Source organism: Edwardsiella ictaluri ATCC 33202 (assembly GCF_000264785.1).
GTDB classification, from domain to species: Bacteria; Pseudomonadota; Gammaproteobacteria; order Enterobacterales; family Enterobacteriaceae; genus Edwardsiella; species Edwardsiella ictaluri.
The window spans coordinates 1-113,468 of sequence record NZ_AFJI01000100.1 but is presented as its reverse complement, the minus strand read 5'-3'; the positions used below and the strand labels follow the sequence as shown (position 1 = coordinate 113,468).

Genomic DNA, 113,468 nt, shown 5'->3' with positions numbered 1-113,468 from the left:
AAACCGAGGCATAATACCATTTATTGCTAGACAGAGAGAATTGGCTTACGCACACTGGATGCCGTCCAGGGATCCGTGGCCATTCCCGGCAAAAAGTATTCATTCGCCGCTCGTAACAGTATAATGACGCTACTATGACAAAGAAAAAAGCATACAAACCGGGTTCGGCAACCATTGCCATGAACAAGCGCGCGCGCCACGACTACTTCATTGAAGAAGAGTTCGAGGCCGGGCTGTCGCTGCAAGGCTGGGAGGTCAAATCCCTGCGGGCCGGCAAGGCCAACATCAGTGAAAGCTATATTTTGCTGCAAAACGGCGAGGCGTTTCTGTTTGGCGCCACCTTTACCCCGCTGAACGTGGCCTCCAGCCACGTGGTGTGCGATCCGACGCGCACCCGCAAGCTGCTGCTCAAAGAGCGCGAGCTGGCGAGCCTGTTCGGCAGCGCCAACCGCGACGGCTACACCATCGTCCCGCTGTCGCTGTACTGGAAGAACGCCTGGGCCAAGCTGAAGATCGGTGTGGCTAAGGGTAAGAAAGAGCACGACAAACGCGACGACATCAAAACCCGCGAATGGAAGCAGGACAAAGCGCGAATTATGAAAAACGCCAACCGCTAACGCTGGCGCAGCGGCAGTAAACTCTGGTATACTGCCGCCTACACACTTGGGCCTGATTCTGGATTCGACGGGATTTGCGAAACTCAAGGTGCATGCCGAGGGGCGGTTTGCCTCGTAAAAAGCCGCAAAAAAATAGTCGCAAACGACGAAAACTACGCACTCGCAGCTTAATAACCTGCGCAGAGCCCTCTCTCCCTAGCCTCCGCTCTTAGGACGGGGATCAAGAGAGGTCAAACCCAAAAGAGATCGCGTGGAGCTCCTGCCTGGGGGTGAAGCGTTAAATCCAATCAGGCTAGTTTGTTAGTGGCGTGTCTGTCCGCAGCTGGCAAGCGAATGTAAAGACCAGACTAAGCATGTAGTACCGACAGCGTAGTAATTTCGGACGCGGGTTCAACTCCCGCCAGGTCCACCAAAATTCTCCATCGGTGATTACCAGAGTCATCCGATGAAGTCCTAAGAGCCCGCACGGCGCAAGCCGTGCGGGCTTTTTTGCGTCTGTCGTTGTCCGAGTACATATGGCTCAATCCGGTGATTATTGGTATACGTTTAGGTATACGCTATACTGTGGTCCATTAAACGTGTACCAATTATGGATGGGATCCAGAGATGGCGCGCATCACTCGCCCCCTCACTAACAACGAGATCCTCAAAGCTAAACCCCGCGAGAAAGACTTTACCCTGCATGATGGCGATGGCTTGTTCTTACTCGTCAAAACCTCTGGTAAAAAACTGTGGCGTTTCCGTTACCAACGTCCAATAAGTGGAAGCCGAACAAACTTAAGCCTCGGCTCATACCCTGCCCTTACGCTCGCAGCAGCTCGCCAGATACGCGACCAGCATTTAACAACCCTCGCGCAAGGCATAGATCCTCAACAACAGCAGGAGCAAGCGTCAGAACAACGTCAGATTGAGCTGGATAGCATTTTTTCAACTGTGGCCGCTAACTGGTTCCAGATTAAAAGCAGAACCGTCACCGAGGATTATGGGAAAGACATTTGGCGCTCACTAGATAAAGACGTGTTCCCTGCGATCGGAGCAATACCAGTGCAGGATCTTAAAGCTAGAACGATTGTCGAAGCACTGGAGCCAATAAAAGCGCGCGGTGCTCTGGAGACTGTTAGACGCTTAGTACAGCGTATCAATGAAATAATGATCTATGCGGTCAACACTGGGCTAATTGATGCTAACCCATCATCCGGCGTAAGAATGGCTTTTGAAAAACCCAAAAAGCAAAGCATGCCAACCCTGCGGCAGAAGAATTGCCTAAGCTGATGCGTTCGCTAGTCATGTCAAATCTGTCTGTTCCGACTCGCTGTCTTATTGAGTGGCAACTCCTGACGCTCGTTCGCCCTTCAGAGGCTTCAGGCGCACGATGGGCAGAGATCGATCTCAATAAAAAGCTCTGGACCATTCCAGCAGAAAGGATGAAGGCCAAGCGTGAGCACATTGTTCCTTTATCGCCACAGGCGTTAGATATACTGGATGTGATGAAACCAATCAGCGCTCACCGAGAACATGTTTTTCCCAGCAGGAATTGTAAATAGACCCGTTTTAGTTCCATGCATTTTTTGAGATCCCGGCCACGCGGTTTTGTTCGTCTGACAGGCTTCAGAGGCCTGCTGTAAGGTCAGGGTGGTCACGGGTTGTCTCTCCTGATTAGTGGCGGAGCGGCGAGCTGTAGCAGCCTTTTACCCGACGGGGCGCAACGGAGGCTGTCGGCACCGGCGCGGTTTTTTCATCGACGACCGGCTAACGTATCACTTCAAATATGGACTCATGCGTTTTAAATGTCGCCGAGCAGGGCACATTCTGGCACTGCAGGTAACTTTCTTTGACGCTCTCAGACATATAGCGGCTGGTGCGAACGTGGGCCGCCGTGCGGCCAAAAGTTCGATTTATTTAGCAAAGCCTCTGATCGTTTGGAGTAACGTCCTATTAAGATAGGCTCTTAGTTATAGCATATTTCACCGCATCACATGAATTTACCAGTCCATATCCAAACCAAGGGCTCCATCCTTGCCCATCAAATTCTCCGCGAATATATTCAGATACAACACCATCACTGAACCGTATTGCTTTATGTTTTCCACAAGAAAATATTGTGGTTGGGTAAGATGAAAAATTCAGATGCTTTGACGCTGTTGATTTTATTATTGATGCAACATCTGTGGCATAGAGATTTTTATTTGCACTAATGACCAATCCTGCCACACCACCAACTATTGCAGCAGAGCCAGAGGTTCCTTTAAAATTATTAGTCATACCAGTAAAATCAGCGGAACGTGTGGTTAAGCCTTTTTCAGAATATAGTTTAGCCCCAAAGCGATGTTTATTATTAGAAGGTGCGCATATAGATATCCCAGAGCCATAACATGAATAATGCGATCTTTTCCCATAACAGTCGACTGATGAAACCATCAGTACATTATCAATATTTACCAGGCTATGATGAAAATATTTTGATGCCCTACCATCATAAAAAAAACCGTCATCTTTTACTATACCATCAAAAACAACAGATGTATCTGAATAGTAATCAATTGGACATCCTGAGTTACCAGCAGCCCATATAAATAATATACCTTTTCCCCTGCGCCCACCACTTCGCTCAAGAGTCCTAATCATACTTACAGTCTCTTCATTAAAATTCATAATAGGTAACCTTGACCAACAGTTAACAAACACATCAATTTTATCTGACACAAATAAAAGCATTTGTTGAAAACCATCTTGGGTTATAGAAAATCCATTATTGAATCCCCAACGAATTGGAAGAAGTCGACATCCAGGAGCAACACCTAAAGGAAGGGTTAATGATAACGGGGATGCAATAATACTGGCTAATGCAGTACCATGTCTAAAACCACTAAGATACATATTATTAAATAATCGTCTTGGTGTCCCCGTTACTAATTTATTACCATCAAAAAAAGCTGCGGCGATAAACTTATTACTATAATCAGCATCAACAGCAGAGAGAAGACAGCCATCATCAGCGAAACCGATAACAACACTATCGTCACCATATCCATCCAATAACTCCCATGCACCAATATTTTTCACATTACAATATCCAAAACCACCGCCATGTAAATGCCATTGTGCATGGTATTTCGCATTACTATTAAAGTCCATACACACTCCTTTATTATAAACTAGCCTGAAGCCTCCAAAGATGATAATATATATTTTTATGCTCAATAAGTTCACTGTGCGTCCCCTGCTCAATAACAATACCATTGTGTAAAACAATAATACGATCTACATCCATTATGGTAGATAATCTGTGTGCAATAATAATAACCGTTTTCTCCTCCATATCCTTATCAATTGATAGTTTGATACTCTCCTCAGTGATTGAATCAAGTGATGATGTCGCTTCATCAAATATAAAAATAGGAGAGTTTCTTAATATCGCCCTACAGAGTGATAGACGTTGACGCTGCCCCACAGAAAGCTTGGCGCCATGAGCACCGACAAGTGCACAGATACCTTTATTCTTACCATCAAAGGCATTAACAATAAATCTCAACGATCTTGATTTCTTGGCGGCTTGGAATATATCATTATTAGATGCACCAGCACAGCCAAATGTAATATTTTCATAAATTGTTCTATTGAACAACGTATTGTCCTGGCTTACTATGCTGAAATTACTCCTCAAGTCACCTTTGTCAAAATCACGTATATCAACTCCATTTAAATATATAGAACCATTATCTGGCTCATAAAGCCTGAGCAACAAATTAATTAGCGTTGATTTCCCAGCGCCAGAACTGCCAACAATCGCTACTTTTTCTCCCTGCCGTATATGTAAGTTTATTCCTTTTATTATTGGATTATCTATTTCATAGCCAAAAACGACATTTTTGAAAACAATACCTCCATTTGTATCCAGACACCCTACTGGATCAGTATTTTTTAGCATCCTATCATCATGTTGTATAAAATTAATTGCTGTCTGAAAAACTCCTATCGATCGCATTACACTAGTAATTTGCGACATCAAGTTAAATAGAAGTGTCTCCAATCTAAAAACTAGACTAAAAATAACAGATATCTCTCCAACAGAGATCGCATTCGCCCTCCATGCAGCAACAGCTAATACACTTATTACTACTATACCAATAGAACTAATTATAACCTGTAACGTCTCTGATACCGTAATCCACCTCAGGAAAACAACTGTTTTAGAAATAAACACACTAAACTGTCTAGATAAAAAACGATTGTTATTACTATTTGCGGACAATGCTTTTACTATGTAAATATTAGAAAATGTATCGACAAAATGTCCATTTATAATATTTGATGCCTTTGCGGATAGACTAGAACTAGACTTTATTTTACGGGCATACTTTAAAGAAATCGATATATATACAAATATCCAAAAAATAATTGACACACCAAAGTAGAGATCAAGATAGCTTAGATAAGCAATAGCAATACATATATACACGCAATTTGACCAAATAACTTGCAAAGAGGTTAATAACACTTCGCCAATCGCCTGACCTGATTGCCATATTGCTGATGATATTTTACCTGCATGCTCTCGTTTAAACCAATCAAGTTCATTCTCCATAGCTCTGATATAGAGAGCCCAACGAACCATTGGGATAAATTTTGCTCTAATTGTCTGATCGCAAAATAATCCAATAACAAATGACAAGATTGGCCTAACGATAGCACACATAAGGAATACAAAAAAAAGCAGCTGATCTAATGATAGAAATACGGAAAACCTTATTGTTGATTTGCCCATCATATCAATAATTAATCCAACAGAGTATATAATGACAATATCAACAATAGATTTCACAAGGCCTAACATACCTATTATGCAGATCAGCCACTTAATCTTTGCTAAGAAATAACAAATAGTCAACCGTTGCTTTAACGCATCATTATCGGATTCTAAAAATGGCTCCAGCAACCCCTCAAAGTATTTAAATATACGCCGCATCATTTATATAAACACCTGATATTATTATTCAATATTAATAACAACATAGAACATCATTAATATACTATATAGTTACAGCATAAATAACGTGTTACCATCCAAACCCTCCCATCCCAACACCTCCCCTACAGCAAAGAAAATCAAAATTCCCCTCCGTCTCATCCTCTTCAATTGATATGAACTTAACTTCATCCTCAGTTGTTTTTTCACTAATATCATTTTTCTCTATGCTTTCAATATATTCAACATTCATTTAACACCTCTTTATTATTGAATAAATGACAATGACTGAACTCGATGTAGCCACATCAACTCAATGCTTCTTTGATACTAAATTTCAGCAACTCTTTAGTAATATAACAGATAGAGCTTTTTTTATTTATCTCGCCATTATTAAGTCGTGCAGATAAACATCCTGATGCACAACTCCATTTGGCAAAACAGTATTTACACTCTGAAAAATAGGAAACATCAATATTTTTAATCTCCTCCACCTTCATTAGGTTAAGCTCAATTTTATCCTGTGTAATATTGCCTATATGGAAAAGATCATACTCAAAACCATTATTTATGCTATACCTATGACATCCAACAATGCTTCCATTAGATGTTACAGAAAACTCCACATTACAAAACCGCCTAGATCTTCTCCATATATTAGTCATCATTTTACAAGTTACTAGTATTCCATAACGCCTCCCTAGTTTATAAGCATCAATGAAATTATTAACAAAATCCTGCTGACGCGGGAGCACCATCTTATTATCACTAGCTCGACCTATATCTGCGATTGGCTCAAAGCGTATTGCCTTAATGTTGGTGTATTTATTCGTATATTCAACCATTTCCTTCATACGGTCAGATCCAGCAATGGAAATGGTTGTCCTGAAATGACAGGGGATATTATATTGAGATATGACTTTAGCACTATGCATAACACGACCATGTGAGTTTTTTCCATTTGGAAATGCTCTGCTCATTTGTAGATCAGGCAAGATATCGCATGATAAAGTGACATATTGAATATTTTCAGATAGCCATCTGATTTTATTTTTAGATAATGCAATACCATTAGTTATAAGCCTTATCCAGTGTTTAACACCTGTCTCATTAGACTTAAACTTTATATAGTTAGTAATCCAAACAAGAAGATCCCATTCAGTCGTTGGCTCGCCACCACCAAGAAATCTAAACTCAGCACACTTGTGTTTATGTGATTTAGCATTCTCAACTATAAAATCAACAGCAATTTTTGCAATACCTTTAGTCATCGCCGGGTAGGTGGAGACTTGAGATGCTCTCGCATAGCAGTAATTACATGATAAATTACAATTTTCAGTTAATAATAACGTAGCCTCTACTGGTTTAAACTCTATAACATTCTTATTTATCTCATCTAACCGCCCCGCCTCACCGATCAATCCTTTGCTCTTTAAATTAATAACCAGTATGCTTTTTTCCTCAACGCCATCAAGAGGGACTTTATTTTTTAATTTATAAAGAACGTCAATGTTATTGTGGTTTGTTTTTACTGCATAACCTCGCACAGGAAAATGAATATAGAAAAAACCATCATTCCCATCAAAGAAATACATTTCCGTATTGATTAGCGTCTCCATAAAAAATCCTCGATGAGTTTATTTAAGATTCAAATCATAAATAAATGTAATGAGTTCTTTAGGGATATTTTTCTTAATAGAGTCATATCGCTGTATCTTTTCAGTATGCCTTTTATTTAATAAGGCATGTAAATGAAAGTGCCATATTGATGCATTGACACCAACGCTTATATTATGCGGGAAACATATCCCGCAATGGCGAGTTGTATTTTTAAAAAAACATCTCACTGATTCAGACTCTATGTATCTAACACATAAACTCCGTCTCCAAATTCTAACATGGGGATCATACAATACTACGCCTTCATTTAATTGATATACCTTATTTTTTGCTGAGCATATATCATAAGGATTATTTTTCACAGTAAAGCATGAACACACTACAGCATCATATTTATAAAAATGGTTGACTATGTATTCATAGCCATTTACAGCATAAAAATCATCAGCGTCATGCTGTAGAATCCATTCAATATCACCTCGTTGCTCTATGGCTTGTATCGCAAAATTTCGAGCCGATACTTGATCATACCCACCATCAGTCACACTAATATCAAACCCTCGTCCATAATTCCTCGTGTATATAATAATCTTATCATTTAGAATAAACTCACTATCGTATGATATATCTGTCACAACTATGATGGCACATAATACATATCTTGAGTTGATTGAGTTACTAATCGTTGCCAATGCAATAGCTAACTCCTCACTACACGTAGTGCAAATAATACCAACCCCACTCATTATATCTCCAGACAATCACCCCAACGTCACCATATAACTCTATTGAACAACGTATAAAAGTGATCCAGCTCTATATTTTGTAATCCATACCAAAACATTTGGCGTGAACTCATTAAGCAGCGATTGAAAATAAAACCAATCTTATGTGACAAGCAAAAAAAATAACCCATATAAATCTATTACAGCAAAACTGACTCGCGCCTCTCTGCCAAAAAGTACGGATGGGGCTGTAGCCCTATGATATAGGCTGATACCGTTGCCATCGCTGGGTGGCGCAATAGCGCCTTCCTTATCTCCCGCCACCGGCCTTCCATCTCGTTCAGCGGGAAGGCGCTCTCACCTGACGCGACGTCAGGTGCCGCGCTGCCGGTAATCCACGCAGCACAATTTCGATGGCATGACGTTGGCCGTTATGTGACGCTTCAACGCTTCATTGGCGCTCGCAGGGGGGCGCTCGGGGATGGATGTCTGGACTTTTCGATACCCTGCAGGCGGCTTCGGTTATACCGCCGGTGCGCTACAGCTCATTACAAAAATACCGTTTATATAACATGGAGAAATAATAACTTGAGTAACCCCACTTCAATCAGACAATATTCAAACAGGTTAAGTTAACATCAAAGATTAACGCTATAATGCATTGAATACGTGAGGTTCAAAGAGCCGCCCATCTCACCCCATGGTACCTTTCCCCCCTTTACCTACCCTTGCCAGCGTGATAGCGTCACACAGCATTAACCCGTTCGCCGAATACGGCGGCAGGGCCGAATAAAGGCATCATCTGCGGCCGAGGCCTATTCGGCGCATCTTTTCTTCATCGGTGGATAAAACTATGAGCGTCATTTACGTTGTGGTGTTGACCTATATTAAACCCCTGTCCGAAATCGATGCGCAGATGGCGGCGCATATCGAGTGGCTGAATCAGGGCTATGATGAGGGGGTTTTCCTGACCTCTGGACGACGTATTCCGCGCAGCGGCGGAGTGATCCTGGCACGCAGCGATACGCTGGAGGCCCTGCAGGCCAGACTGCAGCGCGATCCCTTTCAGCAGCATGGGCTGGTCGCGTCCGAGATCATCCCCTTTGAGGCCAGCCGCTGCGCCGATACGATCCGGGGGCTGTTGGCATAGATGCCTCGCTCCGATTGTCGTCGTTGACTGTACTGACAGGGCGGCCTCTGCTTTCCCATAAACAGCGCCACCGACAGGTGGCGTTTGGCGATATGGAGACATAATCCACTGGTTGGTAGCCGGAGAATTATCGATACAAGGCGATAGCCTCGATCCCGATCAGGGTATCCTTCGGCAGACGGGCAACCTCGACGCAGGAGCGCGCCGGAAACGGAACGCCGTGATCCGTGAAAATACCCCATAGGCTGCGTTGATGCAGGTTAATAATCAATGTAGTTAATATGATATCTCCTATCGAGGATCCGTTTTTAATCATATTAAGCGCCAGCATCTACGTCGATCCGGTGATAACAATGCAGGAGCAAACCGTACTCTGCCATATGCTCATTCCCGCACCGACGTAAAACGGAAAATCATCTCTATCCGACTGAGTATTGTTTGCTTTCCATATTGACATCCATTTTTCTGCGCTAATTTTTCAATTGTTTTTGTGTCATGATGCTAATGATTTCTTTATCGGTGAAACGCATCGGTTTTATTACCAGACGGCACAGATTCTGAATCGACTCTTCCACATCGTGAGCTACGATACCGTCATTTTTACCGGCGCAGTGGTTTTGGCGCGCCATAAGCACCGATTTGAAGGCGCTCATGGTGGTCGTGGAGACTTTCATCGCACAGCTGTTAGAGGCGCCGTCGCAGATAATACCGCTGACATCGCTGATCATGTTGGTAATCGCCTGCCCAATCGCCTGGAAGCTGTGGGTAAACAGCCAGGCCATACCGGCTGCCGAACCCATAGCAGCCGTAGAGGCGGCGCACAGTGCGGACAGACGGGTATAGCGCGCATGAATCGAGATTGCTACCAGATGGGAGAGCGCCAGCGCACGGGCCAACTCTTCATCGTTAACCTTGAGGTGGCGAGCCACCGTAACGACCGGCATAGTCGCAGCAATCCCCTGATTACCTGAGCCAAAGTTAGACATGGCCGGAAGCGGTGCGCCGCCCATACGGGCATCAGAGGCAGCCACGGTGTCGATCTGCACCCGGGTCATCAGCGAATCGCTCATCATCCCCTCATCAATGGCGGCAGAGAGCGTCTGGTTAATGTTCAGGCCATAGGGCTGAGCTTTGCCAGCCTCCGACAGGGTACCGTTAAGTTCAGCGGCCTGCAGAATAAACGCCAGTTCATCAAACGGTGCCTGATTAACATAATCAAAGGCTTCACGCAGCGTAAACAGCGGCAGCTCACCCGCTGTATCCTCCTTGCCGCGCGATTTCTCCACAGCGACGGCCTCACCGTTCAGGTACAGTTCGGTCACGTTGGTATGACTGCCATCCACCACGATACGGCACTCGTTATGCTCGCTGCACAGGGTCAAATCCAGATGGATAAAGTCCTCGGTATCAACAGCACCGATATTAACCCTACCGCAGGCAACCATCGTTTTCGCCTGTTCAACGCACGTATCGTCGATCCCTTTTAAGGTTTCCAGGCCACGACTGGCATCCCCCCCGAGGGCACCGATGGCCGCTGCCAGATTAACCCCACAGCAGGTAGTACCGGGGATGGTTACCCCCATCGCGTTTTTATACAAATTTTCAGAGATGGTGCCGTTAATGGTCTCAACCGACTCCCCCAAGAGCCGCTGGGCATAGGCAGCCGCATAGGCGACGGCGACCGGCTCAGTACAACCCAGCGCCGGCGCAACCTCTTTTTTCAGCCATTGAACGAATAACGGTAGCGCTGTAGTAGACGTAGTCATTGTTATGTCCATCAAGAGTAAAAAGCAAATTCACTGATAAATACTCTATAGGAATCCACAGGAAATAACTTTCCATAATCACACCGATTATTGGCAATAAAAAGAAAAAGCACACCATTATTAAAAACAGAAAAAAACAGACAATAGCAAAACCAACCCATTGATTTCATTTGGATTAAAAGCTGTATTGATTACCAATTTCAAATTTTTAGCACATTACATCACACTTCGCCAAGAGAAAATTTTTCCCCTTTAAGATGAAACACAGCAAATAATTTTCATCAAGGTGCCGCCATGAAACAAAAAATCACAGCGAGCTGCGTCAAACCATTTACGCGCGAATGGACATTCAAATACACTCATAAAAATATTGAACATTATTTTAAAAATAAAATTAGGCAACAGTGATAACAAAGCACAGGTAATACCTTCAACTAATTAAAGTTGGCGTACAATTCCCACTATTAAGGTTTTCTCATGGCCAGCGTTAACGTTCATTGTTCCGATTGTCAGTCTGCTCAGGTTTACCGCCACGTCAGAGCCCTAAAGGTCGTGACCGGTTTCGCTGTCGTGATTGCTACCCACTATTCCCGCTCAATTATACCTATGAGGCCCGTACGTCCGGAGTCAAAGAGTATGGTATTCAAAGGAGGCGGTGCCCTGGATACGGCAAGGACGCCCAAAATCGACATTAGCACCGTCATTCGCACTTTAAATACTCGTACCAAAGTCAATAACATCATACCCGGTTGCTCATGAAGATGTGGCGCTTATCTACGAACTCGATGAGCAATGGGATTTGTTTAATAAAAGTGAATCATGCTGTTTGCTGGATCTGTGTTTGGTGGAAAAACTCAGGGTTTCAAGAGGCGTGTTTCCCTACACGTTACAACTACTTCATTTTTTGGCGCTGGGGTTAGCCACTACATTGAGCTAACAGCATAAAATTTATTGATTCAATAACGTCCTGTAGCGATATTATGCAGGGGAATATTGCTGTGGCTGAGTGCTGTCATCGTGTCATTGGAGCGTGCGGGTGCAGCTACTGGTGCAAGGGTGCCTGGGCTACGACATACAGGCCGCCCTGCGCTGAAGAGTATTCCACGCCGGTGTCGTCCGGCGTGGCGTTATGGGGATCGGTACCTCTTAGCGTGCATCGAGCGACTGCGGAGCGGGGATCCAGATAGCATCTAACGGGCAGGGTTCACCTATCTGTAGCCTGGTATCACGGTTATCTGGCATGCCATGTTTATCCAGTAGATAAAATGCCTCAAAAAAATAGTGCTTGTCGCCGTGGGTTGTACAGCGGAAGCGAACGTTATCTGGGAACCAGGTGCGCAGAGTATGCAGAGAGACGGATTGCCCCATGTGTTTTTTGAATTTATCATCATATTTCACCGTCGATCTCAGCTGTATAAAGCGGGTAAAATACTCCCGCTGATCGCTGCCTAGGCAGGTACCGTGTTTACTCCACTCGTGCTTCATCAGCCCTTCGGGCTGGGCGCTGACAATTTTTCGGAACGCCGTATTCTTCAGCAGGGAGTCCATCACCTCAGGTAACAATGTGCAACGGCTGCCCGTAGGGCAGCCGGGTGACTGAATACAGTTGGAGGGATGACGGTTAGCGCTCTGCTCGGTAGAGAGAAAATAGGGCCAGATCCCATGGGTATAAAAGTCGGCCCGGTAGGCTTTACAACCCGGTGCAGCCGGATTCAGCAGACAAAACGTGGGCTGCCAAGTGACGGCGTAAACCAGGTAGTCGTAGGCGCCGCTGGGCAAGCCTGGGAGATCCTGCTCATCTTTATCCAGCGCATACAGAGAGCCGGACAAGCAGAGTAGGATCAGTAACAGATAATATTTAATTCGTAGCACAGTCGTCGCCCTCCGTCAGATAGCCGTATAGCGTATTTTGGGTATAGCGGGGCGCAGGCTCTCACGCGATCGAATCCTCCACGCCTTGATAGAATCATAGCGTACATACTAACACTAAAAATAAAACCCAATCTCAACGGAGACGGCAAGACTTGGCGTAAATCTTAATTATTGCGTAAAAATAAAAATTTTCGATATCAATACTCAAGAGCCATGCACATTTCTGCAATATATTATTTAGTAATGGGATGTCTAAAACTAAGAATATCGATGTGATGCACTTACCGTGATCTTTAGCAAAGATAGATTTTATCCTGCTATTTTAGCCTAATCATCAACAAGAACTAAACGATGCCATAGCACTTATTCTATTTTTCTTGAACACCTATTGTATTTTGGCAGATAGTAGCATTCCTAATAAAAAATGGATCGCGTCTGATAATGCAAATATCAACCCATACCTTGCCTAACGGTATCGCCCTGACCTGGTATCATCCCTCTGAGATTACCGCTTCTCCGGTGATTATTTTATGTCATGGATTTTGTGGTATACAGCAAGCACTATTACCTGCGTTTGCGGAAACCTTTGCGCAGGCTGGATTCTCTGCACTGACCTTTGATTATCGCGGATTCGGTGCCAGTGCGGGAGAGCGTGGTCGCCTGGTTCCCTCTATGCAAACTGCGGATATTACGAGCGTGATTGATTGGGCCGTGGCCCAGTCGGCTATCGATGCCGAGCGCATTGGCCTGTGGGGCACCTCATTTGGCGGCTGTCATGTCTTTGCTGCTGCTGCCGGTGATGTCCGGGTAAAGTGTATTGTGAGCCAGCTGGCCTTTGCTGACGGTGAGTCAATGGTTACCGGGCATATGACGAAAGAGGAGAAGGATACCTTTATCGCCTCTCTGCTGCGGATGGAGGAGAAAAAGAGCGCCAGCGGTAAAGAGATGATGGTGGCTGTTACGCGGGTTCTGAGCGACGAGGAGTCCAAAGCCTTCTTTGCCGACTATCGGCTGCGTTATCCACAGATGGATATCAAAATTCCCTTTCTGACAGTACTGGAAACCGTTCGTTATCAGCCGGCGCGTTATGCGGCGCAAGTGCAGAGCCCCACGCTGGTGGTGGTGGCAGAACAGGATACGGTAAATCCGCCACAGCAGGGGATCGCTCTGTTTACCGCCGCGGGTGCCGCTACCAAGCGACTGTATGTCGAAGAGGGGGCGCACCATTACGATATGTATGATGGCGAGCATTTCTATCGCTCTATCGCCGAGCAGCTGGCATGGTTTAACGACCATCTGTAAGTGCCTCAGCAGCCCAACAAAACGGCCTTACCGCCGCCCGGTGGTAAGGCGTTCCCGTTGAGTCTTGTTGAATAAATCACACTTTGAGCGGAGCTCCGGATCAGATCACTAGCATCCTCACGACATCAGGTCTCCTGTGGCAAAGCAAACGTTTAAAATCACCAACGAGCCAGCATACGACAAAGCCCTCAGGCAGCGTGGTTCACTGGCCGTCTGGCCTGATAAATCTGCCATGGCCGCATGGGCGCCTGCAAGTCGTGATCGACCGCGTCATGACACCGATATGGCTATCACCACGCTCCTGATGGTGAAGTGCGTGCTCCATCTTTCATTCCAGGGCTTGGTTGACTCAATTTTACAACATCCACCCTTGGTGACATCTCACATCGGGTCATCGATGCTGCCGGTTGACAGCATGGGGCTGACAGACGCAGGGTGTGGCGCAGGATTTTGGGGCAGAGTCACCGACAGTACGGCCTTATCTGCACCAATGCTCTGGTTCTGTGAAATATAAAGCAGCACCGCGTCCTGCCCAAAGGAATGCGCCAGCTGCAACGCGCAGTCATTTACGGCCTTTCTCCTTCAGGATATCGGGAGGATCTCGCTTTATTACTATAGAAAAGCTGGGGCGATGCTGTGGACGTGGAAAGCGATAAAAAACCCCGGCGCAGTAGCCGGGGAATACGACAGAACACTTACAGAATCATCACAGTCTTAAAGAAACAAAGCTCAAACTGCACAGCCGGTAAATCGGACGATGGCCATTAAGGGTACGACGTTAATGCTGCTGCTCTTCATGTGATATCCCTCACTTTAAGCCACGTTGTTAAACGTTGTATCGTCCTTGCTGGTAAGGCGCAGAACCGGCAGCCAGTAATTGTGGGCATAACGCAGGGCGACATAGGCGATGATCACCGTGGCAACCGCCACCTCTACCGTCGCCATCAGGTGAAGCTGCGTCGCGTAGTCCCCCGCTCCCGGATACTGGGCAACCAGATGGGACATCTTGTACAGCGCGGTAGCGCCGATAGCCATCGGGAAAGTAAAAGCTGCATAACCCGGGCTGAACGGCAGCTGCAGCAGACGGAAGAAGGAGCAGTAAATCACCACCGTCATCAACAGGGCGATCCCTAGCAGAATGGCGCAAATCAGCAATGATGGCTGCTGAACGACGGTCAGGTAACCGGCCAGAGAGAGGCTTGCCGGAGCGGCCATAATGGCGATCGTCGGCTTCGCTGCATCCGGCACCTCATTGCAGAACATGAAGCGGTAAATCATCAGCGGCAGCATGATTAGGTAGCTGACCATCCCTATCACCAGCAGAACCTGGGCGAACGGAATAAAAGCCGCGCCAGGACAGCAGACATCGGCAACGATGATACCGACCGGTGGCACGAACCAGCTCGGCACCATATGGTGCATACGTGGTTCACGGGCGCGATGGAATAAAAACAGCGCCAGCGCGATTAGGTGCACCACTACCGCAGCCAACCACAGCCCCTGCCCTACACGGGGAAAATAGTGACCTACGGCCACGGATACCACCATTGTCGCCATGGCAAAGGTCGGCACGATGCTGCCTACCACAGGGTGCTTAATATCCTGCATCAGGGTGTCGGGATGAAAAATAAATCGGGCGGTCAACGCCAGCAGGATCGCTGCGGCGATCAATGCGCCAATATTCTGCCCGACGCCGTGCAGCGGCAATGCATTTTCCAGCCCCCAGCCAATGCTGGCAATACCCAGAGCCAATCCAGCCGCCGGCGTCGGCATGCTGCGAACTTTGCGATGAATTAATCTTAACACCTGAACACCTCTACTTTTTTCATTGTTTCTATGGCGCATACTATAGCCACAGGATATTATTTAAAAAATCAATAAATTTATTACATCTGGTTTAGGAAAACTAAACAATGAACATCACCTTCAAACAGCTGCGCGTCTTTGTTGCCATTGCCCGCAGTGGAACCCTGACCCAGGCGGCATCGCTGCTGTTTATGACCAAGGGAGCCCTTTCGCAAACCCTGAGTGAGTTGGAAAACCAGCTTGGAGTGCGGCTGTTTGAGCGCCAGCACGCCCGCCTGCTGCTGAACCATGAAGGACAACGCCTACTGCCGGTGGCCGACGAGCTGCTGACCCGGATGCAGGGAGTGGAGGGCCTGTTCAACAACGGCAACGGCGACACCCGGCTGATGGTCGGCTGCACCAAGACCATTGGCAGCTATCTGCTGCCGGAGCTGCTCGGCGCATTCCAGCTGCGCTACGGCTGGCTCCCTCTGCCGATCATCGCCAATACCCAAGGTATTGCCGGCATGGTGGCCGGATTTGAGCTGGATGTGGCGCTGCTGGAGGGGCCGGTTACCGACCCGGCATTAATCTGCCAGCCATGGCTGGAGGATGAGATGGTAGTGGTCGCGAGCCTTGAACACCCGCTGGCCGGACGGGGCCCGCTAAGCTATACACAGCTCAGCCTGGAACGCTGGCTGCTGCGCGAGGCAGGTTCAGCCAGCCGGGCATTCTTTGACCACCAGATGGCGCCCCACCTGGATAATCCACAGGTGGGGCTATCGCTGGACGCCTTTGATGCCATCCTGGCCTGTGTCAAAAACAATCTGGGTATTACCTTCATTTCCCGCCGCATGCTGGAGCAGCCGCTGTATGCCGGGCAGTTCTGTATTCTCCCCTGCGAGCAGCGCTTTAGCCGCCGCTTCTCCCTGTGCCTGCAGCGCAGCAAGTATATCTCCCCCACCCTGAATCTATGGCTAGAATTTTGTCGTCATTGGTCCGCTTAGGTCCGCGCGCCCTACACCCGTGTAACGATTACTGGCCGCATCTGCCTGAAGCTCTTTGTATTACAAATAAATCCATACTGACGTTGAATGATCTATACTGCACCGGTACTGAGCACTACTGCTGCTTTGATTATCTAATTCTAAGGAGATCAAGATGAGCACGGTTAAAAAAAGCGACGTCCAAGCACGCCAACGCCTTCCTCTGGCCACGCCAACCGATCTGGGCCATGAAGCAACCAAAGCAATCAGCGCAGCAATGAATGCACTGCTGGCCGACATTTTTGCCCTTTACCTGAAAACCAAGAATTTCCACTGGCATATGAGTGGTCCACATTTCCGTGACTACCATCTGCTGCTGGACGAGCAAAGCGCACAGCTGTTTGCCATGACCGATGATATTGCTGAACGCGTACGTAAAGTTGGCGGTAATACCCTGCATTCCATCGGCGAAATCTCCCGGATGCAACGTATTAAGGATAACGATGCTGAGTATGTCGATCCCATCGACATGCTGGCCGAACTGTGTGAAGACAACAAACAGGTCTCCGCTGAGTTACGCGCTGCCCATGCGGTCTGCGATGAGTATCACGACATCTCCAGCGCCAGCCTGATCGAAAACTGGATCGACGAAACCGAACGCCGTGTCTGGTTCCTGTTTGAAGCCTGCCGCCACGCATAAGATCGTCTATTGTCGCTATCACGGCGCCCTCTGCGGCGCCGTTTTCCTGTGCGGTACTTTCTCGTAGGGTACAGCGTACCCCATATCCCCCTACGCTGGCTGAACCGATGCTTTATCCGTATGATGGAGCGACTGTCACTCCCGGAGACCGGCATGATTTGGTTAATGCTCGCCACGCTGGCACTGGTGTTTATCGCCGGCTTCCGCGTACTCAATACCCCAACCCGACGGGCCTGCCAACGCCTGACCCAACGTCTGAACATTGAGCCCGTGTACGTCGAGTCGCTGCTCAGCCAAATGGGGAAGACGCAAGGGGAGGCGTTTGTTCGCTATCTGCAGTGTGGAGGTGAATCTCACCTCAATAATGGCGCAATTGTGTTACTCATCTATCAAACGTTTATCGTTAACGGTGATGACGACAACCTACGGTACTGGCGCACGCTTCTACGTAAGACCGGTTTTAACGCCGATATCAGCACGCATCAGGTGCATCTTACGCTCGATTTTTTACGTGACCTGGAGCCTGATACAGATGAAATGTTGGCATTCCGCCTATACTATCAGCACTTTTTTGCACAGCAGGCCCAAGGAGCAGAAGAAAATGGTGATAATATCTACATCCTTGACCATTTCCGTTGACTATAATAAGGGGCGTTAACGTTTCTTGCGGCACATATCACAAATCTGACATGTAATCTGTTGCATATTAAAAGCATGAATTTTCCATTCTCACACTAACTAATTAACGATATGGTTCAACCCGTGCGTTTTTTCTCGGGCGAGGCAATTACGCCACACTGCGGCGTACCAGCTTCCCGTTGGCATGGCTCCCTGAACCGACACAGCAGTCATGGCCATGACTGCTGTGCAATACCCAGGCGTCCACGGCGGATACCTGTGTCGGTCTATCGCGCCGACGCCATCAGTAAGGACATTTTTTATAAAAATAAAGAGTTACTGGCCTAACTCAATAATAGTGAAAAAATGTATAGCTCACACGCACACTTCCCACTCCGCTCGGCAGACAGCTTTCGCCCGGCCGCGCTACCGTATCCGCAGCGCGGCCAGGGTAGCCTCAGTGCTCTTTTGCACAGCATAGCATTAAAAAAAATCATTAATTCCATTATAATTTCATCATTAAATTTATTAGCACGCGGCTTAGCTTTTTTCGCAAAAACACCGTTTACAACACTGATAACTGAAGTTACTATACCCAACGAAACTAATGAGGTCATTATCCAATGCCACGTTCTATCGCTCAAATCGAAGAGATGCTAAAGCAGCGCGCTAAGCGGCAGCTGGATTTTCCCTATCAGGAGATCCTGCTGACCCGCCTGTGTATGCATATGCAGAATAAGTTGCTGGAAAATCGCAACAAGATGCTGAAAGAACAAGGGATTAATGAAACGCTGTTCATGGCGATGATTACGCTGGATGCGCAGGAAGACTATAGTATTCAACCCTCTGAGCTGAGCGCGGCGCTGGGATCATCACGTACCAACGCGACCCGTATCGCAGATGAGCTGGAGAGACGCGGCTGGATTGAGCGCCGCGAAAGCGACAACGATCGCCGCTGCCTACATCTGCATCTGACGGAGGCTGGCAGGGCGTTTCTAGCTGAGATCCTTCCGCCACAGCATAAGTGTCTACACTTCTTATGGGCAACGTTGACTCAGGAGGAGCAGCAACAGTTGGAGATGTTGACGCGTAAGCTGTTATCACGCATTGAAGATATGGAGCAGTCCGGATTGCCACAGTAAGCCATTCACCTGAAATTATGCTTACCGTTACCTAGAAGATCGCGCGTTTGTATCGCCAGCCCCTGGGCTACTCCGAACGACGCGCGGTCTGGCCCGCCATCCAGAACATACAACCGCTCTTTTACTCTGACCATACAGCGCACGTATCCACTAAACGATGTGTATCAGTGTCTGTTTCAATGCGCGGCTAAGACGGTCTACCTTTTTATTCCTCTGCCCACTATCTGATGCAGCCCAACGCCGACGGCACGGCTGCAGTGGTTGCCAGCGTACGGCAGCGGGGAGAATTCGATTGAACTATCCATTATATGACTATGGTTCCAAAAGGAAATATGGAGAAACACCATGAGTGAAAACCTGGCGACACAGGCAACCCAGCAGCCTGCACCCAATAATAAAAAGAAACAGCGTAAAACCTGGATGCTAGGGATGACCAGCGTGTTCATCCTGATCGCCGCTGCCTACCTGGTCTATTGGTTTATCGTTCTGCGTTACCATCAAGAGACCGACGATGCCTATGTCACCGGTAACCGTGTACAGATCAACGCTCAGGTCTCCGGCAGCGTGACCCGGGTCAACTTTGAAGGCACCGATCTGGTGAGGGCTGGCGATACCCTGGTCACACTGGATAAAACCGATGCCCAGCAGGCCTATGAGCGGGCGAAAACCGCACTGGCCAACAGTGTGCGCCAAACCCACCAGCTGATGGTTAACGCCAAACAGTACCAGGCCAACATCGCGGTGAGTCAGGTAGCGCTGAGCAAAGCCAGCAACGACTACCAGCGCCGCCTGGCACTGAGCCGCTCCGGCGCCATTGGCCGCGAAGAGTTACAGCATGCGCAGGACGCCATGGAGAGCGCCCGTGCCGCGCTGGACGTCGCTATCCAGCAGTACAACGCCAATCAGGCGCTAATCCTGAATACTCCGCTGGAAAAACAGCCGGTCGTGCTGCAGGCCGCCGCTCAGGTGCGCGACGCCTGGCTGGCGCTGGAGCGTACCCAGATCCGCAGCCCGGTGACCGGCTATGTCTCCCAGCGTAGTGTACAGGTCGGCGCTCAAATCAGCCCCAACACACCGCTGATGGCCATTGTTCCTGCCAGTCAGATGTGGGTAGATGCCAATTTTAAAGAGACCCAGCTGGCCAATATGCGTATCGGCCAACCGGCCACCGTCGTCAGCGATATGTACGGCGACGGCGTGGTCTTTAAAGGTAAAGTGGCCGGTCTGGATATGGGCACCGGCAGCGCCTTCTCTCTGCTGCCGGCACAGAACGCCACCGGCAACTGGATCAAGGTCGTACAGCGCCTGCCGGTACGCATTGAGCTTGATCCTCAGCAACTGGCGCAGTATCCGCTGCGCATCGGGCTTTCCACGTTGGTCACCGTCGACACTGCCGATATCCGCGGCGAGGTACTGGCCCAGCAGGTGCGTAAGACGCCAGCCTACCAGAGCAATGTACTGACACTGGACCTGGCACCGGTGAATCGCGAGATCGCCGGGATCATCCAGGCCAACGCCGCTTAATCTGCGCCGAGGTGACTGTGCAACAAAAACCACTTGAGGGAGCCAAACTTGCATGGATGACCATCGCGCTGTCGATGGCCACCTTCATGCAGGTGCTGGACTCCACGATTGCCAACGTGGCTATCCCGACGATCTCCGGAAACCTGGGCGCCTCCAACTCCCAGGGAACCTGGGTTATCACCTCGTTTGGGGTGGCCAACGCCATCTCGATTCCTATCACCGGATGGCTGGCCAAACGCTTTGGCGAGGTACGGCTGTTTCTGTGGTCAACCGGGCTCTTCGCTCTGACCTCATGGCTGTGCGGAGTTTCCCAAAGCCTGGAGATGCTGATCCTGTTCCGCGTGCTGCAGGGACTGGTTGCCGGGCCGCTGATCCCGCTCTCCCAGAGCCTGCTGCTCGGTAACTATCCCCCCGCCAAACGCAATATGGCGCTGGCCCTCTGGTCGATGACGGTGATCGTCGCCCCGATCTGTGGGCCCATACTCGGCGGCTATATCAGCGATAACTACCACTGGGGCTGGATCTTTTTTATCAACGTGCCTCTGGGGATCGGCGTGGTGCTGGTAAGCATGTCGACCCTGAAAGGGCGGGAGACGCGCATAGAGCATAAACCGATCGATACCGTCGGTCTGATCCTGCTGGCGCTGGGGGTCGGCTGTCTACAGGTGATGCTGGATAAAGGCAAAGAGCTGGACTGGTTTAACTCCTCGGAGATCATCCTGCTGACGGTGGTCGCCGTGGTGTCACTGATCTTCCTGCTAATCTGGGAGATGACAGACGATCACCCGGTGGTGGATCTCTCGCTGTTTAAAATCCGCAATTTTACCATCGGCGTCCTGAGCATCAGCCTGGCCTATATGTTCTACTTTGGCGCCATCGTGCTGCTGCCACTGCTGCTGCAGGAGGTGTACGGCTATACCGCTACCTGGGCCGGGCTGGCCTCGGCACCAGTAGGGCTAATTCCGGTACTGCTCTCCCCGATCATCGGACGCTTCGGTGCCCGGCTCGATATGCGGCGACTGGTCACCTTCAGCTTCATCATGTATGCCGTCTGTTTCTACTGGCGTGCCTACAGCTTTGAACCGGGGATGGACTTTGGCGCCTCAGCCTGGCCGCAGTTTGTCCAGGGGTTTGCCGTAGCCTGCTTCTTTATGCCGCTGACCACCATCAGCCTGTCCGGTCTGCCGCCGGAACGCATTGCAGCAGCCTCCAGTCTGAGCAACTTCTGCCGTACCCTGGCAGGCTCGATCGGGGTTTCGATCACCACTACGCTGTGGACCCGCCGCGAGGCGCTGCACCATACCCACCTAACCGAGTCGATCACCCCTTATAATCCCATCGCCCAGCAGGCCTATGGCGAAATGGAAAAACTGGGGCTGAACAGCCACCAGGCCTCCGCGCTGATAGCCCAGGACATCACCGCCCAGGGTCTGATCATCTCGGCAAACGAGATCTTTTGGGCCGCTGCCGGCGTCTTTCTGGTGCTGCTGATATTGATTTGGTTCGCCAAGCCCCCCTTCTCCAGCGCAGGCGACAGCGGCGGCGCCCACTGACCCAACGCACCTGCAATCTCTCTCTCAACCGCCCATCCAGGGCGGTTTTTTTAGCATTTCCCCCCGCAGCATCCCCATCCCTCGGCCGATCATGGTAAACAGAATTAAATTGAAATTAAAAGTGATTATCATTTAGTATTTTATCCCCAGGGCAGTGCCGAACATCGTGCGCTGGCCCGCTGACCAGGAGAAAAACCGATGATGCGTAGCTTATCCACCGCCGTTACCGCCTGGCTGCGGCTCGGTGCCGCTGGCCTGCTGTTTAGCCTTAGCGCTCTGCCCGCCGCCGCTGACGGCTCCCTAACGCTATATACCACCCGGGAGCCGGGCCTGATCAAGCCGCTACTGGAGGGATGGACACAGCAGAGCGGCGTACGGGTCAACACCGTCTATATTAAGGATGGGATGCTGGAGCGACTGAAAGCCGAAGGTGCCAACTCACCGGCCGATCTGCTGATGACCGTCGACGCCGGTAACCTGCTGGACCTGGTCGAGGCGGGGGTCACCCAGCCCGTCGACTCTGCGGTACTGACCCAGGCCATCCCCGCTAACCTGCGCGGCGACGACAACCAATGGTTCGCACTATCGATGCGCGCCCGTGTACTCTACATCGCCAAGGATCTGCCTGGCCGCACACTGCAGTATCAGGATCTGGCCAAGCCGGAGTGGCACCATCGCATTTGCATGCGATCGGGACAGCATCCCTATAATACCGCGCTGGTGGCAGCGATGATCGCCCACCAGGGCGAAGCCAGGACCGAGCAGTGGCTGCGCGCGCTGAAAGCCAATCTGGCGCGTAAGCCGACCGGCGGCGATCGCGACGTGGCGCGCGATATTCTGGGCGGCATCTGCGATATCGGTATCGCCAACTCCTACTATGTAGGACACCTGAAAAACGCCAAGCCAGGCAGCGATGCCCGCCAGTGGGGCGAGGCGATCGAGGTAATCAGACCGACCTTTGCCAGCGGTGGCACCCACGTCAATATCAGCGGCGCCGCCGTAGCCCGCCATGCGCCAAATCGTCAGGCAGCCGTACAGCTGATGGAGTATCTGGTATCCCCAGAGGCCCAGCAGCGCTATGCCCGCGCCAACTATGAATATCCGGTACGTCAGGACGTTGCGCTGGATCCGACCATCGCTGACACCATTGGCACCATTACGCCAGATCCGCTGCCGCTGACCGAGATCGTAAAACACCGTAAACAGGCCAGCCTGCTGGTGGATAAAGTTGGCTTCGATCAGTAAAACCAGTCCCCCGAGGGGTCGCTTTCTGCCGCGCCCGACGCCGCTGGCGCTGAGCGCGATAGCCGTCGCCCTGCTGGCGGTCACGCCGCTGCTCTCGCTGCTGTGGCTGGCCGCTGACGGTGGGGTTCAGCACTGGCGCGATCTGTGGCGCTATGTGCTGCCACAGGCCGCGCTGAATACGCTGCTGCTGCTGGCTGGGGTGGCGTTGCTGGCCGGCACTATCGGCGTCGGCTGCGCCTGGGCGGTGAGCGCCTTTCAGTTTCCCGGGCGCCGCCTGCTGAGCTGGGGACTGCTGCTGCCGCTGGCGATGCCTACCTACATCGTCGCCTTCTCTTGGCTGGATCTGCTGCATCCGATTGGTCCGCTGCAGAGTGTGCTGCGCCTGCTGCTTGGCTATGACAGCCCACGCCAGTTTCGCCTGCCAGATATTCGCGGTGCCGCCGGGGCTATCGTACTGTTTAGCCTGGTACTCTATCCCTATATCTATCTGACGATGCGGGCTATGTTTATCAGCCAGCCCGCACATCTGCTCGAGGCAGCGCGCACCCTCGGCGAAAATGGTCGCGGCACCTTTCTGCGCGTCGTGCTGCCCATGGCCAGACCGGCGCTGGCGGTCGGCATCAGCCTGGCGCTATTGGAAACCCTGAACGATCTCGGTGCCTCGGAGTTCCTTGGGGTGCAGACCCTGACCGTCGCCGTCTATACCACCTGGATCACCCGTTCAGACATCGCCGCCGCCGCCCAGATCGCCTGCATGATGCTGGGATTTATCTTCCTGTTGCTGACGCTGGAGCTGTACGGACGCCGTCGCCAACGCTATGCGGGGCGCGGCCTGCGGACCCTGCAACCGCAGCCCCTGCGCGGCGCGCGCGCCTGGCTGCTCAGCGCCGCAACGGCGCTGCCGCTGCTGCTCGGCTTTATCATTCCGCTGCTGCACCTGATCTGGCAGAGCCTGAAGCGGCTGGAAAGCCAGACCCTGCTCTCCGCCGGGCTGCTGGCGGCGCTGCGCAATACCCTACTGCTGGCGCTGGGGGTCACGCTGCTGGCGGTGGCAATCAGCCTGGCGCTGAGCTGGTATGCCCGCATTCGGGCGCTGGCGCCGCCCACGCCGCCGCTGCGCCGGATCACCCTGCGCCTCGCCTCGCTGGGCTATGCCGTACCGGGCACCATTCTGGCCATTGGCTTTATGCCGCCGGCGCTGCGCGCCGATGCCTGGTTGGCAACGGTGCTGGAGATACGCGGTCTACCACTGTTCTCCTGCGGCCTGCTGCTGATCCTGTGCTGTACCCTGCGCTTTCAGACCATTACCCTCGGCGCACTGGACGCCGGGCTGTCGCGTATCGCCCCATCGCTGGAGCAGGCGGCCCGTTCGCTGGGCGAGCGTGAGGGGGCGACCTTTTGGCGCGTACACCTGCCGCTGCTGCGTCCGGCGCTGATCGGCAGCGCACTGCTGCTTTTCGCCGACGTCATGAAAGAGCTGCCCATTACCCTACTGCTGCGCCCGGTCAACGTGGAGACGCTGGCGACCCTGCTGTATGCCGAGGCCGCGCGCGGTACCTATGAGGACGGCGCCACCGCGGCACTGCTGATCGTACTGGTCGGTACCCTGCCTATGACGCTGTTGGTACGCAGCCAGTTAAAACACGCGGGAGAGTCGCAATGAACGAAATGGCCTTATACCTGGATAATCTGCACGTCAGCTATGGCGCCAGTGCCCAGCCGGTGCTGAACGGATTCTCTCTGTCTCTGCGCCAGGGGACGCTGGCCTGTCTGCTCGGCGCCTCCGGCAGCGGGAAGACCACCGTGCTGCGCGCGATTGCCGGATTTGAACGCCTCAACCGCGGCAGCATCTGCATCGCCGGGCGCTGCGTGGCATCGCCACAACAGCATCTGGCGCCGGAGCTGCGCCGCGTCGGCATGGTGTTTCAGGACTATGCGCTATTTCCTCACCTGACCGTGGCACAAAACATCGCCTTTGGCCTGCGCCGCCAGTCGCACACCGTCCAGCGGGCGCGCGTCGCCGACCTGCTACAGCTGATCGAGCTGTCAGGGATCGGCGAACGCTACCCGCACGCCCTCTCCGGCGGCCAGCAGCAGCGCGTCGCCCTGGCGCGGGCCCTGGCCCCCCAGCCAGATATCCTGCTGCTGGATGAGCCCTTCTCCAGCCTGGATGAAAGCACCCGCGAACGTTTAGGCCAAGAGGTGCGGGCGATCCTCGCCGCCGCCGGGCAGACCGCGCTGCTGGTGACCCACAGCGCCCAGGAGGCACGCACGATGGGCGGCCCGATCCTGCATATCGCCCACGGTCAGGCGCTGAGCTGCGCCGACGCGGCGTAACCAACACCCGTCGGCGCCGCAGTGAGATGAGGATAAAAAATACCCCGTGGGCAATACGCTCACGGGGTATTCGTCTTTCCGGATGCGCCGCCCGATATCCAGGTGGCTCGTGGGAGATTACTGCATCAGCAGATACAGGGTATTGTCGCCACGCTGGATGTTCAACGCCAGCACCGGCGGCTTGGCATCCAGAATTTTACGCAGCTCGCCGATGTTGGCGATCGCCTGCTGGTTCACGCCCAGGATCACGTCGCCCTTCTGCAGGCCGATACGCGCAGCGGTGGAGCCTTTCTTCACGTTATCCACCTTCACGCCCTTGCCACCAGCGGCGTTGTTCAGCTCAGCCCCTTCGATACCGCTGAAGATGTTGTCAGAGGCTACCTGGCTCTGCGCGCTCTGCTCCAGAGTCACCTCCACGTTCATCGGCTTACCGTTGCGGATAATCCCCAGCGCCAGCTTGCTGCCGACCGGCATGGTGCCAATTTCAGCGCGGAAGGAGGCAAAGCTGGAGATGTTCTTCCCGTTCAGGGAGACGATGACATCACCGGCTTTCAGCCCGGCCTTCGCGGCGGCTGACTTCGGCAACACCTGGCTGATAAAGGCACCGCGCTGGGCGTCGATCTTCATCGCCTTCGCCAGCTCAGAGTTCAGCTCGGTCCCCATGATCCCCAGCTCACCGCGTTTCACCTGACCATACTCCACCATCTGACCGGTCAGGTTTTTCACCATGTTACTCGGAATGGCAAAACCGATGCCGATGTTGCCACCGTCCGGTGCCAGAATGGCGGTGTTGATCCCGATGAGATCGCCGTTCAGATTCACCAGCGCGCCGCCGGAATTACCGCGGTTAATCGCCGCGTCGGTCTGAATAAAGTTTTCGTAGTTTTCCACGTTCAGACCGCTGCGGCCCAGCGCGGAAACGATGCCGGAGGTGACGGTCTCACCCAATCCGTAGGGGTTACCGATCGCCACTGCATAGTCGCCCACGCGCAGCCGATCGGAGTCAGCCATCTTGATGGCGGTCAGGTTCTTGGCATCCTTCAGCTGGATCAGTGCGATATCGGTGCGCGGATCGGTGCCGATCACTTTAGCGTCAAAGCGGCGACCGTCACTCAGCTGAACCTTAATACTGTCGGCGTTGGCCACAACGTGGTTATTGGTAACGACATAGCCTTTACCCGCGTCGATAATCACCCCGGAGCCCAGCGCCTTAAAGCGCTCTTTGGACGGCGCATTACCGCCACCCTGACACATCGGCGAACCGCCGAACGGTGAGCCTGGCTGGCACAGTGGAGAGTCTTCGCCAAAGAACTGCTGGAACTGCGGCGGCACGCGGCTGTTATTGACGGTCGCACTGCCCTCAACGTTGATGCTGACCACGGACGGCATCACTTTCTCCAGCATTGGTGCCAGGCTCGGCAGCGCCTGGGCAGTGGTGGCGGAAGAGGTCTCTGCCGCGCTGGCCGACATCGGGCTCAGCGCCATTCCCAGACTCAATGCAACGGCACTCAATACTAAAGTGGTTTTTTTCATAGCACGATTTTCTCTCGTATTAGCAACGATAAAACGGATTCATTCAGCGGCGCTGAACGGCGTTGTGCCAGAAGGCGCCGCTATCACCGTGACGGTGATATTATGTTTACTAAGAGTAGTAAATTAAAATGAAGTTCACCGCAATAAAGTCAATGAAGCGTAAATATTTATACAGCCGACTTTACAAATCCAACGTGTAAACGCGATATACCCAACAGATGATTATTCCGCCGCCATCAGCCGACGGTACTCATCATAGGCATATAAATCCGTCATTCCACTAATATAGTCCTGTATCAGCCGTGCCCGATAATAATACTCCCGCGCCTGCAGCTGGGCACCGTCAAACGCCGCCAGGCTATCTACCGCCTCCCGGTAGGCCAGGCGATGTTTCACGGAGAGCTTGTGAAACAGCCGCGTCTCGATCAGATAGTCAGGGTGGTGATCATCGCGCATCAGACGCAGAAAATCCGACTGTGGCATAGCCAACAGCGGGCTATAAATATCCAGTAGCCCCTTAATCACCCGATACCCCTGCAGCTCCAGCTGTTCAACCTCAAAATGATTGAATACGTGCTTCAACGCAACCTGTTTAAATATATTCAGCAGCCGATACTCTTCAGCCCCGGCTGACAGCAGTGGTTCATTAAATGCACCAATAAAAATGTGTTGCAGGTTTTTTAAAAAACAGTCGGCGGCATAGGGAACCAAACGCTTCACCACGTTCACCCGCAAATACATAAAAAAGATATCGTCAGCGCTGCGTCGACCGTATTTTTTATTACAACGCTCGAAGGCATCCTGCACCGTGATGCTGAACAGATCGCCGCTGGTCACCGCCCCCCATTCGTCCTTCAGAAAGGCATACAGCTGCTCCACGCTGAGCAGATGCTTTTCAACCGTATCCTCAAGGTCAGCCACGCAGTATGAAATATCGTCCGCCGCCTCCATGATATAGGTCAGCGGAAAGCGATGATACGGCAGCAGATCGACCTGTTGACGCAGCTGTTCAACAAACGCCTCTTCTGACCAGTAGTAACCGGGCTTTTTCATCAGATAGTCAAAGCCCGCCAGCAGCGGCCCCTGCCAGTAGGCAGGGCGGGTGTACTTTAATACGCAGGCGGTTTGGGCATAGGTCAGATTCAGCTTAAGCAGGGTATGGATCAGACGAATAGACTGGGCGTTACCCTCAAAGTTGCTCAGGTCGATACGCAGGCGGGCGCGCAGCTCATCCAGCGCCGCATCCTGCCCGTCACGACGCAGGAACCCCACCTGACAGGCCGCGTCGTCCAGCCGGTTATGGCCATCGGCACTAACCCCCAGCTCACGGCTGAACCAGGCTTTGATGGCCGCCTCACCAAAGTGGCCGAAGGGCGGATTGCCCATGTCATGCATCAAACAGGCCATCTCGACGCTGCTTTCAAAAGCGTCGGTGTAGTCAGCCAGCCCCAATGCTGCGATACGCCCCTGGCTGGAGAGGCAGTGCAGAATCTCCCGGGCAATATGCCGCCCCACCTGCTGTACCTCCATCGAATGGGTCAGGCGCGAGCGCACCGCCGCATTGCGTTCCAGAGGAAATACCTGAGTCTTCTGCTGCAGGCGGCGGATGGCCGCCGAATTGATGATTCGTCCACGATCGCTCTCAAACTGGCGACCGATCTCGTAAGCGCCGTGCAGGAGCAGCGCCTCCTCCGCCGAGCGCAGGGGACGCTGGTAACTGAGTTTGGACGCAAAATCGATGCCGATGCTCATGGCGAATCTCCCACCGTGGAGGGCGTCGCGGACACGCCCGATCTCCACAGCCTAACAGATAATTTCCACCATTGCTGCCTTGCTCAGCAGTCCGGGAGCGAGCTATGGTAAACTGCGCATCCAGATTCCCGTTATTACTCCCAATTACAGGTATTGATATGAAAGTAGGCATCATTGGCGCCATGGAGCAGGAAGTTACCCTGCTGCGCGACCGCATCGAAAATCGTCAGACCCTTAGACTGGCCAGCGGCGAAATCTATACTGGCCGCCTGCACGGCGTTGAGGTTGCGCTGCTGAAGTCCGGTATCGGCAAAGTCTCTGCGGCGATGGGAACCACCCTGCTGCTGGATCACTGCCGCCCGGACGTGGTGATCAACACCGGCTCCGCCGGCGGCCTGGCCAGCACCCTGCGGGTCGGCGACATCGTTATCTCCGACGAGGTGCGCTACCACGACGCCGACGTCACCGCCTTTGGCTATCAGCCGGGACAGATGGCCGGCTGTCCGGCGGCCTTTAGCGCCGATGCGGCGCTGATCGCCCTGGCCGAACGCTGCATCATCGCGCTGCAGCTGAACGCCGTGCGCGGCCTGATCTGCAGCGGTGACGCCTTCATCAACGGCGCCGAGCCGTTGGCCCGCATTCGCCGAACCTTCCCGCAGGTCGCCGCGGTAGAGATGGAAGCGGCGGCCATCGGCCACGTTTGCCACGCCTTCCAGACCCCGTTCGTGGTGGTGCGTGCCATCTCCGACGTCGCCGACCAGGAGTCCCATATCAGCTTTGATGAGTTCCTCAAGGTCGCCGCCGAGCAGTCTACCCTGATGGTGGAAGCAATGCTGCGCGCAATGGCCTCCCAGTAATCCATGGCCCTGCGACGCGCCAAACGCCGCCGCGGATCGGGCGGCATACTGTCGCTGGCTGCGCTGCTGCTGGGCCTCGGTCTGAGCCTATCCCCGCTGCAGGCGGCGGCGCTGCGCGTCGTCAGCCTGTCGCCGCACACCACCGAACTGGCCTACGCCGCCGGCCTCGGCGATAGCCTGGTCGCCGCCAGCGCCTATTCCGACTACCCGCCGCAGGCGGCAGGGCTGGAAAAGGTGGCCTCCTGGAACGGAATCAACCTGGAGCGCATCCTGGCCCTTAAACCCGATCTGATCCTGGCCTGGCACGGCGGCAATCCCCGCCGCGTCCTCGATCAGCTGAGCACGCTGGGGATCCCCCTCTTCTACTCCGATCCCCAGCGTGTGGATCAGGTGGCTGACGATCTCGACAGGCTGGCGGCCTATAGCCCTCACCCCGGGCAGGCGCACCGCGCCGCCGCCCAGTTTCGCCAGCGCCTGCAACTGCTGCGTCAGCGCTACCCCCGGGGCACGCCGCTGCGGGTGATGATGCAGTTTGGCAACCAGCCGCTGTTTTCCACCTCCGCGAAAACGCTGCAGAGCGATCTGCTGACGCTGTGCGGCGCACAGAATATCTTTGCCGACAGCCCGGTGCCCTGGCCGCAGGTCAGCCGCGAACAGGTGATGGTGCGCCACCCGCAGGCGATCGTCATCGGCGGCGACGCCGCTCAGGCGGCCATCGTCGCCGACTATTGGCGCCCCCAGCTCGCGGTGCCGGTGATCGCCGTCAACCAGGACTGGCTCAACCGCAGCGGTCCGCGCATTCTGCTGGCCGCCGAATCTCTCTGCGCACAACTGCATACGCTGAGCGCCACAGCGCCTCCCCGCTGAGTTCCCGGCGGGTGTGTCCTGCGCCCGCTTTTCTCCCCCCCGCTTGTCAGACAAAACGCCGCTGGATTCGGTGGGATCTTCCGTTGGCGCGAGCTGACGCACAGAATAGTCAAAAGCCGGACCTTTCCGCTCCCCCCAACGTGGCGTAATCCCCGTTTTCACGTTATCTTATGCGCCGCCGCTGGAATATGATTCCCAATAAAAACAATAAGATCACAAATTATTGTCATTACAACCAACCCTGCCGGAATCCGGGGGCGTTAAAGAGGTAAAGGCTATGCTGGTTTACTGGTTGGATATTTTGGGGACGGCCGTCTTTGCCATCTCTGGCGTGTTGCTGGCGGGCAAGCTGCGCATGGACCCTTTTGGGGTACTGGTACTGGGGGTGGTCACCGCCGTAGGCGGCGGCACCATCCGCGATATGGCGCTGGATAACGGCCCGGCCTTCTGGGTACGCGACCCCACCGATCTGGTGGTGGCGATGGTGACCTGTCTGCTTACCATTGCGCTGGTGCGCCAGCCACGCCGCCTGCCCGGCTGGGTGCTACCGGTGCTGGACGCCATCGGTCTGGCCGTCTTCGTCGGCATTGGGGTCAATAAAGCCTTCGCCGCCAGTGCCGGTCCGATGATCGCCGTCTGCATGGGGGTGATCACCGGCGTGGGCGGCGGCATTATTCGCGACGTGCTGGCGCGGGAGATCCCGATGATCCTGCGCACTGAAATCTACGCCACCGCCTGCATCATCGGGGGTATCGTTCACGTCACCGCCTATGTCACCTTTGGCATGGCGCTACAGCACGCCATGATGCTGGGCATGGCGATCACGCTGGGCATCCGTCTGGCGGCCATCCGCTGGCATCTCAAGCTGCCGACCTTCACGCTGGAGTGATCCCCGGGCGCCGCTGATAAAAAAATAGCGCCTTCCACAGGAAGGCGCCACGAGAGATCCCATACTCCGGCTTACGCTTAGATACTGAACGATGATCCGCAGCCGCAGGTCGTCTTCGCGTTGGGGTTGTTGACGATAAAACGCGATCCTTCCAGCCCTTCGGTATAGTCTACCGAACCACCGACCAGATACTGCAGGCTCATTGCATCCACCACCAGCGCAACGCCCAGCTTCTCAATCGTCATATCACCGTCGTTGACTTTATCATCGAAGGTAAAGCCATACTGAAAACCACTGCAGCCGCCGCCGGTAATGTACACGCGCAGCTTCAGATTCGGGTTGTCTTCATCTGCGATCAGGGATTTCACCTTATTTGCCGCCGCATCGGTAAACTGCAGCGGCACTGCCATTTCATCACTCATTGATTGCTCCAGTCAGTGTACATATCAGAATGCCGCCTGGCCCAGGGCATACTGACTCATTGGGCGATTATCTAATACCCGAGTAATCCATTCAAGTATTAGTGGGTTGCGGCCCACTCTGCTCCGCCCGTTTCTGTACGGCTTCCTGCTCCTGCATCTGGCGGTGCAGGGTACGCTCCAGAATACGGGAGTATAGCGGTTTGCCACCCAAAAACTGCGCCAGTAGTGTAGCGCCAAGACAGGTAATGATCATGGGCAAAATAAGCTGATAGTTATCAGTCATCTCCAGCACCAGAACAATCCCTGTCAGCGGCGCACGTACCGTGGCGGCAAACAGCGCCCCCATCCCGGCAATGGCGAAGGTACCCGGAACGATGCCATATTGTGGGAACAGGTAGGCGGCCGCCATGCCGAATGCCGTACCCAGCAATGTCCCGAGCGCCAGCATTGGGGCAAAGATCCCGCCCGGCGCGCCAGAGCCAAAGCACAGTAGTGTCGTCACCACACGGGCAATAAAGATAAACAGCAGCATGCCGACAGTGTAGTTGCCTTCAGCAGCGATCGGGATCAGGGCAAAGCCGCCGCCTGCAGCCTCATGCTGAATAAGCCCCAGCGCACCGCACAGGCCGCCAAGCGCCGCGCCGATCAGCATCAGCTTGCGCCAATTGCCGCCATGCATGCGTTGAAACATATCCTGGGTGCGAAAGACCCCCATGTTAAACAATACGCCGACGATACCAAATACCATGCCCAGCACTAGATAGAGCCACAGGGTATTGATCTCCGCGACACCCAGACGCCCTACCTCAATCACCGAGTGTTCGCCGTTAAAAACACGGAACACCACGCAGGACATGATCACCCCGATGAAGACCGCCTTGATGGAGACCAGGCTATAGTGGAACTGCGGGCGCATCTCTTCAATGATGAACAGTATCCCGGCCAGCGGCGCATTGAATGCCGCCGTCAGACCCGCAGCCGCACCGGTCGCCAGCAGCGTATGGCGCGTCTCATTATCGCGCTTGGGCAATCGGAACAGGTCATACACCATCTGTCCCAAGTTACCCCCCATCTGCACCGTAGGCCCTTCACGCCCCAGCACCATACCGGCGCCCAGCGTCCCCAGGCCACCGATGAATTTCACCGGAATCACCCGCCACCAGCGAACGGGGCGAAGATCCTCCAGCGCCCCCTCAATCTCCGGGATACCGGAGCCACCGGCCTCTGGCGCAAAACGTCGCACCAGATAGTAGCCGCACATGGCCAGCAACGCAGAGCCGAGGATTGCCGCCGGCCAGACGATAAACCAATAGTTGGCGACCTCTGCCAGACCAGCCAGGCGCTGCTGTTGCACCCAGTCAACACAGCGCTCAAAGGCGACCCCGATAAAACCGGCCAGGGTGCCCACAATTGCCGCCAGGATCAACGTAGCAAGCGGCGTTTTATCCCGGCGCATTACCCGCCGCAGGACGCCACTGTGCCGCAGACGGGGCGTCAGCGGATGAGGGATAGGATCTTGTTGCGTAGTCATAGTCAGTTCAGTCAGTAAAGTTGGTCAAAGAATAGATAAATAATACAAATTAGCCAGGCATTTTACTCTCTCTAGCGTGCGCCGTCTTTGTAAAGTATGAGGCGATGTCGACGTAAGGTAAACGAAATGACACCCCATCGTTATAAGGCACAACGGCGCATTTCATCCGACGAGAGACTTCTTTAAGATAGCACGGGATTATTACCTTAATTTTCTACACGTCTGGAGCCGATAATGAACAAGTCCGAACGACTGTATGAGCAGGCTAAAACGCTGATCCCTGGCGGCGTTAACTCACCAGTGCGCGCCTTTACCGGCGTTGGCGGTACACCGCTGTTTATCGAGCGGGCCGACGGCGCCCATCTGTATGATGCCGATGGCAAGGCCTACATCGATTACGTAGGCTCTTGGGGACCCATGATCCTGGGTCATAACCACCCGGTGATCCGCGATGCGGTGATCGCCGCTGTCGGGCGCGGGCTAAGCTTCGGCGCGCCGACCGAGATGGAGGTGCGCATGGCTGAGCTGGTCACCTCGCTTATTGACAGTATGGATATGGTGCGCATGGTGAACTCCGGCACCGAAGCTACCATGAGCGCCATCCGTCTGGCGCGCGGCTTTACCGGCCGTGACAAGCTCATCAAATTCGAAGGCTGCTATCACGGTCACGCCGACCATCTGCTGGTCAAGGCCGGCTCCGGCGCCCTGACCCTGGGTCAGCCCAACTCCCCGGGAGTACCAGCTGATTTCGCCAAACATACCCTGACCTGCAGCTACAACGATCTGGACTCAGTGCGCGCCGCTTTCGCCCGCTATCCGCAGGAGATCGCCTGCATCATCGTCGAGCCGGTGGCAGGCAACATGAACTGCATTCCGCCCCAGCCGGGCTTCCTGCAAGGACTGCGTGAACTGTGCGACCAGTACGGCGCACTGCTGATCATCGACGAGGTGATGACCGGATTCCGTGTCGCCCTGGGCGGTGCCCAGGAGTACTACGACGTCACCCCGGATCTGACCTGCCTGGGCAAGATCATCGGCGGCGGCATGCCGGTGGGCGCCTTCGGCGGACGCCGCGAGGTGATGGAGGCGCTGGCGCCGACCGGCCCGATCTACCAAGCGGGAACGCTGTCCGGTAACCCGGTCGCCATGGCCGCCGGCTACGCCTGCCTGAATGAGATCAACCAACCGGGGATCTATCCACAGCTGGCAGAGCTGACCGATAATCTGGCCGAAGGGCTGCTGGCAGCCGCACGCGAAGAGAAGATCCCACTGGTGGTGAACCACGTCGGCGGCATGTTCGGCATCTTCTTCACCGACCAGCCTAGCGTCACCTGTTACCAGGATGTGCTGCGCTGTGACGCCGAGCGCTTTAAGCGCTTCTTCCACCTGATGCTGGAACAGGGTATCTATCTGGCGCCGTCCGCGTTCGAAGCGGGCTTTATGTCCCTGGCCCACAGTCAGGAAGATATTCAAAAAACCATCGACGCCGCCCGCTGCAGCTTCGCCAAGCTGAAGTAACACCCACAGAATCCTCTGCGGAGAACGTTGACGGGGCTGACCACGCGAGCCGCCAAACGCGTAGCCATCCCCGCACAGGGTACTCCGCCGACGGCGCGCGGGTTAGGCATGATGATGTACGGCAACCGTCTCATATGAATAGGTAACCAAGGCTAACCTATTGGGAAGTAGCCTGGAACTTAGCTAAATAGCTGCGCGGAATAGTAGATCACTTTGAGGGAACTCAGCCCGGATTGTGCAATCTGATCAATCGCCAAATCAAAACAAATCACCAACCGGAGTGAGCGATGCCGATCATAGCACCAATTCCCGGTAGCGACTCCAAATTAGTGTCGTGGTATTATTCGCCTCTTGGATAAGAAATGGCAAAGATTGATCTGGTTTGCCCCCGCTGCACCAAAACTCAGGGAGTTATCCGTAATGGTCACTCCACTTCTGGCGCTCAGCTCTATCGCTGCAAGCTCTGCCTGAAAACCTTCCAGCTCAACTTTCAATATAACGCAGCTAAACCCAACACCCATCAATCCATTATTGCTATGGCAATGAACGGCTCCGGATGTCGTGACACGGCACGGGTTCTTGATATCAGCCTCAATACTGTCCTCCGCCACCTAAAAAACGGGAACCGAGACAGCGAGCGCAACACGTAGAGCCGGGAGCCGAAGTCGTTATCTGCTGTGAAGCTGATGAACAGTGGTCATGCGTTCGTTGTAAGAGCAATCCTCGCTGGCTCTTCTATGCGTATGACCGTATTCGAAAGCGGGTTCTTGCTCATGTCTTTGGCCCTCGAAATGCGTTGACGTTACAGCGGCTTCTAGCGTTAGTGAGAAAATTTAATATTGCCTTCTACATGACCGATGCCTGGCCGGTATACCGGACGCTGCTGGATCCAGCTCACCATGTAGTCAGCAAGAAATATACCCAACGCATAGAACGCCATAACTTGAATCTGCGAACTCATCTCAAACGGCTTACCCGAAGGACAATCTGCTTCTCCAACTCAGAAGAAATGCACGATAAGGTCATCGGCTGGTATCTAACAATCAACCATTACCACTAAATTTGAGTCATGACCCGATTTTGGGTATCAGCATTCACTCTGGAGTACAAAGCCACTGGCAGTAAAAATCAACGAGATAACCGAATATCAATGACATGCCAGTGCATGTGCGTCGCAGGTTACCCTTAGCCGGACTGGTGTGGCACAGAGCTGCCCTTCGTATCGGTGATCCGCATAAAAATGAAAAGATGGCCGCAATCCATAAAGTGCTGGGCGAATGCAGCGCAGAGCATCCGCGGGTAGAGTCTTAGGGCGTGGTGTAAATTCGGAAGGATGGTGAGAGCCATCGACTTATCCGGTAACGTAATGGTTAATCAGGCAATTATCTTAGAAGGCGTCAACCGATGGCTGACAACAGCATGACATTCAGCAACCCCCTGATGCAACTTGGCGGTGAGGATTTTCTGCGTGAACTCACCGCGTTTATGCTCAACCGCATCATGGAAGCTGAGTCACTCAGCGCATCAACGCAGAGCCTCACGAGCGCAGCGATGCGCGTGAGACCTACCGCAACGGTTCCCGTGACCGTCAAGTACAACACCCGCCTCGGCACGCTGGACCTGCGTATCCCGACGCTGCGTGAAGGTACCGACTTCCCGCCCTTCCCCGACGCCCGCAGGCTGTCGGAGAAGGTGCTCAACGCGGTTATCCGGGAGGCATGGATAAACGGCATCTCGACCCGCAAGGTTGACGCGACTGGTCCAGTCGATGGGGATGACCGGTATCTCCCGAAGCCAGGTGTCATCCCTCTGCCACGGCATCGATGAGCGTGTGCAGGCGTTCCTGCAGCGGCCGCTGGAAGGGGAGTGGCCCTACCTGTGGCTGGATGCGACCTACGTGAAGGTGCGCAAGAACGGGCGGGGGTCAGCGTGGCGGTAATAATCGCCTGCGCGGTCAGCCCGGACGGTCGCCGGGAGATTATCGGGATGGGTATCGGTGAGTCAGAAGCCAAAGCGTTCTGGCTGGCCTTCCTGCTGAGCCTGAAGGAGCGCGGTCTGGAAGGCGTGAAGCGGGTTATCTCCGACTCGCACAGCGGCCTTAAGGCGGCGATCCGGCAGGTGTTCTCTGCCAGCTGGCAGCGCTGCCGGGCCCACTTCATGCGCAACGTTCTGGGGCGCGTCAGCCGTACCAGTCAGTCGGTGGTCCGCGCCGCGCTGCAGCAGGTGTTCGTGCAGACCGGGGAGAAAAGCGCCCATGCCACCTGGCGCGAGGTGGCGGCTCAGCGGGAGAAGCGCTTCCCGGCGGTCACGGAGATGATGGACGAAGCGGAAGAGGACGTGCTGGCGTACTTCGGCTTCCCGAAAGCGCACCGGGTGAAAATCCACTCGACCAACACGCTGGAGCGCCTGAACAAAGAGGTGAAACGGCGTGCAGACGTGGTGGCCATCTTCCCCAACGAAGAGAGCATCATGCGGCTACTGGATGCGTTACTGACGGAGCAGAACGAAGAATGGCTGCTGCAGAAGCGCTACCTGCCACAACACAGCATGGCGGAGAGAGATCAGACCGCTGAAAAAGAAGTAATCGACGCGCTGCCAATCAGCGCATAAGAGGTCCGTTACCGGGCCAGAAGGCTGTAACTGAATTGACACCCCTTGACGGACTCGACCCTACTGAGGCCATGGAGCAGCAGCGGCGCCCCCCGACCAGGCCAACCCCGTCAAATGCGATGGCTCATCGTTCGCGACACTGCTTTAGCGTACGTCGCTGCCGCCCCATCTCATCAAAATTACTTTCAGAAAGCCACGCTTGCAACGCCGCATCCACCCCGGGCCACTCCCTATCAATAACCGATAGCCAGTCAGTGTCACGGCTGCGGCCCTTGCGTACCATATGCTGACGGAAACGTCCCTCAAACGTAAAGCCAATACGCTCCGCGGCCTGATGCGACGCCGTATTCAGCGAATCACACTTCCACTCCACGCGGCGATAGCCACAGGTAAACGCCTCGCGTAGCAGCAGCCAAATGGCCTCCGTACCCAACGTCGTGCGCTGCATGCGCGGCGACCAGCTAACGTGGCCTATCTCTAGCGTGCCGTTCGCCGGATTGATCGCCATCAGACACACCACACCAACCGCACACCCGGTGAGCAAATCGATCACCACAAAGGGGATAAGGGACGTGTCATCCACCTTTTTCTGCATCCACGCCTGCATTGCGACAACTGATGAGGGACGTGCAGTGCTAAGCCATGTCCAGTCACGATCGCCCCCGGCCTCGGCAAAGGCGGAAAATAAATCATCGGCATCGCGGCTGACATCCATAGGGATTAGCCGACAGGTGCGCCCGATAAGCACTTTCCCTGCCAAGACACCACCTCCTATCCAGCCAGGAAGTACCTCTCCGACGCGTTGCCCATATTCATTGATCTCATTCATATGGCATCCTCTCGCTATTGTTATCCGCCGAGTATATCCCCCGAGGCCTCCAATATCTTTGTACTCCCGCAGAAAGCAGAGTATCCGCAGCGGCGGTGGCCGGGAGGCTGGCAATAGGCGATGCCATTCTAACCAGAGGACTATCATATGGCACGATGCGTTATCTCCCGCGCCCGTCCGGCAAGGCCACCAAAGATAGCCATCAGCAGAGAAACAGCGGCGATAATCGCCAGGGGAATATGCCAATTACCGCTGATATCATGAATTTTACCTATCAACGGTGGCCCACAGGCGGCCAGCAGATAGCCTACCGATTGCGCCATCCCTGAGAGTGCCGCGGCCTGATGCGCCGAGCCTGCCCGCAGACCGATAAAGGTGAGACCGAGGATCATTGTCGCCCCAGAGCCAAAACCGAAAATCAACGTCCACAGCACCGCCTGCGCTGGAAGCAACCAATAACCTATCGCACTGATACCACACAGCAGTGCGACCAGAATAGCGATACCACGCTGGTCCTTTAACTTATGCAAAATAAGGGGGATCAAAAGCCCTGGCAGCGCGGTGGCCAGCTGTAACAAGCCGTGCAGCGATCCTGCCTGTGCATCGCTATAGCCAAGGCTAATCAGAATGGATGGAAGCCAACCGACAATGACATAATAAACCAGTGAATTAAGCCCAAGAAATAGCGTCACCTGCCAGGCCAATGCTGAGCGCCAGATGGCCTTATCATGCAGACTACGTGCCCCGGTAACCTGCGTTGGGTGCCGGTTACGCCATTGAGGTAACCACATTATCAGCGCCAACAGCGGAAAAATAATCAGCGCCATCAACGCGCCTCGCCAGCCAAAACCATACAACGCCAATGGTACAACCAGCGCTGAGCCGACTGCGGCAGCCCCGCCCATGACCATGGAATAGGCACCAGTCATCTTGGCAACATGGCCAGAGAAGTCACGTTTAATCAGCCCCGGCAGCAAAACATTACCGAGCGCAATGCCACTACCAATAATAGCTGTACCGATAAACAGCAAAACAGGAGAAGGTAGAGCGCGTAGAATAATTCCCAGGCAAATTAAGATCAGTGCTGCAAACAGGCTGCGCTCAATACTGAAACGTCGTGCAATACCTGCAGCCAAAGGTGATATTAGACCAAAGGCAAGTAACGGCAGCGTTGTCAACAACCCTACCTCGGACGCCGTCAAATTGTAGTCAGTGCAGATAACATCCAACAAAGGCGCGGCACCGGTAAAGGTCACGCGCAGAGTGGATGCGATGAGCATAATGCCGATTATCAGCAGAATATTGCGCGGATACAAAGAGGAGGCTTTTAACATGATTTTCTCTGTCAACCTGAGGTAGCCACCACAATAACGTTTTTCATACTTGTTTTAATCAAGCTAAAGTGACAATTTATCGCTAATATCGGACAACACATGATCGGCCTCGGACTTGATGGCTATGAACCAGACCTTCACCATGACGCCGCGGTGGCATTCCGCATCCAGGTAACCACTGACGAGCAGTTTACGCCTGAGCACCAACACCGTAAGGGGCAACTTATTCTGGCGCTACACGGCGCGATTACCTGCGAGGTAGAGGAGGCCATGTGGATGGTGCCACCGCAGTATGCGGTATGGGTTCCCGGACAGACGCGGCACAGTAACCACGCCACACCCAATGCCACGCTGTGCTTTTTGTTTATTGAACCGAGCGCGGCGGCCATGCCCGCCCACTGCTGTACGCTCAAAATTGCCCCCCTGGTGCGGGAGCTCATTTTAACGCTGGCGCAGCGTGAGCGCGTGGCGCGGGAACACCCTGCGACGCAACGCCTCATTCACGTGCTTTTCGATGAGTTGCCACAGCAGCCGCAGGAGCAACTGCACCTGCCCGTATCTAATCACCCCAAGATCCGCCTGATGGTCGATACGATGGCCGCAGAGCCTGCGCAGTGGCAGACGCTAAGGCAGTGGGCAACACGCTTTGCCATGAGTGAACGCAACTTAGCGCGTCTGATTGAAAAAGAGACCGGGCTCAGCTTTCGCCACTGGCGACATCAGCTACAGCTGATACTGGCGCTACAAATGCTCGTCTGCGGCCAAGCCGTTAATCAGGTAGCCCATGCGCTTGGCTATGAATCTACCACCGCTTTTATCACGATGTTTCGCAAGGGATTAGGGCAAACACCCGGGCGCTACCTCAATACGCTGGCAGCCAATACCCCGTAACTGCGTCGGCTGATGCATATGGATAGGTAACCTGGCTATCCCTGGCATCGAGTTGGTGAGAATGTCGCGGGCCTACATCACGTCAATGATAAAAAGCAAATCTCACCGCGTGTAAATATCAGGATCAGCGTGGGAGGACTCATCGGCGTCATACATTTCTTTGACCGTGGCGCCGATTTCACACGTCGTCAGGCCTTTGGCGTAAAGAGGTAAAATCTGGCTGTCCATCTGCGTAACACGGGTCTGGATCTTCTTAATCAGCTGAGGTTCGAAGGTATTTTCACGGTCACGCGGCGTACTCAGTTCAATCTCACCGTCGTAGCACAACAGCGTTTTGGATGAATAGCCGTTGCGGGTATTCGAGCCTAATTTTGGGGCATTTTCTCATACCTGAGGTGTCCCGTCAGTTCAGCATTAAGCGCTGTTTCGCTGGTTAGCTTCGTCAGCATTCGGGAAAACTGATTAAGATCGGCTTCGGTTTTAAGGTCCTTCGCCAGTTCTGCTGACAGTGTTTTAAGTTTCTTCTCATCCATAATTTGCCTGTCTCCATTGTTGGAGCGAACATATCAAAAACAGGCAGTTACAAAATTTTAATTACAGCTTCTGTCAGTGCCGCTGGTCACAAAGCCTTATAGGCGCAGATGAAAACCCCCCGGCTATGCCAGGGGATATTTAGTTTAAACTTACCCGCTCATAAAAATACAGGAAGGGTTATCTTATTATTCCCACTCAATTATCTACAACCAAGTTAACAACTTGATTTTATTATTCTAAATAAAGAGCAATCATCCAGTTTACCGTCAGTTTTACCGTTCACAGTAGAAAGTAATCCAATGGTAACGAGTTATCATTACTGGGCATACTAACATACTGGCCAGCAGAAGAATGAGAAACTGAACAACAGGCAAACACAAAGGCTATTTTTACCTATTTATATATATACCAAAGTCCGTGGGGGCTTCGGAAAAAGGTAACATTGGTAACCTGCAAGAAAAAACATAAGTAATGCATTGAATTTAAAAATTTTTATTAAAAACAGGAAAGGTAACTTTTTGGTAACCAAAAGGTAATCAGGTTACCTTTTTAAAGAGTCATTTTTCAATTTCATAACCAATTGTTTTATATGATATTTAAAAACAGGTTACCTTCTTGGTTACCTCAGATTACCTTTTAGGGGTAACCTTTTTTCTATAAATAAATCATGATATTAAATCACTTTTTACGTGGGAGTTACGGAGGTTACCTTTTTCCGACGCGCGATCCAAAAATGTCTGTCAAATCCCGCATTACTGCCTGTCTTATCGCCGTACTGCATACACAGACTGAATAAATCCGCATGCTCCCCGTTCGCCTTAAAACTCACCTTCCGCCCACTGTACGGCCCGCCACAGTGCCCCTGAACAAGTGCCAAAAAAGCGATCTATTTACTGCGCAGGCGTGGCGGGGTCACAATGGCGCGCTGGCGGTGTTGACCGGGAATTATGGCGGTAAGAAGACGTTAAAAAGCCCGCAGGAAGCGGGCTAGGAAGCGCACAGTGGCGCTGATGGGGAGCAAGCAAAGGTCAGGATTGCGCTGCGTTGTCGTCGGCAAGGCGGTACTTTCTGAAGCGAATAACCTCCAGCCCCAGCCAGTCGTTAAGTTCCTTGAACCGCTCCTGCAGCGGTTCGATCTCGTTGCAGTTGAATACCTTCGCCGCTTTGATAGCATCGCCAAAGCCACCCGCGTTACTCGGCACTGCGCCCATCAGGGCTGGCGGCACCCGGTGCGCGGCTAGCTGATCGTCGCGGCTGACGCTTTTGATATCGGAGAAGTTATCTTTCGCCGCCACTTCGCCGATCGGGATCACCTTCACGCTGTCCGGCTTACCGTTCGGCAGGTACATCAGCAGATTACGGAAGTTGCCGGGGCCACGGCTATCCGCCAGCGCCTCCTGCAATGCTTCGATATCTGCTTCGTTATGAGCCGGATCGCTCAGGTAGAGGATGAAACCGGCATGACTGCCGTTCTTGTAGTAACGGCGGCGGAACAGCGTGGCGGCGTTATCCAGCCATGCCGCATTCAGGGCGGACAGGTACTCCGGCAGGCCATAGATTTCCTGGTTGATATCCGGCTCCAGCAGGTGGCCAATGCTACCCGGCGTAAACTCGTGATCCACTTGACCTGGCTGGACAAAGAAATAGTTATCCAGCGCCTTGCCGCGCCGGACGTATTTCGCCAGCGCCGGTACCAGTTTTAACGGCTGGCCCATCCGGTTTTCCTGCCGCTCCAGATAAGCGTTGCCAAACACCAGATAGTCCAGCGCAAGGCGGCTGAATGCCTGCCGGGTCAGCAGCGGATGGGGAATGAAGGTGCCAACCAGCACGTTGCGCTTCACGCAGATCGGGCTGGTATGGTGTGCCGAAGCGCGAAACGACAGCGCCAGCGAGTTGAAATCCACCGGCGGCGCATACCATTTGCCAAAGTCCACGCACTCCAGATAATTCAGTATTTCCCGCCTGTCCAACAGGGCTTCCGGTTCACCGAATGTAAAAGCGATAGTGTTATTCATCCATACACCTTAATTAAGCCCCGCCAGCTGTTCGCGCCGCCAGAGCTTTCCAGAGGTTCATTGATAATGGCGTGCATACATGCCCATGCCAGATCCGCGTGGGAGACTTCTTCCGAACGGCTGGCCTGGAAGGTTACCTGGCGACCGGACGGAGTCAGGGTTTTGCGGATCGCCATAAACGACTGCGCCAAATCCGTCCATCCGGCGTCGAACTCCAACCGATGTTTACGGACGACATCCAGCGTCTTGAGTACCAGACGCTGTTTCACTTCAGGGGAATAAGAGAAAGCCTGCACTGCCGGGAAGAACTGTTTCACCAGTTGATGAACGCCGTGGCCGATACCGGTCACATCAATGCCGATGTAAGTCACGTTATAGCGCCCGGTAATTTTGCGAATGTTCTCCGCCTGCGCCGCAAAATCCATGCCGTGCCACTGGTGCTTTTCAATCACCCGGAACTTACCCCCCTCCACTACAGGTGGAGCCACCACCACGCAGCCGGCGCTGTCCCCGGTTAAGGCGGGGTCGTAGCCCACCCATACCGAGCGTTCGCCGAGGGGACGCAGGGCGAACGGTTTGTAATCGTCCCAGACCGCCCAGCTATCCACCATGCAGCCCTGCAACAGGCTGAGCGGGAATACCGACTCGGTATCGTCGATAAACTGGCACATAAACAGGTTAGCGAACTCTTCCGGCGAGTATTCCAGCCGGAGCTGGTCAATATCGAACAGGTCATAACCCTGCCGGATGGCATCTTCAATGGTGACAATCTGCCGCCACTGCCCGTCCTCGCACAGCCGCCCGGCAGCCAGCGCCCGGTGGCTGAGATCCAGTCGAATATGTTCGCTCTTCGCCCTGCCCCGATTGAAGAGTAATCCCGCCCAGAATTTATACGCCTCATGGTTAATGCTGGAGGGCGTGGAAAAATAGGTCTGCCGCCAGCGCTTCTGGCTGGCCATCCCTGCTGCGTTACGCCGCAGCTCCAGAAAGCGGTATATCCAGAAGTATTCGTCCAAATACAGGTTGCCGTGATAGGTCTGCGCGGTACGGGCGTTGGTGCCGAGAAAGTACATTCGTCCATCGTTATGGGGCAGGTGAATAACCTCCCCCTTCAGCTCCACATCCGCCGCATCGCGGGCAAAATCGATAATGTACTGACGAAACTGGTGTGCCTGCGCTTTGGAGGCTGACAGGAAAATCTGGTTGCGTCCCGTTTCCACCGCATCGACAAACCCTTCCTGCGCGAAAAACATCGTCGCCCCAATCTGGCGCGACTTGTTGATATCGCGGATACGGTGTTCCAGCCCGGCGCGATACCAGTGTTTCTGGTGCGGATATAATCCCTCCAGAAACACCTGTTTCAGCTTCTCCGCCTGATCTTCTGTTATCTGGTTGGTAACCGGCGACCTACGTGGCCCGGTGTTACGCTTGGCCAGATTCGGATTTAGGTCGACTTCATTGCCGCCCTGGCGATAGCGCTCAACCCTTGCCCCGCGCTCCATCTGCCGCCAGAACAGATCGATCTCCTTAAAGTCTTTTCCCTCCTTATTCTCTTTCATCGTGAGCTGGATCAGACGCGCCTCGGTCACCGCCGTCACCCGCTCCAGCGGGGCTGAATCATCCCAGCCATCGCGCCGCTTCCAGCTATGCAGCGTAGTAGCTTTTACCCCCAGCAGTTCGGCGATCCGAACGATACGAAAGCCCTGCCAATATAGGTAGCAGGCTTTACGGCGCGGATCTTCGTCCTGAAGGGCAAGCAGATGTTTTTCGATTTCTGGCGGCATAACGTCCTCCCGTTTCTGCCGTCAGCGTAAACCAGCCGCCATTCGCGCGTAGCGATACCACTTGTAACCCCGGTGACTACAAGCAAAGCCCGTTGCCTGATCACGGAGGACTACCCGACCATTCGCTTATTTAGCCAACGCCGGGACGGAAGTTATGGACAAAAAGCCGAAGAAAAAACTGCTATCCAAATGGGTGCGCATCGGTGTGGAAGGTGCCACCTGCGATCGGCGCAACCTTGAACGCCAGTGGCTCGAACAAATGGCCGCCGCCTACGATCCGAAGGTTTACGGCGCGCGCATCAATCTCGAACACCTGAAAGGCATCCTACCGGACGGCCCATTCCAGCGTTACGGCGATGTCGCCATGCTGAAAACCGAAGAGATCGCCGAAGAAGGATTACTGAAGGGCAAGCTGGCGCTGTACGCCCGACTGGTCCCGACTGACCAGCTGATTGAAATGAACCGCAAGGGACAGAAGGTTTACTCCTCAATTGAGGTCGACCCCAAATTTGCCGATACCGGCAAAGCCTATCTGGTCGGTCTGGCGGTCACTGACGATCCGGCCAGCCTCGGCACCGAAATGCTCTCCTTCTGCGCCGGCGCACAAAGCAACCCGTTGGCATCGCGCAAACGCTCGCCGGACAACGTCTTCAGCGTGGCGATCGAAACCGAACTGGAATTTGAAGAGGTGGAAGAACGCGGCGGTGAAACGCTGTTTACCCGCATCAGGGCGCTGTTAAGTAAAAAGCAAAACCGCGACGACCAGCAAATGGCCGATGTCCATCAAGCCGTGGAGGAAGTGGCCTCGTTCTGTGGCGAACAGGTCGACCAGATCCGTAGCGAACTGACGGAACTGCAGATGCAGCATCAGCAGCTACAGACCGACTATTCCGCGCTGAAAACCCTGCTTGCAAAACAGCCAGCTACGCTGCCGCGCCAGCCCGCCACCGGTGGGGGCACCGACCTGAAAACCGACTGTTAAGGAAGCACCGATGCGTAACGAAACCCGCTTAAAATATAACGCTTACGTTGAAACCATCGCCGGGTTATCCGGCATACAGAGCGCCGCCGTTGAATTCACCGTAGAGCCTTCTGTACAGCAGACACTGGAAACCAAAATTCAGGCCTCCGTGGAGTTTCTGACCAAAATCAACGTACACGAAGTGGTGGATCAGGAAGGGGAAAAAATCGGTATCGGCGTTGACCGTCCAACTGCCAGCCGTACCGATACCAGCCAGCGCGAGCGTGAACCTGTCGACCCGATCAGACTGACAGCCAACCGCTATCGCTGCGAGAAGACCAACTACGATACGGCCCTTCCCTATGCCCGGCTGGATGCCTGGGCGGCCCACCCGGACTTCCAGATCCGCGTGCGCGACAGCATTACCCGGCGTCAGGGGTTAGATCGCATCCTGATCGGCTTCAATGGTACCCACGTCGCCGTACAGACTAACTTCCAGCAATACCCGCTCCTGCAGGACGTGAATAAGGGCTGGCTACAGCAATATCGCGACCATGCCCCGGAGCGTGTTATGCGCGAAGGGGTGGAAGATTCCGGCAAAATTATCATCGGCAGAGGCGGTGACTATGAAAATCTGGATGCGATGGTCAACGATGGTGAAGAAAACCTGATCGACGAATGGCACGTCGACGGCGCGGATCTGGTGGCCATCTGTGGCCGTGGCGTACTGCACGACAAATATTTCCCGATCCTCAACCAACACAATGAAAACAGCGAAAAGCTGGCCGGGCAGATTCTGGTCAGCCAGAAAACCATCGGTGGACGCCCTGCCGTGCGCGTGCCGGGCTTCCCGCGCAACACCATTCTGGTTACCGCGTTCAGCAACCTGTCCATCTATGTTCAGAAAGGCTCCCGCCGCCGCGCCATCATTGATAACCCGAAGCGCGACAGAGTGGAAAACTTCGAATCCTCCAACGACGCCTTTGTCGTCGAAGACTTCGGCTGCGGTTGCCTGTTTGAAAACATCGAGTTCAAGGATAACGACGCATGATGACACCCGCTCGCCGCCACCTGCTACGTCATCAGGCGCTGGCTGCCAATATGCAGGAAAATCAGACTTACGCCAGCGGCTACGAACTGATGCTGGCAAAGCTGGCAACCGATAAACGCCGCCTGAAAGCCATTCAGTCCATCGAGCGTAAAATCGAGGTCAAAGGTGAACTTCTGCCCGATTACCAGCCGTGGGTGAGCGGCGTTCTGGCCTCCGACAGTAAACAGCAGGACGATGTGTTCATGACGGTACTCTTGTGGACGCTGGATACGGGCAACTTCCCTGCTGCCTACCCAATGGCGGAACACGCTATCCGTCACGGATGGCAGACACCGGATCAGTACCGGCGACAAACCGCCTGCATGGTGGCCGAGGAGGTCGCGGATACCGCCCTGAAGCAGCTTATCGCCGGCACCTTTGAGGCACTGGACAGCCTGCTGGCCTTCGCCGGACTGCTCTCCGATCAGGATATGCCGGATCAGGTTCGCGCCCGCCTGCATAAAGCACTGGGGCTGGCACAAAGCAAAAACCAGCCGCAGGAAGCACTGACGCAGTTCCAGCGCGCACTGCAGCTTGATGAAAATGTTGGCGTCAAAAAACTGATTGAGCAACTGGAGCGGCAAATCCGCAACAGCCAGCCTACCGAGTGAGACCCTCACGCACGGCGGCACGGCTGGCTGCGCGTGGCTCTGCCATTGCAACGCCCACCGTCCACCGCCGAACCGGGAGAATATAATGAACTTTGTTCAGGTCACCCCTGCCGCCAGTCAGCCAGGGCTGATTATCAGCAACCCCCCTTTCTTTCCCGATATCGATACGCAGCACCTGCGCGCCGCCCAGCGACTGGACGGCACCATCACCAACGAACGGCTGCGTGAGGCGCTGTTGATTGCGCTGGCCAGCGTAAATGACGATCTGCGTGAGTGGCGGCTGGAGCAGGAGCAGCGCGGTGTAACCTGTATTCAGGAAACCACCAGCGAGCAACTGGATGGCGAAAGCGTCAACCTGCACCGTTACCGTCGCGCCGTATATAGCCTGACGCACGCCAACCTGCTGGAGCGCTACCGCAACTTTGACGCCACCGCCCACGGTAGCAAACTGGCGGAACAGAAGGAAAGCACCGCCGACGATCTGGCGCGCGATGCCCGCTTTGCCGTGCGGGATATTCTGGGCAAGCCGCGCAGTACTTTCATCCTTATTTAAACCAACCGCTTCCGCTTGTACTGCCCTCAGTTACAAGCGGAAGCCTTCCCGTCACCTCCCGCCCCCGTGCCACTATCCCTGCATCACCTGACGCCGCGCGGGAAACACCATGATTGTCTACAGCCTGCAAAACGAAACGCTTGATCAGCTTTGCTGGCGCGTTTTTGGGCGCACAACCGGCATTGTCGAACAACTTTACCGCGACAACCCGCGCCTGTGCGAATTGCCGCTGCGCCTGCCGCACAGTACGGCAGTTAACGTACCGGAACAAGCTCCCATAGCCGTACGTCAACGAATCAACCTGTGGGATTGACTATGAATGAATCCGTAACCGGTACCGTCGCCGCCGCCTCTGTCAGCGCTTTTTCCATCGCCACGCTGTTCCCGTCGCTACAGGCTCCGGTGCTGTTGGGCGCACTGTGCGGCGCGCTGCTGCTGGTGATTTCACAAAAAGAGATCGGCCTGCCTTTGCGCATCGCGTTCTTCTGTGTGGCGTTCATCACCGGCTTGCTGACCGCCGATCTGTTCGCCGCGCTGGTTGCCGGGTATCTGCCGCAGCACCTGACGGAAAAAGTCTCCCCCGGCTTTGGTGCATTACTTTCATCCGCCCTGACCGTCAAAGTACTGCTATGGGCGATCCGCCAGATGGACAACCCCAGCCAGTTGCTGAATTTCTTAAGGGGGCGTAAATGAACGTGATCCTGACCTTAAACGCCATTATCTGCCTGATGATTACCGTTCGCCTGTTCCTCTACCGCCGTGCACACGACTCCGTTTACCGCCCACTGTATAGCTGGCTGGCCTGGTTACTGATGTGCAGCACCGCCTCGGTGACGGTGTTGATCTGCTTTAGCCTGTACCACTATGTGTTTGTCGCTGAGGCGGCGATTAATGCGGTACTACTGATTTGCCTGACTACCTCGCGCGGTAACCTCGCCAGCCTGATTATGTCACCGCGTCATCATAAGGAAGCACGCCATGACACGTACACTCACCCATGATCAACAGCAGGCCGCCGCACTGTATCTGGGCATTCCACAGGCAACATTACAGGCGGTCCAGGAGATAGAGGCTCGCACCACGGGCTTTATGCCTGATGGCCGTCCAGTTGTTTTGTTTGAGCGCCATATCATGTTCCGTCAGTTAAAAAAACACGGTCTGGATGCTGATCAACTGATGCAACAGTTCCCGGATCTGGTAAACGAGAAAGCAGGCGGCTGGCAGGGCAGCAACCGTGAACACTATCGCCTGAATCTAGCCAAACAAATACATATCAATTCTGCCATTGAGAGTACCAGTTGGGGACTGTTCCAGATTATGGGTTTCCATTGGGAAACGCTGGGTTACCGTTCTGCCGTTGATTTTGAGCTCCAGATGAACGAAAGCGAACAGATGCAGCTTGACGCCTTTGTCCGCTTTGTCGACGCCAACCCGAAAATCCACGACGCATTGAAGAGGCAAAACTGGCCAGAATTCGCCCGCCGCTATAACGGGCCACAGTACAAGCGTAATCAGTACGACGTGAAGCTGGCTGCCGCATTTGAGAAATTCAGTAAGGCAGTAGCATAATGTGCTGGATTAAAATCTCACGCCACTGCTGCAAACCGAAAACGCATGGCACCCGTGCACCGCACAGGTACATATGATTCTCCACTGTCAGGAGCATACTGATGCACAAAGCGCAGCTCATCCGTGAACTGCTGGCTGCCAGCGTCCCGCACTTGCGGCAAAACCCCGATACGCTGCGGGTCTTTATCAATAAGGGTCGGATCGTCGCCACCGCCGGGCACAGCACCAGTTTTGAATATCAGTACACGCTGGAGTTGTTAATCACCGACTACGCTGACTCCTTTGACACGCTGGTGGTGCCACTGGTCGGCTGGGTGTCGCTTCACCAGCAGGAAGCCTTTGCCAACAGTAGCCTGCGTGAGCAGGCGTTCCAGTTTGAAGCTGAAGCCATCGACCACCAGAGCTACGATATCAGCATCAAACTGGCGCTGACCGAGCGCGTCATTGTGCGAAGCAGCGACGACGGGCTAGAAGCAAAGCACTGCAACGACCAGCTGCCGGAAGGCGGTTACAACGGCTGGGAAATCGCCTGTCGCGGTGAAACTATTGTGAGTACCTGATGAATGATGACCTGCTGCAACTTCATCGCTGGGCCGATGGCCTGCTGGCAAAACTCTCCCCGGCAAGCCGAACCCAACTGGCGCGTGAAATCGCCCGCCGCCTGCGTCAGTCGCAAAGCCAGCGGATAACTGCACAGAAAAACCCGGATGGCAGTACATTTATCCAACGCAAAAAACAGCAACAAAAAGGCGGGGGGCAAATCACCTTTTTGTACCAAAAAGTGGGTGGCAGTATTGAGGAAAGAACATTAACGGCCTGGCGGGGTGGGGCAAAACTATTGAAGGGCTATGATCCACTACGCAAAAATATCCGTTCCTTCCGCAAAGACAGGATCGTCCGATATCTCCGCCGTGACACAAACGAAATTAAACGCCCGCTACGCTTGCGCAACAAAGTCATGTTCCGCAAGCTGCGTACCACGCGCTATATGAAAGGCAAAGGCGACGGACAGGGAGCGACCATTTCGTTTTTCAACAGTGTCCGACATATGGCTGCCGTTCACCAGTACGGTTTACGCGATCGGGTGAATCGCTATGGGCTGGAGGTGGACTATCCGCAGCGGCAGTTGCTGGGGTTTTCAGCGGAAGATGTGCGGAAAATAGAAGATTTAGTGATCAACCACCTACAAAGTTGATGCGCCCCAGACAGGCGCATCACGGAACTAAATAGCTTTAAGCTGGTTGATAATAAAAGGATTGGTCTGCAGCAGCAGCAGCAGCTTGCGTGGCGCGCCGGTCGGCTGACGCCGTTTTGTTTCCCAGCTTTTTACAAGGTCATAGCTGACGCCAACGGCCACCGCAAAATCCTGCTGTTTTAACCCGGTCGCCTCGCGGATCGCTTTAACGTCAATCGGGCTAAACGTATGAACATGCTCCGGCTCCGGTGTCTGTTCGCCCTTTTCAATTCTTACCATTTCTTCTGCACTGGCCAGTAGATCGGCAAATAATTCGTCTTTCATCTGTACCTCATCGCCCTCGTTAACGCCGCATCGGGCCTTATACTTCGCCCATATGGGAGTTACAGAACCTCAGCGTTACACCAGCATATCGGATAACTGCTTCAGTACCCTCTTTTGCTCTTCCGTTAAATCATCCTGCTGATTTTTGGGATATACCAGAGCCAGATAAATTCGTCCTTTACTCGTCACATTGTAGTAAATTACCCGCACGCCGCCGCGCTTTCCCATCCCCGGACGACTCCAGCGGATCTTGCGAAATCCCCCTGTCCCCGCGATAGTGTCACCAGCTTCAGGATCTTCAATCAGTACCTCCTGAAAGGCCCGAAATTCGTCATCCGGCAGAAGCGCCTGACGCCGTTTACTGAAACCCTGTAGTTCAATAAAAGTGTACATCTCGCTCCCTGACGTTATCGTCATTTTTAAAGCAGTTTAAGTGTACGCAGTACATTAATCAAGCCATTTGGTGTACTCCGTACATATTTATACTAACCGTAGTCTCTCTCACTTGTAATCATCTGGATTACAAGTTGCTCCCCTTCCCTCTTCGCCAGCGAATCCCAATGATTCCGGTATGAGCGACGCAAACCATCCTGCCAACCTCGCCGAACTGCACCGGCGCATTGAAAACCTGATCCGTACCGGCACCATTGAAGAGGTGAAGGGCGATCGGGCGCGCATCCGTACCGGTGAGCTGACCACCAACTGGATTCCATGGCTGACGCTGCGCGCCGGTGACGCCCGGACATGGTGGCGGCCATCAACAGGCGAGCAGGTGTTACTACTCTGCCTGAGCGGAGAGTTAACCACCTCCGTGGCGCTCCCGGCCATTTACTCTTACGCCAACCCTGCCCCACTGCTGGATGAGCAGGTTCACCACACCGTTTACCCTGATGGCGCAGTAGTTGAATACGATCCACGTACCGGCACATTAAAAGCCACCGGTATCAAAACCGCACGGGTTGAAGCCAGTAGCCGCGTCACGCTGGATACACCCGTCGTCATCTGCACTCAGCATCTGGAAACCACCACGCTGTCGGTTAAAAAAGGCGGCACGCTTAAAGGCGCTTACACCCACAGCGGCGGCAGCTTTACCTCCAACGGCGTCACCGTTCATACCCACACGCATACCGGCGTAAAGCGCGGTGGCAGCAATACCGGAGGGCCGCAGTAATGTATCTCGGTATGAACGCCGGAAACGGCAGATCGTTAAGCGATGAGCAGCACATTCAGCAGTCCGTCAAAGACATTCTGACCACGCCGGTGGGAATGCGCGTGATGCGCCGTGATTATGGCTCGGTCATTCTGAACCTGATCGACCAGCCTAACGATGGTGGTACCCGCCTGCGGGTGATGTCGGCGGTGGTCATGGCACTGACGCGCTGGGAATCACGCCTTGACATCATCGGCGTGGCCTTTGCCGCCGAGGGTTCTGACCTCAGCGTCACCGTTGACGCCGAACGCACTGATATCCCTGGCCAGCCGTGGAAGCTCTCCATCCCGCTCGACAGGAGAAACGCGTGAGCGCACTGACCGATTTAAGCCAGCTCCCCGTCCCCGATACGGTGGAAACCCTCGACTTTGAAACGTTGTTCACCGCACGCAAACAGCGCTTTATCAGCCTGTACCCTGTCGAACAGAGGGCAGAAGTAGCGCGTACCCTGAATTATGAATCAGAACCTATCGTTAAGCTGTTGCAGGAAAATGCGTATCTGGAGATGGCGCTGCGGGTACGGATTAATGAAGCCGCCGTCGCCAATATGCTGGCCCACGCCTCCAGGCGCGATCTGGACAATCTGACGGCTAACTTTAAAGTCTTCCGTCTGTTAATCTCCCCCGGAGACAGCACGGCGGTCCCCCCGGTTGAGCCGGTTTATGAATCTGACGACGCCCTGCGTATACGCGCACAGCAGGCGTTTGAAGGTCTATCGGTCGCAGGACCGACCGCTGCTTATGAATATCACGCCCACAGCGCCGATGGGCGCATTGCTGACGTTTCCGCCATCAGTCCGCATCCCTGTTACGTCACCGTGTCGGTACTCTCCCGCGAAGGTAACGGGCAGGCCAGCGCGGAACTGCTGGCGATAGTTGATGACGCCCTAAACGATATTGATATTCGTCCGGTCGGCGATCGTCCAACCATCCAGTCTGCCGAAATCATCCCGTACCAGATCAATGCACTGTTGTACTACTACCCCGGCCCGGAGCAGGAACCCATCCGGCAGGCTGCCGAACAGCGGCTTAAAAACTACATCAACGAGCAACACCGCATCGGGCGTGATATCCGCCGCAGCGCGATTTATGCCGCGCTGCATGTCACCGGTGTTCAGCGCGTCGAGCTGATTGCGCCTGATGCTGACGTCATTATCAGCAGAACGCAGGCCAGCTTCTGCACCGAATGGCAGATCGCTATCGGAGGCAACGATGAATAGCCGTTCCTTGCTCCCCGATAACGCCAGCCCGCTGGAGCATAATCTGGCACAAACCGGCAGCATGATTGAACAGATCCCCGTTCCGCTGCGCAGCCTGTGGCAAGCTGATTGCTGCCCCTCCCCCCTCTTGCCCTATCTGGCATGGGCGTTCTCCGTCGACCGCTGGGATGAACACTGGCCAGAAGAGACAAAGCGGCAGGTGATCGCCGCCTCTTTCTACATCCATCAACACAAAGGCACCATTGGCGCACTACAGCGCGCGGTGGAACCGTTCGGTTTCCTTATCCGGGTGACCGAATGGTGGCAAGAGCAACCGGAAGGCATTCCCGGTACTTTCGCACTGGAAGTCGGCGTGCGCGAACAAGGCATCACCGAACAGATGTATGCCGAGCTGGAGCGGCTGATCGATGATGCCAAACCCTGTTCACGCCACTTAATTGGGCTGGCTATCAGCCTGCAGATCAACGGGTATCTCTGGTTCGCCGCGACGAGCTACACCGGAGATACGCTTACCATTTATCCCTTTATCCCCGACCACGGATACAGCACAGGCCGTGACTACCGTGGAGCCGCGCTACACCTGATTGATACGCTGAGGATCGCCCCATGAGCGCCACCTATTTCACACTCTTAACCACTGTCGGTGAAACCGCGCTGGCGAGTGCCACCACACAGGACTCTCCACTACGCCTGACGCAGATGGCCGTAGGCGATGGCAACGGTAATCTGCCAATGCCGGATAGCAACCAGACCCAACTGGTCAACGAACGCCGGCGCGCACCGCTGAACACGCTCAGCATTGATCCCAATAACCCCAACCAGATTATTGCGGAACAGGTACTACCGGAGGACGTCGGCGGATGGTGGATCAGAGAAATCGGCCTGTACGATGAGCACGACCGGCTGATTGCCATAGGCAACTGTCCGCCGACCTATAAGCCGCAGTTAACCGAAGGGTCTGGCCGCACACAGATTATCCGCATGGTGCTGATTATTTCCCATACGGAAAACGTGGAGCTAAAAATCGATCCTGCCATCGTGCTGGCAACAAGGCAGTACGTGGATGAAAGCCTGGCTCACCACGCGCAGTCCCGTAACCATCCTGACGCCACGTTGACTACAAGCGGGATTGTTCAACTGAACGACAGCATAAGCAGTACCAGTACCACCCAGGCGGCCACGGCGAACGCCGTAAAACAGGCATATGACACGGGTGCACAGGCTAAAATCCGGGCCGACAGCGCATACACACTGGCGAACGACAAATGGATGGCGGTGAATGCCAGCACTACCCGTGCAGGCATCGTACAACTCAATGACAGCATCAACAGCACCAGTACCACCCAGGCGGCCACGGCGAATGCCGTAAAACAGGCATATGACACGGGTGCTCAGGCCAAAAACCGGGCCGACAGCGCATACACACTGGCGAACGACAAATGGATGGCGGTGAATGCCAGCACTACCCGTGCAGGCATCGTACAACTCAATGACAACATAAACAGCACCAGTACCACCCAGGCGGCTACAGCGAATGCCGTAAAACAGGCATATGACCGGGCAGTTCGGGCGTCCCAGATGACACGTACTCAACTGTTCTCCGGTGACGTAGGCAGTGGGTATATTCCGCTGGCACAAAATCCATCGAATTTTCATGAACTGATCGTCATCGGCTGTGCCGATAACTACTGGCGCGGAATCATCCAGGTCATCCCGGTGTGGGCAGCGCGAATAATCACAGAGACAGGTATCGCGAAAGACATTGGCATTCTCTATGGGGATGAAGCATTTTGGGTTATCAGGCCCGAAAGCTTCCTTACCACACGCTGGGAAATAGAGCGGGAAAACTGCAGGATCCGGCAGGTATGGGGCGTCAACTACGGTTAAGAGGATAGGACATGAAAAAAATTTACATCCATAAGGATAACCTGGATAGCTATACAGAATACCCCGTACCAGAGGATACCACCGACTGGTACACGGTGGACGTCCCTGACGATTTCACGCTCGCGGGCAGTGTGTATAACCCGCAGATTGGTGAGTTTGATACGCCTGCCCTGCCACCCATATGAATTGTGAGGTTAGCGTTATTCACCTAATCTGCTGCATGCGCTGATCAGTAGCCGGTCAGGTAGATTGACAATATGAATACATTACCCGTTATTCCGTGGATCGGCGGCAAGCGCCGGCTGGCAAAACACATCCTGCCGCTGTTTCCTGAACACCGCTGTTATGTCGAACCGTTCTGCGGAGCGGCGGCGTTGTTCTTTATGAAGAAACCCACTCAGGTGGAGGTGCTGAACGATATCAACGGTGACGTGACCAACCTCTATCGCGTACTCCAGCACCATTTAGAAGAATTCGTGCGTCAGTTTAAGTGGTCGCTGGTCAGCCGCGAAATGTACCGCTGGCTCCAGATCACTCCGGAAGAAACGTTGACCGATATCCAGCGCGCAGCCCGCTTCTATTACCTGCAAAAACTGGCGTTCGGTGGCAAAGTGGAAAACCGCACATTCGGCACCGCCACCACCTCGCCACCGCGCCTGAATCTGCTGCGTATGGAAGAGGATTTATCCGCCGCCCATCTGCGGCTAACGCGCGTTTGTATTGAAAATCTGGATTGGGCCGACTGTATTCGCCGCTATGACCGCCCGCATACCCTGTTCTACTGCGACCCACCATACTGGAAAACCGAAGGCTACGGCGTATCGTTTGGCCTTGAGCTGTACCTGCGTATGGCAGAGCTGGCGCGCACCATGCAGGGCCGGATGATTATCTCGGTTAATGACATCCCGGAAATGCGTAATATCTTCCACGGCCTGACATTCTCAACGGTAGAAATTCGCTATACCGTAGGAGGAAAGCCAGCCAGCGCCACATCAGAGTTGATTATTCAGAATTAAAAACCGCTTCCGCTTGTAGTGCCAGTGATTACAAGTGGAAGCCATCACCGCCCTTTTCGCTCTGTGCCACCATCGTCATTTATTGACCTGATGGAGGCTCGCCCTATGGCAACCGACTACCACCACGGCATGCGTGTTATTGAAATCAATGAAGGCGTGCGTCCAATCCGCACCATCTCCACCGCCGTGATCGGCATCGTCTGCACCGGAGCCGATGCTGACGAAAAAACCTTCCCGCTGGATACCCCCGTGCTGTTAACCGATGTGCGATCCGCTCTGGGCAAAGCGGGAGATAGCGGTACGCTGGCGCACTCGCTTGACGCCATCGCCGACCAGACGCAGCCGGTGGTGGTCGCTGTGCGCGTATCCGAAGGCGAGAGCACCGCCGAAACCACAGCCAATATCATCGGCGGCAGCACCGCTACCGGGAAATATACCGGAATGAAAGCGCTGCTGGATTCGCAAACCCAACTAAAGGTAAAACCGCGCATTCTGGCGGTGCCGGGGCTGGATTCACTGCCCGTCGCCACCGAACTGATCAGTATTTCGCAGCAGCTTCGCGCCTTCAGCTATCTGTCGGCGTTCGGCGCGCAGACCAAAGAAGAGGCGGTGCTATATCGAGACCAGATTGGCGCACGGGAAGCGATGGTTATCTGGCCGGATTTCGTCGGCTTTGATACCCAGACTGCCGCCGAGCGTACCCTGTACGCCACCGCCCGCGCCGTGGGGCTACGTGCCAGAATCGACGAAGAGGTAGGCTGGCATAAAACATTATCCAACGTTGACGTTAACGGCGTGACCGGTATTTCCCGCAGCGTCTTCTGGGATCTGCAGTCCACCGCCACCGATTCCGACTACCTCAACAGCCACGACGTCACCACGCTGATTTGCAATGGTGGCTATCGCTTCTGGGGATCGCGCACCTGCAGTACCGATCCCCTCTGGGCGTTCGAAAACTACACCCGCACCGCGCAGGTGCTGGCGGATACCATCGCCGACGCCCACTTCTGGGCGGTAGATAAACCGCAACACGCCTCCCTGTTCCGCGACGTTCTGGAAGGTGTGAACGCCAAATTCCGCGAACTGAAAGGTAACGGCTATATCGTCGATGGGTCCGCATGGTTCGATCCCGCCGCCAACACACCGGATATCCTGAAAGCGGGTAAGGCGTATATCGACTACGACTACACGCCGGTTCCGCCGCTGGAAAACCTGATGTTCCGCCAGCGCATTACCGATCGCTATCTGGTCAGTCTGGCTGATTCCATCGCCACCACCGCTTAACAGGAGCACGCATCATGGCACTCCCCAGTAAACTGAAATACCTCAACCTGTTTAACGAAGGCGATATCTATCTGGCACAGGTGGAATCCTTCACCCCGGCGAAGCTGACGCGCAAACTGGAAGCCTATCGCGGCGGCGGCATGAACGGCGCGGCACATGTCGATCTGGGGCTGGATGACGACGCACTCAGCGTGGAATGGTCAATTGGCGGTTATGAACTGCTGGCGCTGCGGCAAATCGGCTGGACGAAGATCAGCGGCGTGATGCTGCGCTTCGCCGGCGCGATCCAACGTGAAGACAGCGAGGAATACGACGCCGTGGAAATCGTGGTGCGTGGCCGCCATAAAGAGCTGGATCGTGGCGAGTACAAACAGGGCGAAAACTCCGCCACCAAAATCAGCACCCTCTGCACCTACTACAAAGAGAGCGTCAACGGTGAAGCCATCATTGAAATCGACACTGTGAATTTTATTGAAAACATCGACGGTAAAGACCGTATTGCCGACGCACGCCGGGCCATTGGCCTGTAAGGATAAACCATGAGCGAACGTAAGAGCGTTACCCTGAATACTCCCCTGAAACGCGGTGAAACCGAATTTAGCGAGTTTCAGATCCGCAAACCGCTGGGCGGCGACCTGCGCGGCGTCAGTCTGGTGGAGCTGCTCAGCCTCAACGTCGACGCACTCACCACCGTTCTGCCGCGCATCACTGCGCCGGCGCTGAATAAGCATGAAGTGGCGCAACTGGATTTTATCGACCTGACGGCCTTCGGTACGGCGGTGATCGGTTTTTTGCCACAGACCTCGCCGGAAGCAACGGATACCCCGGACGAATAGAAGAGGCGCAGGGAGACATCGCCGTTATCTTTCACTGGCCGCTGGCGGCGCTGGACGCCTTAACACTCCATGAAACCCTTTACTGGCGGGAACAGGCCCGCCAACGCAGCGGGGCCGATCAATGAGCACGCAAAATCTCCGCTTACAGGTGCTACTCAACGCCGTAGATAAAATCACCCAGCCGCTGCGCGCCGTCTCGCGGCAGAGCAGTGAAACCGCCAAAGCACTAAAAATCGCGCAACAGCAAGTGAAAGATCTGAGCGGGCAAACGGGAAAAATTGACGGCTACCGTAAACTGGCTCGGGATATCGCCATTACCGGCAACCAGTTAAAACAGGCTCAGGATCGTGTCCGGACACTGTCTACGGCAATGCAAAATAGCACTGCGCCCACGGCGGCGATGCGTCGGGAGTTTGAACGTGCTCAGCAGGAGGCGCAGCGACTTAAAGAACGATATGGTCAACTTACTCAGACACAGCAGCGTAGCCGCACCGCATTGCGTAACACCGGCATTGATACCCGCAATCTCAGCCAGCATCAGCGTGAACTGCGGCAAAAACTGGAGAACGCCAACCGTAGCGTGGAAGAGCAGCGAAGGCGGCTGGAACGGCTGAACCGGCAGCAGCAGCGGATGAACTCAGCCAAAGCCAGCTACGCCGGGACAATGCAAACCCGCAATAAGCTGGCCGGATTCGGCGCAACCGCAACCGCCACCGGCGTGGGTATGCTGTACGGCGGTGCGCGGGTGATGATGCCCGGCTACGATTTCGACGTAGGCATGTCGCGGGTACAGGCGCTGACCCGTACCGATAAAAACTCTGCCGAACTGAAGCGATTACGAAAACAGTCGCGTGAGCTGGGCGCTTCAACCAGCTTCACCGCCAATGATGTGGCACAGGGCCAGGGGTTTCTGGCGATGGCCGGTTACACGCCGGACAACATCGAACAGGCCATGCCGCATATGCTGGATCTGTCTAAGGCTGCGGGTATGGACAGCCAGTTAGCAGAGGTCGCCGATATCGCCTCCAACATCCAGTCCGCCTACAAAATCCCGGCAGAGCAGATGCAGCGCATGGCCGATGCCCTCACCTTCACCTTCACCACCTCCAATACTGATCTGCGGATGCTGGGTGAAACCATGAAATATGTCGGCCCGGCAGCACAAGCAGCAGGGCAGGACTTTGAAACCATGTCGGCGATGGCCGGAATGTTGGGTAATGTAGGGGTCCAGGGCAGCCAGGCAGGCACATCCTTACGCATGGCGCTGGTACGGTTAGCTAAACAGCCCAAAGCCGCAAGTGAAGCGCTGGATTCATTGGGTGTTTCGGTTGCCGACAGCGCTGGACGCATGAAACCGATGCCGCAGTTATTAAGCGAAATCTCTGCTTCATTCAAAAAGCTGGGCATAGACGGCGCGGGCAATGCGCAAAAGCTGGCATATATCAGCAAAATCTTTGGTACGGAATCAACCTCTGCACTGGCAGAGCTACTCGACAAGCAGGCATCGCTCGATCCCTCGCAGCGCATCGAAGCCTATGCAGAACAGGTCAAAGGCGCGCTCGGCACCGCCGGCACGGTCGCTAAAACAATGGCCGATAATATGAAGGGTGATATGCAGGGCTTACAGTCTGCATGGGAAGATCTCGGCATCGAGATGTTCGAGTCGGTAGACAGCCCACTACGCAGAATCACCCAACGCATTACCGGCATTCTGCGGGCCATCGGTTCCTGGATGAAGGCCAACCCGCAGTTAACCGCCACGCTGGTAAAAATTACGGCGACGATTGGCGCATTTGCCGTGGCACTCGGTACGGTTTCACTGGTGTTGGCCGGGATTCTCGGTCCGATAGCGGTACTGAAGCTCAGTCTTTCGGTGCTCGGCATCAAAGGCGGTAGCGCACTGGGACTGCTAATGAATGCCGTTAAAGGTGTGGGCAACGCGGTAATCTGGCTGAGCCGCGTGATGCTGGCCAATCCAATTCTGGCGATGATTGCGTTAATTGCCGGAGCCGCTATCTTAATCTGGCAGAACTGGGAGTGGCTGGGGCCAAAATTCACCGCACTGTGGAATGGTTTTAGGCAAGTGTGCAATGATGTGTTGAACAACATCTTGGCGATCACTCACACGGTATGGGAAGGGATTAAATCCTTCCTTTCAAGCTGCTGGAACGGGCTGGTGAATCTCATGCTGAACTGGACGCTACCCGGTCTGATTTATCAGCACTGGGATACCATCAAAATCTCAACTATTGAAGTATGGAACAACATAGTGGCGTTTCTGGGGCAAATCTGGAACGGCATTACCGCCATCGCTGCCGGTGCCTGGGAAGGGATTAAAACCATCGTCAGCACCGCCCTGAACACCATCATCTCCTTTTTCACCCACTGGAACCTGTCCACGGTGTTTACCACCGTCTGGGATGGTGTAATTAACAGCTGCAGCAACCTACCGGCGCGCTTCACCAAGATAGGCGGCAACATCATGGAGGGGCTGAAACAGGGGATATTTGCCAAGTGGGAGAGCGTCAAACAGGGCGTGCTGGATCTGGGCAGCAGTATTTCCAACTGGTTTAAGGACAAACTCGGTATTCACTCCCCGTCACGCGTATTTGCCGAGATGGGCCGCTATACCGTGGACGGGCTGGCGATCGGCATTGAGGGCAACACACAAGCAGCATTGGCCAGCATTGGGTATCTCTCAAAACGGCTAGTTGCCGCCGGTGCCGGTCTGACGCTCAGCGCGGCAGCCGTTGCCATGCCGCCGATTAGCGCGCTACCAGACAACCGCGCCCCGCTCTCCCCGTCATCCGTTGCGGCACCAGCAGCCAGCAGCAGGCCGATCACCATCCATATTCACGCCGCCCCCGGCATGAACGAACAGCAGCTGGCAAAACTGGTGGTGCAAGAACTGGACAGGCGCGAACGGCAGAATGCCGCCAGAAATCGCAGCAGCCTGCGCGATATTGACTAAGGAGACGCTTATGATGATGACGCTGGGGCTGTTTGTTTTCAGTCTGAAAACCCTGCCCTATCAGGATCTGCAACAGTCGATATCCTGGCGACATCCCACCAGTTCCCGCGTGGGTCAACGCCCTGCAAGCCAGTTTATCGGCGTAGGCGACGAGGCTGTTACGCTAAACGGCGTACTGCTGCCGGAACTCACTGGTGGACGCTTTACCCTGTTCTTTCTGCGCAAAATGGCCGATCAGGGAATGGGTTGGCCACTGATCGAAGGGACCGGCACCATGCTGGGGTGGTTCGTCATTGAAAGCGTAAACATCACCAAAAGCGTTTTTTTCCGCGACGGCGCCGCCCGGCGTATTGAATTTACCCTGGCGCTAAAACGCATCGATCCGCCGAAGCCGGGCGGCAAGATGGGAGACATCATCGCAATGGTGGATGGGCTATGACGCCTGCGCTGAATGGCCAGCCCACGCCGGAATACCGCATCACGCTGGATGGTGTTGACGTCTCATCGCAGCTGAAAAACCGGTTAATCAGCTTCACGCTCACCGATAATCGCGGCTTCGAGGCGGATGAACTACAACTGGAGCTGGATGACAGCGACGGCCTGCTGGCACTGCCTAAACGGGGAGTGCAACTCAGTGTGTCTCTGGGCTGGCAGGGGGAAGGCGTCCTGTTGCAGAATCGTTTTGTCGTGGACGAACTGGAGCACAGCGGCACGCCGGATGTACTCAGCATCCGCGCCCGCAGCGCCGATTTTCGCGATACGCTAAACGTAAAGCGGGAGCAAAGCTACCACGATGTGACGCTGGGCGCGATTGTACAAACCATCGCAGCGCGCCATACGCTGGAGGCAACGGTCAGCGGTGAACTGAGCGGGATCGCCATTGAACACGCTGACCAGACCAACGAGTCCGACGCTTCCTTCCTGACCCGATTGGCGCAGAGGTATGGCGCCATCGCCTGCGTGAAAAACAACAAACTGTTGCTGATGCCGACAGGTGCCGGAAAAAGTGCCAGCGGCCAGCCGCTGCCGGTAGTCACCATTACCCGCGCAGACGGCGACAGTCACCGTTTCAGCATCGCGGACAGGGAAGCCTATACCGGCGTTACCGCCTACTGGCTGGATACCCGCAAAGCCAAAAAACGGGCCAGTAAAGTCAATCGAGAACAAGGGGATAACGTAGAAAGCGGGGTCATGGTCGGCAAAGAGGGTAACATTAAAGTCCTACGCCACACCTATGCCAGTAAGCAAAACGCCTGGCGGGCCGCCAAAAGCGCGTTGATGCAGTTACAACGCGGTGCGGCAACGTTCAGCCTGAGTCTGGCGCGCGGACGGCCTGACCTGTTTTCAGAACTGCCGGTGCAGGTAAAGGGGTTTAAGGCGGAGATCGACAGCACCGCGTGGGTGATTACGCGGTGTGTGCATAGTTTGGATAGCAACAGCGCATACATTACGACTGTAGAATGTGAGTTGAAACTGACAGAATAGGGCTATTTTCCCCTGCATCTATTATATAAATCTTTTGCATTTTTCAAATACCTATCATGTTCAAGAATCTTATTAATAAACGCATCCACAAGCTTCAGTGAGTAGTAATGATATTCCGGCTTTTCGTTTTTATAATGATATTCATTATTGGCATTTGCCCATCCAGTCTTCTTAAGAACAGACAAGAAGCAATTTCGGTTTATAATATATCGCCCATTACTACTTTTACATACTAAACATTTAGCTAATTTAGCCTCATCATATTTCTCATGAAGCTTTTCATTAATCCTCCTAATTGCATCCGTTTGAGTTAGGGGGTGAGTTTTAGAGCGTTCAATAGGCTTCTCTATAAATAAAACTTTTTTCAGCCCTTCAATACCTTCATCAGCTTTAGTTAAAATAACTGAACTCCCCTCTCTATCATCTTTGACATATACCAATCTTACATTCAGTGGAATAGCAAACTCTATATTATCGTTATCCTCCATTGCACTATACAATGAATTTGTCAGTGCCAATATATCATCGGCAATTTCACCATATGTAGACTTCATAATTGCCACTGGAGGAGATTTAAACTCACCTACTAACGATATCATTCCTACATGAGAGTTTTTTAAAAAAGATACCTTTGTAAACTCTTCGAACTGAGATGTAAAATTCAAAACTCCAGACTGAAATATTCTAGAGACAATACATTGAATTTCAGGCATAAGCAAATGAACTGCGCAGTCTCGATAATATGCAATTTCTTCAATGTTTCTCCTTATATTTGAATCTGGAGGGTAAATTTTGTCTAAACATTCACGAAGAGAGATCGTTTCCTTTAATCCTTTGCTCCTAGTTCTTCTAAAAATAGTTTTTTCACCGTACACCTCAATTATTTTTGCTTTTAAAAATTGCTCCCAAGATGTACAAAAGCACATTACGAAAGCATCCATTTTATTTTCCAATGATGGTCTATTATACAACTCCAAGGCCAACATCATATTATCTCTTGACTTTTTCAAGAGTGCTTTTGCTAGTTTAGACTTACAGTTATGCCCAAGGGCAATAACATTCTTACTTTGAGATAATTGCTTAGCAAATTCAGTATCAGAAATTTTTAATGTATTTGATGCTTCAAACTTACCATCATCGCTCTCACTAACAAAATCTGCTAATTGACCTTTGCCATAATATGTTTTAAATGTTGTTTTTTTCCACTTTGTAACTTCTAATATTTCACTCTCACTAAAAGAAGAGTTAGAGCGCTCTTTATCCTGAAGAAAATAATAAAAAGCTTTCACAGCTTTTGTTAATCGCATAAAATCTCACCTGTATCTCGACAAACAATATCACCTTGAATTCTATCAATACGGAACGTCCTATACCCATTAGATAAATAGCAGTATCCTTTTAAATATACACTATCAACATCACTTATATCTATCTCACGAGAAGTATAATTACCGTCAACATCAATATAGTCAAAAGAAATTCGCCCGGATTCTAGTATTTTCTTCTTGTTGATTTTTTTCTTTCTTATTGTTGTTTTGTTTTTAACCATATGCTCATCAGAAAAAGTCGTAATATCATAGCTAGCTTGTCTATTTTTATCACTTAATTTTCTGAGACTGATAATCTCATCATTCAACTTTTCCGCTTTTGATTTAGCCTTTTGCTTTTGTCGCGTGCGATATTTTTCCCATACGAATAGATTACTTCTATTTTTTTTATCATACTGTTGGTTATTAACAAGTTGTGGTAATACTTTCATCGATGCACAACAATATAAAATTAAAATAAATATCCCACCCCATAGATAATCACCTGCTATAGACGGGATACCAACAAGAAAAAAAGAAAATAAAGACATCAAAATAGATAACAAATGAATAACAACAGGCTTATGATATTTTCTGGATGCAGAGTCTTTCATACCGATATATCCAACTGCTGCGGCTACCACCGCCATCATGAACCCCAACATTTTTATGCTCCCTTAATCTTTGAACCTATTCCCCCCGATTGCGCAAGCGCAATGCTAACCGTATCAAGGGTGGACTGATGTTCAGGTGTTGAAGCCCGGTAGTTCTCAAGTAACGCATTTTCTTTACTGGACAGGTCTGATATCGGTGCCCGTGTACCGGTCAACACATACAGAACATCCCCACCAATCTCCGACAGTGCGATTAAAAAACTACTTTTTGGCTCACTCTTCCCAGACTCATAATCACAATAAGTCCGCTTTGCGACACCGCACCGATTCGCAATTTCTTCTTGAGTTAGTCCCAGTTTTTCACGAATCTCTTGAAGTCGATCACTTAGTTGCATTTATCTGCAATCCAATATTGATTACTTGCAGAAAACTGCAAATAATGGTTTAACTTTCTAAAACGCTAACTAACACACTATACCACTATGAAAACAGATGAAAACGTACTGCGATCACGCGCCCCGCGCGGAGTGATGTCGAACAAGCCGATAGCCATGCGCCTGCTGCCAGCTGAAATCAAAGAGCTGGAAGAGATTGCCCTGGAACAGAACCGTTCATTTTCCAGTATGGCGCGATTGATCTATTTGCAGGGCATCACCACCTTTCGTCAGGAGCCTGGGAAAAATAATTGATTTTCAAAATAATATTCACATGGAGGCTGTTTATGATGAGATGCCCACACTGTGACGGCAAGGCGATTATCCGCAGCAGCGAGTACATGTCGCCATTGGTCCGTAAGCTGTATTACCAATGCAAAAACGTTAACTGCTCGTTTTCATTTATTGCAATGGAAACCGTTATGGGAACCGTTGTCCCCAGTGGATGCCCAAATCCAAAAATACAGATACCACTCTCCAGCAAAGGCCAGTGGTTAGAGAAAAATAAATACACGTAATAATTTTAAATAAAGCAATCACCATATAAATAAAAAACACATTTTATGTGCCGGGAAGGTATTACCTGAATGAAAGGTGCAGGCAATGCAACCACAATTACATCAGGAAATCATGCGGCGACTGCTGGCCGACTTTTCCTTTAAAGAACAGGGGGACTGGCTACGGCAGGGCGTCTGCCCGGACTGCCAGAAAAAGGAGCTGTACACCAGCGCCATCAGCCCGTGGGTATTACGCTGCGGTCGCCTGAATAAATGCCATGCCGAACTCCATATCAAAGAGGTGTATCCGGATCTGTTTGAAAGCTGGTCGGACAGACACCCCTCAACGCCAGAAAACCCTCAGGCCGCCGCCGATGCCTATCTGCGCGAAATGCGCGGCTTCGACCTATCCCTGCTCCGTGATTGTTACCGTCAGGAGAACCACTATAACGCGCGCTTAGATATCGGCTCGGCCACGGTGCGTTTCCCGCTGGCAGACGGCGTATGGTGGGAGCGGATCATTGACCGCCCGCAGCGCTTCGGCGATCGCAAGGCCAATTTTCACGGTGCTTACAGCGGGCTATGGTGGCAACTGCCGACGCTAAAGCTGGAAGAGCAGCAGGAGATCTGGCTGGTTGAAGGTATTTTTGACGCCATCGCTCTGCACCACCACGGTATCGCCGCCGTTTCCCTGATGAGCTGCAACAACTATCCGGCGCAGGCGTTAAGCCAACTGGCCGCAATATTCACGGACAAGAAACGTCTCCTGCTGGTCTGGGCGCTGGATAATGATAAAGCAGGGATGAGCTACACCCGCCGCTGGGTGAAACGCAGCCGCGACGATGGCTGGCCCGCCACCGCCGCACAGACGCCACATTCCCACAACAAGCTGGACTGGAACGATCTGCACCAACGCGATCGGTTACACCCGGAGCTGATTAAAAAATACCGTTACTATGGCTCGCTGCTGATCGCCCCTAATCCGAACGCCAAAGCCTTGCTGATGTATGAGCGCACCGAGCGCAAGGAGTTTCACTTTGAATTCGACAGCCGCCTGTACTGGTTCAAGCTGGATATTGACCGCTACATGCGCGCCTTTGATAACGTGATGTATAACAGCAAGGAGGATCTGGACGAGGAAGAGGCCAAACATAAAGCCCTGCAGGAATCCGCCGCTGTTGTTGAGATAGCCAACTGCTACCCGACGGCCCTTTACTATCAGGCCAACGCCATCACCGACGAAAGTTGGTATTACTTCCGCATTAACTTCCCGGACGACACGCCGCCGATAAAAAACACCTTTACCGGCTCCCAACTTTCCAGTGCTTCGGAGTTCAAAAAACGCCTGCTGCATATCGCGCAGGGCGGCATCTTCACAGGTACCAGCCAGCAGTTAGATAAGCTGCTGCTTAAGCAACTTCCCCAAATCAAAACCGTCCAGACCACCGACTTTATTGGTTACAGCAAAGAACATCACACCTACGTATTCAATGATCTGGCCGTGCGCAACGGTCGGCTATACCTGCTTAACGAAGAGGACTTTTTCGACATGGGTAAACTCAACCTAAAAAGCCTGAATCAATCGGTCAATTTAGCACTCAACACGGATCTCAAACAAATGAACCCACAATGGCCGCAACTGCTCTGGCAGGCGTTTGGCGCTAAAGGTTTCGTTGCGCTGGCGTTTTGGCTCGGCTCACTGTTTGCCGAGCAGATCCGCGATAAGCATAAAAGTTTTCCATTTCTGGAGATCGTCGGCGAGCCGGGCAGCGGCAAAACCACGCTGATCGAGTTCCTCTGGAAACTACTGGGGCGCCGCGATTATGAGGGCTTCGACCCATCCAAAGCGACGTTGGCCGCCCGTGCGCGCAACTTTGCTCAGGTGGCGAACCTGCCGGTGGTACTGATTGAAGGCGACCGTAATCAGGACGGGGCAAAGCAGCGCGGCTTCGACTGGGAAGAGCTGAAGACCGCTTATAATGGCCGTTCAGTGCGTTCGCGCGGCCTGCGTAACAGCGGTAACGAGACCTATGAACCACCGTTTCGAGGGGCGATCGTCATCGCACAGAACGCGGATGTCAGCGCTTCTACCCCGATACTGGAACGTATTATCCACCTGTATACCGACCGCAGCGGGCAGAATGCACAGACCAAAGCCGCCGCCGAGCAGCTTGAGCGCCTGCCGGTGGAACAGGTTTCCGGTTTTATGTTGAAAGCGGCGCTGACAGAGCAGGCCGTACTGGAGTGCGTCAACCGCCAGCTCCCGATTTATGAGCAGCAGCTTCACGCCCACCCCGATATTCGCCATATTCGCATCATTAAAAATCACGCCCAGCTTATGGCGCTGCTCGACGCGCTGGCACTGGTTATTCCGGTCACGGAGGAGCAGCAACAGACAACCAGAGAAATGCTTGTCCAGCTCAGTCTGGAACGCCAGCAGGCCATCAGCGCCGATCATCCTCTGGTACAGGAATTCTGGGATATTTTCGACTTCCTAGACGGAGACGACGAACCACAGCTTAACCACTCGCGCGACGAACAGCTTATTGCCGTCAACCTCAACCACTTCATTCAACAGGCCACCGAACGCCGGCAGCAAACCCCGCCCGTCAGCGACTTAAAACGGGTACTGAAAACCAGCCGTACCCACAAGTTTGTTGAAGTCAGAACGGTGAACAGCGCCATCAACGCCGAATTTAACCGCCGTTACCCTGCCGCACCACGCCGCCCGCCGACGGTGAAGTGCTGGGTTTTTCAACGTTAAAAGGAGAGAACGATGAATGAGTTTTTAGAGGTACTAGCCCAATCAGAAAACCAACGGCAGAGGCTCCGCGTAACACCTGAAGAGTATCAACATGCCGTTAATGCCTTAGTCGATATTGCCCTGACGAAAACCAGTGGCGGACGCGCCGCCGCGCAGGTACTGCTTTCTGCATGGAACGGCTACGTATGGCAACTGGATATTCCCGACCTGTGTTATCTGGACTACGACCTGCTGGAACAAGCGCTGATCGTTATCCGGGGCCGGGTGATGCTAATGAAGGAACCGCAGGAGGTTATCCCGGAGGGTAATGCGGTAATGAAGCGAATTGCGGCGCAGTGGCAACATCTGAACGCAGAACGGCGTGGAGAGAAACTGGATGATTAAGCACCCGGCAATCCGCTACCACAGCGGTAAGTGGCGGCTGGCTCCGTGGATCATAAGCCACTTTCCTGCCCATAAATGCTATGTAGAACCCTTCGGCGGAGCAGCCAGCGTACTTCTCAGAAAACCGCGCAGCTACGCAGAGGTTTACAACGATCTGGACGGCGACGTGGTGAATCTGTTCGCCGTCCTGCGTATACCGCAACTGCGCAAACGGCTGGTTGAAGCGTGCAACCTAACCCCCTATTCCCGTACCGAGTTTATTTCTGCATATCGTTACGGAAAAAATGCCGTTGAACAGGCAAGACGCTTAGTCATTCGCGCCACAATGGGCTTCGGCTCTGCTGGAGCAACCAAAGGCACCACCGGCTTTCGGTTAGACACCAAACGCACCAGTGGAACAGCCCAGCATATCTGGAGCCGTATGCCCGACAATCTGGCAGCCGTTGGCCAGCGCTTTGAAGGCGTTCTGGTGGAAAATCAGGATGCCATCCAGTGCATGCTGGATCATGATGCCGTTGACACACTGCATTTCGTCGATCCGCCTTATGTCCACAGCACCCGTAATCTGACCAATAAATACTACCGCTATGAAATGGACGATGCCGATCACCAGAAGCTGCTGGAGACCGTTATGCATCTGAAAGGTCATGTGGTGATCTGCGGCTACGACAGCGAGCTGTACAACGATTTACTGGCCGGATGGCGTAAAGAGACAAAGCAGTCTGCCGCAGCGGGAAAAAAAGGGTCAGTGCTAAGAACAGAGTGTGTCTGGTTGAGTCCATCCATCAGCACTCCGTAAACATTTTTTATTTCTAACAAGTTGAGGGATAAACGATGAAAGCTGCAATCAGAAAAAACGTACTTTTACAGATGGTGCCACTCTCCGAAAGCACTATTTATGCGCTGGAACAAAAAGGGCTTTTTCCTAAACGCTTTGCCCTGACAAAACGCGCCGTCGCATGGGACAAAGAGGAAGTTGAAAACTGGCTAAAAACACAGCAAAAAAACAACCATTCTCCTGCTCAGGACGCCGCGCGACAGAACCTGACCAAGGCCCCAAAACGCTCTGGCGCAAAAATCCAGGAATAGCACTCACGGGCGGTATTTAGTGATCCACCCATCAACCATATCCGCCCACTGCTGCAACATGTCACGCCGCTGCTCTGCGTATTCCGCTTTGTTATAAACGGCGCGAATGCTTCTTTCTTCATGCGCCAGACATTTTTCTATCCAGTCGGAGTTAAATCCCGCCTCGTGTAATAACGTAGATGCCGTTCGACGCATATCATGGACAGAAAATGACGCTAATTTGATCCCCCGCTCCTGCGCCTGCTTAACCGTAAGGTTAATCACTCTGTTCAGGGTTGCTGCCGACATGGTTTTATGAGAGGACTGATTGCATGATGGCAGCACCCATTCAGAACTACCAGCACACATTTTCAAGGCTACCAGAATATCCTGAGCCTGCCGGGATAGATAAACATTATGATCTCTGTCACCTTTCATCCGGTTACTTTCAATGGTCCATACACCTGTACTGAAATCGATTTCACTCCATGATGCATTAAGCAATTCACTCTTACGCACCATCGTTAACAAAACCAGTTTAATGGCCAGCTTTATAGTGGGTAATGTTCCCGTCCGTTCAAGCTGATTGAAAAAACAGCCTATCTCTTCTGGCTTAAGCGCCCTGTCACGGGGTTCAAACGTGGCAATAGAGGCTGGCAGAACGTCTTCAGCCGGGTTGAGATAGTAATCACCATGCAGAGCTGCAAACTTAAACACCGCACTAACAATATTACGGACCTGGATCGCTGTCGCTGGCGCACCCCGACGTTTTACCCTGTCACAATACTCGCGTAAGGCTGGAGCCGTTATCTCTGACAGTAGCTTTCGTCCCCATACAGGCGTGATATCCCGGTCAATAATACTTTGCTTCATCGCTCTGGTGCTGTCGGCCAGTCGGGTATGTTTCATATAGCTGACGGTAAAATCGTAAAACGTCCTCTCACTTTTACGCTTCATTTTACCGTCACGCTTCTCTGCAGACGGTGACATACCTGCGTTTACCTGCTTTTTTGCCTCCATCAACTTTTCACGCGCCTGGGCCAGAGAAATACCGTCAGCACCATAGCGACCAATCGTCAGAGTCTCACGCCGACCATGAATCCGGTAATCGTAGCGAAACGTCACTAACCCTTTGGGAGATATAGTGATATACAACCCATCGCGGTCTGAAATCTTGTACAGTTTGTCCTGCGCCTTGAGGTTTTTCAGTTTGCTATCTGTCAGCATCCCTGCATCCTCCATAGTAAAAATTTACCGTCACCACAGACTAAAACCTGACGGTAAAATGGAGTGTGATACTGAGCTGAAAATTATTATACCGTCAATTTTACCGTCAAAAATAACCGATAGCCGTTGATGGATACCAAGGGTAAAAAACAAAAAAACCACCTGTTAATCAAGGCGGTTAGTGTTGTTTTTCACGGCAGTTAACGGCAGAAAAACGTTAACGGATCATTCCCACTCGATGGTGGCCGGCGGCTTGCCGGAGATATCGTACACCACGCGGGAGATGCCGTTGACCTCGTTGATGATGCGGTTGGAAACACGGCCCAGGAAGTCATAGGGCAGGTGTGCCCAGTGCGCGGTCATGAAGTCGATGGTTTCCACCGCACGCAGGGAGACCACCCAGTCATACTTACGGCCATCGCCCATAACGCCGACGGAGCGCACCGGCAGGAAGACGGTAAACGCCTGGCTCACCTTGTTATACAGGTCGGCCTTGTGCAGCTCTTCGATGAAGATGGCATCGGCGCGGCGCAGCAGGTCGCAGTACTCTTTCTTCACTTCACCCAGCACGCGCACGCCCAGACCCGGCCCCGGGAACGGGTGGCGGTACAGCATGTCGTACGGCAGCCCCAGCTCCAGACCGATCTTGCGCACTTCATCCTTAAACAGCTCCTTCAGCGGCTCGACCAGACCCAGCTTCATCTCCTCCGGCAGGCCGCCCACGTTGTGGTGCGACTTGATCACATGCGCCTTGCCGGTGGCAGAGGCGGCGGACTCGATCACGTCCGGGTAGATGGTGCCCTGCGCCAGCCACTTGACCTGGGGCAGCTTGGCCGCCTCTTCATCGAATACCTCGACGAAGACCCGCCCGATGGTCTTGCGCTTGGCTTCCGGGTCGGCGATGCCGGACAGCGCCGAGAGGAAGCGCGCTTCGGCGTTGACGTGAATGATGTTCAGACCGAACCGATCGCCAAACATATCCATCACCTGCTCGGCTTCGTTCAGGCGCAGCAGGCCGTTGTCCACAAAGACGCAGGTCAGGCGCTTGCCGATGGCGCGGTGCAGCAGCAGCGCGGTGACAGAAGAGTCCACGCCGCCGGACAGGCCGAGGATCACCTCGTCGTCGCCGATCTGCTCACGCATGCGGACGACGGCGTCTTCGATGATGGTGGCCGGGGTCCACAGCGCAGCGCAGCCACAGATCTCCAGCACAAAGCGCTGCAGCATATGCTGACCCTGATGGGTATGGGTAACCTCCGGGTGGAACTGCACGCCGTAGAAGCGTTTTGCTTCGTTGGCCATAATGGCATACGGGCAGGTTTCGGTGCTGGCGACGGTGGTGAAGTCAGACGGGATCGCCGTCACTTTGTCACCGTGGCTCATCCACACGTCCAGCACGGCGTTACCGTCGGCGCTAAGGGCGTCCTGAATGCCGTCGAACAGACGGCCCGGCGCCGTGACCTCTACCTTGGCATAGCCAAACTCGCGCTCGGTGGAGCTCTCCACGCGGCCGCCCAGCTGCATGGCCATGGTCTGCATGCCGTAGCAGACGCCCAGTACCGGGACGCCCGCCTGGAACACATACTCCGGCGCACGGGGGCTGCCGGCTTCGGTGGTGCTCTCCGGACCGCCGGACAGAATGATGCCACTGGGATTGAAGTCGCGGATCTGCGCTTCGCTGACATCCCATGCCCACAGCTCGCAGTAAACGCCGATTTCACGCACGCGACGGGCCAATAACTGGGTGTACTGTGAACCGAAATCCAGGATCAGGATACGATCTTGATGAATATTTTGCGTCATTAGGGGCTCTGTATTGGCAAATTGATCGGGCAAAACGGTACAAACTCAGCGGGCCCGGCGCTGCACCGGGCCCGGCTCGTCGGGTTAGGAACCCAGACGGTAATTCGGTGACTCTTTGGTAATGGTCACGTCGTGCACGTGGCTCTCCTGAATACCGGAGCCGGTGATGCGCACGAACTGCGCCTTGGTGCGCAGCTCATCGATGGTGGCACAGCCGGTCAGCCCCATGCAGGAGCGCAGGCCGCCCATCTGCTGGTGTACGATCTCTTTCAGACGGCCCTTATAGGCCACGCGCCCTTCGATGCCTTCCGGCACCAGTTTATCGGCGGCGTTATCGCTCTGGAAGTAACGGTCGGAGGAGCCCTTAGACATCGCGCCCAGCGAGCCCATGCCACGGTAGGACTTGAAGGAACGCCCCTGATACAGCTCGATCTCTCCCGGGGACTCTTCGGTCCCGGCCAGCATGGAGCCGACCATGACGCAGGCGGCGCCGGCGGCCAGCGCCTTGGCGATGTCGCCGGAGAAACGGATACCGCCATCGGCGATCACCGGAATGCCGGTCCCCTCCAGGGCGGCGACGGCGTCAGAGACGGCAGTGATCTGCGGTACACCGACGCCGGTCACGATACGGGTGGTACAGATAGAGCCCGGGCCGATACCCACTTTGACGGCGTTCACCCCCGCGTCAGCCAGCGCCTTGGCGCCGGCGGCCGTCGCAACGTTGCCGCCGATGATCTGCAGCTGCGGGAATTTAGCGCGGGTTTCGCGAATGCGCTGCAGCACACCTTCGGAGTGGCCGTGAGAGGAGTCGATCAGCAGCACATCGACGCCGGCCTCGACCAGCGCGGCGATGCGCTCTTCGTTACCGGCACCGGCGCCGACGGCGGCGCCGACACGCAGGCGGCCATGCTCATCCTTACAGGCGTTCGGCTTGCGCTCGGCCTTCTGGAAATCTTTCACGGTGATCATGCCGCGCAGGTGGAAGCTATCGTCCACCACCAAGGCCTTCTCAACGCGCTTTTCGTGCATGCGCTGCAGCACCACGTCGCGGGCTTCGCCCTCTTTCACCGTCACCAGGCGCGCCTTCGGCGTCATCACCGCGGTTACCGGCTGCTCCAGGTCAGTCACGAAGCGTACGTCGCGGCCGGTGATGATCCCCACCAGCTGGTTATCTTCCGTCACCACCGGGTAACCGGCGAAGCCGTTACGCTCGGTCAGGGCCTTCACTTCGCGCAAGGTAGTGCCCGGCGTCACGGTCTGCGGGTCGGTCACCACGCCGGACTCGTGCTTCTTCACCCGGCGGACTTCTTCGGCCTGGCGCTCGATGGGCATGTTTTTATGGATAAAGCCAATGCCCCCTTCCTGCGCCAGCGCAATCGCCAGACGCGCTTCGGTGACGGTGTCCATGGCGGCGGACAGCATAGGAATGTTCAGGTGAATAGTGGCAGTCAGCTGAGTGCCAAGTTCGGCGGTGTTCGGCAGAACGGTAGAATGGGCGGGAACCAAGAGAACATCATCAAACGTTAGGGCTTCTTTAACAATACGTAGCATGGGCAATATCTCACCAGAGAGGAAGGTCAAACCAGATTTAATATTGCCGCGGCATTATACAGGCCGAAATCGGTTGCCTCCAGCATTTTTTTCAGAAATATCTTGCGATGCATAGCCATGCATGTAGTATCGACTAATTAACAGTATGATTTTAAGTTTGATCCAGGTCACATGACGCAGCCTGTTACCCCCACCATCTTTACCGTCAGCCGGTTAAATCAGACCGTGCGCCAGCTGTTGGAGCTGGAGATGGGGCAGATTTGGCTGTCGGCCGAAATCTCCAATCTTTCCCAGCCCGCCTCCGGCCACTGGTATTTCACCCTCAAGGATGACAAGGCACAGGTGCGTTGCGCCATGTTTCGCAACAGCAACCGCCGCGTGACCTTTCGTCCGCAGAATGGCCAGCAGGTCCTGGTTCGCGCCAGTATCACGCTGTATGAATCGCGCGGCGACTATCAGCTGATCGCCGAAAGTATGCAGCCTGCGGGCGACGGCCTGCTGCAGCAGCAGTTCGAGGCGCTCAAACAGCGTCTGCAGGCCGAAGGGCTATTTGACGTCGGCCACAAACAGCCGCTGCCGTCACCGGCACGCTGCGTCGGGGTGATCACCTCCACCAGCGGTGCAGCGCTGCACGACGTGCTACACGTGCTGCGCCGACGCGATCCGGCCCTGCCGGTGGTGATCTACCCCAGCGCGGTGCAAGGTGGCGAGGCGCCCGGGCAGCTGGTGCGCGCAATTGCACTGGCCAACCTGCGCGCGGAGTGCGACGTGCTGATCGTCGGGCGCGGCGGCGGTTCCCTGGAAGATCTGTGGAGCTTCAACGATGAACGGGTCGCGCGGGCGATCTTCGCCAGCCATATTCCCATCGTCAGCGCCGTCGGCCATGAGACCGACGTCAGCATCGCCGACTTTGTCGCCGATCTGCGCGCGCCGACCCCCTCGGCGGCGGCCGAAGTGGTCAGCCGTAACCGGGACGAACTGCTGCGCCGTCTGCTGAGCCAGCGTCAGCGGCTGGATATGGCGCTGGATTATACCCTCGCGCGCCGCCGTCAGCGCCTACAGCAGCTGCGTCACCGCCTGGAGCAACAGCACCCCCAGCTGCGTCTGGCGCGCCAGCAGGCGCGACTGCTTAGCCTGCACCGCCGCCTGGAGGAGGCCATCGATACCCAGCTACGCCTGGCGGAGCGACGCTGGCGCCTGGGTGGAGAACGCCTACAGCAGCGCTCTCCGGCGCATGCCCTGCGCCAGCAGCAGTACCACCTGCAGCAGCTCAGCCACCGTTTGGAAAGTCAGCTACAGCGCAGCGTGGCCGCCCGGCGGGAGCGCTTTGGCGCCCTGTGCTCTCGCCTGGAGGGCATGAGCCCGCTGGCGACGCTGGCGCGCGGCTTCAGCGTGACCCAGCGCGATGACGGTCAGCTACTGCGCCACCGCGAGCAGGTCGCTCCGGGAGATACCCTGCGCACCCGCCTGGAGGACGGCTGGGTCGAAAGTCAGGTCACCGCGACCCGGCCACTGACTGCCCGCCGCCCCCGCGGGACAAAGGGCAGCGCGTAGCCCCCGTTGTGACTATCCCTGTCGCTGCATCATTCGGGCGGTGGCGATAGCCTCGATCAGCTGACGCCGGTTAATCCGCGCAGATCCGCCGTCCAGCAGGCGCTGCCATAGCCCGATCGCCCGCGGGTAGTCCGCCAGCATAAAGGCATCCGCCGCCAACAGCATCAGCGCGGAAACCTCCCCGGGATCGAGACGCAGCGCCCTTCTGATATCCTCCTGCACCTGCGCCGTCATCTGCTGCCCGGCATCGTAGTAGCCCGCCGCGGCCCGCGCCGCCCACAGCTCAGCGCTATCGGCGCGCAGCTCGATGGCCCGATCGTAGGCGCGCAGAGCGTCGCGGCTCTGTCCCAGCCACAGATAGTGCTGCCCCAGCGCCGCCCAGGCCTCACCGCTGTCGGGCGCCGCCCGCACCGCCTCCCAGCGCTGCGCCAGCATACGATCCGCCTGCTGCTGGGGGGTAAACTGTCGCTGCGGATCATCGCGCAGACGCTGCGCCTGCAGCACCGACGCCGCCCGTCCGCTCAGGCCATAGCCCGCCAGCGCCAGGCTCAGCGCCAGCACCGGCAGCAGCAGCGCGCGCCAGAGGCTCACCGTCGCCTCCGCCACAGCCCAACGACGATCATCAACAGCAGCAGCGGCGGCAGTCCCCACAGCAGCACCGTATGGCGATTGACGGCGGGTCGATAGCGCACAAACTCTCCGTAGCGCGCCGCCATGAAATCGACGATCTGCGCCTCATCCTGCCCCTGCGCCACCCGGCGAAACACCTCATGACGCATCGCCACGGCCACCGGCGCATTGGACTCAAGCAGGTTCTGATTCTGGCACTGGGGACAGCGTAGCTGGGCGGCGATAGCCAGCCCTTGATCTCGCGCCTGGGGCGAAGGAAACGCCCACGCATCCACCACCTGCGCCCGCGCGGCCCCGCACAGCAGCAGCAGCGCCCAGAGTCCCCCGCTAATGATTCTCATGGCTCCCTCCGTCGCCTCCGCAGACACAGCAGCGCCCCGGCGATCATCAGACCGCCGCCGCACCAAATCCAGCGTACCCCCTGGCGCAGGTACAGGCGCAGGGCATAACGATCGCCCTGCTTTTCCGCCATCAGGGCGTACCATTCATCGCGCCAGCTCCAGCTGATGCCCGGCTCAAACATCTGCTGGTTGCGGGCCAGATAGTGGCGTCGCTCCGGATACAGGCGCGCCACTGTATCCCCCCCCCGCTGCACCCAAATCTCCCCGCGCTCGGCGGTATAGTTACCGCGCGCAAACTGCGTTACCTCCCGCAGGGTAAAACGGTACTCCCCCAGCTGCGTCGACTGCCCGGGCGCCAGTGCCACGCTGCGCTCCTGCTGCCCGGCGGCGTGCAGCCCGATCCCCAGCGCACACAGCAGCGCCCCCAAGTGGGCCAGGCATCCACCCGCCCCCACCCTGCGCCGCAGCCCGCCATACAGCATCAGCGCCAGCGCCAGCAGCGCGAATGGCAGCAGTACGCCGTTAAAGTAAGGCGCGCCCACCGAAATCCGCCCCCAGCCCAGCAGGCCGTACAGCATGGGATACAGCGTGCCGATCAGCACGATCAGTGCCGCGGCGCTGAACAGCCACAGGATCCCCTGCAGCGGCAGGGAGGCCGGCGTCGTCACCGGCGTCAGCCGTCCCGCAGACAAGGCGTACAGCGTCAGGGCACCGACGGAAAGACCGCCGAACAGCAGCAATAGCGCCAACGCGCGCGCCTCGTCCAGCGCGAAGGCATGCACCGACAGCAAAACGCCGGAGCGCACGATCAGCGTGCCCATCAGGGTAAAGATCAGCGATGTCAGCGCCAGCAGCAGCGACCAGTGCGCCAGCGCGCCGCTGCGCCGGGTGACGCTCAGGCTGTGCAGCAGCGCCGTCGCGCTCAGCCAGGGCAACAGCGAGGCGTTTTCCACCGGATCCCAAAACCAGAACCCGCCCCAGCCCAGTTCGCTGTAGGCCCACCATGACCCCAAGATGATCCCGGTGCTCAGGCACCCCCAAGCCGGCAGCAGCCAGCGCCAGCAGTCATCGGCCATCGCCTGCGCCGTCTGGCGCGCCAACAGCCCAGCCAACAGACGGGCGGCGCACAGGGCCAGCCCGCCATAGCCCAGGTACAGCAGTGGCGGATGGAAGATCAGCCCGGGGTGCTGCAGCATCGGGTTAAGATCCCGCCCCTCCGGCGGTGCGGGGAACTGACGGGTGAAGGGATCGCCGAGGGTGACGATAAACAGCAGAAAGGCGCCGACGATCAGCGCCATTAGCCCCAAGGTATAGGCGTTCGCCTGCGCCGCCTGACGGCGGGCGCACAGGGCATACAGGGCGCTCCACCCCGCCAGACACAGCAGCCACAACAGCAGCGATCCCTCGTGGCCGCCCCAGGCGGCGGCCAGCTTTAGCCCGCGCGCCAGCGCGGAATGGCTGTGCTGGGCGACATAGCGCAGGGAGAAATCATCCGCCAGCAGCGCCAGCAGCAGCAGCACAAATCCCACCGCCGTCAGCGCCAGCTGAGCCAACGACCAGCGCCGTGGACACAGCGCGGGCAGGCGTTGCGCCCACGGCCCGCCGCCCGCCAGGCTCAGCAGCGCCGTCAGCAGGCTGACGCACAGCGCCAGCAGCAGGGCAATAAATCCCAGTTCAGGCCACCACAGCACACCGGCTCCTTAGGGGGTAGATTCGCCTCATCGCCAGCTCAGACCACCGTCAGCTGCCCGGCGTACAGGATGAACAGATGCAGCAGCAGCAGACCGCATAGCGTTATTCCGCTCCCCAGAAGGATGCGCAGGCGCAGGCTACCCCGCGTCACCAGGCGCAGCATCAGGGGTAGGATAATGCCAATGCCGACCACGCCCAGCCACAGCCACCAGCTCCAGAAACCGCCGTCCAGCAGCGTGGCCAGTGCCCGCTGCTTGGCCGCATCGCCCTGCGCCAGCCCCAGCACAAATAGCAGCAGCAGCGCTAACAACACGCCCCCCAGGGGAGCCTCGATACGGCGCAGACGCGCCTGCTCCATCGCCACGTCGTCACCGTGCAGCCACAGCGAGGCCAATAGGGCTACCGCCACGCCACAACTCAGCGCGGCGCACAGGAACAGCGCGGGCAGCAGGGGCGAGTTCAGCATCGGGTAAGACTTCAGCGCCGAGAGCAGCAGGCCGTTATAGATGCCAAGCAACAGCGCCAGGATCAGCAGGATGATGGACAGCGGATGCCGCAGCCCCTGCAGGCGCGTCAGCAGCGCAGCCAGACGCAGGGCGCCCGGCCACCTCCGCTCCAGCAGCCCGGTCAGCGATGGCGTAAACCACAGCGCCAGCCACAGCAGCAGCAGCGGCAGGTAGATCTGGAACAGCAGTACCCGCACGGAGAGCACCGAACTCAGGTTATAGTGCAGGCTAACCTTCCAGAACATCCACGGCCGCGCCAGATGCAGCGCCAGCATCAGCAGCCCCAGCATGACCGTCAGCGGCGCCAGCCACAGCGTGGCGCGCATCACCGCGCTGGCCTCCGCGCGCTCTCCGCGCCAGCCGCGCGCCATGACCGCCAGTGCAACCAGACCGGCTGAGACGCTGACCAGAAACAGATCGATGGCGATCGGCCAATCCCAGACCAGCGACGGAAAATGAAACGGCGATGTCATGAATTCACCTCCCCGTAGCGGAACGGAATACGATACAGTTTCGGGCGGGTGCCCAGCGCCAGCTTGTAGCGGTAGCTCGGCTGTTCGCGCAGCAGACGGCTCACCGCGCTGGCGGGATCGTCGAGATCGCCAAAGGTGAGCGCCCGGGTCGGACAGGCCAGCACACAGGCGGGCTCCTTACCCGCCTTCAGGTTGGTTTTACGACAGAAATCGCACTTATCCGCCGTCCTGCTGACCGGGTGGATAAAACGCACCCGGTAAGGACAGGCGGCGATGCAGTACTGACAGCCGACGCACAGATCGGGGTCGACGTCGACAATGCCGCTGGCGGCGTCGCGAAACGATGCGCCGGTCGGGCAGGCGTTAACGCAGGGCGCATCGTCACAGTGCTGGCAGGAGTGGCGGAAAAAGCGATATTTTACCGCCGGAAACTGGCCGATGGGTTCGCTGCGGATGATCTCCAGACGTGATACGCCAGCGGGCACCCGATTAACCTCGCGGCAGGCCTCCATACAGGCGGTGCAGCCGATGCAGCGGTTTTCATCATATACCATGCCCAGCCGGACGCCCTGCGACGTCACGGCGGAGGCCACCACCCGTGGCAAGGCGCCGCCGGAGAGCGCCATGACGCCCAGCCCGGCGATGAAACGTCGACGGGAGCAACTCATGGCCGCAGCTCCTTACCCGGCATTTTCAGCGTCACCGCTGCCGGATCGAACGCCGGGTTATCCTGCTGCTGGCGGTGACAGTCTACGCACAGCACGACGCGCTCGCGCTCGTTCAGCCGGATGACCGGATCCGACTGCGGATGCAGGCTGTGACAGGCGGCACAACTTACCGCGGCAAGATGTACATCGTGCGGCCAGAACGCCTTTTGCAGCTTCTCTGGTAGATGGCAGGACATACACACGCTGTTTTGCTGTGCAGCGCTATGCCCGTCACGGTTAAAGCGCATCACGTCCGGCGCACCGTCGCGGTGACGCTCAAGGGAGACGTTGCCATGACAGTTGCTGCAGGCGATCGCCGAGCCGGTATTGGGATTTTTCTCCTGGCTATGACGCCCGTGCAGGCGATCCTGCGGTGTTTTATGGCAGTCCAGGCACCCCTGGTTGGGATCGCGCTGTAAAACGACCTCTGCCTGCGCTGGCGTCGCCCCCTCTCCCGCCGTCGGCGGGGTGGAGAGTGACGGAGTGGAAAGCAGCAGCCCACTGACCAGCGCCCCGGCGGTAAATAACGAACGCAGTAGGTTCATGATGACTCCATCTGCAGTGCCCCGCAGCGCGGGGCGCAGGGGTTAATGGTCCAGGCGCCCGGCGCTGCGCGCCTGGGCTTCCCACTCAGGAACAACCGTATTCAGGAAAGTCTGCTTTTCCTGCGTAAACTGCTGCATATTCATCCCCAGCGCCTGCTGCGCCAGCGCCTTGGTGGAGATATCCGGCAGCGGTACCGCGTCGTTGACGCCGTGGTTAGCCAGCACCCGCACCAGCTGAGTACGCGCATTGGCCGCCTTGTCCAGCGCGGTGCCCAACATCCGTAGCGCGACGTCCGGCGCATGCATATGCACGCCGTGGGAGGCAATAGAGAAGTCCCAGCGCCACTGGGCGTGGCGAATGTCGGTCAGGATCGGCTGCATTTCGGCCTCGCTGGCACCGGCGGCCCAAGCGGCCTTGGCCTCAAAGTGCGCCCGTACCAGCTGATCCTCAACCTTCAGCTTGATCTCATTGACATCCTGCTTGCGCTTGGCCACGGTCTGCTGCAGCGTCGCTTTATCCTGGGTATGACAGGTCCGGCAGGTCTGCTCAAAGCTATCGAATGGATTACCTATCTTATGGCTGGTGTACAGCTTGCCTTCGGCGTTCTGCACCTTCGGCATATGGCAATCGACGCAGGAGATGTTGTTCTGTCCGTGGATCCCGGCGCGCCAAGTCTCATAATCCGGGTGCTGCGCCTTCAGCATCGGCGCCTTGGAGAGCGGGTTAACCCAGTCGGTAAAGGCAATACCGTCGTAATAGGCCTCGATCTCATCGACGCTGGTGCCCTGATCCCAGGGGAATTTGACGGTTTTATCCTTGCCGGAGAAGTAGTACTCCACGTGGCACTGACCGCATACCATCGACTGCTGATCGATGCGGTTGGCTTTATCGAACGGTTTGCCAATCGCCTCCAGCGCCCGCGCGGCGTAGGGGCGCGACAGCTGCAGGGCCGGTTTGCCGGCGGCAAAGTCATCGGAGGCAGTATTATGGCAGTCGGCACAGCCTAGGGCGTTGACGATCTCCGGCCCGCCGCGCGCCCACATACCGTGGAAATAGGCCGCTTCTCCCTGCTCCGCGATCACCCGCGCCACGTCCGGACTCTTACAGCTCCAGCAGGCCATCGGCTGAGGCCCATCCTCCGGCTTCATCGGCGCACCGGTGCGCAGGGTCTCGCGCACGTCGGTCAACGCATAGGCGTGGCCGCGCGGCTTGTTATAGTCCTTAGCAAAGGCGTAGCCGGCCCACAGGATCACCAAGCGTGGATCCTCCGCCAGCGCATCGCTAATTTCACTCTGCTCGGCGGTGGCCTTCCAGGAGGCATACTGGTCAGGGTGCGGCGCGGCGAAGCGATCGTTGCGCGCCTCAATCTTCGGCGGCGCCTTCTCTGCCGCGGCGGCGGAATCCGCGGCGGCCGCCTGGGCCCCGCCGCCAAACAGCGCCAGTGCGGCGCCGATCAAAATACGCTGCAGCGCATTGCTTACCTTAATCATAAGCATTCCATCCAGAGTTATATCCCTGTCGCACACGGGTCATGGCACGCAGGTTATGAGTTATACATCGCACATCCGTGGGCGTAAGGGTGAACATAGATTCACCAAGTCGATAAAGTAATCCCTGCCACCGCCTCTCGGGAAATATCACCCGACCACCGGAAAATAAAAAACGCCCCACTCCGTGCGCAGCTTAATTTTTATTTGTCACGCCTAGCATGAATAGCAAAACCCAGATAAAAAATATTGTTTTTGATCAACACCGATAAACACCACACTGGGCAAAGATGTATTCTGCAATTTAAAACACGGAGAAAATGTAACCGAGAATTTATACAGAGGAATTATGCGTAAATTACGACATAAAAAATAAAATCTATAAAATTAAATCACAATAAATAAAAAATACCCCAATTGGGGTATTTAAATATAATTAAAAATGAATCTGTATTTAGCAGGAAATATAGCGTATGTGCAGCTGCTTTTTAGAGATCAGCCCATGCCCATGCGGGCAGAAATAATCAGCAGCACCGCACGCTTTCAGCTCCTGTAGCGGCTGCTGGCACTGGGGACAGCGCGCCTCACGGCGATAGGCCTGACGGCAGGATGGGCAGAAAAAGCGCCCATCCTGCTGCCACTGTAGCTCATGCTGGCACTGCGGACAGCTAGCTTGCATCACACTCTCCTAAATAAGGCCCCACTGACGCAGGAAGTAAAGCCCCAGCGCCGTGGTAAAAAACGATCCCAGGGTGGTAATGGCAATAATATTCGCCGCCAGCGTCGCATTGCCGCCCATCGCCCGGGTCATCACGTAACTCGCCGCCGCCGTCGGCGTGGCGCTCAGCAGAAAGATCACCCCCAGCGTAACATGGCGGAAACCGCAGAGCCAGGCGCCGCTGGTCAGCAGCAGTGGCACCAGCAGCAGCTTGGCCAGCGAGGCATATCCCGCCACGTTCGAGGCGCCGAACATGGCTCGCCAGTCGATGCTGGCGCCGGCGCACAGCAGCGCCAGGGGCAGGGCCATGGCGGACAGAAAGTTACCGGTCGCGTGTATCACCTGCGGCATCGGCAGGCCGACCGTGCTCCACAGCAGCCCCAGCATGATAGCAATGATCAGCGGATTGCAGACGATCCCACGCAGCATAGTGCGCCAGCCAACCCCACGCTGTCCGTCGCCGTACAGTGAGCGCGTCAGGGTGATCACCGACAGGACGTTGAACAGGATCACCGTCACCGCCATGTAGAGCGAACCGATGGCAACCCCCTCGCTGCCGTAGGCACTGGCGCAGTAGGCCAAGCCGACAATCGCCGTATTGGCGCGAAAGCCGCCCTGAACGAAAATCCCCCGTTCCCGCGGATCGCGTACCAGCCAGCGTGATACCCACTCCAGCAGGAGAAAGCTCAGCAGCGTCGCCCCTGCACCATACAGCACAAAAGGCAGATTCTGCCGCAGAGAGGCCTGTGCGGTGGCGATACTGAAAAACAGCAGGCAGGGCAGCGACAGGTTAAATACCAGCCGGGTCGCGCTGTCGCAAAAGCGGTCGTCGAGCAGCTGGCAACGGCGCAGCAGTATGCCGACCAGCAGCATCAGCAGGTTAGGAACAGTAACGCCGAAGGCAAAACTCCAGGTCTCCCAGGACATAGCACATCCTTGTTACAGGCGGGAAGGATAGCGGGCGGCGCAAAGCCAAGTCCGTCGACTGCCGTCGACTGGGGAAGGCCGACGCCATGCCGCCGTAGGGAATCATTCACCGACGGAAACCGCCTGGGCCCACTCCCGCCGCGCGTATCACGCGCGGTCAACATGAGCGTCAAGGACGCCCAGAACAGGTACGATAAATAGCCTAACATAGGACCGGGTCAAAAAAAACGGGACACCAATGTGTCCCGCTATTAACGATTACTTCGTCTTTTTCAGGTGGCTCAACAGACGCTTACGCTTGCGCATCTGGTTTGGCGTCAGGGTGTTGCGCTTATTGGCGAACGGGTTATCCCCTTCTTTAAACTGAATGCGGATCGGCGTCCCCATTACGTTCAAAGAGCGGCGGAAGTAGTTCATCAGGTAGCGCTTGTAGGAGTCCGGCAGATCCTTCACCTGGTTACCGTGGATCACCACGATCGGTGGGTTATAGCCCCCGGCGTGCGCATACTTCAGCTTCACCCGGCGCCCGCGCACCATCGGCGGCTGATGGTCATCCTGCGCCATGGTCATAATGCGGGTCAGCATCGCGGTGCTGACGCGGCGGGTGGCACTTTCGTAGGCTTCCTGAATCGATTCGAACAGGTTGCCCACACCGCTGCCGTGCAGAGCGGAGATAAAGTGGATACGGGCGAAGTCGACGAATCCCAGACGCAGATCCAGCATATCCTTCACCTGCTCTTTGACCTCCAGGCTCAGGCCGTCCCACTTATTGACCACCACCACCAGTGAGCGCCCACTATTGAGGATAAAGCCGAGCAGAGAAAGATCCTGATCGGAGATCCCCTGGCGGGCATCGATCACCAGCAGCACCACGTTGGCATCTTCAATCGCCTGCAGCGTCTTGATGACCGAGAACTTCTCAACGGTATCCGTAACCTTGCCGCGCTTGCGCACCCCGGCGGTGTCGATCAGAACGTATTCGCGCTCGTCACGCTCCATCGGAATATAGATACTGTCGCGGGTGGTGCCCGGCATGTCATACACCACCACCCGGTCTTCGCCCAGGATGCGGTTGGTCAGCGTGGACTTACCGACGTTGGGACGCCCGACAATCGCAATTTTAATGGGCTGATTGATGGGATCAAACGCCTCTTCCTCCTCCTGTGCCTCGCCGTCGGCTTCCGCCTCCAGCTCCGCCCAGTAGGCCGCGTTCTCTTCTTCCTCGCTCAGCACCGGTGCCGGCGCTTCCTGTGGAATAAACGGGACCAGCGCATCTTCGATAAGCTGGGTCACACCGCGCCCATGGGAGGCCGCGATAGGGTGAACCTCCCCCATACCCAGGGAATAAAAGTCCCCGACGGCCACCTCGGCGTCAATGCCGTCGGTTTTGTTGGCGACCAGGAACGTCGCCTTATCGCGGCTGCGCAGATGGCGGGCAATGGCCTCGTCCGCCGGCAGCAGGCCATCGCGGGCATCGACCAGAAACAGCACGATATCGGCCTCTTCAATCGCCATCAGCGACTGCTCCGCCATGTGGGTCTCGACCCCGTTTTCGGTGCCGTCGATACCGCCGGTATCGATAATGATAAACTCGTGACCGTTTACTTCAGCACGACCATACTTGCGATCTCGGGTTAATCCGGGGAAGTCGGCGACCAACGCATCGCGGGTACGCGTCAACCGGTTGAATAAGGTGGATTTCCCCACATTCGGGCGCCCGACCAGCGCGACGACAGGTATCATTGTTGAAGCCTCTATTACGTAATGTCATTCCCCGCCGCCGTCGGCGACGGGAAAATATGCAGAAGACGAAACGGCCCCTGAGGTCATCAGGAGCCGTTCCGGGCGGCGAAAGCCGCCCTATATCATGTTATAAATCAACGGGAGATGGCGTAAACGTCACCATCGCGCGCCTGAATAATCAGGTTATCGCCCGCCACCTGCCCGGCGCTGAGCAGGCCGGATCCGTTCAGCTTCTGCTCAACCACCAGACGACCATCATCCGGATTGATCCAGTACAGGTAGCCCTCAGAGTCACCGAGCACCAGATAGCCACGGTACAGCACCGGCGCCGTTACGCCGCGGTGCAGCAGCTCGCTGTTTTTCCACAGTGCAACGCCACCGCTGGTGCTCATGGCGGCGACGCGGCCATCCTGATCCACCAGATAAATACGTCCGCCATCGACGATGATATTATTCACCCCGCCCATATCGCGTTTCCAGACGATCTGGCCAGAACGCAGATCCAGCGCGGACAGACTGCCGTTGTAGCCCAGGGTATACACCACCCCGTCCACCACCACCGGCGTCATATCGATATCATTCAGGCGATCGATCTCGGTCGCACCGTTCGGCTGAGCCACCCGCTGCTGCCAAATCATCTGCCCTTGCTGCAACAGTACCGCACTGACGCGACCATTATCACCGCCGACGATAGCGGCGCCATAGGCCACCGCCGGTGCGGATTCGCCGCGCAGGGTCAGCGACGGAATATCCAGGCTGATGGTCCACTTGATCGTACCATCGCTCTCATCCAGCGCCTGCAGCATACCGTTAGAGGTGTGGATCAGCACCAAACCGTCGCTGACCACCGGACGGGAGATTGCCTCACCTGCCACCGTGGTTTTCCAGGCGATGCTGCCGTCATCGCTGTTCAGCGCATAGACGACCGCATGCTCAGAACCGACATAGACCTTGCTGCCGGAGACAGTCAGGCCACCGGACAGCAGCGCATCGCTGCGGGAGAACCAGCCCTCTTTCTCGCCAAGATTCACCGACCACAGCTTATCGCCGTTTTCGGCGTTCATCGCCATCACCAGCCCCTGGCGGTCAGCGGCGTAGATATGGTTATCCTGAAACGCCGGACGCAGATGGGAATAAAAGTCACCGACACCGTTACCGACCGAACGGCGCCATACCGTCTGCGGCGTAAACTGGTTCTCTACCTGCGGCAGCGGGGCCATAACGACCGTATCCGTCTCGCCGCCGAACCAGGAGCATCCGCTCAGCATGGTTGCTGACAGTAAGCCGACCAGGAGCGTTTTACGCAATTGCATCGATTATCCCCTTAGCTGGATAAATTATTCAGTTTCATCCGCAGCAGCGCCTGCAGCGACTGGGAGGCGCTCTCCGCTAGCCCTTTGCTATAGGCCTCACGCGCGCCCTTGGCGTCGCCTTTCTTGAGCAGCACGTCGCCGCGTATATCCTGGGCCAACGGCTGCCACCCTTTAGCCGTGACACCGTCCAGGGTTTTCAGCGCCGCATCCAGCTGATTCTCCTGAAGCTGTACCCGCGCCAGACGCAGGTTGCTCAGGGCCTTCAGGTTTACATCTTTGGCCTGCCCCTCCGCCCAGGCCAGTTGGGTCTGCGCCTTGGCGAAGTCAGACTTCTCAACCTCATACTGCGCCAGCTGCAGCGCCGCCAGTACGCCGTAATTGTTGCCATTCTCTTTGATAAAGGCTTCGCTGAGCATCACACCGTCCTTCTTTCCGCCGCTCAGCGCCTCGCTGGCCAGCTGATAGGACTGGGAAGCCTGCGCCATGTTGGCCTGCTGATGACCAACCCAGTAACGCCAGCCGAGCAGCGCACCGATGCCAATCACCACGCCCACCACCAGCGTCTTGCCATACTCCTGGAAGAAATGGCGGATGGCATCAACCTGTTCGTTCTCTGTGCTATAGACTTCCACTGTTTCCTGCTCCTTAGCCCAACAGGGTTGCCAGCAGCGTCGCGGCCTGATCCTGCGCCACGGTCTGCTGTTCACCGCTTGCCAGGCACTTCACGTTCACCTGACCACTCTGTACTTCGCTCTCGCCCAACACCAGCGCAATGCGGGCGCCCCATTTATCGGCACGGGCAAACTGCTTCTTGAAGTTACCGCCGCCGTAGTTGGTCATCAGACGCAGCGTCGGCAGGGCGTCGCGCAGCTGCTCCGCCAGACGCATCGCCGCGCTTTGGGTGCCCTCGCCGGCGGCGATCAGGTAGACATCGACCGCGCGCTGCGGCAGGAAGGCCGGATTAACTGCCTGCACTAAAAGCACCAGACGCTCCAGCCCCATGGCAAAACCCACCGCCGACGTCGCATGACCGCCCAGTTGCGCCACCAGGCCATCGTAACGGCCTCCTGCGCAGACGGTGCCCTGAGCACCAAGGCTGGTGGTAACCCACTCAAACACAGTGCGGTTATAGTAATCCAGCCCGCGCACCAGACGCTCGTTGACCGTATAGACGATCCCGGCGTCGTCCAGCAGACGGCACAGGCCGTCAAAGTGTGCGCGGGAGTCGGCGTCCAGATACTCGGACAGGCGCGGAGCCGCGTTCAGCAGCGCCTGTACCTGTGGATTCTTCGAGTCCAGCACGCGCAGCGGATTGCTATACATACGGCGCAGGCAATCTTCATCCAGCTGGTCCTTATACTGCTCCAGGTAGGCAACCAGGGCGTCGCGGTAGGCGGCACGCGCCTCCAGTGAGCCGATGGAGTTCAGCTCCAGTGTGACGTGATCGGCAATCCCCAGCACTTTCCACCAGCGGGCGGTCATCATGATGATTTCCGCATCGATATCGGGACCGGCCAGGCCAAACACCTCAGCCCCCAACTGATGAAACTGACGATAGCGCCCCTTCTGCGGACGTTCGTGGCGGAACATCGGCCCGATGTACCACAAACGCTGCTCCTGATTGTACAGCAGACCATGTTCGATACCGGCGCGCACGCAGCCAGCGGTGCCTTCCGGACGCAGGGTCAGGCTGTCGCCATTGCGATCCTCGAAGGTATACATTTCTTTTTCAACGACATCGGTCACTTCACCGATGGCGCGTTTGAATAACGGGGTCTGCTCTACAATCGGCAAACGGATTTCGCTGTAGCCGTAGCTGGCCAGCACCTGCTTAAGCGCCGCTTCAATCGGCTGCCACAGCGCCGTATCTGCCGGCAAATAGTCGTTCATGCCACGAATGGCCTGGATATTCTTAGCCACGTCAACTCTCTATGTAATTTGCAAAAACTGGCCCGATTATAGAGGGATTCACGCCCCCTCTTCAACGCGGGCAAACAGCGGCGGCGCCAGAACGCGCCGCCCGCCATCACCGATCGTCCAGCGTCGTGACGCCAATGCGCATCTTTTCATCCAGCATGGCGGCCTTAGCGCGGATCTTCGCCTCCAGTAGATCGATGATCGCACTGTTATCAAAGCGCTCCTTCTGACGGATGCCGTCCTCATAGAAGCCGCTCTTATTGTGTCCGCCGGTCACGCCCAAGGTTGAGACCAGCGCTTCGCCGGGTCCATTGACCACGCAGCCGATGATCGATACGTCCATCGGCGTGATGATGTCTTCCAGGCGCTGTTCCAGTGCATTCACCGTTCCGATCACATCAAACTCCTGACGGGAGCAGGTGGGACAGGCGATAAAGTTGATCCCGCGCGAGCGGATGCGCAGCGACTTGAGGATATCAAATCCCACCTTCACTTCTTCTACCGGATCGGCGGCCAGCGATACGCGCAGGGTATCACCGATCCCCTCCGCCAGCAGCATCCCCAGCCCGACAGCAGACTTCACCGAGCCACTGCGGGCACCCCCGGCCTCAGTGATCCCCAAATGCAGCGGTTGATCGATACGCGCCGCCAGCAGACGGTAGGCGTCAACGGCCAGGAACACGTCGGAAGCCTTCACGCTCACCTTAAACTGGTCAAAGTTGAGGCGATCCAGAATATCGACATGGCGCATGGCCGACTCCAACAACGCCTGCGGCGTCGGCTCGCCGTACTTCTCCTGGATGTCCTTCTCCAGTGATCCGGCGTTAATACCGATGCGGATCGGAATACCGCGATCGCGCGCGCAGTCAACCACCGAGCGGATCCGGCTCTCATTACCGATATTGCCCGGATTGATACGCAGGCAGTCTACGCCATACTCCGCAACCTTCAGCGCAATACGGTAGTCAAAGTGAATATCGGCTACTAACGGTACCTGCGCCTGCTGTTTGATCAAACGAAATGCTTCGGCCGCCTCCATGGTGGGCACCGATACGCGCACAATATCCACTCCGACCCGCTCCAGTGCACGGATCTGCGCCACTGTCGCATCGACGTCGGTGGTGCGGGTGTTGGTCATGGACTGGACGGTGATGGGTGCGCCGTCACCGATCGGCACGCTGCCGACATGGATACGCGTCGATTTACGGCGCTTAATGGGGGATGGAGTACTATGCATGACTTCTCTCCGCACTGGCTATAGCTCAGTTAGCCGCCGCAGACTGCGCGTCTAACGTAAAACGGGCAACCTGACTTGACTTGATGAAACTACTCAGATCAACGGGCTTACCCAGATACTGGATCTGAACTGCCGCCGGCGCCCCGATCTTCAGACGATAGGGTGCCTTACCGGCCAAATCGAGCTTACCACCGGCACGCTGCAGCCCGCTGAACAGTACCTTGCCGCTGGCATCGCGTACTTCCAGCCAGCAGTCGGCGCTGAAATGCATCACCAATGGGCTTTCAGAGTCTTCGCCCACGCTGCCCGGTGCCACGCTCGCGGCGGCAATAGGCAACGTCGTTCCGGAGAGCGGCGTCACGCCAGCCGGGCTCGGTGCCACGATAGCACTCTCCTGCGCTGGAGCAGCGCTCTGCGCAGCTGTCGTGTCCTGCATGCTGCTCTGTGTGTTGATCGGAGCAACAGTGGTCGGCATGCCCACCTTAGCACTCTCGGTCACGGCTGGCGCGGCGCTGTCGCTGGCCATCGACGGCGCACGGCCAGTATCGGGGGCAGATAGTTCGACCGGCTGAGCATCCTGCTGCTTAGCCAACTGAGCCGACGACTCATCGGCCATTTCCACGATATCCTGCTGCTGAGCCTTATGGTTCTGCCACCACCAAGACCCGGTAATGCCGATCACCACAAAGATCACCAGCCAGGTAAAGGTCATCAGCCAACCTTCGCGTTTCTTACGCTTCTTGCCCAGCGAAAAGCTTTGCATGGACGCCATTTTTACCACCCGAACAGGGGGATGTTTGGCTAACAGCGGGGCGATCTCCTGCTCGGGGATCTGCACCAGCTTGGCATAGGAACGGATATAGCCACGGACAAAGGTCGATACCAGACCATCCGGAGCCTTGTCTTCTTCAATATTGCGTACGGTTGAGAGCTTCAGGCACAGGCGTTCGGCCACCTGCTGCTGGGTGAGACCTAAACGCTCACGGCCCTGGCGCAGACGCTCGCCGGTGCTCATCGGTACTGCTTGATCTTGGGAGGCTTCAGTATTCATTCGCTAGGAACTGCTGGTACTGTTGGGATTGTGGAAAATTTCGCGCCAGTTGCTTGCCATAACGTTGGAGATTCGTCTGGCGCCCATCTAACGCAGCGAAACGGATTTGTAGCCATAAACTATCGGCGCAAACCGGCAAAATATGATTGTAAACATCCAACATCAATCGTGCATCCGTGCGGTCACCCCGTTGTAACGTCTGTGCGGCCTCGCCCAGCAGACGTGTCCCCTGCTGCGGATCGGCCTTTAACGCACGGGCAAATAACCTGCGAGCGTCATCGGGCCGGTCAGCACGTAAAAAACAGATCCCCGCGCTAAAAAAAGCCTCGGCGACCCAGCCATCATCCGGCAGACGCGCTGCCGCGTTAAACTGTTGTTGCGCCGCTACATACTGCCCTAAACTGCAGAGAAACGCACCGTAATTATTCATAACGGTGCCGTTGTCCGGCGCCAACGCCAGCGCCTGGCGATAGCTTTGCGCGGCCGCCTGCGGCTGGCCGCTCAGCTGCTGATAGCGCGCCGTCAGCAGTGAGCGACGATAATCACCGGGCGCCTCGGCGGACAGCTGCGCTAACGCCTGCTGCGCCTGAGTCATATCACCGCGATCGAGCGCAGCCTGCGCCCGTGCTTCAGGCGCCAATATGACCGTATCGGTCGCTATGCCCGGCGCCTCCGGGGTATCGGCACACCCGAAGAGCAACAGCGCAACGCCTGCACACATCAGCGCCGTCGTCGTTTTCATCCCTTGCTCCGCTACATCCGTGTGCGGCTCAGCCGGTGTCTGGCGCTGCGCCGCCGTCACAGGCGGCCGTTCGTCCCTACATCAGACTTCACGCACGTTGATAGGTTCCCCTGCCGCTTGCTTCTTCAGGGTCCGTTTAGTTCTGTCGATGACCTCTCCCGCCAGCTGACCGCAGGCGGCATCAATATCGTCGCCGCGCGTCTTACGCACGATAACGGTAAAGCCATACTCCATCAGCACCTTGGAGAAACGATCGATACGGCTGTTGGAGCTGCGGCCAAAGGGCGCTCCCGGGAAGGGATTCCACGGGATCAGGTTGATCTTGCAAGGCGTATCCTTCAGGCACTCCGCCAGCTGGTGCGCGTGCTCCGTACCGTCGTTAATATGATCCAGCATCACATACTCTACCGTCACTCGCCCCTGATTGGCATTGGACTTTTCCAGGTAGCGGCGAACCGATCCCAGAAACATGTCGATATTGTACTTGCGGTTAATCGGCACGATCTCATCGCGGATAGTATCGTTCGGCGCATGCAGCGAAATCGCCAGCGCCACGTCGATCGTATCGCCCAGCTTATCCAGCGCCGGTACCACCCCGGAGGTCGACAGAGTGACGCGACGCTTGGAGAGGCCAAAGCCAAAATCATCCAGCATAATCTCCATCGCCGGGATCACGTTGGTCAGATTGAGCAGCGGCTCCCCCATGCCCATCATCACCACGTTGGTGATCGGACGATTACCGGTCACTTTCTGCGCACCGATGATTTTTGCCGCACGCCATACCTGACCGATAATCTCCGATACCCGCAAGTTACGGTTAAAGCCCTGCTGGGCCGTCGAACAGAATTTGCATTCCAAGGCGCAGCCCACCTGGGACGAGACGCACAGAGTGGCCCGATCGTCTTCCGGAATATAGACCGTCTCCACCCGCTGATCGCCCACCTGCAGCGCCCATTTGATGGTACCGTCAGAGGAGCGCTGCTCTACCGCCACCTCCGGCGCACGGATTTCTGCCACCTGCTTGAGCCTAGCTCGCAACACCTTATTGATGTCGGTCATCGCGTCAAAGTCATCACAGCAATAGTGGTAGATCCACTTCATGATCTGATCGGCGCGAAACGGCTTTTCGCCCATCTGGACGAAAAACTCGCGCATTTGCCTACGGTCCAGATCGAGCAGGTTAATTTTTTCCGGTGCCGGAGAAGCACACGGCGCGGCGTCAGCAAAAACTGGCGTTACATGAATATCAGACAAGGGAGACTCGATGGCTGTGGCATCGGACGCAGTGCCCGAATGCAATGAAGGATTCTTGGACATAAAATAAACAGGCCTCGTTGTTACACTTTGCGGCTCGTTGCTCCCTACCCTACGGGCGGAGAGGACAGAAACTGGCATACAATAACGCCCCGGAGAAAGCACGGGGCGGCACATTGTACCCACTCTCGCCTACCGATACCATGGCGATAATGCAGTCGGGTGGGATTTTGGCGCGCTGGCATGGCGCTCAGCGGGTGCGCGGGCAGATATCGTCGGCGCTGAAGAAATAGGCGATTTCGCGTTCGGCAGAGGCCGGAGAATCGGAGCCGTGCACTGCATTCTCTGTCAGGCTATCGGCATAGTCGGCGCGCAGCGTACCGGCCAGCGCGCTTTCCGGATTCGTGGCGCCCATAATTTCACGGTTGCGACGCACCGCATCATTGCCTTCCAACACCTGCACCATGATCGGGCCAGAGGTCATGAAGGTCACCAAGCCGTCAAAGAAAGGGCGCTCGCGATGTTCGGCGTAGAAGCCTTCCGCCTGCTCGCGCGTCAGGTGCACCATTTTGGCGGCGACGATCTTCAGACCGGCAGACTCAAAGCGTGCGTAGATGGCGCCGATGGCATTTTTGGCCACCGCGTTTGGTTTTACGATGGAAAAGGTACGTTCTAAGGTCATGTCTACCCCTGTCAGACAGCTTTAATCAACATCCGCGCGGGATTCTACGGCGCAACAGCGACGAAAGAAAGCCACCCGGCCACGCTAACACCATGAGTTATCGAAAGATTTTACTTAAAATTATCTTTACCGATAATACCCTGCCGACCCGTTGCCTGCTGATCTGCGGCACGTACACTGGCAGCTTCGATTATAAGAGGGCGCCGTGGGGTTGACTATGGCAGTTGCGTTAATTTGTTAAAAAAATATGAATATTTTAATACATACTGCAGGGAACCCCACCAGCGGTAGGCAGGATAAGGATTTGGCGGGCTAATGCCCCGTCGCGATGGCATTGCGCAGCCAGCCGCCCCAGCGGCGCTGATACAGCGGCGTCACGTGGGTGCGCAGATAGTCAGCCAGCGGATCCTGCGCATCACGGCGAAGGCAGCAGACGTCGATCGTCTCCTCCAGATCCAGCAAAGCGCTGGCCAAGGTGCCCGCCTCGCGGATCAGCGCCTGATGCGCGGCTTCATCGCTTCCCTCCAGCTCCAGCGCCAGCAGCAGCACCGGCTGCGCATCGCAGGCCAGATCCTGAAAACGCGCCAGCCAGGCACTCCGCACCAGGTTACGCTGACCACACAGGGTGACCAGTCCACTTTGCAGGGCCTCCGGCGTCTGCTCCGCCGGTCCGATACGGATCGCGGCGCCGCCATCGATCGACAGCGTCTGTGGGTGAGCCATGCCACCGCTCTCCAGCAGCATCGCCACCTCCGGCGGGTAGAAGGCCTTGCCCGCCTCCGTGCGGGGATTTAAAAACAGCGTCTCACCGCGGGTCAGGGCGAACAACTCACGGACCGGAAGTGCGTGCCAAGACGTGGGACCATCATCCGTCAGCGCCTGCTGCAGACGCGCCGGCGTAGAGAAAAAGGGGATCACCCGCGTGCCATCCTCCATTTCCCAGTGTTCGATCGCCAGCGTATCGCCGTCCGCCTCCGCTATCTCCTCTCTCCGGGCCGGAAGATAGACCGTCGACGACAGCAGCGCACGGTAAAACAGCGCCAGATAGGCCGGTTCGGCCGCCGCCTGAACCAGGCTGGATTCGAGCCGCTGTTCGGGGGTTTCGTGATGGTGATCGTGCTCATGCTGACGATCATCGTGATCGGGGGGGGTATCGCGGGTACTGGTACTCACCGTCATCTCTCCTATTTCCGTGTTTCCTTGACCGATGCAGGCTCCGCCATTCGGCGGAACCATGATGCCAACGTCAGCAGCGCCCAGCCTGTGTCAACAACAGGCGCGACAGCGTCCGTACGCCAATACCGGTCGCTCCGGCGGACCACTGATCCACCGCCACCTTACGGTAGGTAGCGCTGCAGTCAATGTGTAGCCAGCCCTGCCGGTAGTCAGTGACGAAGTGCGACAGGAAAGCCGCCGCGGTGCTGGCACCGGCCGAGTGCGCCACCCCTGCCACGTTGCTGAGATCAGCAAAGGCGGAGGGCAGTTGGCTACGGTGAAACTCCGCCAACGGCAGGCGCCAGAACAGCTCTTCCTCCTGATCCGCGCTCTCTTGCAGCGCCGCCACCAGCTCATCGTCAAAAGAGAGCAACGCATGGTAGTCGCCGCCGACCGCGGTCTTGGCTGCGCCAGTCAGGGTGGCGCAGTCAATGATCATACGCGGTGCCTGACGCGAGGCATCGATCAGACCATCAGCCAGCACCAGGCGCCCTTCGGCATCGGTATTCATAATCTCAACCCGTTTACCGTTGCGATACGGAATGATATCACCCAGCTTGAACGCATTGCCGCTGACCAGGTTATCCGCGCAGCACAGGTAAAGCTTGACCCGTGCCTGCAGTCCCTGCGCGATCGCCAGCGCCAGGGCGCCGGTCACCAATGCCGCGCCACCCATATCCGATTTCATGGAGTCCATGAAAGCCGTCTGCTTCAGACTATAGCCGCCGGAGTCAAAGGTGATCCCTTTCCCGACCAGGCAGGCCAACACCGGTGTATCAGGCTTGCCGCCCGGATTGTAATCCAGCTCCAGCAACGCCGGCGCGCGCGCAGAGCCTCGGCCAACGCTGTGCAGTCCCATATAGCCCTGCTCGCGTAGATCGTCGCCCTTAATGATGCGGTAGTGAATACTGTCGCAGGCCTGCGCGCACAGCAGATCGACCGCGCGCTGCGCCAGCTGAGTCGGCCCCAGATTTTCTGCCGGGGTATTGATGGTATCGCGCACCCAGTCGATATTAAGCAGCCGACGATCCAGCTCAGCGCGATCGGCGACGCTCAGCGCAGGCCACTGCACATACTGCCCGCCCTTCGGGTTGCGAAAGCCCTGCCAAAACGCCCAGCAGGCGCTCAGGCTCCACGACGTCCCCTGCAGAGAGACCTGCTTCATCCCCTGGGTATCTAGGCGGCGCGCGGCGCGCTGAATCACCCCGTGGTCCAGTGATTCTCCCGCGTGAATGGTCATCCCCTGAGTATCCGCGCTCAGCAGCGCATCGCTGCCCCAGCGCGTATCTGCGGTCTGACTTGATAAATGGACCGACATCAATTCATTGGTCATACGTGTTCTCCCGCTTGCTTCGCGGCCCCCCGCGAACGGACTTCGCGGACGGTCTATAGTAAAAAGCCACCCCTACGGGTGGCTTGCCCAGGCCAACTCCCGCGCCGACTCAACGGTGGGGAGGCCCTTCTCACTCAACCTCATCTAACCAGACCAGCAGGATGGCTTCCAGAATTTTTTCACTGGAGGCTGACGGATCGTCATCGAAATCATCCAGGCTACAGATCCAGCGGTGCAGATCGGTAAAGCGCACACTCTGTGGAGAGACATCCGGGTGCGCGTCATATAGCGCCTCGCCGATGGCGCGGCTATCGTGCCATTTTAGTCCCACCTCAGTGCTCCCGCGCATGGTTAACGGTGTAGCGCGGGATCTCGACCACCAGGTCTTCATCAGTAACCCGTGCCTGACAGCTCAGGCGGCTTTCCGGCTCCAGGCCCCAGGCCTTGTCCAGCATGTCATCCTCCAGCTCGCTGCTCTCAGTAAGGGAGTCAAAGCCTTCTCGGACGATGCAGTGACAGGTGGTACAGGCGCAGGACTTCTCGCAGGCATGTTCGATTTCAATCCCGTTACGCAGCGCTGCGTCCAGGATCGTCTCGCCTTTCTGGGCCTCGATCACCGCCCCATCCGGGCAATGTTCCTGATTGGGCAGAAATACGATTTTTGGCATGTTTATATTTAAACCTCATCCACAGAGTGACCGGCCAGCGCACGGCGAATGGAGCTATCCATGCGCCGCGCGGCAAATTCTTGAGTTTGTGCATCCAGCACCTTGATCGCCGCCTCGATCGCCGACGTCTCGTCACCATCGGCGGCGGCCTGCAGCGCCGTCTGCGCCTGGCGGATTGCCGCCAGCTCCTGTTCGCCCAGCAGAGCACTGTCCTGCTGCAGCGCACCGTGCAGGCTTTCCAGCACCCGCGCGGCCTCCACCTTTTGTTCCGCCAGCATACGTGCGCTGAGATCGCCCTCAGCATTCGCCATGGAATCTTTCAGCATGCCGACGATTTCGTCTTCACTCAACCCGTAGGAGGGCTTCACCTGGATCGCTGCCTGTACCCCGGTAGACTTCTCCATCGCGGTCACGCTGAGCAGCCCGTCAGCATCGACCTGGAAGGTGACGCGAATATGGGCGCCACCCGCCGAAAGCGGAGGAATACCGCGCAGGGTAAAACGTGCCAGAGAGCGATTATCCTGGACCAGTTCGCGCTCGCCCTGCAGCACATGGATCATCATCGCCGTCTGACCATCTTTAAAGGTGGTAAACTCCTGCGCCCGGGCCACCGGGATGGTGGTATTGCGCGGGATCACCTTCTCGACCAGTCCGCCCATGGTCTCCAGCCCCAGAGAGAGCGGGATCACGTCCAGCAGCAGCATATCGGCATCCGGTTTATTGCCGACCAGAATATCAGCCTGGATAGCCGCGCCGATCGCCACCACCCGATCGGGATCAATCGTGGTCAGCGGCTGACGGCCAAAGAAGTCGCCCACCTGCGTCCGCACCAGCGGTACCCGGGTTGAGCCGCCAACCATCACCACCTCCAACACCTCGTCGCGGGTAACGCCGGCATCTTTCAGCGTCCGGTGGCAGGCCAGCAGCGTGCGCTTAACCAGCGGCGCGATCAGCGCATCCAGCTGATCCCGGCTCACCTCACCCTGCCAGTCGCCGACACACACCGTCGTCTCTTGCTGGGTGCTCAGGGCGATTTTTGCCGCGACGGCCGCATCCAGGAAGCGGCGCGCCAGCCCGGCATCGCTACGGTCGCGCAGACCGGCCTGCTCACGCAGCCAGTCGGCCAGCAGGTGGTCAAAGTCATCGCCGCCCAGCGCGGAGTCGCCGCCGGTGGCCAAGACCTCAAACACCCCGCGGCTGAGGCGCAGAATCGAGATATCAAAGGTGCCGCCGCCGAGATCGTAAACCGCGATCACCCCCTCCTGGGCGGAGTCCAGCCCGTAGGCGATGGCGGCTGCGGTCGGCTCATTGAGCAGGCGCAGCACGTGCAGACCGGCCAGACGCGCGGCGTCTTTCGTCCCCTGGCGCTGCGCATCATCGAAATAGGCTGGCACGGTGATCACCACCCCGTCCAGCTCGCCGCCCAGGGCCGCCTGTGCGCGCGCAGAGAGCGCGGCGAGGATGTCGGCGGACACCTGGATCGGGTTGACGCTGCCCGCCGCCGTCGCCAGCTGCGGCATACCGCTCTCGCTGGCGTGCATCTGATAGGGTAAATGCGGATAGCGCGCCTGAACGTCGGCCAGCGAACGCCCCATCATGCGTTTAATCGAGCTCACGGTATTGAGCGGATCGTCGGCAGCCTGCTCACGGGCCTCGGCGCCGACGATATGTCCGCCAGCCTGGTAGCGCACCACCGACGGCAATAGATGGTGCCCCTGCTCATCGGCCAGCGTTTCGGCCTGGCCGCTGCGCACAGTAGCCACCAGAGAGTTGGTGGTGCCCAGATCGATGCCCGCCGCCAGACGACGCTGATGCGGCGCAGCACTCAGTCCCGGCTCACTGATTTGTAATAACGCCATGTTCGCTTCCGTTAATCCGTCAAAAAGGGTTACATCCCCAGCAGCCGCTCTTCCAGCTGTTCGGTCTGCTGCTGGAGCCTGTCCAGAAATCGTAGCTTACGCACGCTGTCCGCCGCCTGCGGCCATGCCTGACAGTCCAGCTCATTTATCATCTGAGCACTGCGCACCTGCACCATTTTAGCGACCTTGTCGGAAAAGCTCATTAACGCCTCATCGGCGTCGGCACGGTGCTCCAGCACCTCCAGCTCCTCGCGCAGGGTCATCTGCTCTATCAGGAAAGCCGTATCGCGCAAGGTCTGCTGTTCATTATTGATGTCAAAACCGTGCAGAGAGAGCAGATACTCGGCCCGCTTGAGGGGATGTTTAAGCGTCTGATAGGCGTCATTGATGGTTGTCGCCTGCTGCATTGCCAGCAGGCGATCGCGCTCAGGCGCGGTGACGAAACGGTCGGGGTGAAACTGACGCTGCAGATCCTGAAAACGCGCAGCGAGCAGGCTGCCATCCACGTCATAGCGTGCCGGAAACCCGAAAAGCGTGAAATAGTCCATGCCGTACTCTGATGCTAATACCGTAAAAGCGGCGTCGCCGACGTCAGCTAATTAAGGAGAGGCGACGCCCGCCGGTGACGTGGGCGCGGGTTAAACGTTAAAGCTCTCGCCGCAGCCGCACTCATTCTTAACATTTGGGTTGTTGAACTTAAAGCCTTCGTTAAGCCCCTCTTTAACGAAGTCCAACTCGGTACCATCGAGGTACACCAGGCTCTTTCCGTCAACGATAACCTTCACTCCTTGATCCTCGAAAACCACATCGTCCTCGTTCAGGACATCGACAAACTCCAGCACATACGCCATGCCTGAACAACCCGAGGTTTTTACCCCCAGACGCAGGCCCAATCCCTTACCGCGATTGGTTAAAAATGTCTGTACGCGCTTTGCAGCGGAGTCGCTCATGGTAATCGACATACAACAACCTCAGTCAAAAAATTCAGGGTGACGGTGACCGGATAGCCGGCCACCGGAGCACGGCGCTTATTCCGCGCTATGCTTGTTTTTATAATCGGCGATCGCTGCCTTAATGGCGTCTTCTGCCAAGATCGAGCAGTGGATCTTCACCGGCGGCAGCGCCAGCTCCTCGGCGATGTCGGTATTCTTGATCTCCGCCGCCTGCTCCAGGGACTTACCCTTGACCCACTCAGTGACCAGCGAGCTGGAGGCAATGGCAGAGCCACAGCCGTAGGTCTTGAAACGGGCGTCCTCAATGATACCCTCATTGTTGACTTTAATCTGCAACTTCATCACGTCACCGCAGGCCGGGGCGCCGACCATACCGCTACCGACGTTGGGATCGCTATTGTCAAAGGATCCGACGTTGCGCGGATTCTCATAGTGATCGATCACTTTATCGCTGTAAGCCATTTATCGATGCTCCTAAAAGGGTGTCCTGGGAATTAATGGGCTGACCATTCGATGGTGCTGATATCCACGCCCTGCTTATGCATCTCCCACAGCGGTGAGAGCTCGCGCAGACGGCCGATGGATTTACGCACCAGATCAATGGCGTAATCGACCTCTTCTTCCGTGGTAAAACGCCCCAGAGAGAAGCGGATGGAGCTGTGCGCCAGCTCATCATTCAGGCCCAGTGCGCGCAGCACGTAGGAGGGCTCCAGGCTGGCGGAGGTACAGGCCGACCCGGAAGAGACGGCCAGATCCTTCAGCGCCATGATCAGAGATTCCCCTTCAACAAAGTTAAAGCTGACGTTCAGGATATTCGGCGCCCCCTGCTCCAGAGCGCCGTTCAGATACACCTCTTCGATGTCCTTCAGCCCGTTCCACAGGCGATCGCGCAGGACGCGCAGACGCAGAACTTCGGTCGACATCTCCTCTTTGGCAATGCGGTAGGCTTCGCCCATCCCAACGATCTGGTGTACCGGCAGGGTCCCGGAGCGCATACCGCGCTCATGGCCGCCGCCGTGCATCTGCGCTTCAATACGTACACGCGGCTTGCGACGGACGTACAGGGCGCCGATGCCCTTCGGACCATAGATTTTATGGCCGGAAAATGACATCAGATCGACCTTCAGTTTGCTCAGATCAATCGGCAGTTTGCCCACACTCTGGGTGGCATCCACATGGAAAATAATGCCACGCGCGTGGCACATCTCGCCGATGGTCTCAATATCCTGAATGATGCCGATTTCGTTATTCACATGCATGATGGAGACCAAGATCGTGTCGTCACGCATCACCGCCTCCAGGGCGTTCAGGTCAATCAGACCATTGGGCTGCGGCGTCATGTAGGTCACCTCAAAGCCTTCGCGCTCCAGCTGACGACAGGTATCCAGCACCGCCTTGTGCTCGGTCTTACAGGTGATGATGTGCTTGCCTTTCTTCTGATAGAAGTTGGCGGCGCCTTTGATGGCCAGGTTATCGGCCTCGGTCGCTCCGGAGGTAAACACGATCTCACGCGGATCGGAACCCACCAGCTCTGCGATATTATTGCGCGCGACGTCTACCGCCTCTTCGGCCTGCCAGCCGAAGCGGTGGGAGCGGGAAGCCGGGTTACCGAATGTACCGTCCAGCGTCAGATACTGCATCATCTTCTCAGCCACGCGCGGATCGGCCGGCGTCGTTGCGGAGTAGTCCATATAAATCGGTAATTTCATTCTTTTGCTCCGTACATCACTTCCAAAAATGATTTGCCTACGGGTGATAATTCAACTCCGTGCCCGCGCTTATGCACGCAGGTTCACGTTAATCGTATCCTGATGCCCGGCAGCGACAACGCTGCGCCGTGCATCAATATCCTGTCGGTCAGCCACATCCATGACTTCCTGATTATTGACCAGCTCCGCCAGCGAAATATTGTTTAGAAAACCGCTGATACGCTCGCTGAGATCGCGCCACAACGTGTGGGTCAGGCAGCGGGTTCCCCCCTGACAGCCCTCTTTCCCCTGGCAGCGGGTTGCATCCACCGACTCATCCACGGCGGTGATCACCGCGCCAATAGCGATCTCACTGGTCTCTTTTCCCAGCAGGTAACCGCCACCAGGACCCCGTACGCTGGCCACCAGACCATTTTTGCGCAGGCGGGAGAACAGCTGCTCCAGATAAGAAAGCGAGATCCCCTGGCGTTCTGAAATATCCGCCAGCGGTACCGGTCCTTCCTGGGAGTGAAGCGCCACATCGAGCATGGCTGTTACGGCATAACGCCCTTTGGATGTCAGTCTCATGGCTAATAGCCCCTTTGGGAAAAAGAGTGAAACACACAGTGTTGCTCAACGGTTTCATCCTCTCATTCCCGACTATTTCAGTCAACTATTTATCCTACTATTTTAGTCAAGTATTATCCGCTTATCAATGCTGTCCATCCGCGAGAAACACGCAGCAATACCAGCCAGCATCCGCGCAAAAATACCCGTGTATTCTACTATGATATAGTCGTTGTCACCGTTAACTTTTGTGCCGTTCTGCGTCGCACTTATCAATTGAGGCCAGTATGCCGCGCAGGATATTCAGCTCCTGCGCCTCCGGGCGGGCGCGGGTGAACAGGCGGCGCAGACGGTTCATAACCTGACCCGGACTCTTCTCACGGATAAAGCCGGTGTGATGCAGCGTCTGCTCCAGATGGGCATAAAAGCGCTCCAGATCGTCTGCCAGAGGATAGGCTGCCTCCTCCACAGCCGGCGCCTTGGCCGCCTGACGATCCAGGTGTGCGACGCGGATTTCATAACTGAGGATCTGCACCGCCATCGCCAGGTTCAGCGAGGTGTACTCCGGGTTGGCCGGGATCTGCACATGGTAATGGCACTTCTGCAGCTCATCGTTGGTCAACCCGACGCGCTCGCGGCCAAATACGATGGCAACAGGCGCATGCTCTGATTCCATGGCGCTGCGCTGGCCGCATTCGCGCGGCTCCAGCATCGGCCATGGCAACGAGCGTGAACGGGCACTGGTGCCCACCACCAGACTGCAACCGACGATCGCGTCATCGAAGCTGCCTACGATGGTCGCGTTGCCGATCACGTCGCTGGCCCCGGCTGACAGAGCAATGGCCTGTGAGTCGGGGCGTACCAGCGGGTTCACAAGATACAGGTTGGTTAATCCCATGGTCTTCATGGCTCGGGCAGTTGACCCCATGTTGCCGGTGTGGGAGGTTTCCACCAGCACGATGCGAATATTGTCCAGCATGCTTACTCATTACACGATTGAATTGATTCTGTGATTTTACCATAAGGCGTTATTAATGGTTTCTATTGATTTATTCACCGCCGAGCAATTCCACAATCAATTGATATAAAACATTATTTATTGTTATTGCCAACGAGTATAAAAACGGCATGGTTGTTTGCCGCACACTTTGCTATACTCTGCGCCGTCTAAATTTCCCGTTCTTTAACATCTAGTGGAAGATTCCCATGCATCCGATGCTGAACATCGCCGTGCGCGCCGCGCGCAAGGCCGGTAACCTGATTGCCAAAAGTTACGAAACGCCCGACTCAATAGAAGCCAGCCAGAAAGGCAGCAATGATTTTGTGACCAATGTCGATCGCGATGCTGAACACCTGATCATCGAGACCATCCGCAAGTCTTACCCCAAGCACACTATCATCAGCGAAGAGTGCGGTGAGCTGCTGGGTGAAGATCACGAGATCCAATGGGTAATCGATCCGCTGGATGGCACCACCAATTTCGTCAAACGTCTGCCGCACTTCGCAGTGTCCATCGCCGTACGTATCAAAGGCCGTACCGAAGTTGCCGTCGTCTATGATCCGATGCGCAACGAGCTGTATACCGCCACCCGTGGTCAGGGCGCGCAGCTCAACGGCTACCGCCTGCGCACCGGCGTTGCCAAAGATCTGGATGGCACCATCCTGGCCACCGGTTTCCCCTTCAAGATGAAGCATCATGCCGCCACCTATATCAAGATGGTCGATAAGCTGTTTACCCAGTGCGCTGACTTCCGCCGCACCGGCTCTGCTGCGCTGGATCTGGCCTACGTCGCCGCCGGCCGCGTGGACGGTTTCTTTGAAATCGGCCTGAAGCCATGGGACTTCGCCGCCGGTGAGCTGTTGGTGCGCGAAGCGGGCGGCCTGGTTACCGACTTTGTCGGCGGCCATGGCTACCTGGCCAGCGGTAACGTCGTCGCCGGTAACCCGCGCGTCGTCAAGTCGCTGCTGGGCGCTCTGCGCGACGAGCTGAGCGATGCGCTGAAGCGTTAATCGCCTGCCCGAAAGGGCACCAATGCGTCATTTTCAACGCCCTGCCGGAACGCCCGCGCAGGGCATTTTGTTTTTACACCCGCCATCGCGCATGAGTCCGACGCAGGCATCCAACGAAGAGCCCTGGACTACCCCCACCCCGGATTTGCTATGCCTAGACGATGTCTCCTTGATCGCCTCAGCGACGACCGACACTGTGGGATGCGCCCGATACCGATTTTGCGGTTATTCACCCGGAGGGAAAACACACATGCAGAGCGATGCCTCGCTACCTGCACCGTGCTCCTGCACGGAACGGTACTGCAATCTGGCGCATCTGTGTAAGCTGCAGCAACAAACGCCCGATGAAGCAGGGCAGAATCTGAGTCATCTGGTCAGCGATATCATGCATTACCACGCCCTGTCCCTGCATATCAGCCGCCATGGCTATCGTCTGCACGACACGGTCTATGAGTGGTTCTCATACCTGCTGCACTGGATACAACGTGCGCGATGCTACTTCCCGGCACCGTTACGCCAGCACAACAGCTGATCGGTATCATGACGCAGTATGCCGCCATACAGCGCCGAGACGGCCAACCGAATTCACTCCTCTCCTGCTGGCTGCTACCGGCCACTACCGCTGGCTACAGCAGAAAGAGGAGTACACCGTTACCGAAACAACTATGCAGCATACATATCAGAGATGTGTTTACGGTCACACTGGAGCAGGAGCAACTATGCGTGACACGGCTTAACCTTGCGCAAGAACCATAGCCACAGTCTGCGGAGAAATGCGCAAGACAAACCCCTTATGCCCGAGGTTGAACGCTACATCGACGGCATAGAGCACGACAGCGACGTACGACTTTCCCAGCGCGAACGGCTGTAGCCCGCCGGTTCGCCCACCTTGGCGCCGCCATTGGGCGCTCGCTGTTCACCATCCGTATCGGCACGCCGCTGACGGTGGAGCTGGCGTCTCATCCCCGCATTATTGGCGCTCCCCGCCGTGCCATCGCCGGGCTGGAGCGACGCTACCATATCCGCTTCTCCCCTGAGGAGCTGAACCTGATCGCCGTCAGTACCGGCACCTGGCTGATGCAGGCCGACGACAGGAGCGACTGACGTAAAAAGCCCGCGCGTAGCGGGCTCGGTAGGGCTGGCAGCCGGTCAGGCATAGACCGGAAGACGTTCACAAAGAGCCAGCACCTTCTGTTTGGTGCAGGCGATCGTGGCCTCATCATGGATATTATCCAACACGTCGCACATCCATCCCGCCAGCTCACGGGACTCTGCCTCTTTAAAACCGCGGCGCGTGATAGCAGGGGTACCGATGCGAATGCCGGAAGTCACGAACGGACTCTGCGGATCGTTGGGCACGCTGTTTTTATTCACCGTAATATTGGCGTGTCCCAGTGCGGCGTCGGCCTCCTTGCCGGTGATCTGCCTGTCAACCAGATCCAGCAGAAATAGATGATTTTCCGTGCCACCGGACACGACCTTATAGCCGCGTTGCAGAAAGACGTCGACCATCGCCTTGGCATTTTTGGCCACCTGCTGCTGGTAACGGGTAAACTCCGGCTCCATCGCCTCTTTCAGAGCGACCGCCTTGGCTGCGATCACGTGCATCAGCGGGCCCCCCTGTGCTCCCGGGAACACGGCGGAGTTCAGCTTTTTATACATCGTCTCATCCAACCCCTTGGCCAGGATCAAGCCGCCGCGTGGACCGGCCAGGGTTTTGTGAGTAGTGGTGGTCACTACGTGGGCATGGGGAATCGGATTGGGATAAACCCCGGCAGCGACCAGACCCGCCACATGCGCCATATCCACAAACAGATAGGCGCCGATGCTATTGGCGATCTCACGCATACGCGCCCAGTCCACGACGCCGGAATAGGCCGAGAAACCGCCGATGATCATCTTCGGACGGTGCCGCTGCGCCTGCGCCGCCAGATCGTCATAGTCGATACGGCCATGCGCGTCGATGCCGTAAGGCACCACGTTATACAGCTTACCGGAAAAGTTAACCGGAGAGCCATGCGTCAGATGGCCGCCGTGCGCCAGATTCATGCCCAGCACCGTATCGCCCGGTTGCAGCAGTGCGGTATAGACGGCGAAATTGGCCTGAGAACCTGAGTGGGGCTGTACGTTGGCGTAGTCGGCGCCAAACAGCGCCTTGGCGCGATCAATCGCCAGCTGCTCGACCTGATCCACATACTGGCAACCGCCGTAGTAACGCTTACCCGGGTAACCTTCGGCATATTTATTGGTCAGCTGGGAGCCCTGCGCCTGCATAACCCGCGGGCTGGTGTAGTTTTCCGAGGCGATCAGCTCAATATGCTGCTCCTGACGCGTCACTTCCTGCTGCATTGCCTGCCACAGCTCGGTATCGTAATCGGCAATGTTCATTTCACGCTTTAACATCCGCTTCTCCTGACTCAGCTAACCGGTTTTGAGTAAATCTGGCCCTCACAGCCAAGACATCCCCACCCCAACGGGCAATCGTCACAGTGTAATATGTTTTTAACTTGTTACAAACACCTCACCCCATTTTTTGCGCAATCGTTTAGCACTCCGTAGTGCAAGGACTTAGACAGATAGGCGCATTGTTGCATTTTTGTGCACACAGCGATGGGCGCGAATAAAAAAACACCATTACCGTAACGCCAATGAGGAACATCGGCAATTATTGATTTACAGCGCCACCAAAAATTATTAAGTTGCATTCTATATGCAATTTAATTGATACCCCCTAGGAGCGCTCATGCTGGACACACAAACCATCGTTATCGTCAAATCCACCCTGCCACTGCTGCAACAGTATGGTCCAGGGCTGACCGCCCACTTCTATCAACGCATGTTCCGTCATAATCCAGAGCTGAAGTCTCTCTTCAATATGAGTCATCAGCACAGCGGCGATCAGCGCGAGGCGTTGTTTAACGCCATCTGCGCCTATGCTGCCCACATTGATACCCCCGCGGCGCTGAGCGGGGCGGTAGAGCGTATCGCTCATAAACACGTCAGCGTTGGTATTCAACCGCAACAGTACGCCATTATTGGCCATCATCTGCTCAAGACACTGGAGGAACTATTCAACCCCGGCAGTGATGTGCTGGATGCCTGGAGCAATGCCTACAGCACGCTGGCACAGCTGTTTATTGCACGGGAGTCCCAACTGTACCAGGGGCTCGCCGGACAGTCCGGCGGCTGGGCGCATCAGCGGGCGTTTGCGATTGCCGACAAACGGGTGGAGAGCGATCTGATCACCAGCTTCACGTTGGTACCGCAGGATGGCGCCCCGATCGCTGACTTCCTCCCAGGGCAATATCTGAGCGTATATGTGCGCCATCCCAGCCTCCCGCGCCAGGCGATTCGTCAGTATTCACTGACCCATGCCCCCAATGGTCAGCATTACCGTATCGCCGTCAAGCGGGAACCTCAGGGCGCCGTCTCCCGCTATCTGCACGACGTCGCCGGTGCGGGTGATACGCTGCACCTCTCAGCCCCCTGCGGCGGGTTTACTCTAAATACGACGCCGGAGACGCCGCTGGCGCTGATCTCGGCAGGCGTCGGTGTGACCCCGCTGCTCAGCATGCTGGATACCCTGAGCCGCCGTGGACAACGCGCTTCGCTGTACTGGCTGCACGCCGCCGATAGCGACCCCGTGCGCGCCTTTGGCGAGGAGAGCGAGCACCTGCTGGCCACCATCCCCCATCATCACGCGCATCTGTGGCTACGCCGCGGCGAACCCACGCAGCCGATCCACGCCCGCTGCCATCGCGGTATGATGGATCTCGGCACCGTGGGCGACGGGCTGCGCGATCCGCACATGCAGTTCTATTTCTGTGGACCGATTGGCTTTATGCAACATGTGGCACGGCAGCTGCTGGCACAGGGCGTCGATGCGGAACGACTGCACTATGAGTGCTTCGGCCCACACAAAATTCTGTGATCCCGCCGACCCGTCCATCCTCGCACCGGTAACGCTGGCGCTGCCGCCCGCGGCGGCTGAGCGGGGAGGGATAAAACAAAAAACCCCGGCTCATTTCTGAGCCGGGGCTTGGAATGTTGGCGGAACGGACGGGACTCGAACCCGCGACCCCCTGCGTGACAGGCAGGTATTCTAACCAACTGAACTACCGCTCCGCGTTGTTCCCGCTTGGGGAACGAGGCGCATATTACGGTCAGCGCCCGACGGCGTCAACCCTTTTTCTCTGCAAGACAATCATTCGCACACATTTTATACTTTGCGATGATTTTTCAGCAAATTTTATCATTTAACTACGCCACAGACAGCTGTCGCCCTTTTTCTGAACCAAATCCAAACGCTGTTCATGAGCTGCCAGCTCCACCTCACTGGCGTACACCACCCGTAGCCCTTTGGCACCGCGTACCACCCGGCGAATTTCCGATGCCTGCGACTGAGAGGCGCCGTCACCATCACTGGAAAACGCAAGCAAAGTCTGGCCTCCGGTCATGATCAGGTAAACATCGGCCAGGATCTGGGCATCCAGCAGCGCCCCGTGCAGCGTTCGCTTGCTGTTGTCTATCTCATAGCGGTTGCACAGCGCATCCAGGCTGTTCCTTTTGCCCGGAAACAGGCGACGCGCCATCACCAGGCTATCGGTGATAGTGCAGAATGTCTCCGTCTTCGGCAGATCGCGCCCCAGCTTGGCAAATTCATAGTCCATAAAGCCGATATCGAACGGCGCGTTATGGATCACCAACTCCGCGCCGCGGATAAAAGCCAGAAACTCATCAGCCACCTCGGCAAAGCTGGGCTTATCCAGCAAAAAGTCATCACTGATGCCGTGTACTGTAAACGCCTCGGGATCCACCAGACGATCCGGCTTCAGGTAAACGTGAAAATTACGACCAGTCAGACGGCGGTTAACCACTTCAACGGCGCCGATTTCAATAATGCGATGCCCCTCATAATGGGCACCCACCTGGTTCATACCGGTGGTTTCCGTATCAAGGACGATTTGGCGGGCGATAGGGATACTCATTTTACTGTGCTCATCGTGTCACTTTATGTCAGACTCACGGTTTTGATCAGAGAGTAGTCTACCAGAGATGTTAAAGCAGGTTGAAATTTTCACCGATGGCTCCTGTCTGGGCAATCCGGGCCCGGGTGGCTATGGCGCCATTCTGCGCTACCGTCAGCATGAAAAAGCGCTCAGTGCCGGCTATCGGCTGACCACTAACAACCGCATGGAGCTGATGGCGGCCATCGTCGCCCTGGAGACGCTGACCAGCGCCTGCCAGGTCGCGCTGTTCAGCGATAGCCAGTATGTCCGTCAGGGCATTACCCAGTGGATCCACGGCTGGAAACGACGCGACTGGAAAACGGCGGATAAAAAACCGGTGAAAAACGTCGATCTATGGCAGCGACTGGATCAGGCCATCGGCCCACATCAGGTGGAGTGGATATGGATAAAAGGTCATGCTGGTCACCCAGAGAACGAGCGCTGCGATGAGCTGGCGCGCCGCGCCGCCGGGACACCGACCCAGGACGACAGCGGCTACACTCCCGGGTAGCCACGCCACCGGGGCCGCTAAACCGGCCGCCGTCTGATCTTTGCCGCGCTACCCAACGCGCGGCGGATACTATGATGCGCCAGCAAGACGCGTTGCGGCGTTAAGGTCAATGGAACGGTACGCTTACGTGCAACGATCAGCATCAGACACCCCATCGCCGGAAAGTGTCGGCTCAGCAGAGAGACGCAGGGATTATGCCAAGGCAACACTTGAAAACGTGACGCCGCCAGCACTTCGTAGTTCAGCAGGTTCAGCCAGTCGATGAGTCGCCCCATACTGAACATACGGCTGCTGTAGGGCAGCCGGCGGCGCAGTCCGGGCACCAGTTTCCCCATCCCCAGAAGGCTCAGCGGACTAAAGCCGCTGATGATAAGCCAACCGTCATCCACCAGTACCCGATCGACCTCGCGCAGCACCCGGTGCGGATCGTGGGAGTAGCCCAGGGTGTGAGCCAGCAGGCAGGCATCCACCGACTTCGCGGCAAACGGCAGATGCGCGGGCTCAGCGATCACCTGTAAATGCTCTCCCTCCGGTGCCACACTCACCTGATGTGATATGGTACAGCGGTCCGTTGCCAGATCGGTGCTCAGCGTCCCCAGCTTCAGCAAATGGTAGCCAAACAGCTTTGGCCACCACGGCGTTAAACGCAGCTCCAGCGCGGCCCGGTAGTGGAGTCCCCACGGGATTTGCCGCCAGGTAAAAGGCGCGTTTAGCGTGCGCATGCTCAGTGCCGGTCTCATCGTCACCTCTGACTTTGGAGTAGATAACATCATGGATCTTATCGGTCTTCCTACCCTACAGGATAACTACATCTGGCTGCTAATCAATCCGCAGCATCAATGTCTGATCGTCGATCCCGGCGTCGCCGCGCCGGTTTTACACTATTTGACAGAGAATAGGATAACCCCTAAAGCCATCCTGCTGACGCACCATCATAATGACCACGTTGGCGGTGTTGCAGAGATCGTCCAGGCCTACCCTGAAATGCCGGTTTACGGTCCGGCAGAAACACAGGGACAGGGGTGTACCCAAGTCGTAGCCGATAACGATACGCTCTCCCTGCTAGGGTGCCAGATTTCTATCATGGCTCTGCCGGGACATACGTTGGGCCATATGGCCTACTACAGCGCTCCGTACCTGTTTTGCGGCGATACGCTATTCTCCGCTGGCTGTGGGCGCCTGTTTGAGGGCAGTGCGCAGCAAATGTTTGACTCGTTACAGCGCATTATACAACTTCCTGATAACACATTGGTGTGCTGCGCTCACGAATATACTGAGTCAAATCTACGGTTTGCACGGCATGTATTACCCAAAAACAGGGAAATAGAAACATATCAGCAACACGTAACGATATTGCGGGCAAAACAGCAACCTACGGTGCCTTCAACGCTACGGATTGAGATGGAAATAAATCCATTCTTACGCTGTTATGATTATGATTTGCAAAGGAATGTGGGTTTTCCTACGCAACCTAATGAGATTTGGCGAGTTTTTGCCTGTCTACGCAACATGAAAGACAGTTTTTAAAGCTTTTTCTTGTGTTGTGCAGTCAAGCAACGTATTATTGCTCGTCTTTTAATCAACAGCGACGCACACATGAAGGCTAAAGCGATAATCTTCGCCTCCGTGTTGTTGGCTGGCTGTCATGGGGTGTCCCAGTCACAGCCGGAACAATATGCACAGAGTTTGTCTTCTGTCAGTCGAAATGAAGCAGGACAGCCCTCGGGCACACGAGCGACCTCCGCGCGATGGTTAAGCGACAGCAATACCCTCGCGCAGGATGGTTTATGGGGCTTCATTCGTGACGACATGAAGATAAAGGTTCCGAACAATACCCGGATCCGCGAGCAACGAAACAAGTATTTACGCAATAAGAGCTATCTCCACGATGTAACATTACGGGCAGAGCCGTACATGTACTGGATTGTCGAGCAGATTAAGAAACGTAATATGCCGATGGAACTGGTACTGCTACCCATAGTGGAGAGCGCTTTTAATCCGCATGCAACGTCATCGGCCAACGCCGCAGGGCTATGGCAGATCGTGCCTCAAACGGGTCGTAACTACGGACTGAAACAGAACCAGTGGTATGATGGCCGCCGGGATATCGCCGCCTCGACAACGGCTGCGCTGGATATGATGCAGCGTATGAACAAGATGTTCGACGGCGACTGGCTGCTAACCCTTGCTGCATTCAACAGTGGCGAAGGGCGCGTTATGCAGGCGATCAAGGCCAACAAGCGCAAAGGGCGCCCGACCGACTATTGGTCTCTCTCCCTGCCGCGTGAGACGGCGCTGTATGTACCAAAGGTGCTGGCGCTGAGCGATATCATCAAGCATAACCAGCGCTATGGTATCAAACTGCCTAAGTCGAGTCAGGAACGGGCGCTGGCACGCGTTGACGTCAGTCAGCAGATGCAGCTTAGCCAGGCCGCCGAGATGGCCGGGATGTCGCTGACCAAGCTGAAGTCGTTCAACCCTGGATACAAGCGTAACGTTACCGCACCGAGTGGGCACGGCCCGCGCTATATAATGGTGCCTCAGGCCCACGTCGATCGACTGAAGGACTCGCTGGCAGAGCGAGAAATTGCCGCGATCCAGCCGGATACTGAGCTGGCGAACCATCGCAGCACGTCGACTTATCGAGTACGCAACGGCGATACACTGTCTGGTATTGCCCGTCGCCTAAACATGACGCAGAAAACGCTGCTGAGCATGAATAATATGGGCAGCCGCAGCATCCTGAAAGCCGGACAGACTCTAAAGGTCGCGACAGGTGCGAAAGGAACGGCACTGGCGGACAATACCATCACCTATAAGGTGCGGAAAGGGGACTCACTCTTCAGCATTGCACGCCGCCACGGCGTCGATATTGATGATGTAATGCGTTGGAACAGCAGGGTTAACGATAACGGCCAGATCCAGCCGGGGGACTTGCTGACGTTGTATGTGAAAGATAAGCAAGACGGCAATAGTTGACGTTTTCCTGCACAAAAAAAGA

Annotated in this window: 116 protein-coding genes, 1 tRNA gene, 1 other RNA gene and 7 pseudogenes; 64 read left to right on the top strand and 61 right to left on the bottom strand. The window is 55.7% G+C overall.

Annotated features, from left to right (window positions below; all coding sequences use genetic code 11):
* The first annotated feature begins 134 nt into the window (after positions 1–134).
* The 3 genes and pseudogenes from smpB to EIEH_RS15275 all read left to right on the top strand — a co-directional run.
* Positions 135–617: an SsrA-binding protein SmpB gene (smpB, locus tag EIEH_RS15280; RefSeq protein WP_015872308.1), complete on the top strand. Its 483-nt coding sequence runs from the start codon at positions 135–137 to the stop codon at positions 615–617.
* Between the two features lie 48 nt (positions 618–665).
* Positions 666–1,029, top strand: a transfer-messenger RNA (tmRNA) gene (gene ssrA, locus EIEH_RS18075).
* Between the two features lie 194 nt (positions 1,030–1,223).
* Positions 1,224–2,152, top strand: a pseudogene (locus EIEH_RS15275) (phage integrase central domain-containing protein); the annotation flags it as partial.
* Here the strand turns inward: EIEH_RS15275 and EIEH_RS19400 are convergent.
* From EIEH_RS19400 to EIEH_RS19140, 7 genes and pseudogenes are all read right to left on the bottom strand, one after another.
* Positions 2,087–2,257, bottom strand: a complete 171-nt coding sequence (locus tag EIEH_RS19400) for a hypothetical protein (protein ID WP_015872310.1) — start codon at positions 2,255–2,257, stop codon at positions 2,087–2,089. The pseudogene EIEH_RS15275 and the gene EIEH_RS19400 sit on opposite strands and share 66 nt — an antisense overlap.
* A 16-nt stretch (positions 2,258–2,273) precedes the next feature.
* A pseudogene (locus EIEH_RS18070) lies at positions 2,274–2,465 on the bottom strand (ogr/Delta-like zinc finger family protein).
* An 87-nt stretch (positions 2,466–2,552) separates the two neighbouring features.
* A complete protein-coding gene (locus tag EIEH_RS18065; RefSeq protein ID WP_081490054.1) occupies positions 2,553–3,752 on the bottom strand; it encodes a S8 family serine peptidase in 1,200 nt (399 codons plus the stop codon).
* 13 nt (positions 3,753–3,765) lie between these two features.
* A complete protein-coding gene (locus EIEH_RS15265; protein WP_015872313.1) occupies positions 3,766–5,586 on the bottom strand; it encodes an ABC transporter ATP-binding protein in 1,821 nt (606 codons plus the stop codon).
* Between the two features lie 88 nt (positions 5,587–5,674).
* Entirely contained in the window at positions 5,675–5,836 is a 162-nt protein-coding gene (locus tag EIEH_RS19320; protein WP_015872314.1) for a hypothetical protein, read from the bottom strand.
* Between the two features lie 55 nt (positions 5,837–5,891).
* The gene (locus tag EIEH_RS15260) at positions 5,892–7,202 is read right to left on the bottom strand and encodes a radical SAM/SPASM domain-containing protein (protein ID WP_015872315.1); all 1,311 of its coding nucleotides are present in this window, start codon (positions 7,200–7,202) and stop codon (positions 5,892–5,894) included.
* 18 nt (positions 7,203–7,220) lie between these two features.
* On the bottom strand, positions 7,221–7,949 hold the full coding sequence (locus EIEH_RS19140; RefSeq protein WP_133175606.1) for a glycosyltransferase: 729 nt from the start codon (positions 7,947–7,949) through the stop codon (positions 7,221–7,223).
* An 832-nt stretch (positions 7,950–8,781) separates the two neighbouring features.
* Between EIEH_RS19140 and EIEH_RS15255 the strand changes: the two genes are divergently transcribed.
* Entirely contained in the window at positions 8,782–9,078 is a 297-nt protein-coding gene (locus EIEH_RS15255) for a YciI family protein (protein WP_015872318.1), read from the top strand.
* A gap of 127 nt (positions 9,079–9,205) precedes the next feature.
* Here the strand turns inward: EIEH_RS15255 and EIEH_RS19990 are convergent, their stop codons facing one another.
* Positions 9,206–9,394 (bottom strand): Rid family hydrolase, encoded by a 189-nt coding sequence (locus EIEH_RS19990; RefSeq protein ID WP_256594395.1) that lies wholly within the window; start codon positions 9,392–9,394, stop codon positions 9,206–9,208.
* Between the two features lie 154 nt (positions 9,395–9,548).
* A complete protein-coding gene (locus EIEH_RS15245) occupies positions 9,549–10,844 on the bottom strand; it encodes an L-cysteine desulfidase family protein (RefSeq protein ID WP_015872321.1) in 1,296 nt (431 codons plus the stop codon).
* Positions 10,845–11,321: 477 nt separating this feature from the next.
* Between EIEH_RS15245 and EIEH_RS18055 the strand changes: the two are divergent.
* Positions 11,322–11,640: pseudogene (locus EIEH_RS18055) on the top strand (IS1 family transposase); the annotation flags it as partial.
* Positions 11,641–11,990: 350 nt separating this feature from the next.
* Here the strand turns inward: EIEH_RS18055 and EIEH_RS15240 are convergent.
* A complete protein-coding gene (locus EIEH_RS15240) occupies positions 11,991–12,716 on the bottom strand; it encodes a ribonuclease T2 family protein (RefSeq protein WP_015872324.1) in 726 nt (241 codons plus the stop codon).
* Positions 12,717–13,157: 441 nt separating this feature from the next.
* Here EIEH_RS15240 and uilS point away from each other — a divergent pair, with 441 nt between their 5' ends.
* Both uilS and EIEH_RS18050 read left to right on the top strand, forming a co-directional pair.
* Positions 13,158–14,018 (top strand): UilS family quorum-quenching N-acyl-homoserine lactonase, encoded by an 861-nt coding sequence (gene uilS / locus EIEH_RS15235; RefSeq protein WP_015872325.1) that lies wholly within the window; start codon positions 13,158–13,160, stop codon positions 14,016–14,018.
* A 136-nt stretch (positions 14,019–14,154) separates the two neighbouring features.
* The gene (locus tag EIEH_RS18050; RefSeq protein WP_071525745.1) at positions 14,155–14,532 is read left to right on the top strand and encodes a transposase; all 378 of its coding nucleotides are present in this window, start codon (positions 14,155–14,157) and stop codon (positions 14,530–14,532) included.
* A 299-nt stretch (positions 14,533–14,831) separates the two neighbouring features.
* On the opposite strand, the gene EIEH_RS15230 is transcribed toward EIEH_RS18050, so the two are convergent.
* Entirely contained in the window at positions 14,832–15,824 is a 993-nt protein-coding gene (locus tag EIEH_RS15230) for a TDT family transporter (RefSeq protein ID WP_015872327.1), read from the bottom strand.
* A gap of 107 nt (positions 15,825–15,931) precedes the next feature.
* Here EIEH_RS15230 and EIEH_RS15225 point away from each other — a divergent pair, with 107 nt between their 5' ends.
* The 9 genes from EIEH_RS15225 (at position 15,932) to EIEH_RS15185 (ending at position 25,908) form a co-directional block, all read left to right on the top strand.
* A complete protein-coding gene (locus EIEH_RS15225) occupies positions 15,932–16,810 on the top strand; it encodes a LysR substrate-binding domain-containing protein (protein ID WP_015872328.1) in 879 nt (292 codons plus the stop codon).
* A 154-nt stretch (positions 16,811–16,964) separates the two neighbouring features.
* Positions 16,965–17,489, top strand: coding sequence for a Dps family protein (locus tag EIEH_RS15220; RefSeq protein ID WP_015872329.1), 525 nt, complete (start codon positions 16,965–16,967; stop codon positions 17,487–17,489).
* Between the two features lie 153 nt (positions 17,490–17,642).
* Positions 17,643–18,128: a DUF1198 family protein gene (locus tag EIEH_RS15215; protein WP_015872330.1), complete on the top strand. Its 486-nt coding sequence runs from the start codon at positions 17,643–17,645 to the stop codon at positions 18,126–18,128.
* A gap of 602 nt (positions 18,129–18,730) precedes the next feature.
* Entirely contained in the window at positions 18,731–19,249 is a 519-nt protein-coding gene (gene mprA, locus EIEH_RS15210) for a transcriptional repressor MprA (RefSeq protein ID WP_015872331.1), read from the top strand.
* 345 nt (positions 19,250–19,594) lie between these two features.
* Positions 19,595–20,773, top strand: coding sequence for a multidrug efflux MFS transporter periplasmic adaptor subunit EmrA (gene emrA, locus EIEH_RS15205; protein ID WP_015872332.1), 1,179 nt, complete (start codon positions 19,595–19,597; stop codon positions 20,771–20,773).
* A 17-nt stretch (positions 20,774–20,790) separates the two neighbouring features.
* Positions 20,791–22,326 carry a multidrug efflux MFS transporter permease subunit EmrB gene (gene emrB, locus EIEH_RS15200; protein ID WP_015872333.1) on the top strand — a complete coding sequence of 512 codons (1,536 nt, stop codon included), beginning with the start codon at positions 20,791–20,793 and terminating at the stop codon, positions 22,324–22,326.
* Between the two features lie 198 nt (positions 22,327–22,524).
* Positions 22,525–23,571, top strand: coding sequence for an extracellular solute-binding protein (locus EIEH_RS15195; RefSeq protein ID WP_015872334.1), 1,047 nt, complete (start codon positions 22,525–22,527; stop codon positions 23,569–23,571).
* Complete coding sequence (locus tag EIEH_RS15190) at positions 23,555–25,234, top strand: ABC transporter permease (protein ID WP_015872335.1); 1,680 nt, start codon at positions 23,555–23,557, stop codon at positions 25,232–25,234. Before EIEH_RS15195 ends, EIEH_RS15190 begins: the two co-directional genes overlap by 17 nt.
* Complete coding sequence (locus tag EIEH_RS15185; protein ID WP_015872336.1) at positions 25,231–25,908, top strand: ABC transporter ATP-binding protein; 678 nt, start codon at positions 25,231–25,233, stop codon at positions 25,906–25,908. The genes EIEH_RS15190 and EIEH_RS15185 overlap by 4 nt, the downstream gene beginning before the upstream one ends.
* A gap of 117 nt (positions 25,909–26,025) precedes the next feature.
* Here the strand turns inward: EIEH_RS15185 and degP are convergent, their stop codons facing one another.
* Both degP and dgt read right to left on the bottom strand, forming a co-directional pair.
* A complete protein-coding gene (gene degP / locus EIEH_RS15180; protein ID WP_015872337.1) occupies positions 26,026–27,441 on the bottom strand; it encodes a serine endoprotease DegP in 1,416 nt (471 codons plus the stop codon).
* A gap of 222 nt (positions 27,442–27,663) precedes the next feature.
* Positions 27,664–29,193 carry a dGTPase gene (gene dgt, locus EIEH_RS15175; protein WP_015872338.1) on the bottom strand — a complete coding sequence of 510 codons (1,530 nt, stop codon included), beginning with the start codon at positions 29,191–29,193 and terminating at the stop codon, positions 27,664–27,666.
* A gap of 158 nt (positions 29,194–29,351) precedes the next feature.
* Here dgt and mtnN point away from each other — a divergent pair, with 158 nt between their 5' ends.
* The 3 genes from mtnN to EIEH_RS15160 all read left to right on the top strand — a co-directional run bounded on the left by mtnN (position 29,352) and on the right by EIEH_RS15160 (position 31,806).
* Positions 29,352–30,050 carry a 5'-methylthioadenosine/S-adenosylhomocysteine nucleosidase gene (mtnN, locus tag EIEH_RS15170; RefSeq protein ID WP_015872339.1) on the top strand — a complete coding sequence of 233 codons (699 nt, stop codon included), beginning with the start codon at positions 29,352–29,354 and terminating at the stop codon, positions 30,048–30,050.
* Between the two features lie 3 nt (positions 30,051–30,053).
* The gene (gene btuF, locus EIEH_RS15165) at positions 30,054–30,917 is read left to right on the top strand and encodes a vitamin B12 ABC transporter substrate-binding protein BtuF (protein WP_015872340.1); all 864 of its coding nucleotides are present in this window, start codon (positions 30,054–30,056) and stop codon (positions 30,915–30,917) included.
* Positions 30,918–31,194: 277 nt separating this feature from the next.
* Positions 31,195–31,806: a TRIC cation channel family protein gene (locus EIEH_RS15160; RefSeq protein ID WP_015872341.1), complete on the top strand. Its 612-nt coding sequence runs from the start codon at positions 31,195–31,197 to the stop codon at positions 31,804–31,806.
* Positions 31,807–31,883: 77 nt separating this feature from the next.
* Here the strand turns inward: EIEH_RS15160 and erpA are convergent, their stop codons facing one another.
* Together erpA and clcA are read right to left on the bottom strand one after the other, a co-directional pair.
* Complete coding sequence (gene erpA / locus EIEH_RS15155) at positions 31,884–32,228, bottom strand: iron-sulfur cluster insertion protein ErpA (RefSeq protein WP_015872342.1); 345 nt, start codon at positions 32,226–32,228, stop codon at positions 31,884–31,886.
* Positions 32,229–32,319: 91 nt separating this feature from the next.
* Complete coding sequence (clcA, locus tag EIEH_RS15150; RefSeq protein WP_015872343.1) at positions 32,320–33,759, bottom strand: H(+)/Cl(-) exchange transporter ClcA; 1,440 nt, start codon at positions 33,757–33,759, stop codon at positions 32,320–32,322.
* Between the two features lie 234 nt (positions 33,760–33,993).
* Here clcA and hemL point away from each other — a divergent pair, with 234 nt between their 5' ends.
* The 5 genes and pseudogenes from hemL (at position 33,994) to EIEH_RS15135 (ending at position 37,887) form a co-directional block, all read left to right on the top strand.
* Entirely contained in the window at positions 33,994–35,277 is a 1,284-nt protein-coding gene (hemL, locus tag EIEH_RS15145; protein WP_015872344.1) for a glutamate-1-semialdehyde 2,1-aminomutase, read from the top strand.
* 362 nt (positions 35,278–35,639) lie between these two features.
* A protein-coding gene (locus EIEH_RS18045; protein ID WP_107775234.1) for an IS1-like element ISEic1 family transposase occupies positions 35,640–36,337 on the top strand; the annotation gives its coding sequence in 2 pieces (ribosomal slippage) (positions 35,640–35,889 and positions 35,889–36,337; 699 coding nt in all).
* Between the two features lie 16 nt (positions 36,338–36,353).
* Positions 36,354–36,573, top strand: a pseudogene (locus tag EIEH_RS19850) (IS630 family transposase); the annotation flags it as partial.
* A 108-nt stretch (positions 36,574–36,681) separates the two neighbouring features.
* The gene (locus tag EIEH_RS20155) at positions 36,682–37,104 is read left to right on the top strand and encodes a transposase (RefSeq protein ID WP_370447958.1); all 423 of its coding nucleotides are present in this window, start codon (positions 36,682–36,684) and stop codon (positions 37,102–37,104) included.
* Positions 37,046–37,887 (top strand): annotated as a pseudogene (locus tag EIEH_RS15135) (IS256 family transposase). Before EIEH_RS20155 ends, EIEH_RS15135 begins: the two are co-directional and overlap by 59 nt.
* 124 nt (positions 37,888–38,011) lie before the next feature.
* On the opposite strand, the gene EIEH_RS15130 reads toward EIEH_RS15135, so the two are convergent.
* Together EIEH_RS15130 and EIEH_RS15125 are read right to left on the bottom strand one after the other, a co-directional pair.
* Positions 38,012–38,716: a GNAT family N-acetyltransferase gene (locus EIEH_RS15130; protein WP_015872349.1), complete on the bottom strand. Its 705-nt coding sequence runs from the start codon at positions 38,714–38,716 to the stop codon at positions 38,012–38,014.
* Between the two features lie 143 nt (positions 38,717–38,859).
* Positions 38,860–40,050 (bottom strand): CynX/NimT family MFS transporter, encoded by a 1,191-nt coding sequence (locus EIEH_RS15125; RefSeq protein WP_015872350.1) that lies wholly within the window; start codon positions 40,048–40,050, stop codon positions 38,860–38,862.
* Between the two features lie 99 nt (positions 40,051–40,149).
* On the opposite strand from EIEH_RS15125, the gene EIEH_RS15120 reads away from it, so the two are divergent.
* Entirely contained in the window at positions 40,150–40,941 is a 792-nt protein-coding gene (locus EIEH_RS15120; RefSeq protein ID WP_015872351.1) for an AraC family transcriptional regulator, read from the top strand.
* 135 nt (positions 40,942–41,076) lie between these two features.
* Here EIEH_RS15120 and EIEH_RS18035 read toward each other — a convergent pair.
* The 3 genes and pseudogenes from EIEH_RS18035 to EIEH_RS15100 all read right to left on the bottom strand — a co-directional run.
* A pseudogene (locus tag EIEH_RS18035) lies at positions 41,077–41,474 on the bottom strand (transposase); the annotation flags it as partial.
* Between the two features lie 1,029 nt (positions 41,475–42,503).
* Entirely contained in the window at positions 42,504–43,490 is a 987-nt protein-coding gene (locus tag EIEH_RS15105; RefSeq protein ID WP_015872355.1) for a phage portal protein, read from the bottom strand.
* The gene (locus EIEH_RS15100) at positions 43,487–45,274 is read right to left on the bottom strand and encodes a terminase ATPase subunit family protein (protein WP_015872356.1); all 1,788 of its coding nucleotides are present in this window, start codon (positions 45,272–45,274) and stop codon (positions 43,487–43,489) included. The genes EIEH_RS15105 and EIEH_RS15100 overlap by 4 nt, the downstream gene beginning before the upstream one ends.
* Before the next feature lie 154 nt (positions 45,275–45,428).
* Here EIEH_RS15100 and EIEH_RS15095 point away from each other — a divergent pair, with 154 nt between their 5' ends.
* The 11 genes from EIEH_RS15095 (at position 45,429) to EIEH_RS19845 (ending at position 51,253) form a co-directional block, all read left to right on the top strand.
* Complete coding sequence (locus EIEH_RS15095) at positions 45,429–46,256, top strand: GPO family capsid scaffolding protein (protein ID WP_015872357.1); 828 nt, start codon at positions 45,429–45,431, stop codon at positions 46,254–46,256.
* Between the two features lie 10 nt (positions 46,257–46,266).
* Entirely contained in the window at positions 46,267–47,286 is a 1,020-nt protein-coding gene (locus EIEH_RS15090) for a phage major capsid protein, P2 family (RefSeq protein WP_015872358.1), read from the top strand.
* Positions 47,283–47,936 carry a phage terminase small subunit gene (gene gpM / locus EIEH_RS15085; protein ID WP_015872359.1) on the top strand — a complete coding sequence of 218 codons (654 nt, stop codon included), beginning with the start codon at positions 47,283–47,285 and terminating at the stop codon, positions 47,934–47,936. Before EIEH_RS15090 ends, gpM begins: the two co-directional genes overlap by 4 nt.
* Before the next feature lie 85 nt (positions 47,937–48,021).
* Positions 48,022–48,489 (top strand): head completion/stabilization protein, encoded by a 468-nt coding sequence (locus EIEH_RS15080; RefSeq protein WP_015872360.1) that lies wholly within the window; start codon positions 48,022–48,024, stop codon positions 48,487–48,489.
* Between the two features lie 109 nt (positions 48,490–48,598).
* A complete protein-coding gene (locus EIEH_RS15075) occupies positions 48,599–48,802 on the top strand; it encodes a tail protein X (RefSeq protein ID WP_034168398.1) in 204 nt (67 codons plus the stop codon).
* A gap of 2 nt (positions 48,803–48,804) precedes the next feature.
* Positions 48,805–49,182, top strand: a complete 378-nt coding sequence (locus tag EIEH_RS15070) for a putative holin (protein ID WP_015872361.1) — start codon at positions 48,805–48,807, stop codon at positions 49,180–49,182.
* Positions 49,179–49,490 (top strand): phage holin family protein, encoded by a 312-nt coding sequence (locus tag EIEH_RS15065; protein ID WP_015872362.1) that lies wholly within the window; start codon positions 49,179–49,181, stop codon positions 49,488–49,490. Before EIEH_RS15070 ends, EIEH_RS15065 begins: the two co-directional genes overlap by 4 nt.
* Positions 49,468–50,058 carry an N-acetylmuramidase family protein gene (locus EIEH_RS15060; RefSeq protein WP_015872363.1) on the top strand — a complete coding sequence of 197 codons (591 nt, stop codon included), beginning with the start codon at positions 49,468–49,470 and terminating at the stop codon, positions 50,056–50,058. The genes EIEH_RS15065 and EIEH_RS15060 overlap by 23 nt, the downstream gene beginning before the upstream one ends.
* 25 nt (positions 50,059–50,083) lie before the next feature.
* On the top strand, positions 50,084–50,185 hold the full coding sequence (gene lysC / locus EIEH_RS20150; protein WP_217284539.1) for an Rz1-like lysis system protein LysC: 102 nt from the start codon (positions 50,084–50,086) through the stop codon (positions 50,183–50,185).
* The gene (locus tag EIEH_RS15055) at positions 50,160–50,618 is read left to right on the top strand and encodes a phage tail protein (protein ID WP_015872364.1); all 459 of its coding nucleotides are present in this window, start codon (positions 50,160–50,162) and stop codon (positions 50,616–50,618) included. Before lysC ends, EIEH_RS15055 begins: the two co-directional genes overlap by 26 nt.
* Positions 50,618–51,253, top strand: a complete 636-nt coding sequence (locus EIEH_RS19845; RefSeq protein WP_015872365.1) for a phage virion morphogenesis protein — start codon at positions 50,618–50,620, stop codon at positions 51,251–51,253. The genes EIEH_RS15055 and EIEH_RS19845 overlap by 1 nt, the downstream gene beginning before the upstream one ends.
* Positions 51,254–51,280: 27 nt before the next feature.
* Here EIEH_RS19845 and nadS read toward each other — a convergent pair whose 3' ends face one another.
* Together nadS and EIEH_RS15040 are read right to left on the bottom strand one after the other, a co-directional pair.
* The gene (nadS, locus tag EIEH_RS15045; RefSeq protein ID WP_015872366.1) at positions 51,281–51,577 is read right to left on the bottom strand and encodes a NadS family protein; all 297 of its coding nucleotides are present in this window, start codon (positions 51,575–51,577) and stop codon (positions 51,281–51,283) included.
* Between the two features lie 75 nt (positions 51,578–51,652).
* Positions 51,653–51,970: a type II toxin-antitoxin system RelE/ParE family toxin gene (locus EIEH_RS15040; protein ID WP_015872367.1), complete on the bottom strand. Its 318-nt coding sequence runs from the start codon at positions 51,968–51,970 to the stop codon at positions 51,653–51,655.
* A gap of 178 nt (positions 51,971–52,148) precedes the next feature.
* Here EIEH_RS15040 and EIEH_RS15035 point away from each other — a divergent pair, with 178 nt between their 5' ends.
* The 14 genes and pseudogenes from EIEH_RS15035 to EIEH_RS14980 all read left to right on the top strand — a co-directional run bounded on the left by EIEH_RS15035 (position 52,149) and on the right by EIEH_RS14980 (position 63,485).
* Positions 52,149–52,748, top strand: a complete 600-nt coding sequence (locus tag EIEH_RS15035; RefSeq protein WP_015872368.1) for a phage baseplate assembly protein V — start codon at positions 52,149–52,151, stop codon at positions 52,746–52,748.
* The gene (locus tag EIEH_RS15030) at positions 52,748–53,098 is read left to right on the top strand and encodes a GPW/gp25 family protein (protein ID WP_015872369.1); all 351 of its coding nucleotides are present in this window, start codon (positions 52,748–52,750) and stop codon (positions 53,096–53,098) included. Before EIEH_RS15035 ends, EIEH_RS15030 begins: the two co-directional genes overlap by 1 nt.
* The gene (locus EIEH_RS15025; protein ID WP_015872370.1) at positions 53,095–54,006 is read left to right on the top strand and encodes a baseplate assembly protein; all 912 of its coding nucleotides are present in this window, start codon (positions 53,095–53,097) and stop codon (positions 54,004–54,006) included. The genes EIEH_RS15030 and EIEH_RS15025 overlap by 4 nt, the downstream gene beginning before the upstream one ends.
* Positions 53,999–54,616, top strand: coding sequence for a phage tail protein I (locus EIEH_RS15020; RefSeq protein ID WP_015872371.1), 618 nt, complete (start codon positions 53,999–54,001; stop codon positions 54,614–54,616). The genes EIEH_RS15025 and EIEH_RS15020 overlap by 8 nt, the downstream gene beginning before the upstream one ends.
* Positions 54,613–55,569 (top strand): annotated as a pseudogene (locus EIEH_RS15015) (phage tail-collar fiber domain-containing protein); the annotation flags it as partial. The gene EIEH_RS15020 and the pseudogene EIEH_RS15015, both read left to right, overlap by 4 nt.
* Before the next feature lie 335 nt (positions 55,570–55,904).
* Positions 55,905–56,078, top strand: a complete 174-nt coding sequence (locus EIEH_RS19395; RefSeq protein ID WP_015872373.1) for a hypothetical protein — start codon at positions 55,905–55,907, stop codon at positions 56,076–56,078.
* A 72-nt stretch (positions 56,079–56,150) separates the two neighbouring features.
* On the top strand, positions 56,151–56,909 hold the full coding sequence (locus EIEH_RS15010) for a DNA adenine methylase (protein ID WP_015872374.1): 759 nt from the start codon (positions 56,151–56,153) through the stop codon (positions 56,907–56,909).
* Between the two features lie 105 nt (positions 56,910–57,014).
* Positions 57,015–58,193 carry a phage tail sheath protein gene (locus EIEH_RS15005; protein ID WP_015872375.1) on the top strand — a complete coding sequence of 393 codons (1,179 nt, stop codon included), beginning with the start codon at positions 57,015–57,017 and terminating at the stop codon, positions 58,191–58,193.
* 14 nt (positions 58,194–58,207) lie between these two features.
* Positions 58,208–58,723, top strand: a complete 516-nt coding sequence (locus EIEH_RS15000) for a phage major tail tube protein (protein WP_015872376.1) — start codon at positions 58,208–58,210, stop codon at positions 58,721–58,723.
* A gap of 9 nt (positions 58,724–58,732) precedes the next feature.
* Positions 58,733–59,029 carry a phage tail assembly protein gene (locus tag EIEH_RS14995; protein WP_015872377.1) on the top strand — a complete coding sequence of 99 codons (297 nt, stop codon included), beginning with the start codon at positions 58,733–58,735 and terminating at the stop codon, positions 59,027–59,029.
* On the top strand, positions 59,026–59,154 hold the full coding sequence (locus EIEH_RS18025; RefSeq protein ID WP_071525748.1) for a GpE family phage tail protein: 129 nt from the start codon (positions 59,026–59,028) through the stop codon (positions 59,152–59,154). Before EIEH_RS14995 ends, EIEH_RS18025 begins: the two co-directional genes overlap by 4 nt.
* Positions 59,151–62,000, top strand: a complete 2,850-nt coding sequence (locus EIEH_RS14990; RefSeq protein WP_015872378.1) for a phage tail tape measure protein — start codon at positions 59,151–59,153, stop codon at positions 61,998–62,000. Before EIEH_RS18025 ends, EIEH_RS14990 begins: the two co-directional genes overlap by 4 nt.
* A gap of 10 nt (positions 62,001–62,010) precedes the next feature.
* A complete protein-coding gene (locus tag EIEH_RS14985) occupies positions 62,011–62,439 on the top strand; it encodes a phage tail protein (RefSeq protein WP_015872379.1) in 429 nt (142 codons plus the stop codon).
* Entirely contained in the window at positions 62,436–63,485 is a 1,050-nt protein-coding gene (locus tag EIEH_RS14980; protein ID WP_015872380.1) for a phage late control D family protein, read from the top strand. Before EIEH_RS14985 ends, EIEH_RS14980 begins: the two co-directional genes overlap by 4 nt.
* A gap of 2 nt (positions 63,486–63,487) precedes the next feature.
* Here EIEH_RS14980 and EIEH_RS14975 read toward each other — a convergent pair whose 3' ends face one another.
* The 3 genes from EIEH_RS14975 to EIEH_RS18020 are packed head-to-tail and all read right to left on the bottom strand — an operon-like array spanning position 63,488 to position 65,801.
* On the bottom strand, positions 63,488–64,792 hold the full coding sequence (locus EIEH_RS14975) for a DUF3644 domain-containing protein (RefSeq protein ID WP_015872381.1): 1,305 nt from the start codon (positions 64,790–64,792) through the stop codon (positions 63,488–63,490).
* Positions 64,783–65,457: a WYL domain-containing protein gene (locus EIEH_RS14970; protein WP_015872382.1), complete on the bottom strand. Its 675-nt coding sequence runs from the start codon at positions 65,455–65,457 to the stop codon at positions 64,783–64,785. The genes EIEH_RS14975 and EIEH_RS14970 overlap by 10 nt, the downstream gene beginning before the upstream one ends.
* A gap of 2 nt (positions 65,458–65,459) precedes the next feature.
* Positions 65,460–65,801, bottom strand: a complete 342-nt coding sequence (locus EIEH_RS18020) for a helix-turn-helix domain-containing protein (protein WP_035610120.1) — start codon at positions 65,799–65,801, stop codon at positions 65,460–65,462.
* An 87-nt stretch (positions 65,802–65,888) separates the two neighbouring features.
* Here EIEH_RS18020 and EIEH_RS19120 point away from each other — a divergent pair, with 87 nt between their 5' ends.
* The 6 genes from EIEH_RS19120 (at position 65,889) to EIEH_RS14940 (ending at position 70,574) form a co-directional block, all read left to right on the top strand.
* Positions 65,889–66,095, top strand: a complete 207-nt coding sequence (locus EIEH_RS19120; RefSeq protein WP_035610117.1) for a hypothetical protein — start codon at positions 65,889–65,891, stop codon at positions 66,093–66,095.
* 32 nt (positions 66,096–66,127) lie between these two features.
* Positions 66,128–66,358 carry an Ogr/Delta-like zinc finger protein gene (locus EIEH_RS18010; RefSeq protein ID WP_015872384.1) on the top strand — a complete coding sequence of 77 codons (231 nt, stop codon included), beginning with the start codon at positions 66,128–66,130 and terminating at the stop codon, positions 66,356–66,358.
* Between the two features lie 85 nt (positions 66,359–66,443).
* The gene (locus EIEH_RS14955) at positions 66,444–69,101 is read left to right on the top strand and encodes a toprim domain-containing protein (RefSeq protein ID WP_015872385.1); all 2,658 of its coding nucleotides are present in this window, start codon (positions 66,444–66,446) and stop codon (positions 69,099–69,101) included.
* A gap of 12 nt (positions 69,102–69,113) precedes the next feature.
* Complete coding sequence (locus EIEH_RS14950; RefSeq protein ID WP_015872386.1) at positions 69,114–69,485, top strand: DUF7673 family protein; 372 nt, start codon at positions 69,114–69,116, stop codon at positions 69,483–69,485.
* The gene (locus EIEH_RS14945; RefSeq protein ID WP_015872387.1) at positions 69,478–70,284 is read left to right on the top strand and encodes a DNA adenine methylase; all 807 of its coding nucleotides are present in this window, start codon (positions 69,478–69,480) and stop codon (positions 70,282–70,284) included. The genes EIEH_RS14950 and EIEH_RS14945 overlap by 8 nt, the downstream gene beginning before the upstream one ends.
* Before the next feature lie 35 nt (positions 70,285–70,319).
* Positions 70,320–70,574, top strand: a complete 255-nt coding sequence (locus EIEH_RS14940; protein ID WP_015872388.1) for a helix-turn-helix transcriptional regulator — start codon at positions 70,320–70,322, stop codon at positions 70,572–70,574.
* 3 nt (positions 70,575–70,577) lie between these two features.
* Here the strand turns inward: EIEH_RS14940 and EIEH_RS14935 are convergent, their stop codons facing one another.
* The 3 genes from EIEH_RS14935 to guaB all read right to left on the bottom strand — a co-directional run bounded on the left by EIEH_RS14935 (position 70,578) and on the right by guaB (position 75,134).
* Positions 70,578–71,780, bottom strand: coding sequence for a tyrosine-type recombinase/integrase (locus EIEH_RS14935; protein WP_015872389.1), 1,203 nt, complete (start codon positions 71,778–71,780; stop codon positions 70,578–70,580).
* A 225-nt stretch (positions 71,781–72,005) separates the two neighbouring features.
* Positions 72,006–73,583 (bottom strand): glutamine-hydrolyzing GMP synthase, encoded by a 1,578-nt coding sequence (gene guaA, locus EIEH_RS14930; protein WP_015872391.1) that lies wholly within the window; start codon positions 73,581–73,583, stop codon positions 72,006–72,008.
* Positions 73,584–73,667: 84 nt separating this feature from the next.
* Complete coding sequence (gene guaB / locus EIEH_RS14925; RefSeq protein ID WP_015872392.1) at positions 73,668–75,134, bottom strand: IMP dehydrogenase; 1,467 nt, start codon at positions 75,132–75,134, stop codon at positions 73,668–73,670.
* Positions 75,135–75,305: 171 nt separating this feature from the next.
* Between guaB and xseA the strand changes: the two genes are divergently transcribed.
* Positions 75,306–76,688, top strand: coding sequence for an exodeoxyribonuclease VII large subunit (gene xseA / locus EIEH_RS14920; protein ID WP_015872393.1), 1,383 nt, complete (start codon positions 75,306–75,308; stop codon positions 76,686–76,688).
* A gap of 12 nt (positions 76,689–76,700) precedes the next feature.
* Here the strand turns inward: xseA and EIEH_RS14915 are convergent, their stop codons facing one another.
* The 29 genes from EIEH_RS14915 to trmJ form a co-directional block, all read right to left on the bottom strand.
* Positions 76,701–77,279, bottom strand: a complete 579-nt coding sequence (locus tag EIEH_RS14915; protein WP_015872394.1) for a TPR domain-containing protein — start codon at positions 77,277–77,279, stop codon at positions 76,701–76,703.
* A complete protein-coding gene (gene nrfF / locus EIEH_RS14910) occupies positions 77,276–77,659 on the bottom strand; it encodes a heme lyase NrfEFG subunit NrfF (RefSeq protein WP_015872395.1) in 384 nt (127 codons plus the stop codon). Before nrfF ends, EIEH_RS14915 begins: the two co-directional genes overlap by 4 nt.
* Positions 77,656–79,350, bottom strand: a complete 1,695-nt coding sequence (locus EIEH_RS14905) for a heme lyase CcmF/NrfE family subunit (RefSeq protein WP_015872396.1) — start codon at positions 79,348–79,350, stop codon at positions 77,656–77,658. Before EIEH_RS14905 ends, nrfF begins: the two co-directional genes overlap by 4 nt.
* Positions 79,351–79,388: 38 nt before the next feature.
* Positions 79,389–80,330, bottom strand: coding sequence for an NrfD/PsrC family molybdoenzyme membrane anchor subunit (gene nrfD / locus EIEH_RS14900; protein ID WP_015872397.1), 942 nt, complete (start codon positions 80,328–80,330; stop codon positions 79,389–79,391).
* Positions 80,327–80,998: a cytochrome c nitrite reductase Fe-S protein gene (gene nrfC, locus EIEH_RS14895; RefSeq protein WP_015872398.1), complete on the bottom strand. Its 672-nt coding sequence runs from the start codon at positions 80,996–80,998 to the stop codon at positions 80,327–80,329. The genes nrfD and nrfC overlap by 4 nt, the downstream gene beginning before the upstream one ends.
* Positions 80,995–81,582 carry a cytochrome c nitrite reductase pentaheme subunit gene (gene nrfB, locus EIEH_RS14890; protein WP_015872399.1) on the bottom strand — a complete coding sequence of 196 codons (588 nt, stop codon included), beginning with the start codon at positions 81,580–81,582 and terminating at the stop codon, positions 80,995–80,997. The genes nrfC and nrfB overlap by 4 nt, the downstream gene beginning before the upstream one ends.
* A 42-nt stretch (positions 81,583–81,624) precedes the next feature.
* Positions 81,625–83,073 carry an ammonia-forming nitrite reductase cytochrome c552 subunit gene (gene nrfA, locus EIEH_RS14885; protein WP_015872400.1) on the bottom strand — a complete coding sequence of 483 codons (1,449 nt, stop codon included), beginning with the start codon at positions 83,071–83,073 and terminating at the stop codon, positions 81,625–81,627.
* A gap of 451 nt (positions 83,074–83,524) precedes the next feature.
* Entirely contained in the window at positions 83,525–83,749 is a 225-nt protein-coding gene (locus EIEH_RS14880; RefSeq protein WP_015872401.1) for a zinc ribbon domain-containing protein, read from the bottom strand.
* A gap of 9 nt (positions 83,750–83,758) precedes the next feature.
* Entirely contained in the window at positions 83,759–84,715 is a 957-nt protein-coding gene (locus EIEH_RS14875) for an AEC family transporter (protein ID WP_015872402.1), read from the bottom strand.
* Between the two features lie 258 nt (positions 84,716–84,973).
* Complete coding sequence (gene der / locus EIEH_RS14870; protein WP_015872403.1) at positions 84,974–86,458, bottom strand: ribosome biogenesis GTPase Der; 1,485 nt, start codon at positions 86,456–86,458, stop codon at positions 84,974–84,976.
* A 134-nt stretch (positions 86,459–86,592) separates the two neighbouring features.
* Positions 86,593–87,771: an outer membrane protein assembly factor BamB gene (gene bamB / locus EIEH_RS14865; RefSeq protein WP_015872404.1), complete on the bottom strand. Its 1,179-nt coding sequence runs from the start codon at positions 87,769–87,771 to the stop codon at positions 86,593–86,595.
* Between the two features lie 11 nt (positions 87,772–87,782).
* Positions 87,783–88,403, bottom strand: a complete 621-nt coding sequence (locus EIEH_RS14860; protein WP_015872405.1) for a YfgM family protein — start codon at positions 88,401–88,403, stop codon at positions 87,783–87,785.
* Between the two features lie 13 nt (positions 88,404–88,416).
* Complete coding sequence (hisS, locus tag EIEH_RS14855; RefSeq protein ID WP_015872406.1) at positions 88,417–89,691, bottom strand: histidine--tRNA ligase; 1,275 nt, start codon at positions 89,689–89,691, stop codon at positions 88,417–88,419.
* A gap of 106 nt (positions 89,692–89,797) precedes the next feature.
* Entirely contained in the window at positions 89,798–90,925 is a 1,128-nt protein-coding gene (gene ispG, locus EIEH_RS14850; RefSeq protein ID WP_015872407.1) for a flavodoxin-dependent (E)-4-hydroxy-3-methylbut-2-enyl-diphosphate synthase, read from the bottom strand.
* Between the two features lie 25 nt (positions 90,926–90,950).
* On the bottom strand, positions 90,951–91,976 hold the full coding sequence (gene rodZ, locus EIEH_RS14845) for a cytoskeleton protein RodZ (RefSeq protein ID WP_015872408.1): 1,026 nt from the start codon (positions 91,974–91,976) through the stop codon (positions 90,951–90,953).
* Positions 91,966–92,718, bottom strand: coding sequence for a type IV pilus biogenesis/stability protein PilW (gene pilW, locus EIEH_RS14840; protein ID WP_035610115.1), 753 nt, complete (start codon positions 92,716–92,718; stop codon positions 91,966–91,968). Before pilW ends, rodZ begins: the two co-directional genes overlap by 11 nt.
* An 81-nt stretch (positions 92,719–92,799) precedes the next feature.
* Complete coding sequence (rlmN, locus tag EIEH_RS14835; protein WP_015872410.1) at positions 92,800–93,972, bottom strand: dual-specificity RNA methyltransferase RlmN; 1,173 nt, start codon at positions 93,970–93,972, stop codon at positions 92,800–92,802.
* A 250-nt stretch (positions 93,973–94,222) separates the two neighbouring features.
* The gene (gene ndk, locus EIEH_RS14830; RefSeq protein ID WP_015872411.1) at positions 94,223–94,654 is read right to left on the bottom strand and encodes a nucleoside-diphosphate kinase; all 432 of its coding nucleotides are present in this window, start codon (positions 94,652–94,654) and stop codon (positions 94,223–94,225) included.
* Between the two features lie 312 nt (positions 94,655–94,966).
* A complete protein-coding gene (locus EIEH_RS14825) occupies positions 94,967–95,833 on the bottom strand; it encodes an enhanced serine sensitivity protein SseB C-terminal domain-containing protein (RefSeq protein WP_035610113.1) in 867 nt (288 codons plus the stop codon).
* Between the two features lie 67 nt (positions 95,834–95,900).
* Positions 95,901–97,202 carry an aminopeptidase PepB gene (gene pepB, locus EIEH_RS14820; RefSeq protein ID WP_015872414.1) on the bottom strand — a complete coding sequence of 434 codons (1,302 nt, stop codon included), beginning with the start codon at positions 97,200–97,202 and terminating at the stop codon, positions 95,901–95,903.
* 130 nt (positions 97,203–97,332) lie between these two features.
* Entirely contained in the window at positions 97,333–97,533 is a 201-nt protein-coding gene (gene iscX, locus EIEH_RS14815) for a Fe-S cluster assembly protein IscX (protein ID WP_015872415.1), read from the bottom strand.
* A gap of 1 nt (position 97,534) precedes the next feature.
* Entirely contained in the window at positions 97,535–97,870 is a 336-nt protein-coding gene (gene fdx / locus EIEH_RS14810) for an ISC system 2Fe-2S type ferredoxin (protein ID WP_015872416.1), read from the bottom strand.
* Positions 97,871–97,878: 8 nt separating this feature from the next.
* Entirely contained in the window at positions 97,879–99,729 is a 1,851-nt protein-coding gene (hscA, locus tag EIEH_RS14805) for a Fe-S protein assembly chaperone HscA (RefSeq protein ID WP_015872417.1), read from the bottom strand.
* A gap of 29 nt (positions 99,730–99,758) precedes the next feature.
* A complete protein-coding gene (gene hscB / locus EIEH_RS14800) occupies positions 99,759–100,277 on the bottom strand; it encodes a co-chaperone HscB (protein WP_015872418.1) in 519 nt (172 codons plus the stop codon).
* 90 nt (positions 100,278–100,367) lie between these two features.
* Positions 100,368–100,691 carry an iron-sulfur cluster assembly protein IscA gene (iscA, locus tag EIEH_RS14795; protein WP_015872419.1) on the bottom strand — a complete coding sequence of 108 codons (324 nt, stop codon included), beginning with the start codon at positions 100,689–100,691 and terminating at the stop codon, positions 100,368–100,370.
* Positions 100,692–100,757: 66 nt separating this feature from the next.
* Entirely contained in the window at positions 100,758–101,144 is a 387-nt protein-coding gene (iscU, locus tag EIEH_RS14790) for a Fe-S cluster assembly scaffold IscU (protein ID WP_012849638.1), read from the bottom strand.
* Between the two features lie 32 nt (positions 101,145–101,176).
* The gene (locus EIEH_RS14785; protein ID WP_015872420.1) at positions 101,177–102,391 is read right to left on the bottom strand and encodes an IscS subfamily cysteine desulfurase; all 1,215 of its coding nucleotides are present in this window, start codon (positions 102,389–102,391) and stop codon (positions 101,177–101,179) included.
* Between the two features lie 69 nt (positions 102,392–102,460).
* Positions 102,461–102,958 carry a Fe-S cluster assembly transcriptional regulator IscR gene (iscR, locus tag EIEH_RS14780; RefSeq protein WP_015872421.1) on the bottom strand — a complete coding sequence of 166 codons (498 nt, stop codon included), beginning with the start codon at positions 102,956–102,958 and terminating at the stop codon, positions 102,461–102,463.
* Positions 102,959–103,178: 220 nt separating this feature from the next.
* Complete coding sequence (trmJ, locus tag EIEH_RS14775) at positions 103,179–103,916, bottom strand: tRNA (cytosine(32)/uridine(32)-2'-O)-methyltransferase TrmJ (protein ID WP_015872422.1); 738 nt, start codon at positions 103,914–103,916, stop codon at positions 103,179–103,181.
* Between the two features lie 227 nt (positions 103,917–104,143).
* Between trmJ and suhB the strand changes: the two genes are divergently transcribed.
* From suhB to EIEH_RS19835, 3 genes are all read left to right on the top strand, one after another.
* Positions 104,144–104,947 (top strand): inositol-1-monophosphatase, encoded by an 804-nt coding sequence (gene suhB, locus EIEH_RS14770; protein WP_015872423.1) that lies wholly within the window; start codon positions 104,144–104,146, stop codon positions 104,945–104,947.
* Positions 104,948–105,197: 250 nt separating this feature from the next.
* Positions 105,198–105,479: a hypothetical protein gene (locus EIEH_RS19840; RefSeq protein WP_015872424.1), complete on the top strand. Its 282-nt coding sequence runs from the start codon at positions 105,198–105,200 to the stop codon at positions 105,477–105,479.
* A 413-nt stretch (positions 105,480–105,892) separates the two neighbouring features.
* The gene (locus EIEH_RS19835) at positions 105,893–106,051 is read left to right on the top strand and encodes a hypothetical protein (protein ID WP_015872426.1); all 159 of its coding nucleotides are present in this window, start codon (positions 105,893–105,895) and stop codon (positions 106,049–106,051) included.
* A gap of 45 nt (positions 106,052–106,096) precedes the next feature.
* Here EIEH_RS19835 and glyA read toward each other — a convergent pair whose 3' ends face one another.
* The gene (gene glyA / locus EIEH_RS14760) at positions 106,097–107,350 is read right to left on the bottom strand and encodes a serine hydroxymethyltransferase (protein ID WP_015872427.1); all 1,254 of its coding nucleotides are present in this window, start codon (positions 107,348–107,350) and stop codon (positions 106,097–106,099) included.
* A 340-nt stretch (positions 107,351–107,690) separates the two neighbouring features.
* On the opposite strand from glyA, the gene hmpA reads away from it, so the two are divergent.
* Positions 107,691–108,878 carry an NO-inducible flavohemoprotein gene (gene hmpA, locus EIEH_RS14755; RefSeq protein ID WP_035610110.1) on the top strand — a complete coding sequence of 396 codons (1,188 nt, stop codon included), beginning with the start codon at positions 107,691–107,693 and terminating at the stop codon, positions 108,876–108,878.
* A gap of 117 nt (positions 108,879–108,995) precedes the next feature.
* Here the strand turns inward: hmpA and EIEH_RS14750 are convergent.
* Positions 108,996–109,072, bottom strand: a tRNA-Asp gene (locus tag EIEH_RS14750).
* 131 nt (positions 109,073–109,203) lie between these two features.
* Positions 109,204–109,935, bottom strand: coding sequence for a DNA polymerase III subunit epsilon (gene dnaQ, locus EIEH_RS14745; RefSeq protein ID WP_015872429.1), 732 nt, complete (start codon positions 109,933–109,935; stop codon positions 109,204–109,206).
* Positions 109,936–110,002: 67 nt separating this feature from the next.
* Between dnaQ and rnhA the strand changes: the two genes are divergently transcribed.
* The gene (gene rnhA / locus EIEH_RS14740) at positions 110,003–110,467 is read left to right on the top strand and encodes a ribonuclease HI (protein ID WP_015872430.1); all 465 of its coding nucleotides are present in this window, start codon (positions 110,003–110,005) and stop codon (positions 110,465–110,467) included.
* Between the two features lie 17 nt (positions 110,468–110,484).
* Here the strand turns inward: rnhA and EIEH_RS14735 are convergent, their stop codons facing one another.
* On the bottom strand, positions 110,485–111,207 hold the full coding sequence (locus EIEH_RS14735; protein ID WP_015872431.1) for a methyltransferase domain-containing protein: 723 nt from the start codon (positions 111,205–111,207) through the stop codon (positions 110,485–110,487).
* A 31-nt stretch (positions 111,208–111,238) separates the two neighbouring features.
* Here EIEH_RS14735 and gloB point away from each other — a divergent pair, with 31 nt between their 5' ends.
* Both gloB and mltD read left to right on the top strand, forming a co-directional pair.
* On the top strand, positions 111,239–111,994 hold the full coding sequence (gene gloB / locus EIEH_RS14730; RefSeq protein ID WP_015872432.1) for a hydroxyacylglutathione hydrolase: 756 nt from the start codon (positions 111,239–111,241) through the stop codon (positions 111,992–111,994).
* Between the two features lie 69 nt (positions 111,995–112,063).
* Complete coding sequence (gene mltD / locus EIEH_RS14725; RefSeq protein WP_035610108.1) at positions 112,064–113,446, top strand: murein transglycosylase D; 1,383 nt, start codon at positions 112,064–112,066, stop codon at positions 113,444–113,446.
* The last annotated feature ends 22 nt before the right edge of the window (positions 113,447–113,468 follow it).

Excerpts from the sequence above, each read along its gene's own strand:
- smpB (WP_015872308.1), top strand. The coding sequence starts at position 135 with ATGACAAAGAAAAAAGCATACAAACCGGGTTCGGCAACCATTGCCATG.
- EIEH_RS18065 (WP_081490054.1), bottom strand. The coding sequence starts at position 3,752 with ATGGACTTTAATAGTAATGCGAAATACCATGCACAATGGCATTTACAT.
- EIEH_RS15265 (WP_015872313.1), bottom strand. The coding sequence starts at position 5,586 with ATGATGCGGCGTATATTTAAATACTTTGAGGGGTTGCTGGAGCCATTT.
- EIEH_RS19320 (WP_015872314.1), bottom strand. The coding sequence starts at position 5,836 with ATGAATGTTGAATATATTGAAAGCATAGAGAAAAATGATATTAGTGAA.
- EIEH_RS15260 (WP_015872315.1), bottom strand. The coding sequence starts at position 7,202 with ATGGAGACGCTAATCAATACGGAAATGTATTTCTTTGATGGGAATGAT.
- EIEH_RS19140 (WP_133175606.1), bottom strand. The coding sequence starts at position 7,949 with ATGAGTGGGGTTGGTATTATTTGCACTACGTGTAGTGAGGAGTTAGCT.
- EIEH_RS15255 (WP_015872318.1), top strand. The coding sequence starts at position 8,782 with ATGAGCGTCATTTACGTTGTGGTGTTGACCTATATTAAACCCCTGTCC.
- EIEH_RS19990 (WP_256594395.1), bottom strand. The coding sequence starts at position 9,394 with ATGATTAAAAACGGATCCTCGATAGGAGATATCATATTAACTACATTG.
- EIEH_RS15245 (WP_015872321.1), bottom strand. The coding sequence starts at position 10,844 with ATGACTACGTCTACTACAGCGCTACCGTTATTCGTTCAATGGCTGAAA.
- uilS (WP_015872325.1), top strand. The coding sequence starts at position 13,158 with ATGCAAATATCAACCCATACCTTGCCTAACGGTATCGCCCTGACCTGG.
- EIEH_RS15225 (WP_015872328.1), top strand. The coding sequence starts at position 15,932 with ATGAACATCACCTTCAAACAGCTGCGCGTCTTTGTTGCCATTGCCCGC.
- EIEH_RS15220 (WP_015872329.1), top strand. The coding sequence starts at position 16,965 with ATGAGCACGGTTAAAAAAAGCGACGTCCAAGCACGCCAACGCCTTCCT.
- EIEH_RS15215 (WP_015872330.1), top strand. The coding sequence starts at position 17,643 with ATGATTTGGTTAATGCTCGCCACGCTGGCACTGGTGTTTATCGCCGGC.
- mprA (WP_015872331.1), top strand. The coding sequence starts at position 18,731 with ATGCCACGTTCTATCGCTCAAATCGAAGAGATGCTAAAGCAGCGCGCT.
- emrA (WP_015872332.1), top strand. The coding sequence starts at position 19,595 with ATGAGTGAAAACCTGGCGACACAGGCAACCCAGCAGCCTGCACCCAAT.
- EIEH_RS15195 (WP_015872334.1), top strand. The coding sequence starts at position 22,525 with ATGATGCGTAGCTTATCCACCGCCGTTACCGCCTGGCTGCGGCTCGGT.
- EIEH_RS15185 (WP_015872336.1), top strand. The coding sequence starts at position 25,231 with ATGAACGAAATGGCCTTATACCTGGATAATCTGCACGTCAGCTATGGC.
- degP (WP_015872337.1), bottom strand. The coding sequence starts at position 27,441 with ATGAAAAAAACCACTTTAGTATTGAGTGCCGTTGCATTGAGTCTGGGA.
- dgt (WP_015872338.1), bottom strand. The coding sequence starts at position 29,193 with ATGAGCATCGGCATCGATTTTGCGTCCAAACTCAGTTACCAGCGTCCC.
- mtnN (WP_015872339.1), top strand. The coding sequence starts at position 29,352 with ATGAAAGTAGGCATCATTGGCGCCATGGAGCAGGAAGTTACCCTGCTG.
- btuF (WP_015872340.1), top strand. The coding sequence starts at position 30,054 with ATGGCCCTGCGACGCGCCAAACGCCGCCGCGGATCGGGCGGCATACTG.
- EIEH_RS15160 (WP_015872341.1), top strand. The coding sequence starts at position 31,195 with ATGCTGGTTTACTGGTTGGATATTTTGGGGACGGCCGTCTTTGCCATC.
- erpA (WP_015872342.1), bottom strand. The coding sequence starts at position 32,228 with ATGAGTGATGAAATGGCAGTGCCGCTGCAGTTTACCGATGCGGCGGCA.
- clcA (WP_015872343.1), bottom strand. The coding sequence starts at position 33,759 with ATGACTACGCAACAAGATCCTATCCCTCATCCGCTGACGCCCCGTCTG.
- hemL (WP_015872344.1), top strand. The coding sequence starts at position 33,994 with ATGAACAAGTCCGAACGACTGTATGAGCAGGCTAAAACGCTGATCCCT.
- EIEH_RS20155 (WP_370447958.1), top strand. The coding sequence starts at position 36,682 with ATGGCTGACAACAGCATGACATTCAGCAACCCCCTGATGCAACTTGGC.
- EIEH_RS15130 (WP_015872349.1), bottom strand. The coding sequence starts at position 38,716 with ATGAATGAGATCAATGAATATGGGCAACGCGTCGGAGAGGTACTTCCT.
- EIEH_RS15125 (WP_015872350.1), bottom strand. The coding sequence starts at position 40,050 with ATGTTAAAAGCCTCCTCTTTGTATCCGCGCAATATTCTGCTGATAATC.
- EIEH_RS15120 (WP_015872351.1), top strand. The coding sequence starts at position 40,150 with ATGATCGGCCTCGGACTTGATGGCTATGAACCAGACCTTCACCATGAC.
- EIEH_RS15105 (WP_015872355.1), bottom strand. The coding sequence starts at position 43,490 with ATGAATAACACTATCGCTTTTACATTCGGTGAACCGGAAGCCCTGTTG.
- EIEH_RS15100 (WP_015872356.1), bottom strand. The coding sequence starts at position 45,274 with ATGCCGCCAGAAATCGAAAAACATCTGCTTGCCCTTCAGGACGAAGAT.
- EIEH_RS15095 (WP_015872357.1), top strand. The coding sequence starts at position 45,429 with ATGGACAAAAAGCCGAAGAAAAAACTGCTATCCAAATGGGTGCGCATC.
- EIEH_RS15090 (WP_015872358.1), top strand. The coding sequence starts at position 46,267 with ATGCGTAACGAAACCCGCTTAAAATATAACGCTTACGTTGAAACCATC.
- gpM (WP_015872359.1), top strand. The coding sequence starts at position 47,283 with ATGATGACACCCGCTCGCCGCCACCTGCTACGTCATCAGGCGCTGGCT.
- EIEH_RS15080 (WP_015872360.1), top strand. The coding sequence starts at position 48,022 with ATGAACTTTGTTCAGGTCACCCCTGCCGCCAGTCAGCCAGGGCTGATT.
- EIEH_RS15075 (WP_034168398.1), top strand. The coding sequence starts at position 48,599 with ATGATTGTCTACAGCCTGCAAAACGAAACGCTTGATCAGCTTTGCTGG.
- EIEH_RS15070 (WP_015872361.1), top strand. The coding sequence starts at position 48,805 with ATGAATGAATCCGTAACCGGTACCGTCGCCGCCGCCTCTGTCAGCGCT.
- EIEH_RS15065 (WP_015872362.1), top strand. The coding sequence starts at position 49,179 with ATGAACGTGATCCTGACCTTAAACGCCATTATCTGCCTGATGATTACC.
- EIEH_RS15060 (WP_015872363.1), top strand. The coding sequence starts at position 49,468 with ATGACACGTACACTCACCCATGATCAACAGCAGGCCGCCGCACTGTAT.
- EIEH_RS15055 (WP_015872364.1), top strand. The coding sequence starts at position 50,160 with ATGCACAAAGCGCAGCTCATCCGTGAACTGCTGGCTGCCAGCGTCCCG.
- EIEH_RS19845 (WP_015872365.1), top strand. The coding sequence starts at position 50,618 with ATGAATGATGACCTGCTGCAACTTCATCGCTGGGCCGATGGCCTGCTG.
- nadS (WP_015872366.1), bottom strand. The coding sequence starts at position 51,577 with ATGAAAGACGAATTATTTGCCGATCTACTGGCCAGTGCAGAAGAAATG.
- EIEH_RS15040 (WP_015872367.1), bottom strand. The coding sequence starts at position 51,970 with ATGTACACTTTTATTGAACTACAGGGTTTCAGTAAACGGCGTCAGGCG.
- EIEH_RS15035 (WP_015872368.1), top strand. The coding sequence starts at position 52,149 with ATGAGCGACGCAAACCATCCTGCCAACCTCGCCGAACTGCACCGGCGC.
- EIEH_RS15030 (WP_015872369.1), top strand. The coding sequence starts at position 52,748 with ATGTATCTCGGTATGAACGCCGGAAACGGCAGATCGTTAAGCGATGAG.
- EIEH_RS15020 (WP_015872371.1), top strand. The coding sequence starts at position 53,999 with ATGAATAGCCGTTCCTTGCTCCCCGATAACGCCAGCCCGCTGGAGCAT.
- EIEH_RS19395 (WP_015872373.1), top strand. The coding sequence starts at position 55,905 with ATGAAAAAAATTTACATCCATAAGGATAACCTGGATAGCTATACAGAA.
- EIEH_RS15010 (WP_015872374.1), top strand. The coding sequence starts at position 56,151 with ATGAATACATTACCCGTTATTCCGTGGATCGGCGGCAAGCGCCGGCTG.
- EIEH_RS15005 (WP_015872375.1), top strand. The coding sequence starts at position 57,015 with ATGGCAACCGACTACCACCACGGCATGCGTGTTATTGAAATCAATGAA.
- EIEH_RS15000 (WP_015872376.1), top strand. The coding sequence starts at position 58,208 with ATGGCACTCCCCAGTAAACTGAAATACCTCAACCTGTTTAACGAAGGC.
- EIEH_RS14995 (WP_015872377.1), top strand. The coding sequence starts at position 58,733 with ATGAGCGAACGTAAGAGCGTTACCCTGAATACTCCCCTGAAACGCGGT.
- EIEH_RS14990 (WP_015872378.1), top strand. The coding sequence starts at position 59,151 with ATGAGCACGCAAAATCTCCGCTTACAGGTGCTACTCAACGCCGTAGAT.
- EIEH_RS14985 (WP_015872379.1), top strand. The coding sequence starts at position 62,011 with ATGATGATGACGCTGGGGCTGTTTGTTTTCAGTCTGAAAACCCTGCCC.
- EIEH_RS14980 (WP_015872380.1), top strand. The coding sequence starts at position 62,436 with ATGACGCCTGCGCTGAATGGCCAGCCCACGCCGGAATACCGCATCACG.
- EIEH_RS14975 (WP_015872381.1), bottom strand. The coding sequence starts at position 64,792 with ATGCGATTAACAAAAGCTGTGAAAGCTTTTTATTATTTTCTTCAGGAT.
- EIEH_RS14970 (WP_015872382.1), bottom strand. The coding sequence starts at position 65,457 with ATGTTGGGGTTCATGATGGCGGTGGTAGCCGCAGCAGTTGGATATATC.
- EIEH_RS18020 (WP_035610120.1), bottom strand. The coding sequence starts at position 65,801 with ATGCAACTAAGTGATCGACTTCAAGAGATTCGTGAAAAACTGGGACTA.
- EIEH_RS19120 (WP_035610117.1), top strand. The coding sequence starts at position 65,889 with ATGAAAACAGATGAAAACGTACTGCGATCACGCGCCCCGCGCGGAGTG.
- EIEH_RS18010 (WP_015872384.1), top strand. The coding sequence starts at position 66,128 with ATGATGAGATGCCCACACTGTGACGGCAAGGCGATTATCCGCAGCAGC.
- EIEH_RS14955 (WP_015872385.1), top strand. The coding sequence starts at position 66,444 with ATGCAACCACAATTACATCAGGAAATCATGCGGCGACTGCTGGCCGAC.
- EIEH_RS14950 (WP_015872386.1), top strand. The coding sequence starts at position 69,114 with ATGAATGAGTTTTTAGAGGTACTAGCCCAATCAGAAAACCAACGGCAG.
- EIEH_RS14945 (WP_015872387.1), top strand. The coding sequence starts at position 69,478 with ATGATTAAGCACCCGGCAATCCGCTACCACAGCGGTAAGTGGCGGCTG.
- EIEH_RS14940 (WP_015872388.1), top strand. The coding sequence starts at position 70,320 with ATGAAAGCTGCAATCAGAAAAAACGTACTTTTACAGATGGTGCCACTC.
- EIEH_RS14935 (WP_015872389.1), bottom strand. The coding sequence starts at position 71,780 with ATGCTGACAGATAGCAAACTGAAAAACCTCAAGGCGCAGGACAAACTG.
- guaA (WP_015872391.1), bottom strand. The coding sequence starts at position 73,583 with ATGACGCAAAATATTCATCAAGATCGTATCCTGATCCTGGATTTCGGT.
- guaB (WP_015872392.1), bottom strand. The coding sequence starts at position 75,134 with ATGCTACGTATTGTTAAAGAAGCCCTAACGTTTGATGATGTTCTCTTG.
- xseA (WP_015872393.1), top strand. The coding sequence starts at position 75,306 with ATGACGCAGCCTGTTACCCCCACCATCTTTACCGTCAGCCGGTTAAAT.
- nrfF (WP_015872395.1), bottom strand. The coding sequence starts at position 77,659 with ATGAGAATCATTAGCGGGGGACTCTGGGCGCTGCTGCTGCTGTGCGGG.
- nrfD (WP_015872397.1), bottom strand. The coding sequence starts at position 80,330 with ATGACATCGCCGTTTCATTTTCCGTCGCTGGTCTGGGATTGGCCGATC.
- nrfC (WP_015872398.1), bottom strand. The coding sequence starts at position 80,998 with ATGAGTTGCTCCCGTCGACGTTTCATCGCCGGGCTGGGCGTCATGGCG.
- nrfB (WP_015872399.1), bottom strand. The coding sequence starts at position 81,582 with ATGAACCTACTGCGTTCGTTATTTACCGCCGGGGCGCTGGTCAGTGGG.
- nrfA (WP_015872400.1), bottom strand. The coding sequence starts at position 83,073 with ATGATTAAGGTAAGCAATGCGCTGCAGCGTATTTTGATCGGCGCCGCA.
- EIEH_RS14880 (WP_015872401.1), bottom strand. The coding sequence starts at position 83,749 with ATGCAAGCTAGCTGTCCGCAGTGCCAGCATGAGCTACAGTGGCAGCAG.
- EIEH_RS14875 (WP_015872402.1), bottom strand. The coding sequence starts at position 84,715 with ATGTCCTGGGAGACCTGGAGTTTTGCCTTCGGCGTTACTGTTCCTAAC.
- der (WP_015872403.1), bottom strand. The coding sequence starts at position 86,458 with ATGATACCTGTCGTCGCGCTGGTCGGGCGCCCGAATGTGGGGAAATCC.
- bamB (WP_015872404.1), bottom strand. The coding sequence starts at position 87,771 with ATGCAATTGCGTAAAACGCTCCTGGTCGGCTTACTGTCAGCAACCATG.
- ispG (WP_015872407.1), bottom strand. The coding sequence starts at position 90,925 with ATGCATAGTACTCCATCCCCCATTAAGCGCCGTAAATCGACGCGTATC.
- rodZ (WP_015872408.1), bottom strand. The coding sequence starts at position 91,976 with ATGAATACTGAAGCCTCCCAAGATCAAGCAGTACCGATGAGCACCGGC.
- pilW (WP_035610115.1), bottom strand. The coding sequence starts at position 92,718 with ATGAAAACGACGACGGCGCTGATGTGTGCAGGCGTTGCGCTGTTGCTC.
- ndk (WP_015872411.1), bottom strand. The coding sequence starts at position 94,654 with ATGACCTTAGAACGTACCTTTTCCATCGTAAAACCAAACGCGGTGGCC.
- EIEH_RS14825 (WP_035610113.1), bottom strand. The coding sequence starts at position 95,833 with ATGACGGTGAGTACCAGTACCCGCGATACCCCCCCCGATCACGATGAT.
- pepB (WP_015872414.1), bottom strand. The coding sequence starts at position 97,202 with ATGACCAATGAATTGATGTCGGTCCATTTATCAAGTCAGACCGCAGAT.
- fdx (WP_015872416.1), bottom strand. The coding sequence starts at position 97,870 with ATGCCAAAAATCGTATTTCTGCCCAATCAGGAACATTGCCCGGATGGG.
- hscA (WP_015872417.1), bottom strand. The coding sequence starts at position 99,729 with ATGGCGTTATTACAAATCAGTGAGCCGGGACTGAGTGCTGCGCCGCAT.
- hscB (WP_015872418.1), bottom strand. The coding sequence starts at position 100,277 with ATGGACTATTTCACGCTTTTCGGGTTTCCGGCACGCTATGACGTGGAT.
- iscA (WP_015872419.1), bottom strand. The coding sequence starts at position 100,691 with ATGTCGATTACCATGAGCGACTCCGCTGCAAAGCGCGTACAGACATTT.
- iscU (WP_012849638.1), bottom strand. The coding sequence starts at position 101,144 with ATGGCTTACAGCGATAAAGTGATCGATCACTATGAGAATCCGCGCAAC.
- EIEH_RS14785 (WP_015872420.1), bottom strand. The coding sequence starts at position 102,391 with ATGAAATTACCGATTTATATGGACTACTCCGCAACGACGCCGGCCGAT.
- iscR (WP_015872421.1), bottom strand. The coding sequence starts at position 102,958 with ATGAGACTGACATCCAAAGGGCGTTATGCCGTAACAGCCATGCTCGAT.
- trmJ (WP_015872422.1), bottom strand. The coding sequence starts at position 103,916 with ATGCTGGACAATATTCGCATCGTGCTGGTGGAAACCTCCCACACCGGC.
- suhB (WP_015872423.1), top strand. The coding sequence starts at position 104,144 with ATGCATCCGATGCTGAACATCGCCGTGCGCGCCGCGCGCAAGGCCGGT.
- EIEH_RS19840 (WP_015872424.1), top strand. The coding sequence starts at position 105,198 with ATGCAGAGCGATGCCTCGCTACCTGCACCGTGCTCCTGCACGGAACGG.
- glyA (WP_015872427.1), bottom strand. The coding sequence starts at position 107,350 with ATGTTAAAGCGTGAAATGAACATTGCCGATTACGATACCGAGCTGTGG.
- hmpA (WP_035610110.1), top strand. The coding sequence starts at position 107,691 with ATGCTGGACACACAAACCATCGTTATCGTCAAATCCACCCTGCCACTG.
- dnaQ (WP_015872429.1), bottom strand. The coding sequence starts at position 109,935 with ATGAGTATCCCTATCGCCCGCCAAATCGTCCTTGATACGGAAACCACC.
- rnhA (WP_015872430.1), top strand. The coding sequence starts at position 110,003 with ATGTTAAAGCAGGTTGAAATTTTCACCGATGGCTCCTGTCTGGGCAAT.
- EIEH_RS14735 (WP_015872431.1), bottom strand. The coding sequence starts at position 111,207 with ATGAGACCGGCACTGAGCATGCGCACGCTAAACGCGCCTTTTACCTGG.
- gloB (WP_015872432.1), top strand. The coding sequence starts at position 111,239 with ATGGATCTTATCGGTCTTCCTACCCTACAGGATAACTACATCTGGCTG.
- mltD (WP_035610108.1), top strand. The coding sequence starts at position 112,064 with ATGAAGGCTAAAGCGATAATCTTCGCCTCCGTGTTGTTGGCTGGCTGT.